Origin of the sequence: Acetobacter fallax (genome assembly GCF_011516735.1) — a bacterium.
GTDB classification, from domain to species: domain Bacteria; phylum Pseudomonadota; class Alphaproteobacteria; order Acetobacterales; family Acetobacteraceae; genus Acetobacter; species Acetobacter fallax.
Map to the genome: position 1 here is coordinate 57546 of NZ_WOSX01000005.1, position 89559 is coordinate 147104.

Annotated in this window: 77 protein-coding genes (1 of these 77 cut by a window edge); 33 read left to right on the forward strand and 44 right to left on the reverse strand. The window is 59.9% G+C overall.

The window, feature by feature from the left end:
* Positions 1-199, forward strand: the end of a protein-coding gene (locus tag GOB85_RS04490; RefSeq protein WP_198912190.1) for an nSTAND3 domain-containing NTPase. 2201 nt of this gene lie to the left of the window's left edge; 199 of the gene's 2400 nt are visible here — the last part of the coding sequence; its start codon lies off the left edge, out of view; the stop codon is at positions 197-199.
* 224 nt (positions 200-423) lie between these two features.
* Here GOB85_RS04490 and vapC read toward each other — a convergent pair whose 3' ends face one another.
* The 4 genes from vapC to GOB85_RS04510 all read right to left on the reverse strand — a co-directional run bounded on the left by vapC (position 424) and on the right by GOB85_RS04510 (position 3882).
* Positions 424-828, reverse strand: coding sequence for a type II toxin-antitoxin system tRNA(fMet)-specific endonuclease VapC (gene vapC, locus GOB85_RS04495; RefSeq protein ID WP_173576455.1), 405 nt, complete (start codon positions 826-828; stop codon positions 424-426).
* Positions 828-1055 carry a type II toxin-antitoxin system VapB family antitoxin gene (gene vapB / locus GOB85_RS04500; protein ID WP_456304240.1) on the reverse strand — a complete coding sequence of 76 codons (228 nt, stop codon included), beginning with the start codon at positions 1053-1055 and terminating at the stop codon, positions 828-830. The genes vapC and vapB overlap by 1 nt, the downstream gene beginning before the upstream one ends.
* A gap of 249 nt (positions 1056-1304) precedes the next feature.
* Entirely contained in the window at positions 1305-2633 is a 1329-nt protein-coding gene (locus tag GOB85_RS04505) for a purine-cytosine permease family protein (protein ID WP_173576504.1), read from the reverse strand.
* A 412-nt stretch (positions 2634-3045) separates the two neighbouring features.
* Complete coding sequence (locus tag GOB85_RS04510) at positions 3046-3882, reverse strand: SDR family NAD(P)-dependent oxidoreductase (protein ID WP_173576503.1); 837 nt, start codon at positions 3880-3882, stop codon at positions 3046-3048.
* 112 nt (positions 3883-3994) lie between these two features.
* On the opposite strand from GOB85_RS04510, the gene gmk reads away from it, so the two are divergent.
* The 3 genes from gmk to GOB85_RS04525 all read left to right on the forward strand — a co-directional run bounded on the left by gmk (position 3995) and on the right by GOB85_RS04525 (position 6848).
* Complete coding sequence (gene gmk, locus GOB85_RS04515) at positions 3995-4651, forward strand: guanylate kinase (RefSeq protein ID WP_173576454.1); 657 nt, start codon at positions 3995-3997, stop codon at positions 4649-4651.
* Positions 4652-4666: 15 nt separating this feature from the next.
* On the forward strand, positions 4667-6100 hold the full coding sequence (gene rfaE1 / locus GOB85_RS04520; RefSeq protein WP_173576453.1) for a D-glycero-beta-D-manno-heptose-7-phosphate kinase: 1434 nt from the start codon (positions 4667-4669) through the stop codon (positions 6098-6100).
* 133 nt (positions 6101-6233) lie between these two features.
* Entirely contained in the window at positions 6234-6848 is a 615-nt protein-coding gene (locus tag GOB85_RS04525; RefSeq protein ID WP_173576452.1) for a GrpB family protein, read from the forward strand.
* Positions 6849-7356: 508 nt separating this feature from the next.
* On the opposite strand, the gene GOB85_RS04530 is transcribed toward GOB85_RS04525, so the two are convergent.
* Positions 7357-8058, reverse strand: coding sequence for a glutathione S-transferase (locus GOB85_RS04530; RefSeq protein ID WP_173576451.1), 702 nt, complete (start codon positions 8056-8058; stop codon positions 7357-7359).
* A 445-nt stretch (positions 8059-8503) separates the two neighbouring features.
* On the opposite strand from GOB85_RS04530, the gene GOB85_RS04535 reads away from it, so the two are divergent.
* From GOB85_RS04535 to GOB85_RS04555, 5 genes are all read left to right on the forward strand, one after another.
* On the forward strand, positions 8504-9376 hold the full coding sequence (locus tag GOB85_RS04535; RefSeq protein ID WP_173576450.1) for a pirin family protein: 873 nt from the start codon (positions 8504-8506) through the stop codon (positions 9374-9376).
* A 422-nt stretch (positions 9377-9798) separates the two neighbouring features.
* On the forward strand, positions 9799-10098 hold the full coding sequence (locus tag GOB85_RS04540; protein WP_173576449.1) for a hypothetical protein: 300 nt from the start codon (positions 9799-9801) through the stop codon (positions 10096-10098).
* A 94-nt stretch (positions 10099-10192) separates the two neighbouring features.
* Positions 10193-10435 carry a hypothetical protein gene (locus tag GOB85_RS04545; protein WP_173576448.1) on the forward strand — a complete coding sequence of 81 codons (243 nt, stop codon included), beginning with the start codon at positions 10193-10195 and terminating at the stop codon, positions 10433-10435.
* Positions 10436-10444: 9 nt separating this feature from the next.
* Positions 10445-10609 carry a hypothetical protein gene (locus GOB85_RS04550; RefSeq protein WP_173576447.1) on the forward strand — a complete coding sequence of 55 codons (165 nt, stop codon included), beginning with the start codon at positions 10445-10447 and terminating at the stop codon, positions 10607-10609.
* A gap of 142 nt (positions 10610-10751) precedes the next feature.
* Positions 10752-11759, forward strand: a complete 1008-nt coding sequence (locus GOB85_RS04555) for an LLM class flavin-dependent oxidoreductase (protein ID WP_173576446.1) — start codon at positions 10752-10754, stop codon at positions 11757-11759.
* Here GOB85_RS04555 and GOB85_RS04560 read toward each other — a convergent pair.
* From GOB85_RS04560 to cls, 4 genes are all read right to left on the reverse strand, one after another.
* On the reverse strand, positions 11756-11944 hold the full coding sequence (locus tag GOB85_RS04560; protein ID WP_173576445.1) for a YqaE/Pmp3 family membrane protein: 189 nt from the start codon (positions 11942-11944) through the stop codon (positions 11756-11758). The two genes, GOB85_RS04555 and GOB85_RS04560, sit on opposite strands and share 4 nt — an antisense overlap.
* Before the next feature lie 459 nt (positions 11945-12403).
* A complete protein-coding gene (locus GOB85_RS04565) occupies positions 12404-12928 on the reverse strand; it encodes a DUF1269 domain-containing protein (RefSeq protein ID WP_173576444.1) in 525 nt (174 codons plus the stop codon).
* Positions 12929-12964: 36 nt separating this feature from the next.
* Positions 12965-13216, reverse strand: a complete 252-nt coding sequence (locus GOB85_RS04570; protein ID WP_173576443.1) for a hypothetical protein — start codon at positions 13214-13216, stop codon at positions 12965-12967.
* Positions 13217-13347: 131 nt separating this feature from the next.
* Entirely contained in the window at positions 13348-14793 is a 1446-nt protein-coding gene (gene cls / locus GOB85_RS04575; RefSeq protein WP_173576442.1) for a cardiolipin synthase, read from the reverse strand.
* A gap of 227 nt (positions 14794-15020) precedes the next feature.
* Between cls and GOB85_RS04580 the strand changes: the two genes are divergently transcribed.
* The 6 genes from GOB85_RS04580 (at position 15021) to GOB85_RS04605 (ending at position 21757) form a co-directional block, all read left to right on the forward strand.
* Positions 15021-16400: an aminotransferase-like domain-containing protein gene (locus GOB85_RS04580; RefSeq protein WP_173576441.1), complete on the forward strand. Its 1380-nt coding sequence runs from the start codon at positions 15021-15023 to the stop codon at positions 16398-16400.
* A 166-nt stretch (positions 16401-16566) separates the two neighbouring features.
* On the forward strand, positions 16567-17796 hold the full coding sequence (locus tag GOB85_RS04585) for a Tm-1-like ATP-binding domain-containing protein (protein WP_173576440.1): 1230 nt from the start codon (positions 16567-16569) through the stop codon (positions 17794-17796).
* Positions 17774-18604 (forward strand): phosphoenolpyruvate hydrolase family protein, encoded by an 831-nt coding sequence (locus GOB85_RS04590; RefSeq protein WP_173576439.1) that lies wholly within the window; start codon positions 17774-17776, stop codon positions 18602-18604. The genes GOB85_RS04585 and GOB85_RS04590 overlap by 23 nt, the downstream gene beginning before the upstream one ends.
* 86 nt (positions 18605-18690) lie before the next feature.
* On the forward strand, positions 18691-19809 hold the full coding sequence (locus GOB85_RS04595) for an L-dopachrome tautomerase-related protein (protein WP_173576438.1): 1119 nt from the start codon (positions 18691-18693) through the stop codon (positions 19807-19809).
* A gap of 93 nt (positions 19810-19902) precedes the next feature.
* Positions 19903-21009, forward strand: a complete 1107-nt coding sequence (locus GOB85_RS04600) for a PQQ-dependent sugar dehydrogenase (RefSeq protein ID WP_173576437.1) — start codon at positions 19903-19905, stop codon at positions 21007-21009.
* Positions 21010-21250: 241 nt separating this feature from the next.
* On the forward strand, positions 21251-21757 hold the full coding sequence (locus tag GOB85_RS04605) for a peptide deformylase (protein WP_173576436.1): 507 nt from the start codon (positions 21251-21253) through the stop codon (positions 21755-21757).
* Positions 21758-21819: 62 nt separating this feature from the next.
* On the opposite strand, the gene GOB85_RS04610 is transcribed toward GOB85_RS04605, so the two are convergent.
* Positions 21820-22737: a LysR family transcriptional regulator gene (locus GOB85_RS04610; RefSeq protein ID WP_173576435.1), complete on the reverse strand. Its 918-nt coding sequence runs from the start codon at positions 22735-22737 to the stop codon at positions 21820-21822.
* Positions 22738-22929: 192 nt separating this feature from the next.
* Between GOB85_RS04610 and GOB85_RS04615 the strand changes: the two genes are divergently transcribed.
* Complete coding sequence (locus GOB85_RS04615; RefSeq protein ID WP_242011294.1) at positions 22930-23412, forward strand: lipocalin-like domain-containing protein; 483 nt, start codon at positions 22930-22932, stop codon at positions 23410-23412.
* A gap of 984 nt (positions 23413-24396) precedes the next feature.
* Here GOB85_RS04615 and GOB85_RS04620 read toward each other — a convergent pair.
* The 8 genes from GOB85_RS04620 to GOB85_RS04655 all read right to left on the reverse strand — a co-directional run bounded on the left by GOB85_RS04620 (position 24397) and on the right by GOB85_RS04655 (position 30854).
* Positions 24397-25863, reverse strand: a complete 1467-nt coding sequence (locus GOB85_RS04620; protein ID WP_173576433.1) for an ATP-binding protein — start codon at positions 25861-25863, stop codon at positions 24397-24399.
* Positions 25864-26066: 203 nt separating this feature from the next.
* Positions 26067-27302: a TIGR03862 family flavoprotein gene (locus GOB85_RS04625; protein WP_173576432.1), complete on the reverse strand. Its 1236-nt coding sequence runs from the start codon at positions 27300-27302 to the stop codon at positions 26067-26069.
* Between the two features lie 156 nt (positions 27303-27458).
* Positions 27459-28544 (reverse strand): EscU/YscU/HrcU family type III secretion system export apparatus switch protein, encoded by a 1086-nt coding sequence (locus GOB85_RS04630; RefSeq protein ID WP_173576431.1) that lies wholly within the window; start codon positions 28542-28544, stop codon positions 27459-27461.
* A gap of 51 nt (positions 28545-28595) precedes the next feature.
* Complete coding sequence (locus GOB85_RS04635) at positions 28596-29396, reverse strand: flagellar biosynthetic protein FliR (protein WP_173576430.1); 801 nt, start codon at positions 29394-29396, stop codon at positions 28596-28598.
* The gene (gene fliQ / locus GOB85_RS04640; RefSeq protein WP_173576429.1) at positions 29393-29665 is read right to left on the reverse strand and encodes a flagellar biosynthesis protein FliQ; all 273 of its coding nucleotides are present in this window, start codon (positions 29663-29665) and stop codon (positions 29393-29395) included. The genes GOB85_RS04635 and fliQ overlap by 4 nt, the downstream gene beginning before the upstream one ends.
* Positions 29666-29703: 38 nt before the next feature.
* On the reverse strand, positions 29704-30039 hold the full coding sequence (locus tag GOB85_RS04645) for a flagellar hook-basal body complex protein FliE (RefSeq protein WP_173576428.1): 336 nt from the start codon (positions 30037-30039) through the stop codon (positions 29704-29706).
* Positions 30036-30443: a flagellar basal body rod protein FlgC gene (gene flgC, locus GOB85_RS04650; protein ID WP_173576427.1), complete on the reverse strand. Its 408-nt coding sequence runs from the start codon at positions 30441-30443 to the stop codon at positions 30036-30038. Before flgC ends, GOB85_RS04645 begins: the two co-directional genes overlap by 4 nt.
* Positions 30444-30458: 15 nt before the next feature.
* On the reverse strand, positions 30459-30854 hold the full coding sequence (locus GOB85_RS04655) for a flagellar basal body rod protein FlgB (RefSeq protein WP_173576426.1): 396 nt from the start codon (positions 30852-30854) through the stop codon (positions 30459-30461).
* Positions 30855-31025: 171 nt separating this feature from the next.
* Between GOB85_RS04655 and GOB85_RS04660 the strand changes: the two genes are divergently transcribed.
* Together GOB85_RS04660 and fliP are read left to right on the forward strand one after the other, a co-directional pair.
* Complete coding sequence (locus tag GOB85_RS04660) at positions 31026-31340, forward strand: hypothetical protein (RefSeq protein WP_173576425.1); 315 nt, start codon at positions 31026-31028, stop codon at positions 31338-31340.
* A gap of 53 nt (positions 31341-31393) precedes the next feature.
* Positions 31394-32131 carry a flagellar type III secretion system pore protein FliP gene (gene fliP / locus GOB85_RS04665; RefSeq protein WP_173576502.1) on the forward strand — a complete coding sequence of 246 codons (738 nt, stop codon included), beginning with the start codon at positions 31394-31396 and terminating at the stop codon, positions 32129-32131.
* A gap of 575 nt (positions 32132-32706) precedes the next feature.
* Here fliP and GOB85_RS04670 read toward each other — a convergent pair.
* Complete coding sequence (locus GOB85_RS04670) at positions 32707-34164, reverse strand: gamma-glutamyltransferase (protein ID WP_173576501.1); 1458 nt, start codon at positions 34162-34164, stop codon at positions 32707-32709.
* Positions 34165-34765: 601 nt separating this feature from the next.
* Positions 34766-35413, reverse strand: a complete 648-nt coding sequence (locus GOB85_RS04675; RefSeq protein WP_242011295.1) for a hypothetical protein — start codon at positions 35411-35413, stop codon at positions 34766-34768.
* Between the two features lie 366 nt (positions 35414-35779).
* Between GOB85_RS04675 and ispH the strand changes: the two genes are divergently transcribed.
* The 3 genes from ispH to rnhA all read left to right on the forward strand — a co-directional run bounded on the left by ispH (position 35780) and on the right by rnhA (position 38384).
* Positions 35780-36778, forward strand: coding sequence for a 4-hydroxy-3-methylbut-2-enyl diphosphate reductase (ispH, locus tag GOB85_RS04680; protein WP_173576424.1), 999 nt, complete (start codon positions 35780-35782; stop codon positions 36776-36778).
* Positions 36779-36898: 120 nt separating this feature from the next.
* Positions 36899-37891 carry a homoserine kinase gene (locus tag GOB85_RS04685; protein WP_173576423.1) on the forward strand — a complete coding sequence of 331 codons (993 nt, stop codon included), beginning with the start codon at positions 36899-36901 and terminating at the stop codon, positions 37889-37891.
* A 1-nt stretch (position 37892) separates the two neighbouring features.
* Positions 37893-38384, forward strand: a complete 492-nt coding sequence (gene rnhA / locus GOB85_RS04690) for a ribonuclease HI (RefSeq protein WP_338421653.1) — start codon at positions 37893-37895, stop codon at positions 38382-38384.
* A 65-nt stretch (positions 38385-38449) separates the two neighbouring features.
* Here the strand turns inward: rnhA and GOB85_RS04695 are convergent, their stop codons facing one another.
* From GOB85_RS04695 to tsaD, 11 genes are all read right to left on the reverse strand, one after another.
* Positions 38450-41968, reverse strand: a complete 3519-nt coding sequence (locus tag GOB85_RS04695) for a Hint domain-containing protein (protein ID WP_173576422.1) — start codon at positions 41966-41968, stop codon at positions 38450-38452.
* 236 nt (positions 41969-42204) lie between these two features.
* Positions 42205-42708, reverse strand: coding sequence for a hypothetical protein (locus tag GOB85_RS04700; protein WP_173576421.1), 504 nt, complete (start codon positions 42706-42708; stop codon positions 42205-42207).
* A gap of 205 nt (positions 42709-42913) precedes the next feature.
* Positions 42914-44260 carry an ammonium transporter gene (locus tag GOB85_RS04705; RefSeq protein WP_277875850.1) on the reverse strand — a complete coding sequence of 449 codons (1347 nt, stop codon included), beginning with the start codon at positions 44258-44260 and terminating at the stop codon, positions 42914-42916.
* 756 nt (positions 44261-45016) lie between these two features.
* Positions 45017-46432, reverse strand: a complete 1416-nt coding sequence (gene gorA, locus GOB85_RS04710) for a glutathione-disulfide reductase (protein ID WP_173576419.1) — start codon at positions 46430-46432, stop codon at positions 45017-45019.
* A gap of 139 nt (positions 46433-46571) precedes the next feature.
* On the reverse strand, positions 46572-47450 hold the full coding sequence (locus tag GOB85_RS04715; RefSeq protein WP_173576418.1) for a ferredoxin--NADP reductase: 879 nt from the start codon (positions 47448-47450) through the stop codon (positions 46572-46574).
* Positions 47451-47714: 264 nt separating this feature from the next.
* Positions 47715-48278, reverse strand: a complete 564-nt coding sequence (locus GOB85_RS04720) for a DUF4232 domain-containing protein (RefSeq protein ID WP_173576417.1) — start codon at positions 48276-48278, stop codon at positions 47715-47717.
* 13 nt (positions 48279-48291) lie between these two features.
* Entirely contained in the window at positions 48292-48759 is a 468-nt protein-coding gene (locus GOB85_RS04725; RefSeq protein ID WP_173576416.1) for a hypothetical protein, read from the reverse strand.
* A gap of 383 nt (positions 48760-49142) precedes the next feature.
* Positions 49143-50819 (reverse strand): S10 family peptidase, encoded by a 1677-nt coding sequence (locus GOB85_RS04730; RefSeq protein ID WP_173576415.1) that lies wholly within the window; start codon positions 50817-50819, stop codon positions 49143-49145.
* 390 nt (positions 50820-51209) lie between these two features.
* A complete protein-coding gene (locus GOB85_RS04735) occupies positions 51210-51653 on the reverse strand; it encodes a hypothetical protein (protein ID WP_173576414.1) in 444 nt (147 codons plus the stop codon).
* Positions 51654-51783: 130 nt separating this feature from the next.
* Positions 51784-52989, reverse strand: coding sequence for a YncE family protein (locus tag GOB85_RS04740; protein ID WP_173576413.1), 1206 nt, complete (start codon positions 52987-52989; stop codon positions 51784-51786).
* 304 nt (positions 52990-53293) lie between these two features.
* A complete protein-coding gene (tsaD, locus tag GOB85_RS04745) occupies positions 53294-54412 on the reverse strand; it encodes a tRNA (adenosine(37)-N6)-threonylcarbamoyltransferase complex transferase subunit TsaD (RefSeq protein ID WP_173576412.1) in 1119 nt (372 codons plus the stop codon).
* A gap of 41 nt (positions 54413-54453) precedes the next feature.
* Between tsaD and hemC the strand changes: the two genes are divergently transcribed.
* Both hemC and GOB85_RS04755 read left to right on the forward strand, forming a co-directional pair.
* Positions 54454-55527 carry a hydroxymethylbilane synthase gene (gene hemC, locus GOB85_RS04750; protein WP_173576411.1) on the forward strand — a complete coding sequence of 358 codons (1074 nt, stop codon included), beginning with the start codon at positions 54454-54456 and terminating at the stop codon, positions 55525-55527.
* A gap of 481 nt (positions 55528-56008) precedes the next feature.
* On the forward strand, positions 56009-56731 hold the full coding sequence (locus tag GOB85_RS04755; protein ID WP_173576410.1) for a uroporphyrinogen-III synthase: 723 nt from the start codon (positions 56009-56011) through the stop codon (positions 56729-56731).
* Between the two features lie 330 nt (positions 56732-57061).
* On the opposite strand, the gene GOB85_RS04760 is transcribed toward GOB85_RS04755, so the two are convergent.
* The 9 genes from GOB85_RS04760 to purD all read right to left on the reverse strand — a co-directional run bounded on the left by GOB85_RS04760 (position 57062) and on the right by purD (position 68487).
* Positions 57062-57652 (reverse strand): gluconokinase, encoded by a 591-nt coding sequence (locus GOB85_RS04760; protein WP_173576409.1) that lies wholly within the window; start codon positions 57650-57652, stop codon positions 57062-57064.
* Positions 57642-58370 carry a ribose-5-phosphate isomerase RpiA gene (gene rpiA / locus GOB85_RS04765; RefSeq protein ID WP_173576408.1) on the reverse strand — a complete coding sequence of 243 codons (729 nt, stop codon included), beginning with the start codon at positions 58368-58370 and terminating at the stop codon, positions 57642-57644. Before rpiA ends, GOB85_RS04760 begins: the two co-directional genes overlap by 11 nt.
* 11 nt (positions 58371-58381) lie before the next feature.
* Positions 58382-59113 (reverse strand): 6-phosphogluconolactonase, encoded by a 732-nt coding sequence (gene pgl, locus GOB85_RS04770; protein ID WP_173576407.1) that lies wholly within the window; start codon positions 59111-59113, stop codon positions 58382-58384.
* Complete coding sequence (locus GOB85_RS04775) at positions 59110-59946, reverse strand: Cof-type HAD-IIB family hydrolase (protein WP_338421646.1); 837 nt, start codon at positions 59944-59946, stop codon at positions 59110-59112. Before GOB85_RS04775 ends, pgl begins: the two co-directional genes overlap by 4 nt.
* 2 nt (positions 59947-59948) lie before the next feature.
* A complete protein-coding gene (locus GOB85_RS04780; protein ID WP_242011296.1) occupies positions 59949-60818 on the reverse strand; it encodes an HAD family hydrolase in 870 nt (289 codons plus the stop codon).
* 42 nt (positions 60819-60860) lie between these two features.
* Entirely contained in the window at positions 60861-61859 is a 999-nt protein-coding gene (gene gnd / locus GOB85_RS04785; protein ID WP_173576406.1) for a phosphogluconate dehydrogenase (NAD(+)-dependent, decarboxylating), read from the reverse strand.
* Positions 61860-61876: 17 nt separating this feature from the next.
* On the reverse strand, positions 61877-64732 hold the full coding sequence (locus GOB85_RS04790; protein WP_173576405.1) for a bifunctional transaldolase/phosoglucose isomerase: 2856 nt from the start codon (positions 64730-64732) through the stop codon (positions 61877-61879).
* A 95-nt stretch (positions 64733-64827) separates the two neighbouring features.
* Positions 64828-66984 (reverse strand): transketolase, encoded by a 2157-nt coding sequence (tkt, locus tag GOB85_RS04795; protein ID WP_173576404.1) that lies wholly within the window; start codon positions 66982-66984, stop codon positions 64828-64830.
* 222 nt (positions 66985-67206) lie between these two features.
* On the reverse strand, positions 67207-68487 hold the full coding sequence (purD, locus tag GOB85_RS04800; protein ID WP_173576403.1) for a phosphoribosylamine--glycine ligase: 1281 nt from the start codon (positions 68485-68487) through the stop codon (positions 67207-67209).
* Positions 68488-68595: 108 nt separating this feature from the next.
* Here purD and xseA point away from each other — a divergent pair, with 108 nt between their 5' ends.
* The 4 genes from xseA (at position 68596) to GOB85_RS04820 (ending at position 75027) form a co-directional block, all read left to right on the forward strand.
* Positions 68596-70056 carry an exodeoxyribonuclease VII large subunit gene (gene xseA / locus GOB85_RS04805; RefSeq protein WP_173576402.1) on the forward strand — a complete coding sequence of 487 codons (1461 nt, stop codon included), beginning with the start codon at positions 68596-68598 and terminating at the stop codon, positions 70054-70056.
* Complete coding sequence (locus GOB85_RS04810; RefSeq protein WP_173576401.1) at positions 70053-70328, forward strand: hypothetical protein; 276 nt, start codon at positions 70053-70055, stop codon at positions 70326-70328. The genes xseA and GOB85_RS04810 overlap by 4 nt, the downstream gene beginning before the upstream one ends.
* Before the next feature lie 784 nt (positions 70329-71112).
* A complete protein-coding gene (locus tag GOB85_RS04815; protein WP_173576496.1) occupies positions 71113-73578 on the forward strand; it encodes a TonB-dependent receptor plug domain-containing protein in 2466 nt (821 codons plus the stop codon).
* Positions 73579-73704: 126 nt separating this feature from the next.
* A complete protein-coding gene (locus tag GOB85_RS04820; protein ID WP_173576400.1) occupies positions 73705-75027 on the forward strand; it encodes a PQQ-dependent sugar dehydrogenase in 1323 nt (440 codons plus the stop codon).
* 155 nt (positions 75028-75182) lie between these two features.
* Here the strand turns inward: GOB85_RS04820 and clpB are convergent, their stop codons facing one another.
* Positions 75183-77786, reverse strand: coding sequence for an ATP-dependent chaperone ClpB (gene clpB / locus GOB85_RS04825; RefSeq protein ID WP_173576399.1), 2604 nt, complete (start codon positions 77784-77786; stop codon positions 75183-75185).
* Positions 77787-78791: 1005 nt separating this feature from the next.
* Between clpB and nadA the strand changes: the two genes are divergently transcribed.
* The 3 genes from nadA to nadC are packed head-to-tail and all read left to right on the forward strand — an operon-like array spanning position 78792 to position 82280.
* The gene (gene nadA / locus GOB85_RS04830) at positions 78792-79772 is read left to right on the forward strand and encodes a quinolinate synthase NadA (RefSeq protein ID WP_173576398.1); all 981 of its coding nucleotides are present in this window, start codon (positions 78792-78794) and stop codon (positions 79770-79772) included.
* A gap of 25 nt (positions 79773-79797) precedes the next feature.
* Positions 79798-81348 carry an L-aspartate oxidase gene (locus tag GOB85_RS04835; protein WP_173576397.1) on the forward strand — a complete coding sequence of 517 codons (1551 nt, stop codon included), beginning with the start codon at positions 79798-79800 and terminating at the stop codon, positions 81346-81348.
* The gene (gene nadC, locus GOB85_RS04840) at positions 81339-82280 is read left to right on the forward strand and encodes a carboxylating nicotinate-nucleotide diphosphorylase (protein WP_173576396.1); all 942 of its coding nucleotides are present in this window, start codon (positions 81339-81341) and stop codon (positions 82278-82280) included. Before GOB85_RS04835 ends, nadC begins: the two co-directional genes overlap by 10 nt.
* Positions 82281-82729: 449 nt before the next feature.
* Here nadC and trhO read toward each other — a convergent pair whose 3' ends face one another.
* The 3 genes from trhO to GOB85_RS04855 are packed head-to-tail and all read right to left on the reverse strand — an operon-like array spanning position 82730 to position 85485.
* Positions 82730-83689: an oxygen-dependent tRNA uridine(34) hydroxylase TrhO gene (gene trhO / locus GOB85_RS04845; protein WP_173576395.1), complete on the reverse strand. Its 960-nt coding sequence runs from the start codon at positions 83687-83689 to the stop codon at positions 82730-82732.
* Entirely contained in the window at positions 83682-84530 is an 849-nt protein-coding gene (locus GOB85_RS04850) for an ABC transporter ATP-binding protein (RefSeq protein ID WP_173576394.1), read from the reverse strand. Before GOB85_RS04850 ends, trhO begins: the two co-directional genes overlap by 8 nt.
* A gap of 4 nt (positions 84531-84534) precedes the next feature.
* Entirely contained in the window at positions 84535-85485 is a 951-nt protein-coding gene (locus GOB85_RS04855; RefSeq protein WP_242011297.1) for an ABC transporter permease, read from the reverse strand.
* A gap of 320 nt (positions 85486-85805) precedes the next feature.
* Between GOB85_RS04855 and GOB85_RS04860 the strand changes: the two genes are divergently transcribed.
* The 3 genes from GOB85_RS04860 to GOB85_RS04870 all read left to right on the forward strand — a co-directional run bounded on the left by GOB85_RS04860 (position 85806) and on the right by GOB85_RS04870 (position 89258).
* A complete protein-coding gene (locus GOB85_RS04860; protein ID WP_173576393.1) occupies positions 85806-87323 on the forward strand; it encodes a lytic transglycosylase domain-containing protein in 1518 nt (505 codons plus the stop codon).
* A gap of 140 nt (positions 87324-87463) precedes the next feature.
* Positions 87464-88012, forward strand: a complete 549-nt coding sequence (locus GOB85_RS04865) for a peroxiredoxin (protein WP_173576392.1) — start codon at positions 87464-87466, stop codon at positions 88010-88012.
* A 226-nt stretch (positions 88013-88238) separates the two neighbouring features.
* Complete coding sequence (locus tag GOB85_RS04870) at positions 88239-89258, forward strand: fatty acid desaturase family protein (protein WP_173576391.1); 1020 nt, start codon at positions 88239-88241, stop codon at positions 89256-89258.
* Positions 89259-89559: the final 301 nt, after the last annotated feature.

Below are 89559 nucleotides of genomic sequence, written 5' to 3' on the forward strand. Positions count from 1 at the left end.
TGCGGTTGGCTTGGTCGGCGACGCGCGGGATCAGGTGAATCGGGCGGTCGACGGACTTGAAGAACGCAAGCGGGAGCGCGACGAAGAGAACGAAGACGACACGGACTGGACCTATATCGTCACGCAGAAGAAAGAAGAACCGTCACCGCCGGAACTTGCGGCTACGAAGCGCTCGGTCTTCGACGATGTCGATAAGTGACGATCACCAGATGGGACGATCGGATACAGGCGTATAACTCCGCAACTTCGGCAACTCCTGTCCAGCGGCCGGAAGCAGCCCGAATGACTGCTCTTGTGAGACTACAACGTTCGTGCAGCCAGTAACGAACGTCTCAATCTGGTCGTTAATCGTCATAAGCGTGAGCACTGCGAATGGCAGCTTTCGATCACTCCTCCCCGATAACCGACTTACTGCTTGCCCCCCTAATCTGCCGTCCAATCCTCAGAACGCAACCCGTTTACCCGGGTAAATTCTCGCAGGTTTCCGGTTACAACGACAAGTCCTCTGCTCCGGGCGTGTCCGACAATCATCAAATCGTAAGGCCCGATGATACAACCACGAGCTTCCAGGTCCGCCCTGATTTCTGCTGTATGCGCAGCGGCATCATCATCAAACGGTAAAACAGACAGACGCGCGGCAAAATGCTCAACCTCACGTCGGATCTTTGCCGGATTTTGAGATTTTTCGGCCCCATAAAGAAGTTCGTAAAGCACGACACCTGAGATACAGAGCGCCTCGGCGTTATCGTTGAAACGTTCGCGCAGGCCTTGTGGACGATCGCGTAAAACGCGAATGCAAAAATTTGTATCGAGAAGATAACGAAGCATCAGAAGCTTTCGCGCTCCTGCATCCCGGGCTGATCGCGCTCAGGCAATTGAGTGCCCGGGGAGGCAAAGAAGTCGTCCCATGCGGCGTTTGCCGGCGCAATTATTCGACGCGCACCGTCAGGAATGATCACGACTTCTTTTAGGTTGACGTCAAACGCAACAGCTTTGGGAAGGCGTACTGCCTGGGAGCGATTGGACAGGAAGAGCGTCGTGCGGGTGAGCATCATAGCCTCCTCAAAGGATATACTGATAGTATATCCAAAATCTCATCTGATACCAATAGAATTCGTTCCATGGAGATGCGCCACGTTCGTGATCTCGCTTTAGGTGAGATGGATATAGCGCACCCAATACCAAAATCCGGAAACATGGCGGCTTTCCAGCTTTTTCAATCGATACCGGATCTTCCGCTTCCCCACATACCTGACGCAGAATATCTTTTTCCTGAAAGAGGGGCGCCGGACTATTCACGAAAATTACTTTCGCCGTCCGGCGGCGTACCAGATCGCGGCGGCGAAGAAGCCCACGTAGTAGCCGATGTCTGCGCCGCCGAGATAGCGGGCGACGGGGCCGGTGTAGAGGGAACTGGTGGAGAAGAGGGCGACGGTGAGGACTGAGGTGACGACGAAGATTGTGGCGTCCCTTGTCCAGCCCTGCGGGGGGATGAGGGGCTGGCCGTAGGGGCCGGATTTTGCGGCGGAGTGGCCTCCGGTGAGGTACCAGTCGGCGAGGACGATGCCGCACCAGGGGGCGATCCAGTACATCGTGACGAGCAGGTAGTCTGTGTAGAGGCTGGCGTATTGTCCGGCGCCTGCGACGGCGAGGATGTATCCGAGTGTGGCGGTGATGATGGCGGCTGCGACGCGGGGGATGTGGATTCCGGCGGAGATCAGGCTGTAGCTGGCGGTGTTGTCGTTGAAAGAGTTGCCGGTGATCGAGGAGAGCGCGATGGCGGCTAGGGCCAGGGGTCCGAGGGGGCCCATGGCATGTTGCAGGCTGGCGATGACGGCGGTTGGTGACGGTTCGGCGATGCTGGTGGCGGTGAGCAGGCCGAGGATCTGGAAGGGGACGGCGGAGGTGAGGAGTCCGGCGAGGGCGAGGGCGATGACGGTTTTCGGGGCGCTGTTTGCGGGCAGGTAGCGGGTGTAATCCGAGGAATATGTCGCCCAGGAGAGATTGAAGCTGACGAGGATTCCGACGGCGAGCAGGAAGGTTGCGAGGCTGACGGGGTGGGTGGCGTGAACGATGGCGCCGCCCCGGGCGGCGAAGGTTACGCCGATGAGGGCGAAGACGAGGAGGAGCATGGCGCCGAGGTATTTTTGCAGTGCCTGGACGACGTGGTGGCCGTAGATGGAGGCGACCATCTGGGTGGAAGCGAGGATGCCCAGGGCGAGCCAGAAGGGGAGCGGCAGGCCGCTGAGGGCGAGCAGGGCCATGAGTGCGGCGGCGGCGGGTACGTTGTTCACGGCGTCCCATCCGACGCAGTAGAGCCAGTTGAGGAAGGACGGGGGGCGGACACCGATGCGGCCCAGCGCCATGCGGGAGGCCTCCATCTGGGTGAGGCCGGTGGCCGGGCCGACGGCTGCGGCGAGGGCGACGGGGATGGCGCCGATGATGTTGCCGATCAGGATGGCAAGGATGCCGGTTCGGAGGTCGAGGCCGAGGCTGACGAGGAGGGCGCCGGTGACCCATCCGCCCGGGCCGAGATTGGGGGAGAAGTGGCTCCAGAAGACCCGGTCGAGGGGCATTGTCTTGCGTGAGGCGGGGACCGGCTCGCAGACGGCGGCGGCGGAGAGGTCTTCCATGAGACTGTGTGCGTCACGCGACAAGGGCGGAGATCCGTGTCTGGGGTTTGTGGAGGAATTTCCACTATAAAGGGAATGGTGCGGGTGTGTAATCAGGGCGCTGCCCGTGAAGGGCGCGACCGGCGTGTGGTTTTGGGCGGCGAAGCGCAGACAACGCGTGTCGAAGCGCCGGCAGGGGGACTTTTGAGCGGCCTCCGGGTGGAAGGCCGGGCTCTGCCCGGACCCGGAAGGGGGCGCGGACCCCTTCACCCCGATCTGTTTAATTAAAATGGTTTCCAAAGGTCTGTGACCTTTGGTGGGTTTCAGGGCAAAGCCCTGAAAAGATACCGGCACTTAACGACAACAGAGTCTTTGGGCACTGGTTTGTCTGACTGACCGGGGTGCGAAGGGCCGCACCCGGAATGACCTGCTGTCAGGCTGTTGCCGTTTCGGAATCGTTCTCTGTCACAGGCATGGTTCCGGCAGCGCCGATGGGCTGGGTGGTGTAGTATTTTTCGGCCAGGCGGATGGGCAGGAGGTCCATGAACCGGGAGCCGGCGACGATCCATTTCGGGAAGGTGATTCGGCGCTGGTTGCGGGCGACACCTTTCATGATTTTGTCCACCGCATCGGAGGTCTGGGTGAGGCCAGGCATGGGGAACTCGTTGGAAGCGACCATCGGGGTGTTGATGAAAGCGCAGACAACGGAAGAGAGGATTACACCTTCGCGTTTCAGATTGCCGCCGGTTGCGACCATGAAGCGGTCGACGGCGGCTTTGGTCGCACAGTAGGTCGGGGTTCCGGGGAAGGAGACGACGCCGGCAACTGACGATATGGCGCAGATGCGACCACGCGTGCCGTCGGCGGCGCGGGGCTGGGTGCGGATGAGGTCGATGGCGGGGAGAACGGTATTGAGCACGCCGTCGAGATTGGTGGCGACCATGCGGCGGATCTGGGCTTCGGGCTCGGTGGGTGCCGTGTCATCGGCCGGGCCGGAGCGGGTGCCGCCGGTGATGCCGGCGCAGGCGAAGACGAGGTCGAGCTGTCCGGCGCTGGTGACGGCGTCTTTCATCGCGGGGGCGCTGGCGACGTCGAGTGTGTGAGTGACGACACGGGCGCCGAGGGCTTCCGAGCGGGCGGCGGTGTCTGCGAGGCCGGCGCCGTTGCAGTCTATGAGGTGGAGGGTGACGCCTTTACCGGCGCGGGTGAGGGCGAGGGCGCGTCCCAGTCCTGAGGCGGCTCCCGTAATGAGGAGAGAATCCTGTTTCATGGTCGCTCTATTAACCTGGTGCTGGTAGAAGGGCGACACCGGAGGGTCGGGACGGCTCTCCGGCAGGATCTGAGTGCCGGAAAACTGAGACGCAGGAGCCACGAACGCCGCAATGATACGCAACGTACAGTCTCCCTCGCCTGCCCCCCCTGTTTCCCGGCGCGGCCTCTGCTTCGTCATTTCCGCACCGTCCGGTGCCGGCAAATCCACCATCGCGAATGCGCTGCGGGCGGCAGAGCCGCGTCTGAAGCACTCAGTCTCCCTTACGACGCGGCAGCCGCGTCCGGGTGAGACGGAGGGGGTTCATTATCATTTCCGAACGATGGACGAGTTTCAGCGCATGGCCGGACGCGGTGAACTTCTGGAATGGGCCACGGTGTTCGGGCGCGGGTATGGCACGCCGCGCGCGCCTGTTGAGGCGGCACTGGCGGCGGGTCAGGACATGGTGTTTGACATTGACTGGCAGGGGCACCGGCAAATCCGCGAGGCATTGCCGGATGATGTGGTGAGTCTGTTTGTGCTGCCCCCTTCCCTGTCCGAGCTTGAGCGACGGCTTAAAGGGCGCGGGTCGGATGCTGACGAGGAGATTGCGCGTCGGATGGATGCGGCTCTTGCCGAGATTTCCCACTGGCGGGAATTCGATCATGTGATTGTCAATTCGGATCTTGACCGGGCGATTTTTGAGGCGCGTTCGATTTTGACGGCAGCACGGTTGCGAACGACGCGACAGACAGGGCTTGCTGAGTTCGTCACCGGTTTTCTCGGCTGATCCGGATTTATTACGATGGATTTTTCCCGGATCACCGTTCTCTGTGTCGGCGATGTGATGCTGGATCGGTTTGTTTACGGCGATATGGAGCGCATTTCGCCGGAGGCACCGGTGCCGGTGCTGCTGCTGAACAGGCGGACGGAGATGCCTGGTGGCGCGGGCAACGTCGCCAGCAATGTGATCTCGCTGGGCGGCCGGGCCATTCTGATCGGTCTGGTGGGCGAGGACGAGGCGGCGGTGACGCTGCGGGACACGTTGCGTCTCCGGGCGAAGGTTTCGGAGATGCTGGTGCCGACGCCGTTTCGGCCGACGATTTGCAAGACACGGTTTATTGCGGCGCATCAGCAGGTGGTGCGAACGGATGAGGAGAGCCGGCTGCCGCTTCAGACGGAAGAAGCGGAGCTTCTGTGTCAGGCGATCGATGCGCGGCTGGACGAGGCAACTGTTGTGATTCTTTCCGATTATGGAAAGGGTGTTTGTGACGGCATGGTGGTACGTCATCTGATTGGCGCAGCGCGGTTGCGGAATATTCCGGTATTTGTGGACCCGAAGACGCTGGATTTCCGACATTATCGCGGGGCGACCTGTATTACGCCGAACGCGAAGGAACTGGCGGCGGCCTCCGGGATGCCGGTTTCGGATAATGCCGGCGTGGAGGCCGCCGCACGCAAGGTGATGGCGCGGGCTGAGGCGGATGCAATTCTGGCGACGCGCTCCGAGAAAGGCATGATGCTGGTACCTGCCGCGGGTGAGGCGATTGCGGTGCCTGCCCGCGCGCGCGAAGTGTTTGACGTTTCCGGCGCGGGTGACACGGTGATTGCGACGATGGCGCTGGCTGTCGGTTCCGGCATGGCGTTCGACCAGGCGATGCGGGTTGCGAATGCGGCGGCGGGTGTTGTCGTGGCCAAGCTCGGGACGGCGACGGCGGATATTGGCGAGGTGATGCGTGAGTTGCAGGCGCAGGACGGGCCGGAGGAAGCGCCGCATCTGCTGACGCTGGCGCAGGCGAAGCGTCAGGTTCTGGACTGGAAAGAGCATGGTCTGACCGTTGGTTTTACGAACGGGTGTTTCGACATCATTCATCCGGGGCATGTCAGTCTGCTGGCGGCGGCGCGGGGGGCGTGTGACCGGCTGATTGTGGCGCTGAACGATGATGCCAGTGTGCGGCGGCTGAAGGGCGAGACGCGGCCGGTGAACGGGCTTGGCAGCCGGGCGGCGGTGATGGCGGCGATCCGGTCGGTGGATGCTGTGGTGGCGTTTTCAGAGGACACGCCTCTGGAGATCATCCGCGCGCTGATGCCGGAAGTTCTTGTGAAAGGCTCTGATTACAGGCCGGAGGATGTGGTCGGGGCTTCGGATGTGATTGCGGGCGGAGGGCGGCTGGTTCTGGCGGATCTGCGGGACGGGCATTCGACAACGGCGACGATCGGGCGGATTCAGGGGGGGTGAGCCGGGGGCGGCTCTGTTTTTCATGGTTTTCGCAAACAGATACTGACCGGACGTGTTCCAATGATGACTTCAGGACTGTCGGCTTATGGAGTGTTACGGGACGTAAGCAGCCATGGTCATTAACGGAGAACTTATGGACGCCGGCAGGCACGGATGGCCAAAGCCATCGGCTGTTATGACCTTCGAAAATGGCGATCCTGACGAAAATCCCTGGGTAGCCGGGAAGCCAGTGCAGGAAGACATCAGGATAGAAAATTACTCTCCGGAATGGCCTGCATGTTTTGAAACCAGCAGGCGAATCATTGCAGAGGTTCTTCCGGGAATCGCTTTGCATATTGAGCATGTGGGCTCAACGGCGGTCCCGATGCTTGCTGCAAAGCCTGTTATTGATATCGACCTGATTGTCAGTGATCCGGACCGGGAAGACGGTTACATCCCGCGCCTGACAGCTTCAGGCTATGTTCTGACAGTTCGCGAACGCTCCTGGTATCAGCACCGGATGTTACGATATGGCCATCCCCGGATTAATCTGCATGTCTTTGGACCTGAATGCCCCGAGCATTTCCGGCATGTTCTGTTCAGGGACTGGCTTTGTGACCATCCGGAGGATCGGGCACGGTATACGGCGGCGAAAGAAGAGGCAAAAATCAGTGTCGCGAATGCGTATGATTATAACATGAAGAAACAAAAGACGGTGCGCGAAATCTATCATAAGATATTCGTAAGTCGCGGCTGGAGTGTCGGCTAGCGGGACAACCATATCCGGGTCGCGATGACTGCCGTGGGTGATTGTAGTGAAAAAGCCCGGAACGGGTGCCGGCAATTGTGATTATATTGCTTTATTTCAAATCGTTATAACCGAATTACTGGTCTTTGGTCTGCATGAGAGTGACAGGCCCGGCCCGAAGCCGGAAAGGGTTGCGGACCCCTTCACCCCGATCTGTTGATCAGCAGGCGGGTTTCCAGAGGTTCTGTTGTCGTTCAGTGTTGATCTGTGATTTTTCAAAGGGTTAGCAGAATCCGGGCTCTGCCCGGACCCGGCAGGGACCGTCACGCGAAGGCGTGCTGCGCACGACGGCCCCTGCACCCCGATTGATTAATAACAAAATGGTTTCCAAAGGTCTGTGACCTTTGGTGGATTCCAGGGCAAAGCCCTGGGAAGAAGCCAACGCCCAACGACGACAGAACCTTTGCAAACCGTTTTATTGTACACAAACCGATGTGTAGGGACCGTTTCGGCCTCGGTGCAGTCTGGTTTAAACATTCAGAACCTTACGCAGTGAGGCCTCGATCTGGCCGCCGCAATAGGCGTCACCGTAATCCTGCCGTGCCTGAGCGGCCAGCCTGACCAGCGGTGGCAGCGCGGCGACACGACGGGTCAGGCTGGCCGTTAAGGGCGCTGCATCCTCAAGGATCGCTCCGATCGCAGGGAAGCGGTCCGTCATGGTCGACCAGAGGGTCGCCGTCACGATATCGGCGATGCCGGGCGCCTCGCCGCCGAGCAGAAAACCGGACTCTGCTTTCAGATTGTGGCGCCGTCCGGTTTCATCCCAGAATGACATCCACTTCTTCAGGCGGGGAACGAAATCCTGCCAGCGCTTTTCTGTCCACATCTCACGACCGCCATCCAGGGTGATCTCGTCAATCACGTCATTGGCGTCGTTGACGATCTTCATGGTCAGGGCGCGGAGAGCCGGGGTGGCAGGCATGAGACTGAGCGTCTCGCCCAGATAGAGGATGATGGCCGGCATCTCGGCAATGGCGAAGTCCGCCTTCCTGTCGATCAGCATGGGCGGCCCCATGAACGGGACCGGCATGTCTCTGACCGGCCCTTCCATCAGCCTTGAGATTGCGGCGTCACCAGCCTCGGTCCAGGTTTTACCGCTCCAGGCCAGGACCGCGCGCACGAACTGGCCGCGAAACGGCGCGGACCAGTAGTAGAGATCGTAGTCGGACATGTCCCGGACTCCTGGCTATGCAACCGATCTGTCAACAACGCTGGCAGGGTCTCTCCGTTCGGACAGGGAGTACCATCTTTTGATGATCTGCAACCGCTCGCTGGTGATTGCCGTTATGAAACCGGAGCGCGGAGGCCTCTGGTCCCTGCCGGATTCTTGCTGAGCCCGGGATTGCCCGGTCAGATTTTCATGCCTGCGGTCAGTGTCACGATGGCGCGCGCTCTTCCGGGGACGCTTGCGGCATACTGGCGTTCAGAGAGCGAAGAACGCGCTGCTGAAGCGGGCGTTTGCACAGTCGGGACGTGATTGACGGGTCGGGTGAAGTCCTGACCGTCATCAGGGTGCGGCATCGGGATTTCTCACTCTGTTTATACCGGTGGGGTGTCCCTATCTTCAGAGTACGGGCGGCGCTCCATGGCGGGGTCTGCCGTGCAGGAGACGTGACATGAACAAGACGATCACTGGTCGCTTTGGCAATAATCAGGGGCACTGGGTCGGGGATGGTTTTCCGGTCCGGTCGCTGTTTTCCTATAGCGGCCTGGGAGAAGCGATCAGTCCGTTTCTGCTGCTCGATTATGCCGGTCCGTATCATTTCGAACCGACGGATAAACGGCGCGGGGTGGGTCAGCATCCGCATCGCGGGTTTGAGACGGTGACGCTCGTTTATGATGGCGAGGTGGAGCATCGGGATTCCACCGGGCATGGCGGCGTGATCGGTCCAGGCGATGTGCAGTGGATGACGGCGGGGGGCGGTATTTTGCATGAGGAATATCATGCACCGTCTTTTGCGAAGACGGGCGGGCCGTTTCGGATGGTGCAGCTCCGGGTGAATCTGCCTGCGAAGGACAAGATGGTGCCGGGTGGCTATCAGGCGATCACATCCGCGGAAATTCCGGTGGTGGATCTTCCTGATGGCGCGGGCAGGGCGCGGGTGATTGCCGGGGAGCTGCTGGGCCGGACGGGACCGGCGCGGACGTTTTCGCCGGTCAATGTCTGGGATCTTCGGCTCACGCGGGATGCGTCGCTCACGCTGGATCTGCCTGAGGGGCATACGACGATGCTTGTGGGGCTGACGGGGCATATCACGGTCGCGGGTGGTGGCGGTGAACTTGGCGAGGCGGAGATGCTGCTGCTCAGCCGTGAGGGGAAGGCGGTGTCTCTCAGGGCGGACGGGGATGCGATGGTTCTGGTGCTGACGGGTCAGCCGCTGAATGAGCCGATTATCGGTCAGGGGCCGTTTGTGATGAACACGCAGGCGGAAATTGCTCAGGCTTTCGATGATTTTCGTAAAGGGCGGTTTGTGACCACGGCGGTCTGATGTGAGGCCCTGCTGTCGTTACGTGTTGATCTGTGATTTTTCAAAAAGCTGGCGGAATCAGGGCTCTGCCCGAACCCGGCAGGGAGCGTCACGCGGCGGCGTGATGCGCAGGGCGAAGCCCTGAGGAGGTCCGGCATATAACGACAACAGAGCCGGGCCTTCCTGCTTTCTGTGAGTTTGGGGATTGTTCGGGAACTGCGGAAGACGTGTCTTCCTCTGCCGTATATTGCCCGGACCGGACAGATCAATGTGTGGGAGAACGGGGTATATGTTGTGGCAAGCCACTGTATCTGTGTGTCGGAGCGATATTCAAGGTTGCATGGCGTAAATAAGTCATATCACGAAAGAAAACATGTCGAATCCTTGACGGGAATCCTTCTGTTACCAATATATTTGTAATATTCGCAAAAGGAATTGCCTGAATGTCGACACGCGACACACTATGCGCTGCGGTAAAAGCCCGGAGCAACGTCAGTTTTACATATCACGGGCGGTCTCTGACTGGTTCTCCGCACGCTGTGGGGAAAGGCGATGGCGAAGACCGGGTGCTGATTTATGTTGGCAGTGATGAGCATAAAAAGGGCGATGTTCCGGGGGGGCAGTGGAAATGCCTGCCGCTTGCCGATCTGTCCGATGTCGGGACGGACAGCGGGCCGTTTCATGCCGGCCATCCCGGAAAACATGAGACGGCAGGGCTGCATGAGGTCGATGTTTCCATCTGATCCCTTCTGATGATGTTTAATCCCTTCCTGCCATTCAGTGGCGAAGGGGCCGGGGATTCTCTGAGAGTTTTCCTGACTGATAATGGAGACGACGATGGCACATGATCCGCTTCCGCATGAAACCTCCAGCCTGCATGAACTGGCAGAGAGGGCACGTAAGCAGCCTAAATTGCTGACGAAACCTGAGCTTGAAAAGCTTGCCGATTTTGTTCTGAAGAGTGCTGAGCACGCGACTGAAGAGCAGAAGATTACAGCGAAAAAAGTAGTGCATAATCCGAAAGGTGTCGAAGCCAGCGATATTGTTGCGCTCGCTGAGCAGATTCTGGATCGGAAATAGGAGCGTATTATGACCGGACATTCTCATGAGCTTCCGTCTGATCAGTCCCTTGAGCATCGTCTGAACGCGGTTCGGCGTGACCTTGCACGGGCTGAGAAGGAAGAACCGCATCGGGTGCATGCGCTGACGGCTGAAGTGAAGAAGCTTGAAGATGAGCTGAAAGGCTATCGGTAAAAGATTTTTTCCGGAGGACCGATCTGTGAGTGCGGCCCTCCGGAATATGTCATCAGACTGGCGCCGGACATTGTTTCGCCTGTATGGTTGAGCGCAGACGGGCTGCTGTGTTCAGCGGCCTGGCCAGCCGGAGGTGCGTTGCATGATCCCCTTTTCTGTTCTGGATCTCTCGCTTATCACGCAGGGTTCGACGCCGGCGGATGCGTTTCGTAATACACTGGATTTTGCCGGCCTTGCGGAGACGCTCGGGTTCCGGCGTTACTGGCTTGCCGAGCATCATGCGATGCCGGGGATTGCTTCCGCGGCCACGGCTGTTCTGATCGGGCAGGTGGCTGGCGCGACGCAGCGTATTCGCGTCGGAGCTGGTGGTATTATGCTGCCGAATCATTCGCCGCTGGTGATTGCGGAGCAGTTCGGCACGCTGGAAACGCTTTTTCCCGGTCGCATTGATCTCGGGCTGGGTCGGGCGCCTGGAGCGGATCAGCGCACGGCGCGGGCGCTGCGACGCAACCCGGATGCGCCCGATCGGTTTCCGGACGATGTTGTCGAGCTCCTTCAGTATTTCGAGCCTGCTGGCGAGGAAGACAGGCATCTGGTCCGGGCCATCCCTGGCGCGGGACTGCGGGTGCCGGTATGGCTTCTCGGATCATCGCTGTTTTCAGCGGTGCTCGCGGCGCAGCTGGGGCTGCCTTACGCTTTCGCGTCTCATTTCGCGCCGGGACAGATGGAAGAGGCTGTTGCGCTTTATCGCGACCGTTTCGAGCCGTCAGAGCGGTGTCCAAAACCGCATGTCATGCTGACGGCGAATATGATTCTCGCCGATGATGAGGCTGAGGCGCGGTATCTGGCGACATCGCTTCAGCAGTATTTCATTGCTCTGCGGCGGGGCCGTCCGGTCGCGTTTCCGCCGCCGGTCGAAGCAGTGGCGGGACTGTGGTCGGAACAGGAGCAGGCCATGCTCGATCACACGCTTTCATGCACGTTTACGGGATCGATTCCTACGATTGCGCCGCATTTGCAGAGTTTCATTGCGCGTTATCGGCCTGATGAACTCATGGTCGCAGTTCCGGTCTGCGACCATGCGCGGCGACGACGCTCGCTGGAGCTTGTCGCGCAGCTTTCCGATTCAGCCGACAAAGCAGCGATTTAACGGAAGCCGGCTGCCTTCAGTTTCTGATCTGTTTTATACTGGCTCAGGGCGTAGACAGCCCATATTGCCGCTGGCAGCCAGCCGAGCAGGGTGATCTGGAGAAACAGGCAGAATATGCCGGCGATCGGGCGCCCGATTGTGAAAAATGTCAGCCAGGGCAGAAGAAAGGCGATGATAAGACGCAAGGAGATCGCTCCGTGGAAACTGGACGACCGTACTGGCCGCGTTTGCTACTAAAGCGTCCTTTATTTCCAGATGTCCAGAGGGACAGTCTCTGACCTGTGTGAGACTATCGGGGCTCTGCCCGGGAACCCGGCAAAGGCGCGTCTTCGCAAGCCGTTTTATTAAAACAGATCGGGGTGCAGGGGCCTGCGATCCCTGCCGGGTCCGGGCTGAGCACGGATGCTCTCGTCCAAAGCTCAGTTTTTACAGAATCTGATGCTATAATCGGAGGGTCTGATCTTTGACCTCCGTGAGGACGGGAGGGCTCTGCCCTGAAACCCGGCAAAGGCTCGCCTTTGCAAACCGTTTATTATTAAAACAGATCGGGGTGCAGAGGCCTGCGGACCCTGCCGGGTCCGGGCTGAGCCCGGAGTTATCGTCCACAGCTCAGTCTGCACAACAGGCGCTGGTATAAGGCGCCTTCAGGCGGCAATAGCCTGACCCAGGGCTGTCCGCAGCTTTTCTTCGGATTCCGGGGACAGCGAAGTCTGGATGATCCGTGCATGACCTTTCAGCGTTGCAAGCTGGGCCATGACCTTTTCCGGCTCGGCTTTTCTGATCAGCACGAACAGGGCTGACGTGTTGGGCGTGAGGGTTTCACCGAGATGTTTGATGAAATTATCGTCGATGCCGTAATCGCTGAACTTTCCATCCAGCGCACCGGCGCCGGCGCCGGCGAGGCTGCCCACGACAAAACCTGCGAGCGGGTTAAGGAAGATCAGGCCGACGAGGGCACCCCAGAATCCACCGGACAGCAGCCCCCAGGACGCGCCGACCTTTTCGAGATTGACGCTCTGATCAAGGTGGATTTTGCCATCCTGCGTGCGCCGGACGACGACCGCATCTTCCAGATCGAGAAGGTATTCTTTTTCGAGTTCACGGCAATTTGCCAGTTCGGCTTTTGCGCCGTCCAGGCTGTCGAAACCCACAACTACAAGCGTGCTCATCGCAATCTCTTTCAGTAAAGTTCGTTACAGCAGAATTCAGTCAGCGGATTTGCGTCCGAATACGTAGCTGAGGAGAGAGACGGCGGTGAGAATCAGCAGGCCATAAACTTTGCAGGACGTTGGGATCTTATTCTCGTGATCCTGCACATCGCCTTTGATTGTCTCAAGGTGTCCGGCCACCTGCTTTTGCAGTTCTTCCTTGTGCTCATGCAGGGATTTTTCAAGATGCTTCGCGATATCGTGAAGGTCTTCCGGGCTGAGTTTTTTCAGAGTTTCGGCTGCGCTCATGATCCGTATCGTCCTGTGTTGAGTCGTTCAGGTCAGCCAGGGAAGACTCCCGGGCACGTCCCTTAGATGTCGCGCCCGAAAGAATGATTTTCAAGATCTGAAGCGAAAACACCTGCGTGACCCACCCCTGCTCACAGCACGGGGCCGACCATGCCGAGCACGTTATTCCACAGCACACGGTATTTCGGCCATTGCATGACGGCATCAAGTGTCACGGGAAGGGAGGCGTCGATATAGGTTTGTTGTCTTGCACGGATTTCGGCCGTGAAAGCCCGATCCACGAAGAGGATGTTGTTCTCGAAGTTGAGATCGAAGCTGCGGCGGTCGAGATTGGCTGAGCCGATCATGGTCATCTGTCCGTCGACCGTCAGGGCTTTCGTGTGGAGAAGCCCGTGCGGGTATTCACGGAGGATGACACCGGCATCGAGGAGTTCACGATAATAGCTCCGGCTGGCTCCGGCGACGATCCAGGAATCGTTGCGTTGCGGAACGGTGAGCGTTGTTTTCACGCCCCGGCGGGCGGCGGCGCAGAGAGCGGCCTGGATGGGTTCATCGGGGACATAATAGGGCGTTGTGACCGTCAGTTCCCGCGCTGATGCGCTCATCAGGGCGACGAACACGTCCGGCATGGCCGCGTAACGGACGGCGGCGCTTGTTCCGATGACCTGCGCGACAAAGCCTTTCCCTTCCGGCAGGACCGCGGAGGTGATGAGGCTGGTGAGATCTTCTTCGGTGTGGGCGATCCAGTCGGTGGCGAAGAGGTGCTGGTTCTGCAGCACGACGGGGCCTTCGAACCGGGCCACCAGATCGACCCACGGAGCATATTTTGCTTTCACCCGGAATGCGGCGTCGGCGCAGTTCTGACTGCCGCAATAGGTGACTTTGTTGTCGATGACGACGATTTTGCGATGGTTTCGCATATCGAAGCGGCCACGGAACAGGCGCAGGAGCGGATTGCCGATGGGGAGTGCCCGCACGAGCCGGACGCCGGCATCGCTCATATTCTTCCAGTGGGGACTGTGAATCAGGCGGCGCGATCCGAGATCGTCGGCCATGACGCGGCAGGTGATTCCGCGTATGGCGGCGCGTTTAAGGGCTTCCACCACTTTCATGCCGTTATTGTCGGCGAGCCAGATGTAGAAGCTGATATGGACGTGTTCGCGGGCGGCGTCGATATCGGCCACGATGGCGGCGATGGCGGCATCGGCGTCCGGCATCAGTGTCGCGCTGTTGCTGCCGAGTGGCGGGTAGCCGCTGGCGGACTGGCCGACGCGGAACAGCGGAGCCAGGCGCGGTGGCAGGCCGAATTCCTGCTCCGCATCAATCAGGGCATCGCTTTGTTTGCCGGGGACAGGAATGTCTCTGAGGGCGCGGCGTATCCTCACCACGATGCGCGGGCTGAGATTTGTCTCTCCCAGCAGCATGTAAGCGACCATGCCGAGAATTGGCAGGGCGCCGATGATGGCCACCCAGGCGACCCGGGAGGCTGGCTCGCGATGTGGTCTCAGCAGGACACGACCGATGAAGAGAACCTGAAAACTGATAGTGATGGCCGCGCCAAGCCAGTTCCATTGCATAATCTGCGTTCCGGCCTGTTCTGATAGTACGCGAAAAAAGGGGCACCGTATCCTCAGGGCGGATCATGGACAACAGGAGCCGGTGAGGAAGCGCGTCTCACCATCACGACCGGCCGGAAGGCCGGGTTATGTGATGTGTAAGGGGTGTGACGGTGCTTGCATAAGACCCTGCGTTCCGTTTGTGTGAGGACAGGAAGAGATCATGATACGGAAAGGGTCTTTGCCGCATGCGTCTTCAATCGCCCTGGACGCCGCGTTTGTGCGGTGGTTCTCAGCCACCGGCGGAGCGACTGGCTGACGCTCTGGCGGAGGACATTCTTGGCGGTGTGCTTGTGGCGGGGGATCGTCTGCCGGCCCATCGTGAGCTGGCCTGGCGGCTTGGCATCGGCATCGGGTCGGTGACGCGGGCCAGTGCGATCCTGGAGCGTCGTGGTCTTGTCAGAGTGGTGAAGGGCCGGGGCACGTTTGTGTCGGCGCGACCGGGGCACCATCACAGTTTTCTTGATCTGGCCGCGAATATGCCGCCGCCGATGTTCAGTGACCGCGCGCTGGCGCGGACGCTGACCCGTCTGGCGAAAGGTGTCGATCCGGCGCTGTTCAATGTCTATCCGCCGGTGGCGGGACATCTCGGGCATCGGCGGATCATGGCGCACTGGCTGGAGGAACTGGGGCTGGCGGTCTCTCCCGAGATGTTGCTTCTGACCAGCGGTGCCCAGCAGGCGCTCAGCGTCGCGCTGGCTGTGGCGCGACAGAGTGCTGATGTCGTGATCACGGAAAGTCTGACTTATCCCGGTATGCTCGGGGCCATTCGTCAGACGGGAATGACGCTGCGCGGCGTAGCGATGGATGGCGGGGGAATGTGTCCGGTCGCGCTGGAGAGCGTGCTGACAGAGCTTCGTGATCAGCGCGCGGTTCTTTATCTGACACCGACCATGCACAACCCGACAACGGCGACGATGGAACGGGGGCGGCGGGAAGACATCGTGCGGCTCTGCCGACGGTTCGATGCGTTGATTATTGAGGACGGGGTGTATGTCTGTGTGCCGGACAACGCGCTGCCGGATCTGGTTTCACTTGCGCCGGAGCGGACATTTCATGTGAGCAGCCTGTCGAAGATTCTGAGTCCCGGGCTGCGGATCGGGGCACTGATACCGCCTGATGCCTATCGGGAGGCTTGTCTTTCCGCGCTGTTGTGTTCGTCGCTGATGATTGCGCCACTCTCCTATGCGATGATGGCGCAGTGGATGCAGGATGGCACGGCGGCCTCGGTGCGGCAGTCCCTGCGTGGCGAAGCGGGGCGGCGGCGCGGGCTGGCAGCCTCAATCCTGGGGGCATGGATGGTGCCGCCGGTTTATGACGCGTTTCATGTCTGGCTGCCGATGCTGCCTGAGCAGACTGTGGCTGTTATCAACCATGCCCGTTCTTACGGTGTTCTGGTGACTGATCCGGCGCCTTTCCGGACTGAGGCGGGATCAGGGAAATCCGGAATAAGGCTGTGTCTGGGGCTGGCGTCCCTACCCGATCTGACGGAGGCGTTGCATCGGGTCAAAGCGGCGTGCCTGGCGACGGATGCAAAAGTGTCACGCGACACTATTCCGGTGGCCTGAAAGTGTCTCGGCTGCTTATGTGGCCTGACGCGGATCAGTCATGACCGGGAGTCAGTCTTATGCTTATGAGCGGAACGCCGATTACTGTCGCTGTCACGCTTCATCTGAAGTCCGGGCATGTGAAGTCCGGGCATGAGAGTCTTTTTCAGGACATGGATCTGCTGCCGTGACGGGTCGGGTTTACATTCTCGGCACGGTGGACACGAAGTCGGAAGAGTTGCGGTATCTGAAAGCGGTTCTGACGGCCCGACGGGCTGAGGCCAGCATCGTGGATGTGAGCACTGGCGACATGCCGCATGAGGCTGATGTGACGGCGGCGGAGGTCGCGGCGTATCATCCTGACGGGGCCGGGGCGGTGTTTTGCGGGGACAGGGGGCGGGCGATCGCGGCGATGTCGCTGGCGCTGACACGATTTCTTACGGATCGGGACGATCTGGGCGGGGCGCTCGCGATTGGTGGTTCGGGCGGGACGGCGCTGGTGGCGCCGGCTTTGCAGGCTTTGCCGATCGGGGTGCCGAAGCTGATGGTCTCGACTGTCGCTTCGGGAAACACGGCGCCTTATGTTGGGGAATCCGATATCGGGATGGTTTATTCCGTTGTTGATATGCAGGGGCTGAACCGGATTTCGCGGGTGGTTCTGGCCAATGCGGCGGATGCGATGGCGGGGATGGTGCTGAACGCGCCGCCGGCTTGCGATGATGGACTTACTTCTGTCGGGATCACGATGTTTGGGGTGACGACGCCCTGTGTGGCGCGGATCACTGAGGCGCTGCGGGACCGGTTTGAGTGTCTGGTGTTTCATGCGACGGGCGCGGGTGGGCGGTCCATGGAGCGGCTGATCGATCAGGGGGTGATCCGGGGTGTTCTGGATGTGACCACGACGGAGTTCTGCGATTATGTCGCGGGCGGGATCTTTCCCTGTGGCGAGGAGCGGCTGGATGCGGTGAGCCGGACGGGGGTGCCGTATGTCGGAAGTTGCGGCGGGCTTGATATGGTGAATTTCGGAGCGCGGGCGACAGTTCCTGAGCAGTATCGGGATCGGGTGTTTGTGGAGCACAATCCGTTTATCACGCTGATGCGCACTTCGGCGGAGGAGTGCGCGGCGATGGGGCGTGTGATTGGCGGGAAGCTGAACCAGTGTCAGGGGGAGGTGCGTTTCTTCTATCCTGAGAGTGGTTTTTCGTTGCTTGACCAGTCGGGCGGTCCGTTTTCCGATCCAAAGGCTGATGCGGCTTTTCTGGAAGCTCTGTCTGCCACGCTGGAGGAAACGGAACGGCGCCGTCTGATCCGCCTTCCTTATGCGCTCAACGATCCGGCGTTTGCCGATGCGATGACGCGTGAATTTGAAACTCTGTTTAAGGAGAGAACTGATTATGCCGGCTATTCCACGCAGTAAGATTCTTGAGAAATTCCGCGGGATGATCGCGGCGCGTCAGCCGATTGTGGGGGGGGGTGCCGGAACGGGACTTTCTGCGAAGTGCGAAGCTGCCGGAGGGATTGATCTGATTGTGATCTATAATTCCGGCCGGTATCGCATGGCGGGGCGCGGGTCTCTGGCCGGGCTGCTGGCTTATGGCAATGCGAACCAGATTGTCATGGAGATGGCGCGGGAGGTGTTGCCGGTTGTGCCGGATACGCCAGTTCTGGCGGGTGTGAACGGGACGGACCCGTTTGTGGATTTCGATGTTTTTCTCGACGATGTCCGGCGTGTCGGGTTTTCGGGGATTCAGAATTTTCCGACTGTTGGTCTGATTGACGGGAATTTCCGTAAGAACCTGGAAGAGACCGGGATGAGCTACAGCATGGAGGTCGATGTCGTTGCGCGGGCACATAAGAAAGATCTTCTGACGACGCCATATGTTTTTGATTCGCAGCAGGCAAAGGACATGGCGCAGGTAGGGGCCGATGTGCTTGTGGCCCATATGGGACTGACGACGGGCGGAACGATCGGGGCTGAAACGGCGTTTACGCTGGATGACTGTATTAAGCTGATCAATGAGATTACCGATGCGGCACGGACCGTTCGGGATGATGTGATTGTGCTGTGTCATGGTGGCCCCATTGCGATGCCGCCTGATGCGCAGAAGGTTCTGGCCGGGTGTCCGGATTGCCATGGGTTCTATGGAGCATCCAGCATGGAACGACTGCCGACGGAGACGGCGCTTGTCGAACAGACAAAAACCTTCAAGGCGATGACGCGCTAAAAAACAAGCCGGCGTCCGCAGGTTTCTCCCGCGGTTATCACGGGCAGCGCCCTGATGCGCCGGACCTGTAAAAAAGGTCTCTTATCATGCTGAAGAAAACCATCCTGTCCGGCGTAGCTGCCGGCGTTTTCGCTCTGGCCTCTGTGGGGGAGGCCGCTCCACTCCCCTCTTCGGCATTGCATGTGGCCGTGACATCGCAGCGTGTGATGAATGCGGTGACGGTTTCGGATGATAAGCGTCTTTTTGTCTCGTTTCCCTATTGGGGTGGCGGATCGGAACCGGGGCCGACGGTGGCGGAACTGGATGCGAAGGGCGTGCCTCATGCCTGGCCGGATGAATCCTGGAATAACCGGGGCCATGAGCATGATCTGCTGCATAATTTTGTGCGGGTGAATGCGATCCGGATCGGGCCGGACGGGTATTTGTGGGTCGTGGATTCCGGGGATGCGAATGTGGGTGGCAAGCCCAACCCGCCGGACGGGGCGCCGGCGAAGCTGGTGGCGTTCGATCTGAGTTCCGGCAAGCCGGTTCATACGATTGTGCTGAAGCAGGGTACGACGCCGCATAGTTACGTGGATGATCTGCGTTTTCATGGCGACACGCTGATTCTGACGGATGCGGGTGATCCGGGGCTTATCCTAGTGAATCTGAAAACGGGACAGCAGCGTCGGGTGTTACAACATGCGAAGTCCACGACGGATGAGCGCCCGATGTATGCTGAGGGAAAGCTGCTGATCAGTAACGGGAAGCCGGCGCGGGTGCATGCGGATCAGCTTGAGGTTTCACCTGACGGGTCCGTGCTTTATTTCCAGCCCAGTTCGGGACCGATGTGGAAAATCTCCACGGCTGATCTGGAAAATCCGACGCTGAATGATGAAGATCTCTCACGGCGGGTCTCGCTGTTTTACGATACGCCGACGACCGGAGGAACGGTAATTGATGGTCAGGGGAATCTCTATGTCTCTGATGTCAATAAGCTGCGATTGCTGAAGATTACGCCGCAGGGCAGGGCTTCGGTGCTGATTGCGGATAAGCGGCTGGTCTGGGCGGATGCGATGTGGATCGACAGCACCGGCAAGCTCTGGATTCCGGCGGTGCAGCTGAACCGGACGGCGTCGTTTCAGGCGGATGGAGTTTCGCGGGTGCAGAGACCGGTTGCAATCTATACACTGGATCTCGGGCTGGAGCCTCAGCATCGGTTCTGATCCGGGGCTTCTGTTCGTTCGGGTTCAACGGCTGCTGACTCGTCAGAAGCTCCGGAAACAGGTTTGTGGGGTGTGCGTGTGAGAGAGGTGAGTATGGGGTGGGGTCGTCTGTTTTTTGTGGCTGCGGCTCTGGCTGCGTCGGTTCCTGCCCTTGCGGCGCCCCCTGTGGACCGGCTGACGGTCCCGGCGGGTTTTCATATTGCGCTCTATGCGGATCGGGTGCCGTCGGCGCGGGAGATGGCGGTCGGGGATGACGGGACCGTGTTTGTCGGCTCGATGGCGGCCGGGAATGTTTATGCTCTGTCGGGGATGGATGCGAACGGGCGGGCGCGGGCGGTGCGGGTGATTGCCCGCGGGTTACGGCAGCCGGTGGGGGTCGCGTTCCGGAAGGGTGATCTTTATATTTCGGATACGACGCGGATTGTCGTGTTGCGGGATATTGAGCATCACCTTGACAGGCCACCTGAACCTGAGGTGGTTGCGGATCATCTGCCTTATCGGGCGGGGGATCATTCGTGGAAATTCATCGCATTCGGACCGGATGACCGGCTGTATGTGCCGATCGGGGCGCCGTGCAATATCTGTGATGTGGGGCATGCCTTCGGAAAGCTGATCAGCATGAAGGCTGACGGCACGAACTGGCGTGATGAGGCTTACGGGATTCGGAACACGGTCGGGTTTACGTGGCAGCCGGGGACGCAGAATTTGTGGTTCACGGATAATGGGCGGGACATGCTTGGAGACGATGTGCCGTCTGACGAGCTGAATGAGCGGACGGTTCCGGGACAGTCATTCGGGTATCCTTACTGTCATCAGGGTGATGTTCCCGATCCTGTGTTTGGCAGGCAACATGCCTGCAGCGAATTTGTGCCGCCTGTGGTGAAGCTGGGGGCGCATGTGGCCTCTCTGGGGCTTCGGTTTTACGAAGGCGGGATGTTTCCGGCGTCTTATCGCGGTGATCTGCTGATTGCCGAGCATGGATCATGGAACCGGACTGAGCTTTCGGGCTACCAGGTGGTGTCGGTGCATTTCGGTGTGGACGGGAAACCAGGGACTCCTGAGGTTCTGGTCGGTGGTTTTCGCGAGGGACAGGATGCGTGGGGACGACCTGCGGATGTGCAGCCTCTTCCGGATGGAAGTGTGCTGATCAGCGATGATACGGCGGATGCGGTGTATCGACTGAGTTATGACGGGAAGTGATGGGGGTCTTTCAGACTGTTTCAAATGATTCATTTAATATTCTGTGATTTTCAAAGGTCTGGTGGAAGGTCGGGCCCTGCCCGGACCCGGAAGGGGTTGCAGCCCCCTTCACCCCGATCTGTTTCTGGGTTCGGAAGGTCTGTGACCTTTGGCAGGTTGCCAGACAGAGCATAGCCCTGAGACAGCACCGGCACGTAATGCACGCAGCGTCTTTCAGCAGACCCTTTCCAGGAGATCATCCGTGACAGTCCGGTCAATCGTGAGTTTTCCGGATCAGCAGCTTCGTGTTGCAGCTGATCCGGTAACGGTATTTGACGATTATCTCTGTCAGCTTGCGACCGATCTGCTCGACACGGTGCGGGCTGCACCGGGAATCGGAATTACGGGGCCGCATATTGGTGTGGCGCTGCGTGTGGTTGTGCTGGACCTGCCGGATGCGGCCGGACCGGTGACGTACGTCAATCCGGAGATTGTGTGGGCTTCTGATGATGTTCTTCGGCATGAAGAGGGAAGTATCTCGATGCCGGGGGCTGTTGAACAGATTGAGCGCGCGGCGCGGGTTCGCGTGCGGTATCAGGACCTCGACGGGGTGACGCGGAGCGAAGAAGCATCTGGCCTGCGGGCTGCGTGCCACCAGCATGAGATTGATCAGCTGAACGGGATGTTCTGGCTACACAGGTTATCCGGTCTGCGTCGGACGCGTCTGCTGGCGCGGCATGAGAAGCTGAAGCGTGGCGGTGGCGCATGAAGTCGGTGCGTCTGACTGATGTACGCGGCGAGGCCGGACGATATTGTTGCTGACTGGTGTTATCAGTCCTGGAGAAAACCTGCTGTGTGAATGTAGGGCCTGAGGTCACTCAGGAACTCCCGGATGCTGGCGCGCGTGTGCTGGCGGTTGGGGAGAACGGCGTAGAGGTCGATCTGCTCTCCCTGCAAATCGGGGAAAATCCTGACGAGCTTTCCGTCTTCAAGATCCTGATAGACATCGCAAAGCAGTTTGTAGGCAATACCCTGACCGGAGAGCACCCAGTCATGAATGATTTCGGCATTTGTGGTTGAGAGACGCGGCTCCACTGTGACGACATCGGTTTCAGTCTCGTTGCCGATCACCCATTTATTCAGGAGCGCCATCGTCTTGTTACGACGCAGGCAGAGGCAGTCGTGCTTTGGCAGTTCGCCCGGATGAGCTGGCAGAGAACGGCGGGCGATGTAGTCCGGTGAGGCGCACAGAACGCGCATGGTGGATGCGAGGCGGGTGACCATGGCGCCGCCGGCTTCGGGGAGGCCCAGCCTCAGCACGACGTCGAGGTAATCGCTGAAATCGTAGACGCCCTCGGAGGCGAGGGCCAGACTGATCGACAGTTTCGGGTGTTTCGCGCTGAATGTCCCGATGAACGGGGCGATCTGCCGGCGACCCAGTTCCACGGGCGCTCCGATGCTCAGTGTGCCCCTCGGGGCGCTGGCTGAGGAGAAGATCTCCTCTTCGAGACGGTCGATATCGGCGACGATGTTGAGGGCGCGTTCGTAGTAAAGGCGGCCTGTTTCGCTCAGTCCGAAATGTCTCGTGTTCCGGATGACGAGTGTGCTGCCCAGTCTGGCTTCGAGGCGGGACAGGCGCCGTGATACGGCGGCGGGCGAGTTTCCGACGTTTCGTGCGCAGGCGGTGAGGCTGCCAGCGTCCACCAGGCTTGTGAAGAAGCGCAGGTCTCCGGTTTCGTCACTGGACAAGGGGTGTCTCCGCTGAGGCCGGTCGTGGGATCTTTGCGTCCAGCGTAATATTATTTTTCCCGGAAAGTTACTACCGGTCTTTGCTGCCGGAGGGCATGGTCATGTGATCAAAAATAATAACAACGCGAAATTCCCTTGCTATAGCTGTTATAAAGTAGGCGGGTGATGCAGCGTCAGCAACGGAACAGGAAGATGACCGCGCAGGATGTCCTTCGGCAGAACGGGTCTGTTAACGGAAATGAAGACCTGAGACAGCAGCTCATCGGGACGTGGAAGCTTGTGTCTTACAGAGTGGAAGAGAAGGAGAGTGGCTCTTTCATCCACGCGATGGGGCCATCACCGAGAGGGCGGGTTGTATTTACCCAGGATGGCTGGGTGGCTTTCAATCTGGAAGGCAGCCACCGGCATCCGGCTGAGTGCGATGAAGACCGCGCCCGGCTGATGCGAACATTGGTGGCGTATATTGGTCGCTATCGGGTTGAGGGCGATCAGTGGATCACGCAGGTTGAGACGGCCTGGGCACCTGAGTGGGTGGGCACGGAGCAGCGGCGCACCGTTGCGGTGAGTGGCGTGCATGCAGATGTAACGACACCGTGGCGGGAGATGCCGAACTGGGCGGAAGGTCGGTTATCACGGAGTCTGATCCGGTTCCGGCGGGCAGACTGCGAGGAGTGATGCTGGTATCGTAAGGGGATGCGACGGATATGCGCGTCCCTGTTTTCGGGAGCCCTGCTACAGTATCTGCCATCTTGAGGTCATCGGGACAGAGTTGCGCTTGTGGCTGGATGTGTTTGTGGTGTGCAGAACATTTTTCAGAACATGCCGCGGTCAGGAATGGTATGTGGGTCCGCCTCAATGACGTCTCGTGCGGTGGCGAACTGATTTTTGTCATCTGACGCTGCTGTACTGACGTCGGCGCAGCCAGACAGAGCTGGCAGCAAAGAGAGTGTTATTACCGTCAGGATCAGTGTTACTCTGTTTTTCATTGCGATTCCCACTATTTTTATTTATATATTTTTACTAAATACTTTTATGTGAATTATTTATTCTCTATCTGTATTTGTATTACTTAACTATCTTACGCTCGTTCAGAGCGTAGTCAGCCAGACCCGATGGCTTTCCCTGCCAATCGGAATTTCGAAACAGGCATGACGCTGCAATCAGGATTATGAAGCGACGCTGACGTGGGAGGAGCAGAATATCTGGTCATAACTATTCCCTCAGCCTCCCTTGTCATTGATCTCCGACGTGGAACTTAGGAATACCGCCACAGTAAATCAACAAAAAATTTATTCTATTTTATGTATATATTGATAATTTCTAATTATGAAGAAATATTAAAATTTCTTGATCGGCTTTGGCACTGTAAACCTCTCCTGCATTCACGTCATGTATTTCTTATAAATGTTCTGTTTATTTGAGTATTTGTTTGAATTTCTTCAGTGTAGCGCCGTTGAGGACAGGTTATTTTACCCTTCGATACAGACGGCGGAGTAAACGAACGGTTGTTAAAGGCTCAGTTGTCGTTACGTATTGATCTGTTATTTTTTAAATAGTTCGAAGAATCCGGGCTTTACCCAAACCCGGCCCTCCGCCAGCGCTTTCAAAAACAACAGATCAATACGTAATGCGGCCCCGGCGAAATTCCCCGGAAGGTCCTCAGAGCCCGGGATCGCCCGGCAGTGTTTCCCAGCCCGGGCCGATGATGGCGGCGCGGCGGCGGCCGGCGCCGTCGAGGCGGAGAACGATGATGTTCTGTTCTTCGAGCCATCCGAGCATGCGGCGGGCGCGACCGGTGGAATGGGTTCCGTAGATGCGGGCTATGTCCCGGTCGGGCGGGCAGGTTTTGCCGTCGAGGGCGGCGCGGGCAAGGGTGAGGAAGACGGGCTGCATGTCTTCGGGGAGGGTTGAGGCGATAGCCTCGGCTTCCTGCCACTCGGGGGTTTCGGCGGCTTCGGGGGTTGTGCCGCTGCGGGCCGTGGCGAGAGCGCGGCGAAAGCTACGCATGTCGAGGGCTTCGCGGCCGAGGCCGGCGATGCGGCAGCGCACGAGGAAGTCCTGGTAGAGGGAGGCCGGAGGGCGGAAGCCGCCGTCGTCTTCGTCGAGGACCTCACGCAGGAGGGCGGCAAGCTGCTGTCGGCGCTCGGCGGGGTCGATCGGGTCTTCGGGCCGGGATTCTGCGTCTGAGAGGGTTTCGCCGTGGGAGGCGAGCTGGGTGAGGAGATCGGGCGGCGGCGGGGCTGTGCGGCGCGGGCGGGCGATAAGTTCGGGCTCGGGGAGCGGGGCGAGGATGAGATCGGCGACCTGCTCGGTGGGCGGGGAGAACGGGGCGAGGACGGGGCCGGCAGAACGGCTTTCGGTGTGGACGTCACCGACGCGGATGGTCATGGGGCGACGGCTGATGGCGGGACCGAGGGCGACGAAGTTACCACGCTGGAGGTCACGGAAGGCTTCGGCCTGGCGGCGTTCCATGCCGAGGAGGTCGGCAGCGCGGGCCATGTCGATGTCGAGAAAAGTTCGTCCCATGAGGAAGTTTGAGGCTTCGGCGGCGACGTTTTTGGCGAGTTTGGCGAGGCGCTGTGTGGCGATGACGCCGGCGAGGCCGCGTTTACGGCCACGGCACATGAGGTTGGTCATGGCGCCCAGTGAAGCACGGCGGGCCTCGTCGGAGACTTCGCCTGCTGAGGCGGGGGCGAAGAGCTGGGCTTCGTCGACGATGACGAGGACGGGATACCAGTGCGCGCGGGGAACGTCGAACATACCGCCGAGAAAAGCGGCGGCACGGCGCATCTGGAGATCGGCGTCCAGTCCCTCCAGGTTGAGGACGACGGAGGCGCGATGGACGCGCATGCGCTCGCCTGCAGCCTGAAGCGCGGCTTCGGTGTGTTCGGCGGCGTCGATGACGAGGTGGCTGTAGGCCTCGGCGAGGCTGACGAAATCGCCCTCCGGGTCGATGATGGCCTGCTGGACGAGGTTGCCGGTCTGTTCGAGCAGGCGACGGAGAAGATGCGACTTTCCGGAGCCGGAATTACCCTGGACGAGCAGTCTTGTGGCGAGGAGTTCGGCGAGATTCATTATTGCCGGTCCGCCGCCGACGATCTGTCCCATTTCGATGCTGCTGCTCATGGTGCCGGGGATAGCTTGCCGACTCCCTGTGAGGCAACCGGGAACAGGCGGGAATGCTGCCTCAGGGGCTTTATCGGAGGTTGGGTGCATCGAAGAACCCGGGCTCTGCCCTGGAACCCGCCAAAGGTCGCAGACCCTTGGAAACCATTTTATTATTAATCAATCGGGGTGCAGCGGCATGCGGTCCCGGGCGAGGTCGGCGACTACCGGTTCAGCCAGTTCAGAGCGCCTAGAGCGGCGGCGCGTCCGGTGGCCATGCAGGCCTGGAGGAGATAGCCGCCGGTGGGGGCTTCCCAGTCGAGCATTTCGCCGCAGACGAAGATGCCGGGGATAGCGTGAAGCATGAAGTGGCTGTCCACGGCGGACTGGGGGACGCCACCGGCGGTGGAGATGGCGCGGTCGAGGGAGTCCGGGGCTGTGAGGCGGATCGGGAGGGCCTTGATACGGCGGGCGAGATCGGCGGGAGTTGTTGAGAGGTCACCGGCTTCGCGCAGGAGTGCTGTGGCGACGGGGGGAAGCTGAGCCGCTTTCCGGAGGCGGTTGGAAAGGCTTTCGCGGGCGCGGGTTTTGCTGAAGCGATCTGTGAGAATGGCGAGGTCGAGATCGGGGCGGAGATCGAGGAAGACAGTGGTGGGACCGTTCTGTTCGATGGCGTCGCGGAGGGGAGCGGACAGAGCGTAGAGAGCGCCGCCCTCGATACCGGTGCGGGTGATGATGGCTTCACCGCGGATGGTGACTGTGTTGAAGGTCAGGGCGATGCGTTTGAGAGGGGTTCCGGCGAAGCGGTCTCGGAGAATGTCGGACCAGACGACATGGAAGCCACAATTGGCGGGGCGGAAGGGTGCGAGGGGGATGCCTTGCCGGAGGAGGAGTGTGGCCCATGAGCCGTCTGAGCCGAGACGGGACCAGCTTGCGCCACCGAGGGCGAGGATGGTGGCGTCGGGTGGAGCGATGTCTGCGGGGGATCCGTCTTTTTGTGTGAAGGTGAGATGGTTGTCGGTGTTCCAGCCTGTCCAGGTGGTGTTGGGACGGAAGATGACACCGAGGGTGTTGAGGCGGGCGAGCCAGGCGCGGAGGAGAGGCGAGGCTTTCATGGCTTTGGGAAAGATGCGGCCGGAGCTCCCGGTGAAGCAAGGCAGGCCGAGGTCTTCGGCCCAGGCGACCATCATCTTCGGCGTGAAGTCCGCGAGGGCCGGGGCGAGCCAGGGGGCGGCGGTGCCATAGCGGGTGAGGAAGTGCGGTTCGGGTTCGGCGTTTGTCAGGTTGAGGCCGCTTTTTCCGGCCATCAGCAGTTTGCGACCGGCGGTGGGCATGCGGTCGGTGACGGTGACGACGCAGCCGGCTGTGGCGAGGATTTCGGCGGCAGCAAGGCCGGCGGGGCCTGCGCCGACGATGACGATGTGGCGTGCCGGCTCAGGAATTGCTGGTGTTGCGCTCATGATGTTCCTGCCTGTGCCCCGGTCTGTTTTTCGGTGTGTTGAGGCTCTCATAGCCTCAAAGAAGGGTGCCGTGACAGGTTATGGTGGTTTTATGTGAGGGGAAGAGGTCGGGCTCTGTTTTCCGGATGGGCACGTGATGCTGGCCTGCGGGCGATGTTACAGGACGGGTGGCGGGGCTGAAGCCGGAGGGCGTTTAAGTTTCCACACGTAGGCGATCACGGCGGCGACGGCCTGGAAATATTCGTAGGGAATTTCTGTGTCTTCGGGGAGTGTATAGAGCGAGCGGGCGAGCGGGGGATTCGAGACGATCGGGACTTTTGATTCGTTTGCAAATTCTCTGATTCTGGCGGCAAGTTCGTCCATGCCTTTTGCCACGACCCGGGGCGCGTTGCCGGCTCCCTGATCGTATTCGAGCGCGACGGCATAATGCGTCGGGTTGGTGATGACGACTGTTGCGTTTTTCACGGCTTCACGGATGCGTTTGCGCGTCCGCCGCATCCGCAACTGCTTCTGACGGCCTTTGACGTGCGGGTCGCCTTCTGTCTGTCTGGTCTCTTCCTTAGTGTCATGCCGGCTCATTTTAAGACCCTGCAGGCGGTGATAACGTGTCCATACTTCGTCGAGGACGACGATGATCATCTGCACGACGAGCACGGCGACGAGAGTCCGCATTGTCAGGTCGTATAATGTGGTTGCGAAAACCTGGGGCGACCAGTCCATGGTGTTCGGTGCCAGCCTGAGCGTATCAGTCACCACGCCGTAGAGAAGAAACGAAAAAGCCCCGAGTTTGGCAATAGATTTTATTGTATCGATCAGGCTCGTCACGCTGAAGATGCGCTTGATGCCTTTCATCGGGTTGAGGCGTGTGAGATCCGGGATCAGTGCTTCGGTGCGGATCAGAAAGCCGGACTGAAGCGTGGATGTGGTTACGGCAGCGACGGCGGCGGCTCCTGCGACTGGCAGGCCGAGCAGCATGGCTGTTTTCATCGCGAACAACATGACCTGCGCGGCTGTGGACGGATCGAAATCGATATCGCCTGAATGTTCCAGAAGGCCTTTCATTTCCAGCACAAACCGGCGAGCTCCGGTGGGCAGCACCATGACCAGAGCGATGCTTGCCAGACCCAGGCTTGAAAACAGATGCAGTTCGCGCGACTGGGCGATGTTGCCTTCTTCGCGCGCCCGTTCGAGCCGTCGGCCGGTCGGGGCTTCTGTCGTGTCACCCGTATCGGAGTCAGCCACGGCTTATCTCCGGACTACTTTTCTGGCATGACGCGTTTTGCAGATTCTGGCTCATAGTCCGCCGATTCCGGGCAGACTGGCCAGTGCTGCATCAAGATGCTGCGTCCATGTTGCGACCATGCCACGAATGAGAAGCGCCAGCAGAAAGATGCCACCCAGAAGCTGCGCGGGCATGGCGAGAGAATACACCTGGAGGCCCGGAGAGAAGCGGCTTAGCAGCCCCAGCATGGCAGGCCACACGGTTCCGAGCAGCACGAAAGGCATCGCGAGCTGGAATGCCAGCAGAAAGGAACGCTGCGTCATCTCCGTAACACTGTGTGCCGCATCACCCATGAGAGGAAAATGTCCGGGTGGGAAGACCTGATAGCTTCCGGCGAGAGCATAAAGCGGGAAAACGTAAAGGCCGGTCGAAAACATCACGACAGGCACTGAAAGCGAGGCAAGGTGACTGACGGCGGTGCTCTGGGCACCAAGGTCCGGGTCTGGTTGCAGGACGTTTGAAAGTCCGGTGAATGTTGAAAGAATCTGCACGGAGACAGGAAAAGACAGAGCCATCAGCTGGGCAAGCCAGCCGATGAGACCTCCGCTCAGCGTTTCGGAGCAGATCAGCACGATGGCGCGCCCGGGATCAAGAATATCTCCGGTTTCCGCTGCCAGAAAATGATTTTTCAGAACAGGGAACATCAGAAAGGCGATACTGATTGCCAGGCCGGCTTTTATCGTCGATGGAACGGTCTGCGTGCTGAGGCCGGGCAGCGTGACAACCATCGCGACGACACGACACAGGATGGCTACGAAAACGACCATCTGCGTCGGCAGAGCCGCAATGAAGACTGTCAGGTCGCCACTCAAGAGGCGCCCGCGACGATGACCTGATCAAAAATATGCCGTGTATAAGAAAGAAGTGTTGAATACATAAACGAACCGGCGAACAGAAGAGCCGACATTGAGGCCACGAATTTTGGCACGAATGACAACGTCGATTCATTAATCTGGGTGACGGCCTGCAGGATGGAGATCAGCAGGCCCGCAGCCAGGGACGCGATCAGTGAAGGAGCGCCGATTTTTACCGCAACGATGAGCGTCTCTCGTAACAGGGACGCGATATCAACAGAATTCATAAAATAAAATGTCCTGAAATAAATAAGCTTTCCGGATATCAGATCGTCATGCGCATGACATCCTGATAGGACTGAATCACCCGGTCACGGACGGTCGAGGCTGTCTGAAGGACAATCTGGGCCTGTGAGATCGAGGTGACGATATCGGTCAGGTTTCCCTGCCCGTTCAGGCCTGCGGCTGCCTTTGCTTCCGTATCTTTTCCGTTCTGAACCGCGCCCTGGATGGCACTTTGCAGAGCATCCCCGAAGCTTGTGCCGGAATCGGTGCCGGCACTGTCATCAATGGAGGACGCCTGGTCGGCGAGAGAAGCGCCGGATTGCGTTCGCGCGTATGCGGCGGCGGCTGTTTTATTCGCGACGGAGGAGATCATCATTTCAGCAGGTCAATCGTTCTGGTGATCATGGAGCGGGTGGTCTGCAGAGTGTTCAGATTTGCCTCGTAAGAACGCTGAGCTTCGTGAGAATCCATGATTTCAACCATAGTATTGACGTTTGATGTTTTGACATAGCCGCGTGCATCGGCGGCTGGGTGCGTCGGATCGTAACGCATCTGAAAATCGGACATGTCGTGGTCGATTTTTTTGACACTAACGTTCGAGACACCTGTATTCTGATCAATCGTATTCTGAAATGTTATTGTCTTGCGGCGATAGGGATCAGCTCCGGGTGTGGAACCGGTCGTATCCTGATTGGCGATATTTTCCGCGACAACACGAAGACGCTGTGACTGCGCTTCCATGCCCGCAGCGGAAATTCCCATTGTGCTGTTGATATCCATACGTGATCGTTCTCACTATTTTCCAAGAACGAACGTCAGCATACTTTTGTAAGCTGAATAGACATTTGTCGCGAAACGCTGCTGATCGCCTGTTTCGGCAACCTCTTCCATCTGGCTCTCCAGAGAAACAGCATTGCCGTTCGGGGCCTGCTCACCCTCCGTCGTGACGGAAGAGGACCGGCCCCGGCCTCCAACCGGGATGTGGCGGGGAGAGGTTGTGGCCAGACCGACCTGGAACTGAGCCAGCGCGCTGGAAAATGGCGTGATATCCTGGGCTGTATAACCAGGCGTGTCGGCATTGGCGACATTGTTCGCGAGCACCTGCTCGCGTTGTTCCAGCCAGGACATCCGCCTCTGGGCCAGTCCGAAAAGATCAGTTCCGCCTGTGGCGGGACGTGAGGCATCCAGCATCCGGTTCTCCGCAAGGTTAAACAGGTGGGCCGGTGCAGACCGGTCCGTCTGCTGACCATGCGTTGTGAAACGCTGAAATATCGTTAAAAGGCCGGAGCAATGGAGCATTTGTTTATTCGGTCATGAAATCACTAAACGTAAACGTATTGTTTACTTTGGGATCGCAAATCTGTGGCTCTTCTGAACCGCCTCACGGAATGCGCCCGTATGGGATTTTATGACATCATTACGACTGTGGCGGCGCTTGTTGCGGTCCTTGCCATGATTCTGCTCAGCCGGAGTGGCTGGCAGGTTCTGGCGCGGCTGCGCGGTCCGGTAAGGAATAACGCTGGTCTCGCTCTGGACGGATCGCTTGCTCTGGATGCACGTCGCCGCCTCAGCGTCATTTCCTGTCACGGGCGAAAGGTTCTGCTTCTGACGGGCGGACCGTCCGATGTTGTCGTCGGGTGGCTCCCGGAACCCGGAACAGAGGATCAGTCCTCGTGAAGGCAGGTTTCACGTCCCCGACAGGGAGATTCCGGAGCGGCAACATTTCTGTTGTGCTGCTGTCTTCACTGGTGATTCTGGTGCTTGCTGCCGGGTGGCCTCATGCGGCTCATGCACAATCTCTCAATATCGATCTCGGGCAGAAAGGCGACTCCGGCACTGCCGGGCGGCTGGTGCAGCTTTCGGCGCTGATTACGGTTCTGTCGCTTGCTCCCAGCCTGCTGGTGATGGTGACGGCATTCACACGGATCATCATCGTGCTGTCGCTGCTGCGGAGTGCGATTGGCGCGCAGGGCACGCCGCCGAACACAGTGCTGATCGGGCTGGCGATTTTTCTGACTTTTTTTGTCATGCAACCGGTGATGGAGCAGTCATGGGCGAATGGCATTTCTCCGCTCATCGCAGGGAAAATTGCTGAGCTGGATGGTCTGCGCGCAGCGGCCGAACCGTTTCATGGTTTCATGGTTGCCAATGCCCGTCCTGCCGATCTGGCGACATTCTTTCATCTGGCGAATGTTCATCCTCCGGCAGCGGCGGCTGACACTCCATGGCGCGTTCTGATGCCGGCTTTCATGATCGGGGAACTACGCCGGGGTTTTGAGATGGGCTTTTTGCTCTATCTGCCGTTTCTCGTGATCGACATCGTGGTGTCGACGGTACTGATGAGTCTGGGCATGATGATGCTGCCGCCGGCTACGATCTCCCTGCCGTTCAAACTGATTTTCTTTGTGATGGTGGATGGCTGGCAGCTTGTCGCGGGGAGCCTCGTCCGCAGTTTCGGGGGCGGATAGAGAAACGTCCCCTCCCCTGATTTATGTAAGAAAACGGTTTTCAAAGGCGAGCCTTTGCCGGGTTCCGGGGCAGAGCCCTGCCAGTTCTGCACCTGCCAGTCTCACACAGGACCCTCTGGTATTAGTTGGCACCTTCCCGGGGCTTTGCCCGTGATGACCACCAAAGGTCGCAGACCTTTGGAAAGACTCTGTTCGCGTTATATATTGATCTTTGATTTTTCAAAGGGTTAGCAGAATCCGGGCTCTGCCCGAACCCGGCAGGGACCGCAGGCCCCTGCACCCCGATTGATTAATAATAAAATGGTTTCCAAAGGTCTGTGACCTTTGGTGGGTTCCAGGGCAAAGCCCTGGGAAGGAGCCAGCACTTAATGGCAACAGAGACTTTGTAAACCGGCCTGTTTATCAAAACAGATCCGGGTGAAGGGGGCTGCGACCCCTTCCGGGTTCGGGCACAGCCCGTGCTGCCGACGGACCTTTGAAAAACCACACGTCAACATTTAACGATAACAAAGGCCCGCGACCTTTGGCGGTCATCACGGTAACGGCCTGAGACTCCTGGCACTCACATATGCGGATCAGTCGCGGGCTGATCCTGAGGCATAGCCGCCGCCGCGTGGGTCAACTGAGCCGAAGCAGCGGGCGCTGTTGCCCGGCAGACCGGAACGGCAGGAGATCGCGTTGGCACGACCGGACGATGTCGCGGGTTTCAGCTGATCATCACCCCGGAGCGCACCGGAAAGAGCGGCGGCTGCCGCATCCGAGGCATCGCCCTGACCGGAGGCTGTTGCCGCCGCGACGAACGCCCCGTCGCGATGGGCAATGGCGCCGGGGAGCAGCGGACGTGGCAGATGAGCCGAGGATGCGGCGAGCACGATGCCCGTGGAGCCAGCGACGCGGCCTGTTCCGAACAGATTGTTCATCGTCAGCACGCAGGAGACAGCCTCACCCTGCCGGTCCACGACAGCGTAGGATGTCGATGCGGGCAGGTTCGGAAGTGTGCCGCCGGATGGCGTGCGGCCGGAATCGAGCAGTTCCTGAGCCCGCGCGGCGAGAACGGAAGCAGAGCTGCCGCCTTCGCTGGCACGCCAGCCGGCGACAGCCCGAGCGCCTGCGCCGCCGGAGGTGGACTGGCCATTTTCCATCGCTCTCCAGGCCACGGCCATTCCGTAACCACCATCCGCCGGTGGTGGCAGGAAAGAAACCTGGGTGCCCTGCACGGTAACCGTAAGGGGCATGACGACCTGCGGGAGGGCAGCGCGGAGACCAGCCATGGTGAGGCCGCCACCGGCTGCATCGCTTGCTGCGACGAAGGTGCGGGCCAGTGAACCGATATAGAGATCGCCCGGCCCGGCAGAACGGATTCGCTCCAGAGAGCCGGCAAGCCTCGGCTGGGTAAGGATGTCACCTGCTTTCATAACGGTGCCGTCGGAACGTCCGAAGATATGGAGGGCGCCGTCATCCGCCAGAAGCGGGGCCTGCACCGCGGCAAGATCGGAGGCAAGCTGGGTGCCCACTTCCAGGCCACCACGGGCGAGCTGAAGAGCGGGCTGGGTCAGTTCGGCAAAATCGACGCTGCCATAACGGAGCTGCATCATGAACAGGCCGCGGGCCAGCATGGGCGACGAGGCAGGGCGATCCGCGTGTGGCGTCGGACCCTGCACAGCATCGGGCGGGGAATCGCCCGTTGGAAGGAAAACGAAGGCCTGACCGCCATTTCTGTCACCGGGACGCCAGGCAAGGCAGGCGCCGCCTGCACCAAGCGAGGCGCGGGATGGCAGAGTGGCCGACAGAGCGAGACCCAGGGCCGCGGCGGCATCGGCCGCGTTGCCGCCACGTTGCAGAACGGTCTGAGCGGCGAGAGCGGCCTGGGGCTCGTCGGCGACGATGGTGCCGACATAGCCGGAAATCATATGTGAACCGGAACCGAACAGGGAGAGTACGGCATGTTCTGTGCCGCCGTTGTTCCCGAAAGGAAGGAGCGAACAGGCGGAGACAAGTCCTGCGGCGGCCACGACAGCGCCGTTGCGCTGCATCACGGAGGCTGTCCTGCGGAAACGACTTGAGGCAGGCGCTTTTGCGCGCGAGGCAGACTGGGGTCTCACGGGACGCTCACGCACGCGACAGGCACTCCATACATCTTCGGCCGGGAGCGTTAACACGGGACGCACCAGGCCAGTGTCACCAGACGGCAGGGATCCGACCGTCTCATTAATGCCGCAGAATGCGACATCAGCCCCACTCGTTAGCTTTCTTCCGCGCAGGCGGCAACGGGTGGCGCGTAGTGATTGCTGTTCCGGTTGTGGGCAAAATGCGAGCCGGATACTTCCGGCACAATGCCGGTGGTCTGGCTGGCGTGGGTCAATGGTTATGCACCAGGCTTTGTCGGGATGCGGTTCGATCTGGCTTCGGCCTGAGGGAAATGCTGGCTCAGGCCAGACCGCATGATCTGCTTATTTCCGTGTCGCGTTGCTGCGAGCGTCGAAATCCGCGACTTCTGAGTGGGTAATGAGCGTCTCAATGCGTCGATAAAGGCCCGGTTCGCGTAAGTGCTGATGCTAACAGAGCCAACAACAAAGGCTTTACGACGAATACCGCGTGGCCTCAGTGCGGTTTTCCGGGCAGCGGTATTTCTCGTTACTGTTCTGCGAATGTCGCTGACACGCCGTGTTCACGGTTGTAGGCCAGCTGTGTTTTCGTCAGCTGGAAGCCGACTTCAAACTGATAATCGTTCTGTCCGTTTGTTGGTTTGATCGGCAGATCGACGGTGACGAGGCGGGTATCGACCGCGACTGTCGAGCTGCCGGCGGGGAAGGCCACGGCCTGCTCGAAGATGTGTTTTCCGACGATTTTGTCATTGTGGACGACCGCGACGAACCACGGCAGCGTCAGTGAATCATATTTCGCGGCTGGTCCACGACGAACCACCATGTGGACGCCGACGCGGGTTTGCAGGTTTTTTTTCTTCTCGTTTTCGCCCGCTGAAACGCAGTCTCCGCTCAGATGGGTGATGCTGGCTCGTGTCACGAGGTGATCGAAGCTCGGACCTTTAGCGGAATAATTATAATAATCCGCGACTTCGGCCGGGATGTGCATGGCGGGGCATGTCGGGGCGAAACCGACGCCGTCATCTTCTCCGCAGGCCACCAGGGTGAGCGGAAGCGTGATCGCAATGGCGAGGCCCGCCAGTTGCCGGGCGAGCGGTGCGCGGAGAGCGGAGGCGATCCGAATCGGGGAACGGAGTTCCGTCACGGGGGAGAGGAAACGGGACAGAGGATGGGTCATGCGGCAGTCCAGGATAGCAGGTCATGCATCCGACGGACGCACAGCCGTCGTGAGCGGAGAGCCTGAAGGGAAACGGGCGGGCAGAAAAGTGACGGGACAAAAAGCATGAGGCGAAGTATTAAACATCAAGTGCGTCCGGGAAAACCGGGCCGAACCAGAAATCAGTGTGCGGGCCGCACGGGGAGCGCTTCCAGGCCGCATTCGTATGCCCGGATTATCGCCTGCCGGACGGATCGGTCCGACCGATATGGCTTGCGCGATCCGCGTGTCTTGCGTAGGGCGAGGCAAAACTGATTATCTCCTGGCCGGACCGGACATCAGTGCCGGCCGCCCCGTATATCGCCCGCCGAACGTTTGGGGAACACCATGCCCGACCAGCTTATCTCGACACTCAGGCCTGAGACCGCGGATGCGGACACCCGCGCACTCAAAGTTCTTCTGGCTGGCCCGCGTGGCTTCTGTGCCGGCGTCGATCGCGCCATCCGCGTGGTTGAGGAAGCCATCCGGGCTTATGGCGCGCCGGTCTATGTCCGTCATGAGATCGTGCATAACCGGACGGTTGTTGAGGAGCTTGAGGCGAAAGGGGCGATCTTCGTTGAGGAACTCGACGAGGTGCCGGCGGACGGACATGTTGTCTTTTCCGCGCATGGCGTTCCGAAGACGGTGCCGGCTGAGGCTGCACGCCGGAATCTGCTTTATCTTGATGCGACCTGTCCGCTGGTTTCCAAGGTTCATCGCGAGGCTGAGCGGCATTATGCCGATGGTGGCCCGGAGAGCCGTCATATTCTGATGATTGGTCATGCCGGGCATCCGGAAGTGATTGGCACGATGGGGCAGCTACCTGTCGGTGCTGTTACGCTGATCAACGACGCGGAAGAGGCCCGGACGGTTCAGCCGGACGATCCGACGCGTCTTGCCTTCATCACCCAGACGACGCTCTCGGTGGATGACACGGCTGAGATTGTGGACATTCTCCGGGATCGTTTCCCTCTCATCGAAGGGCCGAAGCGCGAGGATATCTGCTACGCGACGACGAACCGTCAGGAAGCGGTGAAGGCGATCGCGCCGGAATGCGACCTGGTGATCGTGATCGGGTCTCCGAACTCATCGAACTCGCAGCGCCTGCGTGAGGTTGCGGAGCGGTCGGGCACGAAGCGGGCACTGCTGGTGCCGAAGCTCGCGGCTCTGGACTGGTCGGTTCTGGATGGTGTGAACTCGGTGGGCATTACGGCGGGGGCTTCGGCTCCGGAGGCTCTGGTGCAGGAAATGGTCAATGCGCTCGCGAAGCGTTACACGCTGGAGATCATTGAGCGGACCGTGAAGGAAGAGAACGTGACGTTCCGCCTTCCTGCGCCGCTTGGTTGAAGCGGCATGGTGTTGTGACCGGCGGATCGCCGGTCAGGCGCGGGCTGATGGCTCATCGGGTATCTTTTTTATCGGGATTGGCTGAGTTTCTCTGATCCCGGCTTGCTCTGAAGGGAGCTCATGGCCGTCTACACGGAAGTCGAGGATGAAGCCCTCGCCGGTTTTCTGACCGAATATGACATCGGCCGTCTGACGGCTTTCCGTGGCATTGCTGAAGGTGTGGAAAACAGCAACTTCGTTCTGCGCACGCGGCAGGATGAGACGGACCGGGATTTTATTCTCACGCTTTACGAGAAGCGGGTGAATCCGGCGGAATTGCCATGGTTTCTGAGGCTGATGCGTCATCTCGCCACGAATGGCCTGTCCTGTCCGCTGCCTGTTGAGGGTCGTGACGGGCAGGCTCTGCGCGAACTGGCAGGCAGGCCGGCGGCGATTACGACGTTTCTTCCGGGTGTGTGGCCCCGGCATATTCATGTGGAGCATTGCGCGCCTCTGGGTGCTGCGCTGGCGACTCTGCATGTTGCGGGTCAGGACTATGCGGCTGAGCGGCCTAACGGGCTTGGGCCTGAGGCATGGCGGCCTCTGCTTCGGGCTTCTCAGGGCTCCGGTGCGACGGAGCAGGCATTTCCGGGGCTGAGTGAAGAGCTGGATCTGGCGCTGGACAGGATTCTGCCAGCGTGGCCTGTAGCGTCGGGGCCTTCTGCTCTGCCTCGCGGGCAGATTCATGCTGATCTCTTTCCGGACAATGTGTTTTTTCTCGATGGGGCGATTTCCGGGCTGATCGATTTCTATTTCGCCTGCACGGATCTGCTGGCTTATGACGTGGCCATCTGTCTCAACGCGTGGTGTTTTGGCGATGACGGCACATTTAATGTGACCTGTGCCCGGCGGCTGCTGGAGGGATATGAGAGCGTTCGTCCCCTGACTAAGGCTGAGCGCACGGCGTTGCCGGTCCTCTGCTCGGGCGCTGCGATGCGTTTTGCTTTGACGCGGCTTTATGACTGGGTGAACACGCCGCCGGGCGCGATGGTGACGCGCAAGGACCCGATGGCTTATGTGCGGCGGCTGCGCTTTCACATGGCTTCACCGACTCTGGAGGCTTACGGTGTCTGATGTGACTGAGACTGTGGATCTGGTGGAAGATCCGGGGCTGGATGCCTCTGCTGTTGTTCAGGTGTGGACGGATGGCGGGTGCCGGCCCAATCCCGGACCTGGTGGCTGGGGCGTTTTGCTGCGCTTTAAAGGGCGGGAGCGGGAGTTGTCTGGCGGTGAGGCGGAGACAACCAATAACCGGATGGAACTGACGGCGGCGGCGGAAGCTCTGGAGACTCTCACCCGGCCCTGTGTGGTGGCGATCCATACGGACAGTGAGTATGTGAAAAACGGAATTACCCGCTGGCATACGGGCTGGGTGCGGCGGAACTGGCGGAATGCGTCGGGCGATCCGGTGAAGAACATGGATCTCTGGCGCCGTTTGCTGGATGCGGCGAAGCAGCATGAGGTGTCGTGGCACTGGGTTCGCGGGCATTCCGGGGTGCCTGAGAATGAGCGCGTGGATCAGCTTGCGACGGCGGCGCGGATTACTGTTGAGGCTGCGGGGCAGTAAGCGCGCGGCTGCCTGGTTCGGGCTTGCTGATTAAGGAAGGGGAACCGAAGTTCCCCTTCTGAGTGTTATGCTGAGCGGCTGAAAGGCCCCATCGCCTCCAGCGCGGCTTCCGGCCGGCCGAGGGCGCCCGCGAGGGTTCTGCTGACCTCGCCTTCGCTGAATTTCCCCCGGATCAGACGGGAGCCGGCCTGCCCCAGAGTGTCGACCATGTCCGGGTCCTGATGAAGGCGCACGATCTGTGCCGCGATCTCCCCTGCATCTTTCTGCACCAGGTCGCTCAGGTCTGCGGGCAGATCAATGCCTTCGGCGGCCATGGGGCTCATGACGCAGGGCAGTCCGGCGGCGAAGGTTTCCAGAACTTTGCCTTTGATCCCGGCGCCGAACCGCAATGGCGCGACACCCAGGCGGACGTTTTCGAAGAGATCGTCCCGCAGATTTTCGATTCTGCCGGCAATGTGCACCCCGCCGCATGATGCGTCTGCTTCACGGGCAAGATCTTCGATGTCCGCGTCTGCGTCGCTTCCAGCCAGTATGCACCGGATCTCCGGGGCCTGCTGCCAGACACGGGGCATGACTTCGCTGACCAGCCATTCGGCGGCATCGCGGTTCGGGCCGTGACTGTAATTACCGAGGAAAGCCACGCCATGACGTTCTGACGCGGATTTTCTGACGGGCTGCGGTGCGATGTCCCATGGCACGACGTGGACGTTCAGTGCGGGCATAAGCCGCCGGAGTTCTGAGGCTTCGAAACCGGAATGGGTTATAACGACATCGGACATGAGCGCCGCTGTGACTTCGAGCGTGCGGGTCCGGCCGGCCTCGTAGGCCAGATCCGTGTTGCCTTCGATCCCGGCCTGGCGCGCCATGCGGAGATAGTGAAGATCAGCCACGCTGTAGATCACGCGGCTGCCGCCCATGTAGCGTCTGACCAGCCCGGCATAGGATGAGGCGATGCTGACACGATGGAGATAGACGACATCGAATGTGCCGGCCTGACGTCTCAGCACATCTTCGGGCGACTGGTAGAAAGGCGCGCAGGCCACTGACACGCCTTCGGCTTCCATGGCGGCGATCAGATCCTGCGGAATGTTTGCCGCGGGTGAGACGAATGTCACCTGGTAACCAAGGCGTCCGAGCGTACGGATATGAGAGTAAATCGCCTGCGATCCGGCGTCACATCCCACACGCGGGAACTGTTCGTCGATGACAAGGGCACGGCGCAGTTTCGGTATGTCTGCGGCGGCCCGGCCCGCAAGACGGCGGGACCGTTCCAGTTCGGCTCTCTCTTCGCGCCGGGTATCATGATCGGCTTTTTGCTGGCTGATGCGTTCTGCCTGACGGGTCACGAAGGCGAGTGCCCTGCGGCGCTCCTCGTCGGTTTCCAGTCCTGCAACGGCTCTTTCGACGAAAGCTTCCATGTCGTCATTGAAGTCGCCTGCTACGGAAAGATGCTTTGGCGATCCGTGAAGATGATGATCCGTGCCGGCGTGACGCACTTCGATGACATGGGGTGTGGCAGGATCAAGCAGCGTGCCGAAAGTCAGCTCAAACGCGGCCCAGCCATTCCCGATACCGGCTGAGGCGAGGTCCGGACGCTGGCTGGTTGCGCAGATCGTTGTGATATAATGTCCATCCACGAATACATCGACCTGCATTCTCTCCCATGGTCTGTCTTCATTCCATGCCCAGCCATTGAGCCTGTTCCGGCTGGCGAAATCCAGCCAGCCGTGGAATCTGCCGGTTTTTTCTGGCCGGTCACCGGCTTCCGGATTTTCCGTCGTGACCGGCCGATGCGGGGATGGCTCCTGATGATGCGAGGGCTCTGTGCCTGCGGCCTGCGCGCAGAGTGCGGCGAGATCGACATAGCCCGCGTGGACCGGGACAGTCCCTGCTCCGTGTGGCCGGGCACGTTCTGCGAGCTGTCGCCAGATTTTTGCGAGATGTTCTCCGCCTTCGACGCGGGGGGCGCAGTAGATTGCTTCTTCGCGTTTTGCATCGGGGTAGCGGGCGTAATAATCGGCGGCGTTCTGAAACATGCCGCGCGATCCGTCTTCCACGTAGGTTTCGGAGGGGGCGCCTTCTGCCAGGAGCAGATCGTGGCTTTCCAGTTCGAGGTGGATATAGGCCACTTCGCCGGGCTCTTCATCCTGCACGATGCTGATGCCGTTGATCAGCGCGCTGGCGGGAACGAGCACGCCATCGACATACATGGCGTGAAGGGGTGACACGCGGAGATCGCGTTGCGGGATGTTGTCGGCGATGGCACCGGCTTTGATGGTGACCGGAAGCAGTTTTTTGTTTTTCCCCACGAATTCGGGGGCGTAGCTGCGGCGACCGATCCAGCGGACGGGGCGTAGTTCACCGGACGCTGTGCGGACGAGATCGCCGATCTCCAGGGTCTCGATCGCGGCTTCTCCGTCCTGAACCGCGATGCGTGTTCCCGGGCAGTAGCAGGCGATGTAGCTCAGTTGCATGCCCTTATCGCCGGAACTGTCCGTGGTGACTGTAGAGGACGAGAAATCGGCGGCGTCAAACCCTGGGACTGGAGATGCCAGGCTGATAGTGTCAACGGTTTTACCGGAACTGTCCAGAATCGTGATTGCGGAGTCAGAATAAGACACTGAGTACTGGGTCGGATCGAGGTCGATCTGAAGGGTTGCACCCTTTACCAGAGAGAGATTCGTCAGCGTGTCGTCGAGGCCACCGATTTCCAGTGTGCCGCCATTTTCAACGGTAATGCCGTTGATGGTCGAATTTACGCCGTCGAGATCCAGAATATCAACGTAACCACTGCTGCTGATGGTCACGTTACTGACGCTGGCACCGGCTTCCAGCGTCGCGGAGCCACCGGACCCGACAACGATGCCGGAGAGTGTTCCGCCGGACTGAACGTCTTCCAGGCCACCGGAACCAATGGTGACATCATAGGAACTGCCACTACCCTGGACCTGCTGCTGGCCGCCGGACAGAATCGTGGTGTTGCTGGCGTAACCGCCGCTTGTGACGGCCTGGTTGACACTGAATCCCGTTCCGCTGAGCGTGGTGTCAACAGCCGAGCCACCGGCGTTGATGGTCTGAAGCGCGTTGCCGAGGACAGTGGCCCCAGACGCGATTCCGCCCGCTGCTACAGTCTGTAATGCCTGCGTGTTGCCGGTGCCTGAGGACAGCATTGCCCCCGTATCTGTTCCATAGACATTCTCCGACGCCCCGGCATCAATGATCATGTTTCTGGCGGTGCCCTGCGACCAAACAACCGTCGAGGTTCCTGATGTCATGGTGACATCGCTGATGGTGGCCCCGTTTTCAACAGCGAACCCACCGGACCCCGTGCTGCCGCCGGAAACCGTGCCGCCGGAAACCGTGCCTTCGGTTCCCGGACTGGCGTTACCTGTAATGCCAACAAAAAGAGAGCCGCCGGATATGAGCGTGATGCCAGATACAACGCCACCGGATGAGACATAGGCGGTGCCTCCGGAATTAACCGTGAGGCCACTCACGACAGCTGTGTCGATGATTTTGAGCGTATCGCCGCTACTAACGGTCTGGTTAGTCTGCGTGCCCGTGTTCACCGTCGTTGTTGTCATGAGTGCCTCCGAAAATCACGCGAAGCCTTTTTTTGGCTAACGGTGCTGTGAAATGTTTCCGGGTCTCATTCTTCCGACAAATCGCTAATTTTTCGGATACAATGCTTTCTGGCTGTTCATAATTGGAGTTCAGGGCCTGTCGTCAGACCGTTTCGAAGCTCTGTCCGAACGCAAAACGGCCGCGCCGGGTGGAGACCCGGGCGCGGCCATCAGAGACAAAATATGTCAGTGGAAAATCACTGACCTTTCAGACGCTTATTGCAGAGGCTGTAATATCCGCCGCCCTTCTGGATCCAGCGCAGGCCACCGTTTCCGCCGGTTGCCTTATTGGCCTTGTACTGGTCATCGCATGTTTTACGGCGACCGGTGCCAGCGCTGAGCGAGGAATATTTCGAAGAAATCTGACCCGGGTAGACCACGTTGCCGGTCGGGGTAGCGCTTGCGGTTGTCTTCGCTGCGGGTGCGGCGGGAGTCGCCGTTGCCGGAGCAGCGGCGGGGGCGGATGCTGCCGGGGTGGTGTCTTCCGGTTCGGCCTCGGAGCCGGTGCATTGCGCGGCCTTGAATTCCTTGTAGGTCTGTCCGGATGTGAGGGTTCCGCTTTTCCGCGCTTCGGTGAATTTCGCGCGACATTCCTTAGCGGTCATCGCCTGTGCGGCATCTGCGGAACCGAGCCAGAGAGCGCCTCCGGCAAGCAGGGCGAGCGACGTGGCGGCGGCGCGCGCTGAACGATTGAAGCCCATCAGCTATCCTTATTCTTCTCAGGTTCACATGCACGCCCTGTGGCATGACGCGCTGTCGTCGATGCCTGCGTTGAAGGGCGGGCATCCGGGCATTCCATGGCCCCTTGCGACTCTACAGCGTGACCGCCGGATATGACAGAGGCCGGATCATGGACTCCGGCCTCTGTCGCTAGTCTGCGATTGTCACGTCGGCCTTTGTGCCGCGTTATGAGATCCGTTCGCCGTGCAGGGCGACATCCAGGCCTTCCTGCTCGGCTTCCGCCGGCACACGCAGACCGAGGACGGCATCGACGATTTTCAGCAGAATGAAGGTCATGACGCCACACCAGACGATGGTCACGCCGACGGCCTCCGCCTGAATCAGCAACTGATGGAGTGAGCCCGGGGAGCCGGCCGGATTCGCATCTGTCGCGGAGAGCGGGCCGTAAGCCAGCACACCGGTCAGCAGGGCGCCGACGATGCCGCCGACACCGTGGACACCGAAGGCGTCGAGGCTGTCATCGTAACTGAACATGTGTTTGAGCGTGGTGGCGCTCCAGTAGCAGACGACTCCGGTGACGAGGCCAATGATCAGGGCGCCCCCCGGCAGAACGAAACCGGCGGCGGGGGTAATGGCGACCAGGCCGCCGACCGCGCCGGAGATGATGCCGAGAACTGTTGGTTTGCCTGTGCGGACCCATTCGGCCAGCATCCAGGCGACGCCGGCGGCGGCGGCGGCGATCTGTGTGGTGGCCATGGCCATGCCGGCGCGGCCGTTGGCACCAACGGCGGAGCCGGCATTGAAGCCGAACCAGCCGACCCAGAGCAGGGAGGCGCCGATGACGGCGTAGGTGAGGTTGAAGGGTGCCATGTCGTCTGTGCCGAGGCCGCGACGTTTGCCGAGAACGATGGCGCAGACGAGTCCGGCGATACCGGCGTTGATGTGGACGACCGTGCCACCGGCGAAGTCGAGCGTGCCGAGGCCGAGCAGCCAGCCCACGGGGCTCCAGACCCAGTGCGCGACGGGGGCGTAGACGAGCAGCGACCAGAGGATGGTGAACACGCACATGGAGGAGAACTTCATGCGCTCGGCATAGGCGCCGGCGATCAGGGCCGGGGTGATGATGGCGAAGGTCATCTGGAACGTCATGAAGACGCTCTCGGGGATGGTCATCACGGTTGCGTTCGGCGAATCGGCACCGAGGGTGAAGCCGACATCGGCGCCTCTGGAGATATGGTCGCCGATTGTTGCCAGGAAGGCTTTCGAGAGGCCGCCGATATAGGGCGTGCCGGTCGAGAATGCGAGGGAGTAGCCTGCGATCATCCAGACGACGGTGATGATGCAGCAGATGGCGAAGCTCTGCATGACGGTGGACAGCACGTTTTTCTTACGCACCATGCCGGCGTAGAACAGGGCCAGTCCGGGGATGGTCATCATCAGGACGAGAGCGGTGCTCACGAGCATCCAGGCGGTGTCGCCGCTGTCGATTGCGGGAGGAGCATCGGCGGCCTGCGCGGGGATGGCGGCGGCCAGTCCTGCGATCAGCGCGGCGCCGGCGGCGGACGTTTTCATGCCCGGAAACAGGCGCATCCTGTTTTTTTGCTCCGGGTTTCGTCCTGCGAACGAAGAAAACTGAATATCCATTAACGCGTGTGGCCCCCTGCCCCATTCGCATCTGCGGTCGGGGGGATCAGGGCGTGACGGTCTTTGTCCTCCGTGCCCCGTCTGCCGGGGCAGATCAGGGCGAAAGCGGACATAGGAATGCCATGCGCTGATCCCGCCGGCCACACGACGACCGAACAAAATCTTCACTTTGTTACGTAGCTTATCCGAAACGAAATGCTCAAGCCCTGTGACGGTGACAAACGCACTAATACCAGAGGTTGTGGTGGCAGACCTTTGGCTGAGAGAAGCCGGGCTCTGCCCGAACCCGGAAGGGGTCGTGGACCCTTTCACCCCGATCTGCTGATAAATAATACCAGAGGGTCTGGCCTTTGAGCTGTGCGAGACTGGCCGGTGCAGGACCGGGAGGTGCAGGACTGGCTGGGCTCTGCCCTGGAACCCGGCAAAGGCTCGCCTTTGCAAACCGTTTTATCGTTTTATGATCAGCAAACCGGGGTGCAGGGGCCTGCGGTCCCTGCCGGGTCCGGGCTGAGCCCGGATACTCTCATCGACAGGTCAGTCTTCACAACCTCTGGTATAAGCCGGTTTCCAAAGGTCTGCGACCTTTGGCGGGTTCCAGGGCAGCCCCCTGCCAGTCCCACACCGGCCAGTCCCACACGGCTCAAAGGTCAGACCCTCTGGCACCATGTCGGCTCCGGCATTGCGTCAGTCGTCTGCCCTCCCCCGGGCACCGGCCACGCGGGTACGGGTCCGCATTGTGACGAACTCCTCGGCGGATGTTGGGTGGATGCCGATGGTGCGGTCGAAATCGGCCTTGTGCAGGCCGGCTGTGACGGCGATGGCCAGGCCCTGCATCAGTTCCGGCGCGTCCTCGCCGATCATGTGGGCCCCGACGACTTTCTGCGTGGCCTGATCGACGACCAGTTTCATGAGGGTGCGTCGCTCTCGCCCGCTCAGGGTGTGGCGCATCGGGCGGAATTTCGAGACGTAGATATCGGTGGCGCCCTGTTCGGCGGCCTCGGCTTCGGTGAGGCCGACACTGGCGAGAGGCGGGGTGAAGAACACGGCTTTCGGGGTGGTGTCGAAGGACCAGCCCCGGGCGTGATCGCTGTAGAGGCGATCCGCGAGGATATGCCCTTCGGCGATGGCGACGGGGGTCAGGTTCAGATGGTTGGTGACATCGCCGATCGCGAAGATGCCGGGGTCCGTTGTCTCGAAGTGACGGTCGATTTCGATGCGGCCATCCTCTGTTGTCCGGACACGGGTGGTTTCCAGGCCCAGTTTTTCAGTCTTCGGGTGGCGTCCGGTGGCCATCAGCACGCAGTCTGCTTCAAGGCGGGTGCCGTTATCCAGCGTGACGGTGAGAGCGTCACCGTTCCGGACGATGCGGGTCGGGCTGGATTTTTCGTGCTGACGCACGCCGCGCTGGTCGATAGCATCGTGAAGGGCCGTGCGGAGATCTTCATCGAAGCCGCGCAGGGGGAGCGCCTGTCTGTAGACGAGATCGACGCTGGCACCGAGGCCAGCGAAAATTCCGGCGAATTCGATACCGATATAGCCTGCGCCGATGATGCAGACCCTGCGGGGCATGGAGGGGAGGCTGAACACCTCGTCGGAAGTGATGGCCAGGTCTGCCCCCATGACGGGCAGCTTTGTGGGCGTGGAGCCTGTTGCGATGACGATATGTCTGGCGGTGATTCGCCCGGGTTTCGCTTCGGGATCGAGGCCTGTGGGTGTGGTGACGATCGTGTGGGTGTTTTCGAAGCGGGCGTGACCTGTGATGAGGCGGACGCCGGCTTTTTCGAGCATTGAGACATAGATGCCGTTCAGGCGGTGGATCTCGCGGTCTTTCGCGTCGATCAGTTTTACCCAGTCATGGGTGCCGGGTTCGGTGTTCCAGCCGAATCCGTGGCTGTCGGCGACGTAATCGCCGTATTCGCTGGCCTGGACCATGAGTTTTTTCGGCACGCAGCCGAGATTGACGCAGGTTCCGCCCCAGTGGCGTCCTTCGACGACGGCGACCCGGGCTCCGTGGCTGGCAGCGATGCGGGCGCAGCGGACGCCGCCCGATCCTGCGCCGATGACCAGGAGATCGACGTCGTAGAGTGTGTTTTCGGGCATCTGTGCTTCGGGGCTCCGCCTGGGGGGAATCGGTTATTATGCCCGGGCTCTGCCCGGACCCGGCAGGGACCACACACAGGCCCCTGCACCCCGGTTTATTTTAGCTCAATGGTTTGCAAAGGTCTGCGGTCTGAGTTTTTCAGCGCTCGGCGAACGCCTTTTCGACGACATACGCCCCCGGACGCGAGTTGTTGCCTTCGTCGAAGCCGCGCGCTTCGAGGAGTTTCTCGGTGTCGGCCAGCATTTCCGGCGAACCACAGATCATCACACGGTCATGCTCGGGGTCGATTTCCGGGATATTCAGGTCGCGGAAGATCCTGCCGTTTTCTATCAGGGTGGTGATGCGGTCGGAGACTTCGAACTCTTCGCGGGTGACGGCCGGGTAGTAGCGGAGTTTCGAGGAGATGTATTCGCCAAGGAACTCATGCCCGCGCAGGTCGGCGCTGATGTATTTCTGATAGGCGAGTTCGCTTCTGATGCGGACGGTGTGCGTCAGGATGACGTTGTCGTAGCGCTCGTAGCACTCAGGGTCACGGATGAGGCTCATGAACGGGGCGAGGCCGGTGCCGGTCGAGAGGAAATAGAGATTGCGGCCAGGACGCAGGTTGTCGAGCAGCAGGGTGCCGACGGGCTTGCGCCCGATCAGCACGGTATCACCGACCTTGACGTGTTGCAGGCGCGAGGTGAGCGGGCCGTCCGGCACGGCGATGGAGAGGAACTCCATGTGGTCTTCGTAGTTCGCCGAGGCGATGGAATAGGCGCGGAGGAGCGGCTTGCCGTCCACCTCGATTCCGATCATCGCAAACTGGCCGTTTTCGAACCGGAGCGCCGGGTCGCGCGTTGTGGTGAAGCTGAACAGGCGGTCTGTCCAGTGATGCACCGTCAGCACTTCCGCCGGGTAGAGGTGCGGGTATTCTTTCGTCGGCGTGGCCAGATGCCACACGCCTTCATGGCCTTCGACCGGCAGGAGGCCGGAGGGAGCCAGTTCGGGAGCGAGGCGCGTCAGCGTTTCGGACATGGCCGGGAAGTCTCCGTGTTTAAGGGCGTCACACTGTGGAACAGGGGCCGTCTGGTCGTGCAGAACCTGTCCGGCGGGCGTGCGCCAGATTGCCGGGCGAATTGGGTGGCGTTTTTAAGGGCAAGTGCTGTCTTATACCAGCATAATTTGTGCGAATCTGGTGCGAAGCCGGGACAAAGCACATGGTGAGGGCGTGGTTTTCGGGGGCTGGTCATTTTCTGATGCGCGGAGCTGAAGCTGCGCATTCTTAAGAAACCAGGGTGCTCATGGCTTCTGTTCAGCCATTTTGGGCAAGGCCGGGTCCGACCGAAGGGGAGCCTGATCGAAGACCTGTGTTGAGTTTGCGGGCGCGCACATCTGGCGGGCGAAGTGCTGATGCAGGTCGCCGGGGGGAATGTCGAGCACGAGGAGGTCCGGTGTGACGCAGTTTCCGGCGTCATAGGCGTCACTGGCGACCCAGTGCAGGCGGGTTGTCAGTTCGGGCTCCGGCGCAATGGCAACGGGGAGCATGACCGGACCAGGATGCATGCCGGGCGACGGGCGCCGTTCAGCGGGCACAAAGTGGCCGCTGCTGTCCTCGAAGTGCAGATGCGGCAGCGTCTGTACCGTGCAGGGTGATGCGCTGATATTGCGCAGCACCAGTAATGTGCCGCTCTGTGACATGCCGTTAAAGGCACCATTTTCGTCGTCGAAGCTGAGGGAAAGGTCCGCTGCGGTGCAACCGGGATATTGATATTCCCTGACCGGGGCGGTCTCCGCTCCGAAGAGCGGTGAAACGACCGTGCCGAGGGCCAGTGCGACGGCAAAGCGAACGAGTATGGTGGTCACTGGTCGCACTCTGTCATGGTCCGGGCACCACATCCGGCCCTGGGCGGGCGACAAAACCGAGCACGTGGCCGGTTGCCGGATCAAGATGGCAGGCCCATGAAAACGATGTCCAGCGGATTGTTGCTGTTCCTGCATGGAGGAACTGGCCCCGGCCTTCCACCAGTGCGGGACTGACCACATGCTGGCTGTCCAGCCGCTCGTCCTGAAGGAAGAACCGGTACGGAGAGCTTCCGAGTTTCACAAGGGTCTTTCGGGCTGCGTCCTGACAGAGGAAGGTTGTCATCAGCCAGGCCGCACCCTGATCCCGTGTGGCCCTGCGTTCGTCAGGATTCTTCATTGCTGCGAGATGCTGGTCGATGATCTGCTGTTCGACGGGTGATGGACGGATCCCTGTTGAGTCAGCGTGTGATGATGTGATGAATGCCGGGAACGTTATGACGCAGATAATAATTCCGCTGAGATATCCGTTCATGTTTCTCATTCAACCTGATCCGGCACTATTCTGTTCGCCTGCGCTTTTGCCTGTGTTTTAAAATCAGTGTTTTAAAATATGACGCGCTGTGTGTCTTCACGTTGCCGGATATTCGCTGAAAAGGTCATAGGAAATCAGCATCATAAGCATATTCCGGGAGAGCGTTTGTCTGGCGCGTACTTTTGATTATCGAAGCGTAGCGGGGATTTGCCCCGCTGCAAAGGCACGCTTCTCGTTGCCGGCAAGCGCTTCGTCAGGGCTTTGCCCTAAAACCTGCCAAAGGTCTTTGACATTTGGAAACCTGCTTATTTATCAAACGATAAAGATGAAGAGATCCGCGACCCCCTGCCGGGTGCGGGCAGAGCCCGCTTCCCTGCCCGGACTTATTTTTCTCAGTTCGGAAGGTTGTCGTTGGCGCGGATGAAGGCGGCGGCATTATCGTGCAGTTCCTTCAGAGCGGGCGCGTGGGTGTAGACCATATGCCCTGACATATACTGATGGAATTCGATATTTCCGGCCAGCTTACGTGGAATGGGGAGGTGGTTCATCTCATAGATACCCTCGAAATACGGAGTGCCGAGATCGAAATAGCCCTGGTTGAGCTGCACTTTCAGGGAGGGATTCTGTTTCATGGCATCAGCAAGATCCGGCAATACGTTGGGCAGACCGCGTTTTGAGGAGGGCATGCCGGGCTGTGCGTGGCTGAAATCCCATTTGCCGATTGAGTGGGCGCTGGGTTTGTATTCCTGGTAAGCGCCGGTTGCGCTGTCGCCACCATAATGCAGGACTTCGCGAGAGTAATCATTGAAAGCCGAGAGGTAGGCGGAGCCGAGCGCCGAGCCCATCGGGTCATAATACGGGTGCTGGGAGAGCGGATCGATCGAGAAGCCCGAGAAGCGGCTGTCGAGGCGACCGGTGTCGATGTCCTGATCTCCCAGGAGGGTTTTTTCAAATTCTCCGCCATCGACACGCAGACTGGCGTGTTTGATGTAGTCCACTGGCAGGCCTGTATAACCGTGTAGCTTTTCGGCGATTTCGTTGAATTTCGCTTCCGGCAGGGCGGTTCCCTGTTGCAGCGCGGCTGTGTAGTCGGTCAGCGTGAAATGCTCGACCTCGTGAAGGAAGGCGGGCAGATCTGTCGGCATCGGGGAAAGTTTTTTGTGATACCAGGCTGTTGCGGCGAAGCTCGGCAGGGCCAGGATGTAGGGCATATCCATGCCGGGGTTGGCCTGCGGGCGGTCGATGGTGTTGTCGTAGTTCAGGATCTGGGACAGGAGCATGACGCCGTTCAGGTCGATGCTTTTGTCTTCCGCCAGCATGTTGGCGACGATTGCGGACCGGGTTGTGCCGTAGCTTTCACCGAACAGGAATTTCGGCGAGTTGTAGCGTTTGTAGCGACCGAGAAACTGCGCGATGAAATCGGTGAAGGCGCGGGCATCGGGGTCGGTGCCGTAAAAGGCTTTGTCCTTGTCCTTACCGCCAAGGCGACCGAAGCCGGTTCCGGGAGCGTCGATGAACACCAGGTCGGTGACATCGAGCAGGCTGTCATCGTTGTCGATCAGTGTGTAAGGCGCGGCGGGGGTGTGCGTGTCGTCTGCTGTCCGGATACGGCGGGGACCGAAGGCGCCCATGTGGAGCCAGACCGTCGCTGAGCCGGGGCCGCCGTTATAGACGAAAGTGATGGGGCGCGAGGCGGCGGGAACGCCTTTTTTGAAATAGGCGACGTAGAACATGGACGCGACGGGTTCGTCTTCCGGCTTCGTTGTTTTTTCCGGCGCGGCGTCATCCCAGCCTTTGGGGTGGACGATCAGCGTGCCGGCGATGGCCTGATAGGCGATTCTCTGGCCGCGGATGGAGACGGCACCGTCGCTGACGACCTGCTGTGGTTTGAAGGAGAACGGGCTGTCTTCTTTGTGTGTTTCGGCGGAGGTGGGTTTTACCGGTCCGGAGACATCGCTGGCACAGGCTGACGGAGCGGAAAGCGCGGTCGATGCGATGATTGCGAGGGGGAGGGAGAGAGGGAGAAGGCGGCGGAAGGCGGATTTCGGCCCGGTGTAAGGACAGATCATGGCGGACTCTTCGTTAAGGCTGAACAGGACTTGCTATAATGAAGGTGGACCGATTCGGGCGGGGAACGCAACCTGGCGGGCCATAAGGTGGCAATGCATGGTATGCACTGTGGCATCGCCGGTTCGGGTTATGATGAAACACATCGCACCGTTGGGGCTGATTCATGAAACACTGAGATATTCCGTGAAACTCTCAGCATGTCGCGCCGAGCCGCGCTGACCGGATGACGCTTTCCGACACCGTTGAGATGACGGTGATCACCCTTCACATCGACGATGAGCCGGCGCTGGTCGCGACGCTGACGGTGTCGTCATCATGTGTGAGCGCACGCCATTTCCGGCGGCAGATATCGCCGGGCCGGTCCGTGTTATTTTGTGAGGGTGGTGGTTTTACGACGAGCGTTTCCCGCTATCGCGCATGGCGACAACCAGGTTCATATGGGGAGCGAGAAGACGCTGCGGAAGCGTTGGAAGATAGATTCGGATAACGTCCAGCTTCTTCGAGTCAGGGAGTGCGGCGAAGACCGGACGTGATCCGGATTCATCACCACCCTCAGCGTAGCTTTTTGCAATCGCGGCGGTAATTGTCGCGGGGACGGAGGCGAGGAGGGCTTTTTGCGCCGGGGTCAGCAACCTGTCACGTAAAGGCCCTGACAGTGTGCGTATTTCCGCGACTTTCGGTGCTTCGTAAGGCTTGAGCTGGCTCAGGGGGAACTCGACCTCGACGCCGTTGCCTTGCAGCACGTAGCCGGTCTGGCCTTCGATATCGACCAGCTTGCCGTCGTGAGCCCCTCTGAGGTCCGATACATGATCACCGATCGACAGATGGACCACAGCTCACCTCCTGATATCCGCACAGATGCGGTTCACAGGGGGTCATGGATAAGACGACCGGTCAAGCAATCAGGTGACGTCAGGGTTTGCGGGCCGGCGCGATGAGACGCCGCCCCACGGACGGCCCTTATCAGCGCATGATACCGGTGTGACCGACGGAGTAACGGCCTGGCTGCGGCCAGACGGTCAGGCCGTGGGGTTCGGCGCCGACGGGAATCTCTTTCATCGCGCCTGTTGTGGTGTCGATCGCATAGACGACATCATCGAAGCGTCCGGAGAGCCAGAGCAGTTTTCCGTCGGCGCTGACATTGCCCATATCGGGGCTGCCGCCGCCGGGGACCGGCCAGGTTCTGATGACCTTATTTGTGGCGAAGTCTACGACCGAGACGCTGCCATCCTTGCTGTGGCGCGGGCCGTGGACCTTATGCGAGCCACGATTTGCGACATACATGACGGTGTCGTCGCGGCTTGGGTAGATGCCGTGCGTGCCGACGCCGGTATGGATGAAGCCGGTCTCTTTGAACGTGTCTCCATCGAGAACGAATACGCCGTCTGCATGCATGTCGGCGACGTAGAAGGTTTTGCCGTTCGGAGCGGCCAGGATGTCCTGGGGCATACCGCCGGTGGAGAGCTTCAGATAGCCGAGCAGCCGGCGGTTAACTGTATCGACTTTGGCGACCATGCCGCCGAATTCGCAGGTGAAGATCGCGTAGCGGCCGTCGATGGAGAAGGCGGCGTGGTTGATACCGCGACATTCCGGCGCTTCGACGGAGCCCTGCATCGCCATGGTGTGCGGGTCACGGAAATCGAGGCGTTTGCGGGCTTCGGCCACGACGATTGCCGATTTTCCGTCGGGGGTGAAATACATATTGTACGGGTCATCGACCGGGATGGCCTGACCCGGCTTGCCGGTACGCGGGTTGATCGGAGTCAGGCTGCCCTGGGTTGTGCCTTCGGCATTGTTGGTCGCCCAGAGGGTACGCAGATCCCAGGACGGGACGACGTGCTGCGGGCTGCGGCCAACCGGGAAGCGATCGACGACGGTCATTGTTGCGGGATCAATCACGTAGACATCGTTTGACCGGAGGTTCGGCACGTAGATCCGGGCAGGATCTTTCGCCACTTCCGGCGCGATGTTGTCCGGACGGGCTTCCGAATAGATGTTGTTCGGATTGATTACCGGGGGCATGCCGGGGATGGTCTGGATCGCACTGGCTGTCGCAGGTGCGGGCAGGGCCGCAGCGGGCTCCGGGGTCTGGGCCCGGGCTGGCGCCAGAGCGCATATGCCAAGCAGTGCCGCTGTCGCAACGCCGGTCAGAAATGTATTTTTCATCATAATATGTCAGCTTCCTCCGCGGGCGCACGCATAGCACAGGCGCGGGGGGCGGCAAGCGATCTGCATCAAACCGGTGAAAAATATGGTGTGTGGGAGGTGTGCCCGCAGGCCTGGCCTGAGACCACACGCTCCTGCACCACGATGTGTTTTCAATAAAATGGTTTCCAAAGGTCTGTGACCTTTGGTGGGTTCCAGGGCAAAGCCCTGAGAAGATGCTGGCACTTAACGCTAACAAAGCCTTTGAAAACAGGTTTGTTTAACGGATCGGGGCGCACAGGGGCTGTAGTCCGGATGGGTTCCGGGGTCAGGCCGGCTCGAAACGGCCGGCCATTTCCGCCAGAGGCCAGCGGGGGCGTGGACGCATGGCGCGGTCATCGGGGACGGGCAGATCGCGGCGGGCGGCTTCGCGGCAGATTTCGAGGGCCGCCCATCCGACCATGACGGCGTTATCCGTGCAGAGGCGGAGTGGCGGGGCCACGAAAGGGAGGCTGTGTTCGGCGGCGAGCCCGGTGAGGCAGGCCCGGAGCACGCTGTTGGCCGCTACGCCGCCGGCGGCGACGAGGGCGGTGGGGCGTTCCATCATCGCGAGGGCGTGAGTGACGCGGTCCCTGATGACGTCCGCGACGGCCTGCTGGAAACTGGCGGCGAGGTCGGCGGCGACCTGGCGTGGCAGAGGGGCCGATCCGAAGGGTTCGAGCTGACGGGCGATGGCGGTTTTCAGGCCGGAAAAGGAGAAATCGCAGCCTGCGCGTCCTTTCAGGGGGCGCGGCAGGGCGAAGGCGGTGGGGTTCCCTTCCCTTGCGAGTGTTTCCAGGGCGGGGCCGCCGGGCCAGCCGAGGCCGAGCATTTTGGCGACTTTATCGAAGGCTTCGCCGGCGGCGTCGTCGATTGTGCCGCCGAGGCGGCGATAATGTCCGACGCCTTCGACGGCGAGGCACTGGCAGTGCCCCCCTGAGACGAGCAGCAGCAGGTAAGGGAATAAAAGTTGCCCGTCAAAAACACCGGGCAGCCTTGCCGAGAGTGCATGTGCTTCGATGTGATTGACGGCGATGAACGGCTTTCCGAGCGCGATGGCGAGGCCTTTTCCGAAGCTGGCGCCGACGATCAGGCCGCCGATCAGACCGGGCCCGGTGCTGGCGGCGACGGCGCTCAGATCAGACCGTCTGAGGCCGGACGATTCCAGTGTTTTTCGTGCCAGATCGGGCAATAATGCCAGATGCGCCCTTGCGGCGATCTCGGGCACGACGCCTCCGAAAGCGGCGTGATCTTCCTGGGAAATCAGGCGTTCGGCGAGGATGGTTCCGTCCGGTGCGAGGATGGCGCAGGCGGTCTCGTCGCAGGAGGACTCGATGGCCAGGAGGGGACCCTCGGGACTCGTCTTTCCGACAGGATAAGCATTGCTCCTGATGCTGTCTGGCGTCATGTCACCTTTCCTTCACCCTGCGCTGGTAATAAATACGCGACATGGTTTCCGCACAGCCAACCCAACCGTCCCCGTCCGCAGCCCTGCAGAAAATTGCAGCGCAGGCGGCAGCCCGCCAGAAGATGGCGGTTCCGCAGCACCGTCGCCAGCAGTTGCCGCTGCGTGTCGGGACACGCGGCTCGCCGCTGGCATTATGGCAGACGCGGGCCTTTCTGACACGACTGACCCGCTTTTGTCCTGTTCTGCGGGACATGAACGCGTTTCAGGAGCACCTGATCAACACGACGGGCGATCAGGTGCAGAATCGCGCGCTGGCGGAGATTGGCGGCAAGGGGTTGTTCGCGAAGGAAATTCACGAAGCGCTGGCTGACGGGCGAATCGACTTTGCGGTGCATAGTCTGAAGGATCTGGAGACCACGCTGCCGGACGGGCTGGTTCTGGCCTGCACGATGCGGCGCGAGGATGCGCGGGATGCGCTGATTCTCGGACCGGGGCTGACGCCGGGCGATGATCCGGCTGATCCCTACTCTGCCCTGCCTTATGGTGCGCTGGTCGGCTGTGCTTCGGTGCGCAGGCAAGCGCAGATATTGCATGTGCGGCCCGATCTCCGCTTCGGGCTGCTGCGGGGCAATGTGCAGACGCGGCTGGACAAGCTGGCGGCCCGTCAGTGCGATGCGACTCTGCTGGCTCTGGCCGGTCTGCGTCGTCTTGGGATGGAGGATCGGGCCTCTGTGGTGATCGATCCGAACGTGATGGTACCTTCCGCCGGGCAGGGCATTGTCGGGGTGACGGTTCGTGAGAGCGATATTGAGCTGCGCGAATTGCTGTCGGCGATTGAGGATTATGAGGCGCGGGCGGTTTCGACGGCTGAGCGGGCCTTGCTGGCTGAGCTGGATGGCTCGTGCCGGACGCCGATTGGCGGTTATGCCCGGTTACTGACGCCTGTGGCCGGTCCGAAGAGCCAGCTTCATCTGACAGGACTCGTCGCCTCCGAAGACGGGACGTTTCTGCTGAAGCGCGAGATTGTGGGTTCTGCGGCCGATGCGGAACGGATGGGGCGTGAACTCGGGCACAGTCTGCGCGCGGACAGTCCGTCCGATATTTTCACGGACTGATACCTGAAGTCCATGGAGACTGACCTTCGGATAAGCGAAGCCGGACCCGGCAGGGGCCACCGGCCCGTGCGCCACGGTTTTCTGATCACAAAATGGTTTGCGAAGGCTCTGTTGCCGTCAGGTGCTGGCACTTTCTCAGGGCTTTGCCCTGAAACCTGCCAAAGGTCGCAGACCTTTGGAAACCGGCTTATTTATCAACAGATCAGGGTGAAGGAGTCTGTGACCCCTTCCGGGTTCGGGCAGAGCCCGGATCTTCTGTTAATCCTTTGAAAAATCACAGATCAACGCCTGACGCGAACAGAGCCCTTGCAAAGATTTTTGACCTTTGCCGGGTTCCAGGACAGCGCCCCGCCGCCAGTCTCCCACCTGTCATCAGTCGCATACAGGGCAAAGGCGAGCCCGGCTGGTATGGGGTGATGACGACCCGTGCCGGTGTCGCGTGTGAGGGGTCGTTATGCGCTGAAAACGGGAGACGTGGGCAATGACGGGTAAGAATGTATTGCCGCGCCGTAGGACCGGCGTTCTCATTGGCCGTCCTGAACCGGGGCTTTCCGAGACCATGGAGGCCGTTCGAGCGCTTGGCTGGATTCCTTATGCGGCGCCCGCACTGACAATCGAGCCTCGTGTGATACGACGACAGACAGGCATAGCCGCTGTGTTGCTGACCAGCAGCCAGGCGCTGCCGGCGCTCGCGGGCGCTGTCGGATCTGATGTGCCTGTATTTACTGTGGGCGATGCGACGGCGCGACGGGTGCGGGCGGTAGGTTTTCGTTCCGTGGAAAGCGCCGGGGCGGATGCCGTGGCGCTTGTCGGACTGGTGCGGTCGCGTGTTGCACCTGCTCCGGTGCTTTTGCTTTCAGGAGCCGGACAGGGGCTGGATCTGGCGCTGGCACTGCGGCAGGCGGGATTCATAGTTCGGCGCCGGGTGGCTTATGCGGCAACTCCTGTGCGCGATCTTCCGGTGCGGGTGCTGAACGCACTGCGAGCGGACGAGATTGGTGTCGTGATGGCGTTTTCCGCCCGGAGCGCGGCTGCGACGGGTGCGGCGCTGCGGGCGAGCGGTTATTCCGGCGAGAGGATGCATGGGATCGCGATTTCTGAGAATGCAGCTTTTGCGTTGAAAAAAAACGATATCACGGATGTTGTGGTGGCGTGGCGTCCGGATGCGGAAGCCATGCTTGCCGCGCTGGGTTCTGTGTTCTGAAACGGGGCTTATACTGGCGGTTGGGGAACACTGGCTGCTGAGGGGGGAAGGTATTCGGGCGCTACCGGGTCCGGCTGTTGTTTACAAAAGTCTGGCGGAATCCGGGCTCTGCCCGCACCCGGAAGGGGTCGCAGACCCCTTCACCCCGATTGGTTTATAATAAAATGGTTCCCAAAGGTCTGTGACCTTTGGTGGGTTCCAGGGCAAAGCCCTCGAAAGGAGCCAGTACTTAACGCTAACAGAACCTTAACATACCGTTATTTTAACAAATCCGGGTGAAGGAAATCCGCGACCTTTGCCGGGTGCGGGCAAAGCCCGCTCTCTCACCATTCAGAAACCGGCTTTTCTGATCGACTTCTGATGATCGGCCTTCAGAGCTTCCAGTGCGTGAGCCACTTCCCCGGCTGGTGTTTCGCTCATTTCCAGTTCGATGGCGTGCTCATCCGGGCCGGGCAGTTCAAGCGCTTCAAGCTGGCTTCCGAGCAGGCTGGGCGGCATGTAGTGGTCTTTCCGCTGCATCATCCTGTTTGCCAGAATGTCCTGAGGAACTTTCAGAAAAAGAAAGACAATATCGGTTCCGCCCGCCCGGAGACGATCGCGGTACACACGCTTCAGAGCTGAGCAGGAGAGGACACAGCCAGTACCGGAGGTCGCGCATTCGTCGAGCCAGGCGCGGCATTTGTCCAGCCAGGGCCAGCGATCTTCGTCGGTCAGCGGGATACCGGCCGCCATTTTTTCAACATTGGCCGGAGGATGCAGGCCGTCGCCTTCCTGAAATGTCCATCCGAGAAGATTGTTCAGGCCGCTGGCAACTGTGGTTTTACCGGACCCGGAGACGCCCATGACCACCACCACGCGCGGGGGCAGCCAGACGGGGGCAGAAGACGCCGCAGCGCTCTGTGCTGAGCGATCAGAAGACATTGCCGGCACCTGTGACGGTCACGTGAATGAGACCTTCCGGTCCGCATGTGACGGCTTCGCTGGCGATGCCGGTGAACAGGCCGGAATCGACAACGCCAACGATCCGGCGGATGGCGTCCTCGGTGTCCGCAGGTTTTGCGATTGTCCCGAAATTACAGTCGAGGATCAGATTTCCGCCGTCACTGACAAAGAATTGTCCGGTCGGGCTGCGACGGGGGGAGACACGCGCGCCGAGACGGCCGAGATGGCGCGCTGTGCTTTCCCAGCCAAAGGGTGTGACTTCGACCGGCACCAGGCAGTCCGCGCCGAGATGATCAACAAGTTTGCTGTCATCAGCCACGACAACGAATTTTTTCGAAGCCGCAGCGACGATTTTTTCACGCAGCAACGCGCCGCCCAGACCTTTGATGAGATTGAGTGTGCCCCGTTCGATTTCGTCGGCGCCGTCGATGGCGAGATCGACACTCTCGTGTTCGGCGAAGCTGGTCAGTGGAACTCCGAGACTGCGCGCCAGCTTTTCAGTTGCGATTGAGGTGGGGATTCCTAGAAAGCGGAGACCTTCGCGATGTCTGCGCCCCAGAGCTTCTACCAGAAAGACGGCGGTGCTGCCGGTGCCCAGGCCGACGATCATACCATCCTGCACCATATCGGCTGCGAACTCCGCCGCCTGACGCTTGTATTCACGCACCTGATCCGCTGCGGCTGTCGCAGAACTCATATTTTTCTTCCTTATGCTGCGGCGTCTTTATCCACGATCCATTCGATCTGGCCATCCGAGGTGATGTGGCTGGCCGGCTCGACCGGGTCTCCTTTCCGGACACGGGTATAAACGGCGGCTTTTGGGGCACCCGTGACCAGAAACAGCACATAGCGGCTGGAGGCGATCGCCGGATAGGTCAATGTCAGGCGCGTATGCGGTGCGTCGTCCGGGACGCAGGGCGCGACCCAGCGGGTTTTCTCCTCAAGCACGGGCTGACGTGGAAACAGGGATGCTGTGTGTCCGTTTTCCCCCAGGCCCAGCAGGACAACATCGAAGAGAGGCTTGTCGTTGCGCAGCACCGGCGAACCATAGTGCGCCTGCAGCACGGCTTCATAAGCGCGGGCGGCCTCGTCCGGGTCGCCCTGATCGGGCATCGGGTGGATGTTTTGTGTCGAAATCGCGACGCGGGAAAACAGGGTTTTCCGGAGCATCCCGCGATTGCTGTCGGGCGAGTCTTCCGGAACAAACCGGTCATCACCGAAGAAAAACTCCGTTCGGTTCCAGGGAAAACGCTCAGCGTAATCCGGTTCTGCCATCATCGCGTAAAGCCGCTTTGGCGTGGACCCGCCGGAGAGGGCGACACGGAAGACCCCGGTGGCGCGGAGGGCTTCCGTGAGAAGAAAATCGGCGACGTGGCGGGCGACGGCGTCGCTGTCAGCAAGCACAATGGCCTTTGCCGAGACAACATCATGGCCGTTCATTTGCTGTCTCCCGGCACATAGCGTTCGATGGCGATCGCAAAGCCTTCATCGTCGCAGGATTCGGTGACGTGAGTCGCCTGTGCTTTGACCGCCTCGCTCGCCTGCCCCATGGCCACCGAGAGGCCGGAGGCATGAAACATTGGAATATCATTGGACTGATCGCCAAGAGTAGCAATCTGTGTTGCGGGAATATCAAGCAGTCGTGACAGGGTGTGCACGACGCTGCCCTTATTTGCATCCGGGTGGGTGACGTCGAGATAATAAGGCTGGGAGAGGGCCGCGAAGGCGTTGTTTCCGAGAGTTTTCCGCGTCTCGGCTTCAAGCTGTTTCATGGTGTCCGGGTTGTCGCTGACCCCTGTTATTTTCACGACGCCGTCGGTGATGGAATCGATGTCAGCACATGCGATGGGACCGAACTTCACTGTCCGGCGCTCGCGGGCGACATGTGGATGCGTGATGTCAGGAACGATCCAGTCATTTCCACGATAGATCCAGACATCGACACCGCGGTCCCGCATGAGGGCTCGCGTCTTTTTCACGCAGTCCGGCGACAGGGTGAGCGACTGAACCACGGAGAAATCGGGCATGACCATCAGGCCACCGTTGAAACCGGCGATGGGTGTGTCGAGTTGCAGCGGTGCGATCAGCATTTCCATTCCTTTCGGGGGCCGACCGGAGGTGATGGCGAAGCGGATGCCGCGTTTGCGCAGGCGGGCGACTGCGCTGATGGCCCGTTCTGTCAGAACTTTTTCCCGCGTGACGAGGGTGCCGTCCACATCCGCCAGAACGAGGCGGATGCCGGCACCTTCGTGCGATGTCGCGGGCGCGGCCACTGTCACTTTGCTCCGGCTACCGGAACGCGGGGGAGCACGAAGGTTTCGATTGCTTTTGCCCAGCCATTCGCTTCGTTCGTGTCGGTCTGAACATGCGCGTGGGAGGCAACTTCATCCGTTGCGTTCCCCATGGCGATGGCGAGACCGGCGATATCCAGCATCGGGATGTCGTTGCGCATGTCGCCCAGGCAGGCGATTTCGTTCACAGGGACGTTCAGGAGGCGTCCGAGTTCACGCAGGGCGTGGCCCTTATTGGCTTCGAGTGGCGTGATGTCGAGATAATAGGGTGCGGAGCGGGCAACACTGGCCTGGCCTTCCAGCATCTGCCCGACTTCGCCTTCCATGCGTTCCAGAAGATCATAATCCGCGCTGGAGCCGGTCACTTTTCCGACCTTGTCTTCCCAGGGCGTAAAGTCCTTTGCGACCACTGGCGTTGTTCTGATCACGCGTTTTTCGTTGGGCACATAGCCGGTGCTGTCATCATGGACGACCCAGTCTTTTCCGGAAAAGAGCCACGCATCGACATCATGGACGTCGAACATATCGAGTGCGTCCCGCACTGCGCCGGCGCTGAGAACGAGGGATGACAGCACGTTACTTTCCGCGTCACAGATGATGGCGCCGTTGAGGCCGGCATAGGGCGTGTGGATTTTCAGGGCGTCGAAATACATGGCGATACCCTGCGGCGCGCGGCTGCTGACCAGGCAGACCGGCACGCCTGCAGCGCGGAGTTTCGCGATGGCATCGAGCGTTGCGTGCGTCACCTGTTTGTCCGGGGTGAGCAGGGTGCCGTCCATATCCGTCACGACGAGGCGAACGGTCTTTGTAGGCGCCGGTTTGGCATCATGCCGTGCTATGTCGTCAGTTCTCAAAATTCCACTCCATGTGCGGCAGTCGGGCGCCCGTGTTGCTGATTATTTCTTCTGTTCCACATGGCCGCCAAAGCCGAACCGCATGGCGGACAGCACTTTCTCGGCGTAATTATTGCCTGTGCGTGAGCGGAAGCGTGTGAACAGGGCGGCGGTCATGACCGGGACTGGCACGGACTCTTCGATGGCGGCTTCGATTGTCCAGCGGCCTTCGCCGGAATCCTGAACCTGACCAGAGAATTCTGACAGTTCTCCGTTTTTCGCCATTGCTTCCGCTGTGAGATCGAGCAGCCAGGAGGACACGACGCTGCCACGACGCCAGACTTCGGCGATATCGGCCATGTTCAGCGGGAAGCGTTCGTTTTCGGGAAGAAGCGGAGAGTCCTTGCTTTTCATGACGTCGAAGCCTTCGGCGAAGGCCTGCATCATGCCGTATTCGATGCCGTTATGGACCATTTTCACGAAATGACCTGAACCGGCCGGACCGCAATGCAGATAACCCTGCTCGGCGCGTGGATCGAGACTCTCTTTGTCGCGACCCGGCGTGACGGGCACGTCTCCCTTGCCGGGCGCCAGGGCGCTCAGGATGGGATCGATATGCGAGGCTGCCGCGGGCGTGCCGCCATACATCATGCAGTAGCCGCGTTCGAGACCCCAGACACCGCCTGAGGTTCCGACATCGACATAGTCGATACCTTTTTCAGCCAGTGCAGCAGCGCGGCGGAGATCGTCTTTGTAATAGCTGTTGCCGCCATCGATCAGGATGTCGCCTTTTCCGAAGAGATCACCGAAGGTTTTCACAGCCTGTTCGGTGATGTCGCCTGCCGGCAGCATCAGCCAGACGACTTTTTTCGGTCCCTGGAGCTTTGACGCCAGATCGGCCTCGCCCGAAGCGCCGGTGGCCCGGCCACCTTCCGCCCGGGCCACGATTTTTTCGACGGCGGACGGGTCGCGGTCATAGACGACGACATCATGTCCATGCCGGGTCAGTCTGACGGCGATGTTGCCGCCCATTCGGCCGAGACCGACGATACCGATCTGCATACTCTGATTTCCTCCGCTCAGATGACGGCTTTGATGGCCGAGGCCAGCGTTGCCAGGCCTGTTTTCAGATCGCCTTTGATGTGGACACGGAGGGCGCGGCGTCCACGTTCGGCGAGAACGTCGAAATCGCCACGGGCCTGTGCGGCTTTTACCACACCGAAGCTGTAACGCTCGCCGGGGACGGGCAGATCATGCGCGTCATCAGCGGTGATTTGCAGGAACACACCTGTGTCAGGGCCGCCTTTATAGGCCTGGCCTGTCGAGTGCAGGAAACGGGGGCCAAACTCGGCAGCTGTGGCGACGGTTTTTGCATCGCGGATGGCCAGCCTTGTGTGCTGAATCCATTCGATCGAAGCCCGGTCGCGCTCGATATAGGCGAGGAGACCGACATAATCACCGGGTTTCACGCGGTCAAAATGGGCTTTCAGAATGGCCTGAGTGTTCGTGCCTTTCAGGGCCGAGGTATTTTTCGCATCGGCGAAGAAGGCGAGATCACCGTCTGTGGCGAACGGGGCTTCCGCAGGAAGGGAACCGGTTTCGTTATAGGCTGATGTCAGCTTCTTTGTTTCGATTTTGCTGGCTTCGACGTCTGGCTGATCGAACGGGTTGATCTTCAGATAAGCCCCGGCCACCGCTGTTGCGATTTCCCAGCGAAAAAATTCCTGCGCGATCTGGCGACGGTCATGCAGATTGATGGTGACGACCGGCTCGCCGGCGTCGATCAGGGTGCGGACGGCTTCGTCCTGCTCGTGGGAATGTTCGTTCGACAGGCGGAAGTAAACGAACAGGCGATCTTTGCCGTAATGTTTCGGACCGGCCAGAGTTTCGTCATCGACGGGGATCAGACCCTTACCGAGCTTGCCGGTTGATTCCGCGATGAGCTGTTCGGCCCAGGCACCGAAATCGGCGATCTGTTTCGTTGCGATGATGGTGATTTTGTCGCGGCCGAACTCCGTGGCGCCGACGCCGAAGACGGTGCCAAGCAGGACGCCGGGGTTGACGGCAGGGGGGACGCTGCTGTCGGAGGCGCGGACGCCATGCAGTGCGTCATCCAGGAACAGTTTCAGCGGCACGCCGGATGCGGCAGCGGGAACGATGCCGAAATTCGACAGCACGGAATAACGACCGCCAATCTGCTTTTCACCGAAAAAGACTTTCCAGAACCCGTCTTTTTTCGCCTGGGCTTCGAGTTTCGATCCGGGATCGGTCACGGCGACGAAATGCTGGCCGGCTTTCTCGCCGAGCGTCTTCTTCGCCACATCGAAGAAATACGCGAGCATGATGTTGGGTTCGAGCGTGCTGCCTGATTTGGAAGAGACGATGAACAGCGTGTGTGCCGGATCGATTTTCTTCCCGAAGGTCGCGACCTGCTGAGGGTCGGTGCTGTCCAGAACATAGAGATGGGCAAAACCTTCGTGCTTACCGAAGGTTTCCGCGAGCACTTCCGGGCCGAGGCTGGAGCCGCCCATGCCGAGGAGCAGGATCTGCTTAAAGCCGCGGGCTTTCACCTCTGTCTGGAAGGCTTCGAGTTCTTTCAGATGCGCCAGGCGATCATCGACGATATCGAGCCATTTCAGCCATTTTGACTCGTCGCTGCTGGTCCAGACCGAGGCATCGCGTGCCCAGAGCTTGCGGATCGTGCCGGCTTTACGCCAGGTGTCCAGGCCCTTTTTGACGGCTTCATCGAACGCGGTCGGAAGAGAAAGTTTTGTGTCCGCCAGCTTCTTTCCGAGGATTGCGTTCTGTTTGGCGGCCACGGAGCCCAGCAGGCTGTCAAAGGCTTCCGCGAAGGAGGCGACGCCTTCATCGACGAGTGTGCGGGTAATGCCTTCGAGATCGAGTCCGAGACGTTCTGCTTCTTTCATCACGTGTTCGGCTTCGCTGACGTTCTCGCCCAGTGAGGCACGCAGCTTGCCGTGATCGCGAAACGCATCCAGCGTGGCGGGCGGGATGGTGTTGACGGTTTCGGAGCCGATCAGTTCCTCAAGATACAGCACGTCGCTGTAGGCTTTGTCTTTTGTGCCGGTGGAGGCCCAGAGCAGGCGCTGCGGCTGGGCGCCGGCGGCTTTCAGCTTCGACCAGCGGTCGCTTTTCATGACGCCGAGCCAGTATTGCCAGGCCAGTTTCGCGTTCGCGATGGCGACCTTGCCGCGCACGGCGGAGAGAGCCTTGCTATCGGCATCTCCGGCTTTCACGCGGCGATCGATTTCGGCATCGATCTTGCCGTCGATGCGGCTGACGAAGAACGAGGCGACGGAAGCGATGCCGGAGACCGGCTTTCCGGCCTTCAGGCGGTGTTCAAGGCCGGAAAGCCATGCTTCGACGACTTTTTTGTAAGCATTGAGCGAGAACAGCAGCGTGACGTTGATGTTGATGCCGTCCGCGATTGATTTTTCGATAGCCGGCACGCCTTCGTTCGTGCCGGGAATCTTGATCATGAGATTGGGTTCGGCAACGGCGGTCCAGAGGCGAGCGGCTTCGTGTTCCGTACCCTGCGTGTCACGCGCCAGGTATGGCGAGACCTCAAGGCTCACATAGCCGTCGAGGGCTTTTGTGGCGTCGAATATCGGCTTCAGAAGTTTTGCGACTTCCCGGATATCCTGAATGGCAAGCCGCTCGTAGAGCTGGCCGGCCGAAACAGTATCATGGGCGAGGATGTCGTGAATCTGCGCGTCGTAATCGGTGCCTTCACCCATGGCTTTCTGAAAAATCGCCGGGTTGGAGGTTACGCCCTTTACGCCATCTTCCGCGATGAGCTTTGCCATTGAACCGTCCCGCGTGTAACCGCGTCGGACAAAATCCAGCCATGGCGACTGATCGAACTGTTCAAGCTCACGCAACGGACTTTTTCCGGTGCTCGACGTGGCGTTCATGGCAAATTCTCCTCTTCCCCGGCATCGGTGACGACGCCGGCACTCTTTCATCAAAAAACCCCGCGTCACGAAGACGCGGGGCATAGCATCAGATGTCAGGCACCCGCCTGTTTACGCGCGGCCTTCACGACCGCATCGACAGTGAATCCGAATTTCTTCATCAGTTCGGGCGCGGGGGCCGATGAACCGAAGCCATACATTCCGATCACTTCGCCGGTCAGGCCGACATAGCGATGCCAGCCGACGGCGGAGGCGGCTTCGACCGAGACGCGTCCGGTCACCTCCGGTGGCAGGACTTCATCACGGTAGGACTGTGGCTGCTCTTCGAACAGTTCCCAGCACGGCATGGAGACGACCCGCGCGGCCACGCCCTCCGCGACGAGCTGTTCGTAGGCCTCGACGACCAGACCCAGTTCGCTGCCGGTGGACATCAGGATGACGGCCGGTTTTTTACCGCTGTCAGCAAGGATGTAAGCGCCTTTGGCGAGGCCGCTGGCCGGAGCGTATTTGCTCCGATCAAGTGTCGGGAGGTTCTGACGGCTCAGGGCCAGAGCGACCGGACGATCCGTGAACGGGATCAGGGTGCGCCAGGCTTCTGCGACTTCGTTGGCGTCGCCGGGGCGGATGGTGATCAGGCCCGGTGTGGCCCGCAGCTGCACGAGCTGTTCGATGGGCTGGTGGGTCGGTCCGTCTTCGCCCACGCCGACGGAATCATGCGTGAAGACGTAGATCGAGGGCACTTCCATCAGAGCCGAAAGACGGATCGGCGCTTTCATGTAATCGGAGAAGATCAGGAAGCCGGCGCCGAAGGCCCGCAGACCTGACAGCGCGATACCGTTGACGATGGAGCCCATCGCATGTTCGCGCACGCCGAAATGCAGGTTGCGACCGGAATAGCTGCCGTTCCACTCCGGCGGCTGGAATGCACCGCCGTTTTTGATCGCGGTTTTGGTTGATGGCGCCAGATCGGCCGCGCCACCGAGCAGCCAGGGCAGTTTTGCCGCGATGGCGTTGAGGACTTCGCCTGAGCTTGCGCGGGAGGCTATGCCTTTTGCGTCCGTTTTATAGGTGGGGATTTCCGAATCCCAGCCTTCCGGAAGACCACCGGAGAGGATCAGTTCGATCTCTTTTGCGAGATCCGGGTACTGTTTGCTGTAAGCAGCGAAGAGTTCGTCCCATTTCGCATGAGCCGCTTTGCCGCGTGCGCCGAGCTTATCCTGGAAGTGCTGCTGCACGCCGTCCGGTACGTAGAAGCTTTTGTCTTCCGGCCAGCCATAAGCGCGTTTGGTTTCGCGGATTTCTTCCTCGCCAAGCGGCTCGCCATGCGCGGCGGCGGTACCGGCCTTGTGAGGGGAGCCCCAGGCGATGATGGAATGGACGAGGATGAAGGTCGGGCGGGTCTTTTCCGCTTTTGCTTTTTCAAGCAGGTCCAGGAGGGTGGCCGTGTCGTTGGCATCCTTCAGGATGAGAACCTGCCAGCCATAGGCTTCGAAGCGCTTCGCCACGTCTTCCGTGAAGGCGAGGTCTGTGGAGCCTTCGATGGAAATCCGGTTGGCGTCGTAGATCCAGGTGAGGTTGTCGAGCTTCAGATGCGCGGCTGTGGAGGCGGCTTCGCTGGAGACACCCTCCATCATGTCACCGTCACCGCAGACGGTATAGACGTGATAATCGAAGAGCGGGAAACCGGGCTTGTCGAAGCGGGCTGACAGCCATTTCTGCGCGATGGCCATGCCGACCGAATTGCCGCAGCCCTGGCCGAGCGGTCCGGTCGTGGTCTCGACGCCGGCTGTGTGGCGATATTCCGGGTGGCCTGGTGTTTTGGAGCCGAGCTGACGGAATTTTTCCAGATCGCCGATCGTGAGTGACGGCTTATCTGTGGGTTTACCGTCTTTCAGATCACGGATGCCGGCCAGATAGATCAGGGAATAGAGCAGCATCGACGCGTGACCGACGGACAGCACGAAGCGGTCACGGCCGGGCCATCGGGGATCGGCCGGATCATAATTCAGCACGTCCTGCCACAAGGTGTAGGCCACGGGCGCGAGGGCCATGGCTGTGCCGGGATGACCTGAATTTGCTTTCTGCACCGCGTCCATGGACAGCGTGCGGATCGTGTTAATGGCGGTCTGGTCGATATCCTGTGCCGGGGTATGTTGTACCGGGGCGCCGCCGGTTTCCGGAGCGCGGGCCACTCCTGCGCGCCCGGACCCGAACTGACTGATCCCGGACTGACTGGCATGGGGAAAACGCATTACAACCGATCCTCTGTGACAGGCCTTCAATGGCTCCTGCCTCTTCACGGGCAGGAAATACCACGGACTCTTATTGACTGGCTTACATTCCCACGGCACCGATCGACCGGCAAGGCGAGGCGCGAAAACGGGAAAGCCGCTTGCAGGCTGCATGAACACAAGCGTTACCGGGGCTGACGGTTGCCCTGCTCACGGGCTTGTGAGCTTTTTCCGGATGAATTCTTAACTTTCAGCCGCGAGAGCACGGGCGCCGATGTCGGTGCGCCACACGGCATCGTCCCACCGGATGGCTCCGACGCCCTTATAAGCCCGCGTGATGGCCTCTCCGAGTGTGGGCGCGGTCGCGCAGACTGTCAGCACGCGGCCGCCGGACGCGACCAGATCGCCGTTTGCATTGCGGCTGGTGCCGGCCTGGAACACGCGCACACCGGGCAGAGCTTCGGCGTCGTCAATTCCTGCGATGAGGCCACCTTTCGCATAGGTTTCGGGATAGCCGCGTGCGGCCAGCACGATGGCGGCCGAGGCCTCGTCCGAGAAGCCGATCGTCACGTCTGCGAGCGATCCTTTCGCGAGAGCCGCGAGAGCGGGAAGAAGGTCGGTGCTGAGCCGTATCAGCAGGGCCTGGGCCTCCGGGTCACCGAAACGCACATTATATTCGATCAGCTTCGGGCCTTCGGTCGTGAGCATGAGACCAGCGAAGATGATGCCATGAAAGGGGGTGCCGCGCCGGACCATTTCTTTCAGCATGGGGCGGACCATCAGGTCGAGTGCGTGGTTCTGTGCGGCGCGGTCGAAGCCGGCCGGCGGGGAGATTGCGCCCATACCGCCCGTGTTTGGCCCGGTATCGCCATCCCCGATGCGCTTGTGATCCTGCGCCGCGCCGATGAGCACGGCGGTTTCACCCGAGCAGAAGGCGAACAGCGAGACTTCCTCGCCGACAAGACATTCCTCAATCACGACTGCGTGGCCCGCATCGCCGAGCTTGTCGGAGGTCATCATGTCGCTGATAGCGGTTTCGGCTTCGGTGATGGTCTGTGCGACGACGACGCCTTTGCCGGCGGCCAGACCATCGGCCTTGACGACGATGGGAGCGCCGCGTCGGCGGACCAGCGCCATGGCGTGGGCCGGGTCTGTGAACCGTTCCCAGCGGGCGGTGGGAATTCCGGCGGCGTCACAGATTTCCTTTGTGAAGGTTTTGCTGCCTTCCAGGGCGGCGGCGGCCCGGGTGGGACCGGCGCAGGCGATCCCGGCTTCCGCGCAGGCATCGGCGAGGCCGGCGACCAGGGGGGCTTCGGGGCCGGGCACGACGAGGTCGATGGCTTCGCGGCGCGCGAAATCGACCAGGGCGGCCACGTTGCCTGCCGCGATGGCAACATTGGTGCCGCAGAGAGCCGTGCCGGGGTTGCCGGGGGCGATATAAAGCTGCGTGAGGTCGGGTGAGGCGGCGAGTGCCGCCGCGAGGGCATGTTCACGCCCGCCTGATCCAACCAGCAAAACCCGCATCGTCTCACCCTTCCCGCGCCTGCCTGCGACAGGCGCTGCCGTCTGATTTATGACCCTGCCGCAGGGTCTCCTGTTGAGGCTGCTGCGTCTGTAGCATAGGGTCGGGCCATGGACGATGCCCCACTTGCCGCGCCTTTCGGCAATGTTCCCGAATACTCGGTTGCCGAGATTTCAGGAGCGATCAAACAGACCCTCGAAAGCACCTTCGGGCGCATCCGCGTTCGTGGCGAGATCACGGAGTTCAAGCGCTACAGCTCCGGTCATCTCTATTTTTCACTGAAGGATGAGGGAGGCAAGATTTCCGGCGTGGTCTGGCGCGGGTCGGTATCGCGGCTCGGGCTGGTGCCGGAAAATGGGCTTGAGATCATCGCGACGGGACGGATTTCCTCTTATGGCGAGCGGTCGAGCTATCAGCTGATCGTCGAGAAGATGGAGTATGCCGGCGAGGGTGCGTTGCTGGCGCGCATCGAGCGGCTGCGGCTGCGGCTGGCTGAAGAGGGGCTGTTCGATCGGGAGAGGAAGCGGCGGATTCCGCGTCTGCCGAAGCTGATTGGCGTTGTGACCTCGCCCCAGGGGGCGGTGCTGCATGATATCTGCACGACGATTGCGCGGCGCTTTCCACGGGAGCTGCTGATCTGGCCGGTTGCGGTGCAGGGCGAAGGAGCGGCGGCGCAGATTACGGCCGCGATTCAGGGTTTTGGCCGGCTTGGCGTGCCCGGTCCGGGGGCGTCTCTGCCGCGACCGGATGTGCTGATCGTGGCGCGGGGCGGCGGCTCGCTTGAGGACCTGATGGCCTTCAACGAGGAGAGTGTTCTGCGGGCCGTGGCGGCCTGTCCGATTCCGGTGATCTCGGCGGTCGGGCATGAGACGGACACGACGCTGATCGATTATGTTTCCGACATTCGGGCCCCGACGCCGACGGCGGCGGCGGAGCTGGCGGTGCCGGTGCGCAATGAATTGCTGGCGGACCTTGCGCATCGGGCTGCCCGGATGGGGAGTGCGCTGACCCGGATTGCCCAGACGGCGCGATTGCGGCTCGATCGGGCGGCGTCCGGTTTACCGGATCTTCCTTCTCTGCTCGACACGGCCCGGATGCGGCTGGATGACCGGTCGCACAGGCTGGAGCTGGCGCTGCCTTCGCTGCTGGAGCGGCGGCGGACAGCGCTGATGGTTGCTGAGCGTCACATGCCGGCGCCCGGAACGATTATTGCGGAACGGCGCGCACGGCTGGTGCTGCGGACGGCGGCGCTGGATGCGGCGGCCACGGCGCTGGGACGAGCGGCGGAAGCCCGGCTTGGTCGCACCCGTCTTTCCCCTGCCCCGCTTCTGGCGCTGTGCCGGGAGCGACAGGCACGGCTGGCCGGGGTTGGCGGATTGCTTGAATCCGTCTCGCCGCGTGCGGTTCTGGAGCGTGGCTATGTGCTGGTGCGCGATGCCGCAGGCGAGCCGGTGACGCGGGCGGGGAAACTTTCGGCCGGGGAGCACGTCACGCTTGTGTTTGCTGACGGCGGGAAGGCTGCGCGCATTGAAGGCCGCAAAGACACACCACAAGGATTACTGGACCTGTGAAAAAGAATTTCCTGGAGTCGAAGCTCGACGCGCTGAAATCTCCTCCGATGGATGTGAAGCTCGATCAGAAGCCTGTTGCCAAGCTGATCGTGATCGGGGTGATCATTCTCGTGGGGCTGGGCATGATCGGCTATATCGCAACGTCTTTCGTTTCGGCTTATCGCGCCTCCACACAGCCGGGTGTGGCGCAGACACTGGACTGTAAGATGGTGTCTTCCGATAAGCCCGATGGTGATCCATCGCATTGCGGGACGAACGGGACGGGCAGGTAATCTGCTGCGCGGTCGTGCCGGGACGAGGGGATCTGTGGCCTGGATGGGACACCGTCCCCGGATCCGGGCGGGTCTCTGTCTGACCGGATCTGACGGATGCCGTTTGGGACCGGGCGTTGTTTCTCTTTGACAGAGATGAAGGTCTCAGAGGCTGTGACGTGGATGCGGGCATCCGGGCTCAGCGCGGACCCGGCAGGACTGTAAGCCCCTGCACTCCGATTTGTTTGTAAAGGCTCTGTTGTCGTTAAGTGCTGACACTTTCTCAGGGTTTTGCCCGTGATGACCACCAAAGGTCACAGACCTTTGGAAACCGGCTTGTTGATCAACAGATCGGGGTGAAGGGGGCAGCGACCCCTGCCGGGTTCCATAGCTGAGCCCTGCCAGCCTCACACCTGTCAGTCTCACGTAAGTCGTAAGGCCGGACCTCCTGACATTACAGGCGACACGCCGGAACGGCGCTGCCTTACGCGTAACTGCTAACGGACTGATTCGACACCGAAACACACTGTGTTCCGCAGGACACAATGATCTGCGATACGATTAATATGCGCATATAATAAATTCACGCACTGAGTGAGTGGTGATAGCAACAACGAAACAGTGTGATTGTATGTAAAAAATACAACATATATTCGTGGATTATGGAGACTCCATCTTGCCTTCACTCATTGTACCAGCCACGAATTCCTCTGATGCCAGCAGGAAAAAATCTGTTCCTGGGGGTCTGCTCAGGCGTGCGCTGCTTGCCGCCTCTGTTCTGCCACTTCAGCCGGTCGCACTGGCGATGGCTGCCGATGAGACGGGGCAGACCACGATCCGGCCTTCCGTCGGAGTGCGGACTCATAAGGCCCCTGTCGCTGCTTCGGCACGCACGGTGAATACGCCTGCGAGCGGGCGTGCGGTCAGTGCCACGGCGCATGTACCGGTCCGTTCCGTTGAGGCACCGGATATCGGCGAGACCGTTATTGTGACTGGCACGCGCGAGACGGGGAAAAAGGCGCGGGACAGTGTGGCGCCGATCGATATCATTTCATCGAAGCAGCTTGCATCGACCGGGCAGCCCAATCTCCTTCAGGCTCTTTCTCAGCTATTGCCATCACTGACGATTCCCACAGGTGGTTTCGACACCGGGGCCCTGACACGGTCTTTCAGTCTGCGCGGGCTGAGCCCGAATGAGACCCTTGTTCTCGTGGATGGCAAGCGGCGGCACACGACAGCGAATCTTTACGCGGATGGTGGGCCGCAGCAGGGTTCGACCCCTGTTGATGTCAGCCTGATCCCTCTTGCGGCGATCGATCATGTGGAAGTTCTGCGTGACGGCGCTTCCGCGCAGTATGGGTCGGATGCTGTGGCCGGGGTGGTGAACATCATCCTCAAAAAGCAGGATCACGGGTTCAATGCCCAGTCGATCACCGGGATCAATGCCGCGAAAGACGGGTTCCAGCAGGGTGTGAATCTGGATGGAGGCGCGAAACTCGGTAATCGTGGCTATGTGCATGTGAGTGGCGACTTCTTTCACCAGGATCACACCTATCGCAGCGCTCCTGATGGAAGGACGGGGACGAAGATCAACAAGTTGCTCGGACAGCCGGAAGAGACGCGCGAAAGCGTAGCGATCAAGGCGGGCTATCAGATTACGGATGACATCGAGGCTTATGCCCTCGCGACGTATGCGCACAGGCATGCAGAATCGTATCAGAATTATCGCCTGCCGGGCAGCGTTACCGCTTATCCCGGCTATGCCGCGATTTATCCGGACGGCTACTCGCCTCTTGAGACTCTTGATGAGAATGACTGGGAGGTCACGGCGGGTGTAAAAGGCATTTTTCGTGGGTGGAACTGGGATCTTTCATCGGTTTATGGACGTGATTATGACGCGATCGGTCTGAAGGATTCGTCGAACTACGCTCTCTATACGGCGACGGGTCGCACACCGACGACGTTTCAGGTCCAGAGTTTCAATAACTCGCAGTGGAGCAATACCTTTGATCTGAGCAGAGCCATTCATGTGTCCGGCTGGCCCCACAGCATCAATGTGGCGGGGGGCGCGACCTATCGTTATGAGAGTTATTCGGTTGGCACGGGGTCACCCGATTCAACTTATGGCAGCGGGTCTGATGCCCTCACAGGCATGAATGCAGGCAATGCCGGAAACTCGAACCGTGACGTAGTTGGCGGCTATGTCGATGTGGCGACGCATCTTCTGAAGAACTGGCAGTTTGATCTGGCTGGCAGGTTTGAGCATTACACCGATGTGGGTGATACGGAGACCGGAAAGGTCTCGACCCGTTATGATGCTTTCAGGTGGCTTGCTTTCCGGGCCACGATCTCGAACGGGTTCCACGCCCCGACGCTGGCGCAGGAGCATTACAGCTCGCTGACGGTCTCTCCGACAGCGGCGCGCGGTCTGATTGCCGCGAATTCACCCGGTGCACTGGCGAATGGCGCTTCGCAGCTGAAGCCGGAGCGGTCCACCAACGCGACAGGGGGCATCATCATCGAGCCGGTGAAGAAACTGCATATCACCGTCGATGTGTATCAGATCAATCTGCGTGATCAGATTCTGCCTGGCGGGAACATTTATGGCACGACGGCGGCAAGTGCTCTTGCCATGAACGGGTTCTCGCTACCCGCCGGATCGGAAAGCTGGTCTTCTTCATCTCTTTCGGCAAACTGGTTTGCGAATGTGGCCAGCACGCGCACTCAGGGACTGGATCTGACGGCCACCTATCCGACGCAGCTTGGCAATGTCGGGGTGATTAACTGGGATGTTGCGATCAACCTGAACCGTACCCGTCTGTCTCATGAAGCGAATAACAATCTGACCGGGGCGCCGCTGCTCTCCGCCCAGAGCGTTGCGTATATCACGACGGCTTATCCGCGCAGCAAGATGATCTGGGGCGGCCGGTTCACGAGTGGCAAATGGACGGTCGGGGTGCATGAGATCCGTTATGGCCAGACAACGTCCCAACTGACGTATTATGGGGGCGCGGGCAATACGAGTTCGCTGTCCAGCACGAACTTTCTTCAGTTCAGGAACACGCCGAAATTCGTCACCAATCTGGACATCACCTATCGCGTCAATCGCAACTGGTCGTTCACGCTTGGTGCGAACAACATCTTTGATGCGCGGCCGAGCCGGGTTCCGGACGGAAACCGTTATCTCGGAGTTCCGCAATATTACATGAGCACGTCACAGCTCGATATGAATGGCGGATTCTATTATCTGCGCGCGAATCTGACTCTGTAACCAACGACTTTCCGGTGGTCGGCGTTCCGATATGGACGGAGCTGACCGCCGCGACGCTACCGTCTCCTGTGATGGCCAGCCACTCTCATTTTTCTGAGATCCGCGACCTTTCCATGATCCCGATGCGTGTTGCGACGTTGCTGTCTGTGGACATCGCGGGCACGCGGCAACGCATGGAAGCCCGCAGGGGCCGGGGCTGCACAGGGAGAAGGCGAAACAGTGTGGCCTGCGTTGCGACGAGCCCTGATCTGTCTTCTGATCTTTCCGGTTCTGTCATTGCTGTTTGGCGGAGAAGTTCGCGCACAACCTGATTCCTACATACGGCATGGGGTCTGTGACGGCTTTCCCCGTGTCGATCTGCGGACATCGGAGGGCCTTTGCGTCGGTCTTGTTGCCTCCGGCATCAATTTTCCCCGTGGTGTCGCGGTGAAGGGGAGCACGATCTACATCGCCGACATGGGTGGCTGGCACCATGATCGGGGTCGACTGCTCGCATTCGACCAGAATGGTCATGGGCAGGAGAAAGACGTGCTGACGGGGCTGGACCGTCCTGACGGGCTGGCACTGGCGGCTGACGGTCAGCTTTATATCGGACTGCCCGGCCATATTCTTCGGGTTCTGCTGCGTCAGGATGGCACTGCGACGGGGACGCAGGAGGTGATGACGGGTCTGCCCCTCACGGGGCGGAATGTTCTGACGGCGCTGGCAGCGGACCCGGGCGGCGGCCTTTATCTCAGCGCGGGCTCTGCCACGAACAATTGCGAATCAGGGTCAGGAAAGGCACCTGATGCTTCGCGGCGCTGTCCGGAACTGAATGCAAAAATTCCCCGCGCGTCGATCCTGTGGTTTCGACCGGGAGAGACGGTGCATCATGCGGGTCGTGGCGATGTGGTGGCGACGGGGCTCAGAAATCCCATGGCGCTCACTGTCATGCCGGATGGCGTTTTACTGGCAGCCGTGAATTCCCGTGACAGCATCGACAGCATTGACCCGGAGCTCTCCGATGATGATCTGCCGCACGACACGTTTCATATTATCCGCAAAGGGCGCGATTACGGCTGGCCTTATTGTTTTGATAATGACCGTCCCGCGCCGGAGTATCCGGACCATAGCTGCGCTGCCGTCCCGCGTCCGGATCTGCTGCTTGGCCCTCATTCCGCGCCGCTGGGGATGATCTTTTACGACAGGGCCACTCTGCCCGGACTGAAAAACCGTGTTCTCATGGCATATCATGGCTATCGGGCCGCAGGGCATCAGGTGGTGAGTCTTGCTGTGGATGTGCATGGCAGACCGCAGGGAGAACCGATGCCACTTGTCCGGGGATGGCAGGATCTGTCCGACAGTGGTGGTCCCCCCGGCTCGCCTGTCGGGCTGGCTGTTATGGGAGACGGGACTGTGCTGATCACGGACGATCACAACGGGACGCTGCTGCGGCTGGCGAAGGAGTAGCGCTCTGCTTCGGAAACCATTTTTCTAAACCGGCAGAGATGCAGGGGCCTGCGGTTCCTGCCAGGTCCGGGCAGAGCCCGGAAGAAGCCCGCGACAAAAAAGGGCCGCACACTGTGCGACCCTGTTTTTTACTGCCGCGCCTGAAAGCGTGGATGTCAGGCGAGAACTGTCGCCGCTTCCTTCCCGTCGATCAGCAGACCATCGCCATTGGCTGAAATGGTCACTGTCTCTCCGTCATGGATGGTGCCTTCGAGCAGCAGTTCCGCCAGCGGGTTCTGCAGGCTGCGCTGCACGACGCGCTTCAGCGGACGGGCGCCATAGACCGGATCGTAGCCTTCGTTGGCCAGCCACTGATGCGCGAGATCATCGAGTTTCAGGACGATGTTGCGGTCGGTGAGCAGGCTCTGGAGACGCGCGATCTGGATATCGACGATATGCGTCATGTCCGCTTTCTGCAGACGTGAGAACAGTACGATTTCGTCCAGACGGTTGAGGAATTCCGGCCGGAAATGTTCCCGGACGACCTTCATCACCTGAGCGTGGACCATCTCTGTCGACTCACCGTCCGGCTGGTTGGCCAGAACATCCGAGCCGAGATTGCTGGTCAGCACGATCAGCGTGTTGCGGAAATCGACCACACGCCCCTGCCCGTCCGTCAGGCGACCGTCATCGAGAACCTGGAGCAGGATGTTGAAGACATCGGGATGGGCTTTCTCGACCTCATCGAAGAGGATGACCTGATAGGGACGGCGGCGCACGGCTTCCGTCAGCACGCCACCTTCTTCATAACCGACATAGCCGGGAGGGGCTCCGATCAGGCGGGCGACGGAGTGCTTCTCCATGAACTCGCTCATGTCGATGCGCAGCAGGGCCTTTTCGTCGTCGAACAGGAATTCGGCGAGAGCCTTGGTCAGTTCGGTCTTGCCGACGCCGGTCGGGCCGAGGAACAGGAACGAGCCGATCGGACGGTTCGGATCCTGAAGGCCGGCGCGGGCGCGACGGACGGCGTGGGCGACGGCTTTGAGGGCTGGTTCCTGGCCGACGACCCGCTTGCGCAGTTCGTCTTCCATGCGCAGCAGTTTGGTTCGCTCGCCTTCGACCATGCGGTCCACAGGGATACCGGTCCAGCGCGAGACGACGGAGGCGATGCTCTGCTCGGTCACGGCCTGGGAAACCAGATCACCGGTGTTACCGGACTGCTCTTCCTGCGCTCTGGTGATCTTCGCTTCGAGATCCGGGATCACGCCATACATCAGTTCGGAGGCCTGACCGAGATCGCCCTTGCGCTGCGCGACCTCGACTTTTGACCGGGCTTCATCCAGTTGCTCCTTGAGCTTCTGGACAGCAGTCACCCGATCTTTCTCGGCGTGCCAGGCCGCGTTCATAGCGTCTGATTTTTCTTCAAGATCGGAGAGTTCGGCACCGACTTTTTCAAGGCGTTCACGGCTGGCGGAATCATCTTCCTTGCGCAGCGCTTCACGTTCGATCTTGAGCTGAATGACACGCCGATCGAGTTCGTCGAGTTCTTCCGGCTTGCTGTCGATCTGCATCCGCAGGCGGCTGGAGGCTTCATCCATCAGGTCGATGGCTTTATCCGGCAGGAAGCGATCGGTGATGTAGCGGTTGGACAGCGTGGCTGCCGCGACCAGGGCTCCATCGGAGATACGCACGCCATGATGGAGTTCATATTTCTCCTTAATGCCGCGCAGGATCGAGATCGTGTCGGCCACGGATGGCTCGCCCACGAAGACCGGCTGGAAGCGACGGGCGAGGGCTGCGTCTTTCTCGATGTATTTGCGATACTCATCGAGTGTTGTGGCGCCGATGCAATGCAGCGTGCCGCGGGCCAGCTCCGGTTTGATCAGGTTGGACGCATCCATCGCGCCGTCCGAGCGACCGGCACCAACAAGTGTGTGCATCTCGTCGATGAACAGGATGACCTGCCCTTCAGCGGATTCGATTTCCTTGAGGACAGCCTTCAGACGTTCCTCGAACTCGCCACGGAATTTCGCGCCGGCGATCAGGGCGCCCATATCGAGGGAGAGCAGTTTCTTGTTGCGGAGTGCCTCGGGCACGTCACCGTTGACGATGCGCTGGGCGAGACCTTCCACAATCGCGGTTTTACCGACACCGGGCTCGCCAATCAGGACCGGGTTGTTCTTGCTCCGGCGTGCAAGCACCTGGATGGCGCGACGGATTTCCTCGTCGCGACCGATGACCGGATCGAGCTTGCCGGCCTGGGCTACGGCGGTGACATCGCGGGCGTATTTCTTCAGCGCGTCAAAACCGGCTTCCGCGTTTTCGCTGGTAACGGTGCGGCCTTTGCGGATCGCGACCACTGCCTTTTCAAGTGCATCGGCTGAAGCGCCATTATCTTTCAGGGCGCGACCGGCGGCGGAGTCAGAGGCCGCAATGGCGACCAGCAGGCGATCCTGTGCGACGAAGGAATCGCCGGCTTTCTGCGCGGCCTGTTCGGCACCGTCCAGAAGGCGGACAAGATCCGGAGTTGCCTGCGGCTGACCTGCGCCGCCACCCTGTACTTTTGGCAGTTTTGCGAGTGCCTGTTCGACGGCGGCTTTGGCCCCGACGGGATTTCCGCCAGCGGCTTTGATCAGTGACGAGGCCGCGCCTTCTTCATCATCCAGCAGGGCCTTGAGCAGGTGCTCCGGCGTCAGTTGCTGGTTGTAGTCACGGAGCGCGATGGTCTGCGCGGCCTGCAGGAAGCCACGTGAGCGCTCCGTAAATTTCTGAATATCCATTATTCCTGTTGTCCCTTTTCACTCAGGCGATCATCAGGCCTTGCCACACCCCTCCAGGAGGCAATGCGGCTCTGGTCTTCTGTGTAAATATGGGGACATAAAAGATGATCGCAAGGGGTTGTCCCAGCCAACAGCCATGCATTGGAGAGCCCGTCACGAGATCAATCCGGATTCGTGCGGAATCCCGACGTTTTCTCACATCTGCCAGTTTGAATGACAACTGGCATCACACCGGTTCGTAGTGTCTGACCTGGAATGTGCGTGGATAAGAAGTTGAGTGATATCAATCTTTTGTAATTCAGTCCGGGTTACGAAACATCGGCGGAGGGTCTCATGGGGACCGATACCCCCTTGCGCAGCATGCGCGCAGGAAACTGCGGCGGTCAGGCGATTTGACGCTTACGGAATGGCGCGTTCCGGAGCCGGTTATGCCGGCGGCGAAGCCGCGAGAGCGGACCAGGGTTATGCCGACAGGACGCGTGAACCCGGCATCCGCGCCGTGAGGACGAGGTCGGCTCTCAGTGATATGTCCTGTTCCGGGATATGTCCTGTTCTGGCGCCCGAAAGGCTGCGTGCCCCCCAACAGAAGGATTATTTCGGCCATGGCTACCCGGGCGCCGAACGACGCTCGCGCCGTTTTGTTGTATGGCACCGCGAACCGGCAGACAACCGCCAAAGATTAAGAGGCTGTTTCAAAAGCCGCACTGCCGGGCGAGAACGCCCCTGAGAGGCGTGTGTTTTTGAGCACGGAAGCGGAGCGTCGTGCGGGCCGTGCGCATCGGAGGGCAGAAGACACGCGTCTGATCGCCGGCAGAGGAGCTTTTGAAACAGCCTTTAAGATCCCGGCAATGTGCCGGGTCGGAGTATTCTCCGGGACCATAACGCCGAGGCTGCCAGAGATTTTTCAACGGCCTCGTGAAAACGTGTACACGCACCACCTTGCGCCCGTGACCCCGGGCTCTATATATGCTCAAATTGAGTATAACAGGGCGCAGGAGCGCGACCATGTCAGAGACACTCACAGATCGCCGCGCAAGTCTTTATGAACCGGTCTCGCACCTTATGCACCGCGACGACTGGGAGCGCCTCTATGCCGACGACATTGAGGCTATCCTGCGTCTCAAGAAGCAGCATGACGCCGTCATCCTGGCTCATAATTACCAGACCCCGGAAATTTTCCACTGCGTGGCAGACATCCGGGGCGACAGCCTCGCTCTGGCCCGTGCGGCACAGACGCTTGATCAGAGCGTCATCGTCATGGCCGGCGTCCATTTCATGGCCGAAACCGCGAAACTACTGAATCCTCAAAAGACTGTTCTGATCCCTGATACCCGCGCGGGCTGTTCGCTCGCCGAAGGAATCACCGCTGAAAACGTCCGCGCTCTTAAGGCTGCGCATCCTGGCGTCCCGGTGGTCACCTATGTAAACTCCACCGCCGCCGTCAAAGCGGAATCCGATATCTGCTGCACCTCAGGAAATGCGAAGCGCCTCGTTGAGGGTCTGGGCGTCCCGAAGATCATTATGATCCCCGATGAATTTCTCGCCCGGAACATCGAAGCCGAAACCGGTATCGAAATGGTCACCTGGCCGGCCCATTGTGAAGTCCATGAACGCTTCACTCCGCAGGAGATCCGGCAATACCGGCGTATCCATAAAGGCGTCACCGTCATCGCTCATCCGGAATGTCCGCCGGAAGTCGTCGCCGAGGCCGATTTTTCTGGCTCCACCGCTCAGATGCAGGACTACATCGCTGAAAACCAGCCGGAAAAAGTCCTGCTCGTGACGGAATGTTCCATGAGCGACAACCTCTCGGTTCTGTTTCCCGCCACCAGTTTCGTGCGTCCGTGCAACCTTTGCCCGCATATGAAACGGATCACGCTCGCCGGTATTCGCCGCTCACTGGAAACGATGCAAACCCCGGTTTCCATTCCCGCGCATCTGCAGCCTCGTGCCCGTCTGGCCGTCGAACGCATGCTGGCCGCCTGACTTTCTCACCAGAGGAGGCAGAAAGATGACCATTCTCTCCCGCTACGCCGGATGGCCCGTTATTGCCGGCGCCGGTCTGGCAGGTCTTTCGACCGCCCTGCATCTGGAATGCCCCTGCGTCCTGCTTTCCGCAGCATCGCCCGGAGATGACGCCGCAAGCAGCCTCGCTCAGGGTGGCCTTGCCGCCGCCGTCGGGCCTGATGATTGCCCGGACCTCCATGCCGCCGATACCATCGCCGCCGGCGCCGGTCTGTGCGATCAGACTGTCGTCCGTGCGATTACTGCCGCCGGCCCGCAAACCGTCGAAACGCTTCTGAATCTGGGTGTTCCTTTCGCCAGAAATCCGGAGGGCAGTCTTTCGCTTCATCTCGAAGCGGCCCATTCGCATCCCCGTATCGTCTACGCCAATGGTGACGCCAGTGGTGCCGCGATCATGAAGACTCTTGTTGCCCGCGTAAAAAATACGCCCCGCATTACCGTTATCGAAAACTGTGTCCTCACTGGTCTCCGGATTGAAAACGGCGACCTCCACGGCGTCCGGACCAGCCAGGGCTTCATCCCCACCCGAATCTGCGTCATGGCCAGCGGTGGGATTGGCGCGCTTTATGCCGGTGCGACCAGTCCGCAAGGCTGCACCGGTTCCGGTCTTGCCATTGCCGCCCGTGCCGGTGCTGAGCTGACCGATATGGAATTCACTCAGTTCCACCCGACAGCGCTCGATACCGGTTCCCGCTCGGGTCGCCGTCCACTCATCAGTGAAGCCGTTCGTGGTGCCGGCGGGCGTCTTGTTGACGAAACCGGCAAGACGTTCACAGATGAACTCGCTCCCCGCGATGTCGTCGCCCGTGCCATCGCTGCTCACCAGAGCGAAGGTCACAGGGTCTTCCTAGATGCGCGCTCCCTGTCCGCGGGCCCTTTCAGTAACCTTTTTCCTGGCATCACCACCGCCTGCCTGGCCATTGGCGTCAATCCGGAACAGCAGCCCATCCCTGTCCGTCCCGCCATGCATTACCATATGGGCGGCATCGCTACGGACGCGCGTGGCCGCAGCTCCATCCCTGGTCTGTGGGCTGTCGGCGAAGTTGCCTGCAACGGTCTCCATGGTGCCAATCGTCTTGCCAGCAACTCCCTTCTGGAAGCTTTCGTCACTGGTCAGTGGACTGCCGGGGATCTGAACGGCAAATCCATCGAAATCATGCCCTCCTTCCGTCCCGGCCTGGAAGCCTCCCGCTTTTCCTCAAAGCTGGACGTCAGCAACGCCTTCATGGAACACGCGGGGATCCTCCGCAACGCAACCGGCCTGCGCCGTCTTCTGGAAAAAGTCACTCCATACGTCGATTACGATCAGAATGCTCTGATTGCGGCCTTTGTCGCTCAGGCCGCTTTAAATCGGCGTGAAAGTCGGGGAAGTCACTTCCGGACGGATGATATTTCACAGGCTCAGTCCCTGAATCACCAAAGGCCGGAGACTTTTGAAAACCAGTATTCCGGCAGCGGACAGCATCAGATCTCCTCCCGTCAGATCCTTACCATCGAAGACATCTCATCTGTGAAAGTCTCTGAACAATGCCTGTAACATCACTGCCCGATATCCTGTGGGAACCCATTATCCGTAATGCTCTTCTCGAAGATTTTGGCACAGGCGGCGACAGCACGACCCAGGCTCTCGTTCAGCCCGGACAAACCCTGAAAGCCGCATTCCGCGCCCGCAAAACCGGAATCCTCGCCGGTGTTCAGGGCGCACGTCTGGCTTTCACTCTTCTCGATCCCACAGTCCGCTTTGAGCCTCACATTACCGATGGAACTCTTCTTCAGCCGGGAAGCATCATCGCCACGGTGGAAGGCAGGGCGGAAACCGTGCTTGGCGGCGAACGCACAGCGCTCAATCTTCTCTCGCATCTCAGTGGCATCGCCACCACCACCCGTCAGATCGCGGATGCCATCTCCGGCACAAAAGCCCGCATTGTCTGCACCAGAAAAACCCTGCCCGGTCTGCGTGCATTACAAAAATACGCCGTCCGCGCCGGAGGCGGCCACAACCACCGCTATCGTCTCGATGATGCTATTCTCATCAAAGACAATCACCTCGCCCTCTGCGGCGGAGACGTCGTCGCCGCCCTCAAAATTGCCCGCGACCGCGCCGGTCATCTCGTCAAAATCGAGCTTGAAGTGGACACACCCGATCAGCTCGAACGTGCACTCTCCTGCAACATCGCCGACGCCTACCTCCTTGACAACATGGACCTGCCAACTCTGAAAAAAGCAGTTATCCTCATCAACAAACGCGCTATCGCAGAAGCCTCAGGCGGCATCACTCCTGAAACCGCCCGCCCCATCGCCGAAACCGGCGTCGATATCCTTTCACTCGGCTGGCTGACCCACAGCGTACAGGCTCTGGATATAGGACTTGATATTCCCGCCTGCCCCATACGCTTCTGCCGGAGCCAGCGCCTTACGAGCGCCACCTATGCCCCGGGCAATAAATATAGCAGAGGATCCGGCCTTTGACCGGTGTGAGGTTGATGAGTGTGAGGCTGGCAGGGGGCTCTGCCCTGGAACCATGTAAACGCTCTGTTGTCGTTACGTGTTGATCTGTGATTTTTTAAAGGGTTAGCAGAATCCGGGCTCTGCCCGAACCCGGCAGGGACCGCAGGCCTCTGCACCCCGATTGATTAATAATAAAATGGTTTCCAAAGGTCTGTGACCTTTGGTGGGTTTCAGGGCAAAGCCCTGAGTAAGGTTCCAGCACCTGATGACAACAGAGCCTTTGGAAACCGTTTATGATCAGCAGGCCGGGGTGTAGATCAATCTTCATAACCTCCGGTATAATGCGCATTCCCAGGCTGTTTTCCGGCAGGCATGATTACCACTACTTCGGCCTGCCCGGACCCATCACCGTATTCCGGCCTGTCGTTTTTCTGACTGGCGACCGCACTCGTGGTCTGACAGGGAGCCCCTCAGGTTTCTGTATCCCCCGCCCCAAGATGCCGGGTTCCCCGCGCTGCTGCCAGCCGCGTCTGCCGCTCCCGGTCCGCATAACGCCGCCGCTGTTCATCTGTGCGCTCATCATGACAGGCCGGACAACTCACGCCCGCCTCATATAGCGGCGATGCCTTATCCTCCGCGTTCACTGGCCGCCGGCACGCATGACACACGTCATAACTGCCCGGTTCCAGCCCGTGCTTCACCGTCACACGCTGGTCGAACACAAAACACTCGCCATCCCACAGACTTTCCTCCTGAGGTATTGTCTCCAAATATTTCAGGATGCCGCCCCTGAGATGAAACACCTCGGAAACACCTTCCGCTTTCGCAAAAGCCGTCGATTTCTCGCAGCGAATGCCTCCGGTGCAGAACATCGCAATCTTCGGCAATCGCCCGGCCGCCACCAGTTCGTCACGTTTCGCCCGGAACCAGTCCGGAAACTCGCGAAACGTTGTAATATCCGGATCGATTGCGCCCCGGAACGTACCGACCGCAACCTCATAATCATTACGCGTATCAATAACGATCGTATCCGGATCGGAAATCAGTGCATTCCAGTCTGTGGGCTCTACATATGCCCCGACCTCTGACAACGGATCGATTCCCTCAATCCCCATTGTTACAATTTCGCGTTTCAGTCGTACTTTCATCCGCAGAAACGGCATCACCTCCGCACGGGACTCTTTGACTTCCAGATCCGCGCATCCCGGCAACGTCCGAAGATGGGCCAGCACCTGGCCGATCGCCGTATCGCTGCCCGCAATCGTTCCGTTGATTCCCTCCGGAGCCAGCAGCAAAATGCCCTTTACGCCCAGCGAGCAGCATAGCTTCGCCAGAGGCTGCCGCATCGCCGTGCAATCCTCAAATGGTGTAAACCGGTAAAGGGCCACAACCCGCACCGGCTGGGCCGGACAGTCGAAAGCATCACCCATGGTTGCTCATCGCCTCTGTATAAGCCGTCAGCACGTCAGTCGTCGGACCATCCATCTGCACGCGTCCGCCTTCCAGCCAGATCACCCGTGTGCACCATTCCGCAATGATTCCCAGCGAGTGTGAGGTAATCACCAGAATATCAGACCCGTCCACCACTCCGGCCAGACGCTGAAGGGCCTTTTCCTGAAACTTCGCATCGCCCGCCATGAACCATTCGTCCATCAGCAGAATCTGCGGGGCAATCGCCGTAGCCAGCCCGAAGCCCAGCCGGATCGCCATACCACTCGAATAAAGCCTTACGGGCAGATCCATGAACTCCCCCAGAGCCGCAAAACTCTCGACATCCTTCTCAAGCTTTTTCAGTTCAGCGGTCCGCAACGCCTTGTGCTGGGCCTGAAGAAAGATGTTCTCACGCCCTGTCAGTTCCGGGTTCATCCCCGAATTGGTGTCGATCAGTGTCTCCACCGAGCCTCTGACCGTCAGCATCCCCGGCTGCGGAACATAAATCCCGCCCAGAACCCTGAGCAGCGTGCTCTTGCCGGCGCCGTTATGCCCGATCAGTCCGATGCGCTCTCCGGCATGGATCGTAAACGACACATCAGTCAGCGCCCGGACATGCACCACACCCGACGAGTCCTCGCCGACGACGACCTGGCCGCCCGTCCGCGCTGCCCGCACAGCCGCCAGTGGCTGCTTTGCCCGACGGAACAGCGTCTTTTTCAAAGACCGCGCTCCGCCATGGAAGATCGGAAACTCCAGTGTCAGATGGTTAACCCGGATTATAGCCCGGTCCCGGTCAGCAGCGGCCGGCGACGAAGGCGAAGAGGAGAGAGATGTCATCGCATCAGATCCAGAAAGCGAGCCGGGCCCGCGACCGCGAGAAAACGAGCAGACTCATAAGCCACAGGCTGACACTGATCCCCAGCGCCACAATCCATATCATCAGAGGAGGCACCACGCCCGTCAGTGGTCCGCGCACAATTTCGAGTAGTGAATAAAACGGATTGAAAATCAGCCACCAGCCACGTGCCCCAAGCTGCTTTACGCTCCAGATGATTGGCGTCACGTAAAATGCAACCTGCAACGCGCTGGCGATAATCGGCGGAATGTCACGATAACGGGCCCCGATCGAGCCAAACAGCAGACAAAGGGCAAACGCATTCGCCGCCCAGATCAGCAGACCTGGCACTGCCAGAAGCGCCACCACGCCAGGCAGCAGACCAAAAATCGCATAAACCGCGACCGGCACGACAATATTGTAGCTGAATGTCACGGAATTGCGCACCAGCGTACGAAACGCCTGAAGCGAAAATGGAAGCCGCATCGATCGTATCGAACCGGCTGCATTCGTGAAGCAGATGCAGGCATCCTGTGTCACACCGGCAATACCTACCTGCCAGAGGATCATCGAAATCGACAGATACGGCAGATAATCACGCAGTACGAGATGAAACAGTCTGCCATAAATCGCGCCCATGGACCCGATCATCACTGCTGTACCCAGCGTCAGCCATAAGGGTCCTACTGCTGAGCCCCGAAACTGTAATCTGATATCCAGCCAGCCCAGCGAAACCGCCAGACGCCATAGCCTCGCACCTTCGGCAATATCCTCAAGCGCCAGGATAATCCGGGATCGGTAGACAACCGGTTCCTGATCATCTTCCGGAGCATGCAGGGTATGGCCCGTTCCGGCCTCCTCAGCCTCCGCCATCTGTAATGCCGGGGATGCTGCGGACGTTCCGCCGGACGGTGGAGCATCCGGAGAAGCTGTGGTGTGACCGGTCGATGCATTCATGATGTGCCCGCGTAACCCAATCATGGACACCCCCGCAACTACGGTCTCTGTAATCTGGTTTGAGTCAGTATGCCGGTGTCAGGAACTGTCTGATCTCAGGGAGGAACGACACTTCCGGCACCTCAGGGAACAATGCATCCGATATCCTGTCTCGCCGCCACGTTAGTGTCACAATTCATCGGCACAGTGTCCGGACCGGAGAACGCATCGATAGCGCAGGCAGATAAAATGCGTGCAATTGAAGGCGTTGGACGATAATTCTTCCATGCGGATTGAATTGAGCGGGAGGCTTCAGCCTTGCGGACGGGACGAATACACCGATGAGTCACTGGCCAGAAGCGTGTCAGAGGTCTGTAACGACCCGGCCTGAAATCTCCCCCGGAAGCAACATCAGCACATCGCGGACCATCTGCACCCGGCCGGTCCGCACCGTAGCGTTCATCGGCCTGCTGGCCCTGCTCTCCGCCTGTGCCGGGGAAACGCCAGGCTCCGATATGCAGATCCCCATCGCACAGGAAGAAGCGCAATACCGCTCTCATGCGAAATCCTATTACGCCCCGCCAGGCCCCGCAGACGATCCATGGGGACCTTATATTCAGGAAGCCTCGCAGCGCTTCGATATACCGGATATGTGGATTCGCAGCGTAATCCAGCGTGAGTCCGGTGGTCGCATGTTCCATAACGGCCAGCTCGTTACGTCGGCTCCTGGTGCCATGGGTCTCATGCAACTCATGCCGCCGACCTATGATGAGATCAAACGTCAGAACAATCTCGGCGACGATCCGTACGATCCGCACGACAACATCCTCGCAGGCACGGCATACGTTCGTCAGCTCTACGACACCTATGGTTCTCCGGGCTTTCTCGCTGCCTATAACGCCGGCCCGGGTCGCCTTGAGGATTTTCTCGGACATAATCGCACCCTGCCGCGCGAAACCCGGAACTATGTCGCAACTATCGGTCGCGAAATCGCAGGTACCTGGCCCAATAACCGCTCGCAGGCCGATCTTCTCGTTGCCAGCCACGAATCGTCGCGTTACGCCGCCTATGCGTCGGCCGCCATGCCGTCCGATACTGCGAACACTGTCCGCTCCGCCTGGTCCCATCATAACAATGCAGATGCCGGTCAGCCCGTGCAGGTGGCCGAAGCCCCGGCGGAGTCGGATGCAACGGCATCACAGACGCCGGCCCCGACCTATACCCATGCCTGGGCTCCTGTCGGACGTAATCCTGAATCACCGCAGGCGGTCAGTGCCGCCTGGCAGTCCCGCCTGAAATCCGGGAGTGCCGTGCAGACCGCCAGCGTCGCAACGGAGACCACCGATACCAGCGCGTCGCAGACCAGTGCCGTCTGGCAGAACCGTCTGAAATCTGAAGACACCACTCCGGTCGGTGTCACAGCCGCTACCGCCGAAAACCCGGCAGAGGACACGAACGAACAGCCAGCGGTGCAACGCACCTCACGTGCGGCGCCTGCCCGCTTTTCTCTGGTTTCCCGCGCCGCCGCCGCCACTACGCCCGTGCCAGCTCAGGCATCGCGCCTGACGTCCTCGCGCAGTAATGCCGCTATTGCTGAAGAGGCGCGTAACTGGGCTATTCAGGTCGGCGCATTCTCGTCGTCGTCCATGGCGCAACAGGCCGCATCCCATGCCCGTTCCCGCGCCTCCAGCGACCTCTCTGGCGCCCGTGCCCAGGTTGCCAGTGTCAAAGTCTCACGGGGACAGCTTTTCCGTGCGCGTCTGACCGGGATATCACGGGCCGAAGCCGTTTCCGCCTGTCGCAGGCTTGATGCGGGCGCATCGAACTGCGTGGTCGTCTCTCCTGACGTCATTCGTTAAAGGCCTGAACTCTGCCTGGCTTTGTGGAGAGACTGGCAGAGCCCGAGCAGGGCTCCGCTCTCACCCTGCAACAGTTACATCCGTAAACCGTTGGTGCCACTGTCACACCTCCGCAGACCGGTCCATACGGAAAAATAATCATGAAAAAACGCCTTGTCCCTGTCTTTTTTTCAACCGTTCTGCTGCTTGCCGGAACACAGTTCGCGCATGCAGAACTCCCCGTCGGAAAGACCGCGCCGCCTTTTACCCTCCAGGCCAGTATGGGTGGAAAGGATTTCAGATTTTCCCTTGCGGATACGCTGAAAAAAGGACCGGTCGTGCTCTACTTCTACCCTGCCGCTTTCACGCCGGGATGCACGATCGAAGCGCATGACTTTGCCGAGGCCATGGACGAATTTCACGCATTAGGCGCCAACGTCATCGGTGTTTCCACAGACGACATCGAAAAACTCCGCCGTTTCTCTGTCAGTGAATGCCGAAGCAAATTTCCCGTCGCCGCCGATCCGGACGGCAGCGTTTCCGCCGCTTACGATTCAAAATCGCCCGGCGGCACTCACGCCAGCCGGACATCCTACGTCATCGCTCCGGGTGGCAGGATTCTGATGAGTTATACTGATCGTTCGCCCGACGAACACGTCAGGCGCACTCTGGCCGCTCTCCATGCATGGAAAGATGCCCGGAAGCCCTGACAGTCCAGGAAGAGGCTGCTGTCGCCGAGACCTGTTTATTCATAACCAGACAGGTTTCGGGCGCATCCGGACAGAGCCGGAGATTTCCATGATCAGTCCGTGGCCATGCTCATTCCGGGCATAAAATAAAAGCCGGAACACGGCTCCGGGCCTTGCTATCTCTGCAAAGCGTCAATAAAGCTCACCACACATATCAGCCGTGCGTCAGGCTATCGCAGGAAATTTTATGTTACAGACGCGCGGTTTCGAAACAGTATCGCCTGAGGTTATCAAATCGATAAAAAGCTATCAGAAATCTGATGTACTTGTGAGCCTGTACCAAGTTATTTCATCTGTCTCGGCTTTTGTGATTTGTTACGGTTTTTTACTGTTCTCCGTAAAAAATGGTTATTTATCAGCACTTTTTCTGTCTCCTCTGGCCTCCGGCCTCGCCATACGCGTGTTCATTCTGCAGCATGACTGCGGTCACGGATCTCTGTTCCGGAGTCAGCGGGTCAATAACTTTGTCGGCAGGCTCTGTTCTCTTCTGACATTTACGCCCTACGATCACTGGAAAAAGCATCATTCCATCCATCATGGTTCATGGAATAATGTGGATAACAGGGGCAGGCTTTCAGATCTGTACTCAGACTGCACCACTGTTTCCGAATATATGAGCAAATCCAGGTTCGGGAAAGTCATATACAAAATATCAAAAAATCCAGTATTTACCATATTTATCATGCCTCCGATTATTTTCTTTGTCGTTTACAGAATTGCATTTGATACACCGGTGGCCTGGCTTCGTGAGCGGATCGGCCTCTACGTGACAAATATCTGCCTGTTACTTATATACTGGGGTCTGATTGAGATATTTGGCTTGAAAACTGTGTTTCTTGTCGCCTTCTCGGTCATTTACCCGGCAAGTGTCATCGGCGTCTGGCTCTTTCTTGTGCAGCACAAATTCGAGGGTGTGAAATGGGCCAGTAACACCGGGTGGAATATGTTCGATGCTGCTACAGGCGGTTGTTCATTCCTGAAACTGCCCTCGGTATTAAAATGGTTTTCCGGCAATATCGGTATACATCACGTCCATCATGCAGCGCCCGGCATTCCGAATTATCGCCTGAACGCATGTCACGAGGCGCACGAAGTCTTCGCAACTGTCAAAGTACTGAATTTACGTGACGGTATAAGAGAAGCATTTACCAACACATTATGGGATGAAGAAAAAAGCGTTATGGTAAGCCTGCGGAGCGTCAGATAGAGTATTTCGCAGGTTGTGCAAATAAGCATTCCTGAGCCAGCTTACAGACAGAATTGCCCCCAACCGGACAGGCGCTTCCTGATCCATGTCTGGCACAGATCAGGAAACGCACACCAGCAAGTGCAGGCCACTCTGTACATCCGGCCATCTGGCACCCGAAATTGACACATCTGCGCGAGGCAGATTTCCGCTAGAGCACAATCCGATCTAATAGGTTCATTTTAAGGATTCCCATACTGGTCGAAATCTGATTCATACTATGTGCCGGTATGGAGGCCGGCCCGTATGACCCGAGCCCTGT

Bases quoted from the DNA above. Each gene is read 5' to 3' on its own strand.
- gorA (WP_173576419.1), bottom strand. From the start codon at position 46,432: ATGCCCGAAAACACACTCTACGACGTCGATCTCCTGGTCATCGGCGCA.
- GOB85_RS04595 (WP_173576438.1), top strand. From the start codon at position 18,691: ATGCTGAAGAAAACCATCCTGTCCGGCGTAGCTGCCGGCGTTTTCGCT.
- fliQ (WP_173576429.1), bottom strand. From the start codon at position 29,665: ATGAATTCTGTTGATATCGCGTCCCTGTTACGAGAGACGCTCATCGTT.
- vapB (WP_456304240.1), bottom strand. From the start codon at position 1,055: ATGATGCTCACCCGCACGACGCTCTTCCTGTCCAATCGCTCCCAGGCA.
- GOB85_RS04790 (WP_173576405.1), bottom strand. From the start codon at position 64,732: ATGAACGCCACGTCGAGCACCGGAAAAAGTCCGTTGCGTGAGCTTGAA.
- GOB85_RS04865 (WP_173576392.1), top strand. From the start codon at position 87,464: ATGAAAAAACGCCTTGTCCCTGTCTTTTTTTCAACCGTTCTGCTGCTT.
- GOB85_RS04600 (WP_173576437.1), top strand. From the start codon at position 19,903: ATGGGGTGGGGTCGTCTGTTTTTTGTGGCTGCGGCTCTGGCTGCGTCG.
- GOB85_RS04835 (WP_173576397.1), top strand. From the start codon at position 79,798: ATGACCATTCTCTCCCGCTACGCCGGATGGCCCGTTATTGCCGGCGCC.
- GOB85_RS04505 (WP_173576504.1), bottom strand. From the start codon at position 2,633: ATGGAAGACCTCTCCGCCGCCGCCGTCTGCGAGCCGGTCCCCGCCTCA.
- GOB85_RS04535 (WP_173576450.1), top strand. From the start codon at position 8,504: ATGAACAAGACGATCACTGGTCGCTTTGGCAATAATCAGGGGCACTGG.
- GOB85_RS04760 (WP_173576409.1), bottom strand. From the start codon at position 57,652: ATGTCTTCTGATCGCTCAGCACAGAGCGCTGCGGCGTCTTCTGCCCCC.
- pgl (WP_173576407.1), bottom strand. From the start codon at position 59,113: ATGAACGGCCATGATGTTGTCTCGGCAAAGGCCATTGTGCTTGCTGAC.
- cls (WP_173576442.1), bottom strand. From the start codon at position 14,793: ATGCAATGGAACTGGCTTGGCGCGGCCATCACTATCAGTTTTCAGGTT.
- ispH (WP_173576424.1), top strand. From the start codon at position 35,780: ATGCCCGACCAGCTTATCTCGACACTCAGGCCTGAGACCGCGGATGCG.
- GOB85_RS04850 (WP_173576394.1), bottom strand. From the start codon at position 84,530: ATGACATCTCTCTCCTCTTCGCCTTCGTCGCCGGCCGCTGCTGACCGG.
- GOB85_RS04705 (WP_277875850.1), bottom strand. From the start codon at position 44,260: ATGAAAACGTCCGCCGCCGGCGCCGCGCTGATCGCAGGACTGGCCGCC.
- GOB85_RS04510 (WP_173576503.1), bottom strand. From the start codon at position 3,882: ATGAAACAGGATTCTCTCCTCATTACGGGAGCCGCCTCAGGACTGGGA.
- GOB85_RS04740 (WP_173576413.1), bottom strand. From the start codon at position 52,989: ATGATGAAAAATACATTTCTGACCGGCGTTGCGACAGCGGCACTGCTT.
- GOB85_RS04625 (WP_173576432.1), bottom strand. From the start codon at position 27,302: ATGAGCGCAACACCAGCAATTCCTGAGCCGGCACGCCACATCGTCATC.
- GOB85_RS04615 (WP_242011294.1), top strand. From the start codon at position 22,930: ATGACCGCGCAGGATGTCCTTCGGCAGAACGGGTCTGTTAACGGAAAT.
- nadC (WP_173576396.1), top strand. From the start codon at position 81,339: ATGCCTGTAACATCACTGCCCGATATCCTGTGGGAACCCATTATCCGT.
- gmk (WP_173576454.1), top strand. From the start codon at position 3,995: ATGATACGCAACGTACAGTCTCCCTCGCCTGCCCCCCCTGTTTCCCGG.
- GOB85_RS04525 (WP_173576452.1), top strand. From the start codon at position 6,234: ATGGACGCCGGCAGGCACGGATGGCCAAAGCCATCGGCTGTTATGACC.
- GOB85_RS04725 (WP_173576416.1), bottom strand. From the start codon at position 48,759: ATGAGAAACATGAACGGATATCTCAGCGGAATTATTATCTGCGTCATA.
- GOB85_RS04700 (WP_173576421.1), bottom strand. From the start codon at position 42,708: ATGGGCTTCAATCGTTCAGCGCGCGCCGCCGCCACGTCGCTCGCCCTG.
- GOB85_RS04685 (WP_173576423.1), top strand. From the start codon at position 36,899: ATGGCCGTCTACACGGAAGTCGAGGATGAAGCCCTCGCCGGTTTTCTG.
- GOB85_RS04755 (WP_173576410.1), top strand. From the start codon at position 56,009: ATGACGGGTAAGAATGTATTGCCGCGCCGTAGGACCGGCGTTCTCATT.
- GOB85_RS04860 (WP_173576393.1), top strand. From the start codon at position 85,806: ATGAGTCACTGGCCAGAAGCGTGTCAGAGGTCTGTAACGACCCGGCCT.
- nadA (WP_173576398.1), top strand. From the start codon at position 78,792: ATGTCAGAGACACTCACAGATCGCCGCGCAAGTCTTTATGAACCGGTC.
- vapC (WP_173576455.1), bottom strand. From the start codon at position 828: ATGCTTCGTTATCTTCTCGATACAAATTTTTGCATTCGCGTTTTACGC.
- flgC (WP_173576427.1), bottom strand. From the start codon at position 30,443: ATGGATATCAACAGCACAATGGGAATTTCCGCTGCGGGCATGGAAGCG.
- rpiA (WP_173576408.1), bottom strand. From the start codon at position 58,370: ATGAGTTCTGCGACAGCCGCAGCGGATCAGGTGCGTGAATACAAGCGT.
- GOB85_RS04540 (WP_173576449.1), top strand. From the start codon at position 9,799: ATGTCGACACGCGACACACTATGCGCTGCGGTAAAAGCCCGGAGCAAC.
- xseA (WP_173576402.1), top strand. From the start codon at position 68,596: ATGGACGATGCCCCACTTGCCGCGCCTTTCGGCAATGTTCCCGAATAC.
- GOB85_RS04870 (WP_173576391.1), top strand. From the start codon at position 88,239: ATGTTACAGACGCGCGGTTTCGAAACAGTATCGCCTGAGGTTATCAAA.
- GOB85_RS04570 (WP_173576443.1), bottom strand. From the start codon at position 13,216: ATGAGCGCAGCCGAAACTCTGAAAAAACTCAGCCCGGAAGACCTTCAC.
- purD (WP_173576403.1), bottom strand. From the start codon at position 68,487: ATGCGGGTTTTGCTGGTTGGATCAGGCGGGCGTGAACATGCCCTCGCG.
- trhO (WP_173576395.1), bottom strand. From the start codon at position 83,689: ATGGGTGATGCTTTCGACTGTCCGGCCCAGCCGGTGCGGGTTGTGGCC.
- GOB85_RS04645 (WP_173576428.1), bottom strand. From the start codon at position 30,039: ATGATGATCTCCTCCGTCGCGAATAAAACAGCCGCCGCCGCATACGCG.
- GOB85_RS04815 (WP_173576496.1), top strand. From the start codon at position 71,113: ATGGCTGCCGATGAGACGGGGCAGACCACGATCCGGCCTTCCGTCGGA.
- tkt (WP_173576404.1), bottom strand. From the start codon at position 66,984: ATGCGTTTTCCCCATGCCAGTCAGTCCGGGATCAGTCAGTTCGGGTCC.
- GOB85_RS04545 (WP_173576448.1), top strand. From the start codon at position 10,193: ATGGCACATGATCCGCTTCCGCATGAAACCTCCAGCCTGCATGAACTG.
- GOB85_RS04855 (WP_242011297.1), bottom strand. From the start codon at position 85,485: ATGAATGCATCGACCGGTCACACCACAGCTTCTCCGGATGCTCCACCG.
- GOB85_RS04655 (WP_173576426.1), bottom strand. From the start codon at position 30,854: ATGCTGGATGCCTCACGTCCCGCCACAGGCGGAACTGATCTTTTCGGA.
- tsaD (WP_173576412.1), bottom strand. From the start codon at position 54,412: ATGACGCCAGACAGCATCAGGAGCAATGCTTATCCTGTCGGAAAGACG.
- clpB (WP_173576399.1), bottom strand. From the start codon at position 77,786: ATGGATATTCAGAAATTTACGGAGCGCTCACGTGGCTTCCTGCAGGCC.
- GOB85_RS04695 (WP_173576422.1), bottom strand. From the start codon at position 41,968: ATGACAACAACGACGGTGAACACGGGCACGCAGACTAACCAGACCGTT.
- GOB85_RS04555 (WP_173576446.1), top strand. From the start codon at position 10,752: ATGATCCCCTTTTCTGTTCTGGATCTCTCGCTTATCACGCAGGGTTCG.
- gnd (WP_173576406.1), bottom strand. From the start codon at position 61,859: ATGCAGATCGGTATCGTCGGTCTCGGCCGAATGGGCGGCAACATCGCC.
- GOB85_RS04675 (WP_242011295.1), bottom strand. From the start codon at position 35,413: ATGACCCATCCTCTGTCCCGTTTCCTCTCCCCCGTGACGGAACTCCGT.
- rfaE1 (WP_173576453.1), top strand. From the start codon at position 4,667: ATGGATTTTTCCCGGATCACCGTTCTCTGTGTCGGCGATGTGATGCTG.
- GOB85_RS04565 (WP_173576444.1), bottom strand. From the start codon at position 12,928: ATGAGCACGCTTGTAGTTGTGGGTTTCGACAGCCTGGACGGCGCAAAA.
- GOB85_RS04550 (WP_173576447.1), top strand. From the start codon at position 10,445: ATGACCGGACATTCTCATGAGCTTCCGTCTGATCAGTCCCTTGAGCAT.
- GOB85_RS04715 (WP_173576418.1), bottom strand. From the start codon at position 47,450: ATGTCCGAAACGCTGACGCGCCTCGCTCCCGAACTGGCTCCCTCCGGC.
- GOB85_RS04620 (WP_173576433.1), bottom strand. From the start codon at position 25,863: ATGAGCAGCAGCATCGAAATGGGACAGATCGTCGGCGGCGGACCGGCA.
- GOB85_RS04730 (WP_173576415.1), bottom strand. From the start codon at position 50,819: ATGATCTGTCCTTACACCGGGCCGAAATCCGCCTTCCGCCGCCTTCTC.
- GOB85_RS04580 (WP_173576441.1), top strand. From the start codon at position 15,021: ATGCGTCTTCAATCGCCCTGGACGCCGCGTTTGTGCGGTGGTTCTCAG.
- GOB85_RS04530 (WP_173576451.1), bottom strand. From the start codon at position 8,058: ATGTCCGACTACGATCTCTACTACTGGTCCGCGCCGTTTCGCGGCCAG.
- GOB85_RS04590 (WP_173576439.1), top strand. From the start codon at position 17,774: ATGCCGGCTATTCCACGCAGTAAGATTCTTGAGAAATTCCGCGGGATG.
- GOB85_RS04670 (WP_173576501.1), bottom strand. From the start codon at position 34,164: ATGCAGCGCAACGGCGCTGTCGTGGCCGCCGCAGGACTTGTCTCCGCC.
- hemC (WP_173576411.1), top strand. From the start codon at position 54,454: ATGGTTTCCGCACAGCCAACCCAACCGTCCCCGTCCGCAGCCCTGCAG.